Below are 99808 nucleotides of genomic sequence, written 5' to 3' on the forward strand. Positions count from 1 at the left end.
CGTCGGCAGCGTCAGATGTGTATAAGAGACAGGCTCAGGATGTTTTTAATATTTAGCCTTTTATTTTCACTATAAGTGAAAATCTGATATATTATTTAGTAAAATAAAACATATAAAAAAAACCTTGAGATTTGCTCTCAAGGCTTTATTTGCTGTACTTATTAAATTTTTTTAACTAAAATGTAAATCCAAAATATTTTTCAACCGCCTCGTGTTGGGTACCAAATTTTAGTTTTTCTACTTCATCAGCTCCCATAATTATCTCTACTAATCTTAGGGCAAGGTAATTTGTTACTGCTGCTCCTCTTCCTGTAGTGATGTTCCCATCGGTTACCACGATTTGGTCATCAATATATTCACCAGTATTATCCATCTCATCTTTCATAGATGGGAAAGAAGTTGCTTTTTTATCTGTAAGAACTCCTGCTCGGTTTAGAACTACAGGACCTGCACAGATTGCTGCAAGAATTTTCCCTTCTTGGTTGAATTTTTTAATTAATTCTATTACTTTATCATTATCCCTAAGGCTGTAGGCTCCATTGGTTCCTCCAGGAATATAGAGACCCATATAGTCATCAGGCTTGATTTCATCAAACATAAGATCAGCCTTATAGGAAACATTCTGACTAGTTAGAAGATTTAGGTCTTTTTCTGTTGAGGCTAGCTCTACTGTAATTCCAGCCCTCCTTAAATAATCTACTACTGTTAAGATTTCTATAGTTTCGTTGCCATTGGCAACTACAATTAAAAATTTGTCCATATTTTCTCCTTTATTTTCTACTTGTGGTAGGGATGGTTGTTGATTATCCTGTAGGCCCTATAAATTTGCTCTGCAAGAATTACCCTCATCAATTGGTGGGGATAGGTCATTTTCCCGAAGGATAATTTCTTATTTGCCCTTGCACTAACCCTAGGACTAAGACCGTTTGATCCACCTATCACAAATACCAAATCCCTACCAAAGCCTTCCAGCATTTCTTCTTTTATAAAGTCAGCAAAGCTCTCGCTAGTCATTTCCTTGCCAAGTATTTCAAGACTTACTAGGTAGGCCTCATCCTTGATTCTTGCAAGAATCCTATCAGCTTCCTTATCTTTGATTTCCTCTAGCTCTTTTATAGATAAATTTTCTGGTGCCATCTCATCTGCGACTTCTATAATTTCTATTGCATTGTAGGCCTTCATCCTCTTTAGGTATTCAGATATGGCATCCTTGTAGAATTTTTCCTTGATTTTTCCAACTGCTACAATCTTTATATTCATTAATCTTCCTTGATATAGGAGATAAAGGCCTTATACACTTGGCTAAAGCCTTCTTTAACTAGGGAATCTTTGATGAAATCTTTAATTTCTGAAGTCTTGTAGACTTTTCGTGATCCAGAATGAATTGCTTTTACAACATCATCTACGATTATTGCAAGGTCTGACGAATTTAGGTCATACTTGTGCTCTCCAGCTGCATTTTTGATAGACCTTTCAATTTTTTCTCTAGCAAATTTTTCTATAGCTCCAGATTTTTTGATAACATAGGTTGACTCTTTATCCTCTAGCATTTCTCCTACAAGATCTGTATCGAGAGTTTTCAAATCATTTTTGATATCATCTAGGCTAATATCATTTTCTTGCATATAGCTTTTTATCAATTGGCTTAATTTAGTCATCATTTCCTCCTAAAGCTCTTTTTATAATTATACCCAAGATTTTCCTTACTAAAAAAATTGGCAGATATCTCCGCCAATTTCTTAATTTGCCCTAAGGGCTTCTATAGCTGATAATCTAGTGGCTCGTCTTGCTGGAATGTATCCTGCGAGAACCCCAACCATTGAAGAAAACCCTACTCCTACTAAGGCAAGCCAAATAGGTATTAGGATAATCTTTGCTGGACTTCCGTCGCCTGATGCGAATATATCAGCATTTGCTGCTAAAGAATTGATTACAAGGCCTACAAGTATGGATATTAAAAGACCGACTATCCCTCCAAAAAATCCAATAAAGCCTGATTCTATCAAAAACAAAGACCTAACATCATCAACAGATGCTCCAATAACCTTCATTACCCCTATCTCTTTTTGCCTTTCGTAAATGCTCATGAGCATAGTGTTGATTATACCAATCGCCGAAACTATAAAGGCAACTGAACCTATACCACCTAGGATTAGGGTAACAATCATATTTGTTTTCTTAATTTCTTCTGCAGAATCGGAGGATGATTGAGTCTGAAAGCCAGCTTTTCTGATATCATCTTCAATTTGCTTTAATTTTTCAACATCTTCTACCACAACCTTGAGATTGTCATAGGCAATTTTATCTCCAGCTTTATGATCAACTGGTCTACCCTGATTGTCAAAATTCTGGTTTAATTGAGAGTTGGCAAGCTTCTTATCTTCCTTTTGGAGCTTCTTATAAAAATTCTCATTTACAACAGAGGACCATCCATCAAAGAAAGACTTAGAGTTCATCTTGCCAGCAAGCTCTATTGGAATATCAACAAATTGAGGTTTATTTTCATCTTTGTTCTCATCATCCTTGCTAATAAAGTTAACCCCATCGTCATTTTCATCTCGCCATCCCAACCTTAAAAGGTACTTGTGGGCTTGGTAGTCGAAATCATTGACGGGATCTTCCGAATATCCACCAGAAGTCTTTTTCATTTTGGAGGCCTGAACCTGAGAGCCTATCAGAATCTTATCCTCAGACTTAGTCATCTTCTTTCCCCAGACCAGCATATCGCTTGTGATTTTATCTATTACCCTATCGGGTACTACTTGAATTTCTCCACTAAGGGTATAAGACTCATCATCCTTGGCCAAAATTTGACTATAAAAAGTCTTGTAAGGAATAACCGCCCTTATCCCCTTTATTTGTTCGAGTTTTGAAATACTAGCTTGATCTACCTTGCTCGTACCTCCGTTTCTTTCCGTAAGGATTGTAATGGAAGTTAGACTACCGAAAGAATCTATCATGTCTTTTTGTTGCTGGTTGATTCCTAGAGCAAAGGCCATCATTAGGATGATGGAACTAGCTCCGATAACAACAGATAAGATGGTAAGAATTGTCCTAGATTTCCTTCTAACTAGGTTTCTTAGGGCCATCTCCAGCCTATCACTGATCTTCATCTTCTAATAATAGCTCCTCATCCTTTTTAGCCTTTCTCTTTTTCCTAAATAAGATTATAAGTAGAACTAAAAGAACTAGGAGTCCTCCCCAAAGAAACGGACTATGGAAAACTGAAGAGCCTGTATCTTGTGGGGCATCTCCAATCATTTCTCCAGTTTTTGGATCGACCATTCCAGGTTCTGTCATGCTTGCTCCAACTTCTTTTTCAAAGTCTTTGACCTCTGTGTGTTCCTTGCCTGTGGAATCCTTGTAAGTGATTTCAATCTTGCCCTTTACCTTGCCTTCTTTTTCTGGAGTTAGGTTAAAGGATAAGCTTTCTTGGCTTCCTGCATTGAAATTTCCAATAAATCTCTCGTCCTCATCTACAGTAAATCCTTCTCCCTTGACCCTAAACATCACAGTGTTGAGGTTGTCCTTGCCTGTATTGTAGAGGTTTACAGAAACTGCTGTGGGACTTCCTTGACTTAGCTCGTCCATCTTAACCTTACCAAAGTTAATTCCAGCCTCTTGGACAACAGGAATACCGATAGATTCTTGTGTCTTGTATTGGTTGCCCAAGTAATCCTCATACTCCATAGTCAAATTTACTACATAGCTTCCAGGATTTGCATTTGGTAGAACATTCATATCAATACTCTTACTAGTCCAATTCCAAGGGTATAGGGCTGCTACATAAAAGGTATTAGACCTTCCAATTGGCGTAAAAACTGACCCATCACTTGTCAGATTAGCGTTATTTTGACCTGAACTCTGAGGGGCAGAAGCCAAAGTCTGATCTATTGTAACCTTGAGATTGTAAATAGTATTTTCGTTGTTGGTGTTGTAGAGGGTGAAGGTCAAATTGAAATTCTTACCAGCTTCTACAATATTAGGACTTAGTTCATAATTTGAAATTATAAGCTTGGGTTGGTTGACTATGCCATTGTTGGTTGTTTCTTGTTGGCTAGAGCCTGTCCCAGCTTGACTGTTTGCTTGGTTTTGTGTGTTATCTTCACCCATCATTTTCCAATACCTCATCTATAGTATATTTTTCGTGGACTTTTTCTAGGCGTCCGTCCCTCATAAAGAGGACCTTATCTGCAAATTCTGTCATTTCATCATCATGGGTTACCATGATGAAAGTCTGCTTATTTTCTCTGATAATTCCCTTGATTAACCTCATAATCTCAAAACTCGTCTTGGTGTCGAGGTTTCCTGTCGGTTCATCCGCAAAAATTATCCTAGGTCTGCCTACAAAGGCCCTTGCTATTGAAACTCTTTGCTGTTGACCACCAGAAAGTTCATTTGGCTTATTATTCATCCTATCGGCAAGCCCAACTTCTTTTAAAATTTTGTAGGCTTCTTTTTTTCTCTCTTCCTTACCAAGACCCTTAAAGGTCAAAGGCAAAGATACATTCTCCCAAGCTGATAAGTAGGGAAGGAGGTTGTAAGACTGAAATACAAATCCAACATTCAAGTTCCTAAATTTTGTAATTTGATTTTCATTAAGGTCGGTTAGAGATATATCTCCATATTTTATTGTTCCCTTAGTCGGTCTCTCAAGACCTGCCAACATATTTAGAAGGGTAGACTTGCCCGAACCGCTCGTGCCGAGAAGGGCGACAAACTCCCCTTGATTTATATCTAGGTCGATCCCATCTAGGGCCTTTATAATATTATCACCTAGCTTATAATATTTTTTTAGCCCCCTAATTTCAATTAGGCTCACGCTTATTCCTTGTTCTCTTCTTCCTTTTTGAAGTGAGGGTTTTTCTCCTTTATATAGGTCTCATACAAGTCTTTATCTAATACTATATCAATCTCACCAATAAGGTTTTCGACATTATCTTCAGTAAACTTCCTCTTAAAGCTATAAAGTCCATCAGAATCATCTGCCGCAAAGATTCCGCCCATATCATAGTAGGTGTAGCCATTTTCTGCTGCATATTTAACTTCTTCATAATTTATTTGGTAGTTTTGCCCGAGGTCCTTATGGTCATTACTAGAACCTCCATAAAGAGCAAGAGCCCTATTACCATAACAAATAAGCATGGACGTACACACTGGCTCTCCCTCATAGAAACATCCAGATAGTCTTATTTCATCCTTGAAATTATCATAAAGACTTTCAAAATATGAATAAGGTCTATGGTTGATACCAGCTCTTTGGGCAGTTTCTACTGCTTGCTTATAGAGAATATCAACTCCTTTCTTATCAAGTTCTCGGGTTTCGATGCCATCCCTATAAGATTTTCTTGTATGCTTTCTAGTATTTTTGGAAAATTTAGCAAATATTTCTTCAGCATCCCTTCCGTTTATATCCAAAACCATATTCATAAGGGGTTGGGAAGAAGTTGTCTTATCATGTCTAATAATAATTCCTTTTTCCTTATATTTTTCAACTAAATCTTCATCCATTCTTACTAGAGGGTCAATCCTTAGTAGAAAACCGTCATTTTCCCTCGCAAAATCACTAGCTTCTTCAATAAGTTTCATGACAAGGTCAATATCATTAAGGTCTGCCACAGGTCCTCTAGTTGCATAAAAGAAATTCTTACCCACCTTGCTATCTCTTATATAAATAACAGATAAGGCTCCCTTAATTTCGCCTGCTTCTTCTACATAGAAATACACGCTATTCCAGTTCGCTTTAATATTTGCCCAACGCATATCTTGCATGAAATTCCCATAAGGTGAATGCTTGATAAAGTCGTTATATTTTTTCACCAAGTCAGGATTATTTTTATCTAAAATCATATATTGCTCACTTTCAATTTTCTAGTAACCAAACTGTTATGGTCTATACCATACATTTACTTAATTATAACAAGAAGATAGATTTTTTTCAATATTTTTCTTTCCCAAGTTCTATTGGTAAATAACTCTTCCTTCTTCATAAAACCAGGTAATCTCCCTATATTCTCCATCATAGATTTTAAAAATCTTATCCATAGATTCTGATAGTCCATCCATGCTTTTCATCTTGTCGTAGGAAGTCCAAAATAATTTCCCTTCCCTATTCTCCTCGATTAATTCTCCAGAAAAATCGCTCGTCTTATAAATAAAACCAAGATCCCTATTCTCTCCATAAATCCAACTAATCACACCAACAAGCTCTGGATTTTTGATATCGAGATTGGTCTCCTCCTTGGCCTCTCTTATAACGGCATCGGTAAGGCTCTCTCCTTCTTCAACCTTACCACCAGGAAAAGTAAGACCTTCCCAGCCATATTTTTTGACCTTGTCAAGAACAAGAACCCTCTCATTAACTTCATCACAAATCATTACCATATTCATAAGTTTAGTTTGCACTTTTCTTTCTCCTATATTTCTACCTTATAAAATCAAGACAAAATAAATACAAAAAAAGTGAGCCGAAACCCACTTTATTCTTTTATAATCTTTCAAGCTTGATTTTTATAAACTTATCGTTTAGCTCTATATCTTCGCTTGCTAGTTCTTTTCTTTCGAATTTGTCTGCTAGAGTTTCTTTTTTGATTTCATCAGCAAATTTTTCCAAAGATTTAGCTAGGTCATCATCAGCTTGGTAGGAAATATTTATCCTATCTGTAACTTCAAAGCCACTATCTTTTCTCATATTTTGAACTTTTGATGTAAATTCTCTCGCATATCCTTCATCACGAAGGTCTTCTGTAATTTCTGTATCAAGGATTACAAAGACGTTGCCGTCCATTTCTACATCAAAACCTTCCTTGGCTGTTATCCTGATGTCGAGATAGTCTTTAGTAACTTCAAATTTTGTATCTCCCAGAGTGATTTCTTGTGGACCTTTTTCTACTGCTTCGATAAAGTCTTTAGCATCAAGGCTTGCTAGGAATTTGGCAAAGGCGTTGACTTGTGATTGGAAGATTTTTCCTACAACCCTAAAGTCTGGTTTTAGGAAGTAGTCCATAAAGTCTGATAGGTCATCTTCAAAGTCCACTTCCTTGACGTTAAGTTCCTCTTTGATAAGGCCTGTAAGGTCTGAAATCTTTTCCTTGTAAGCACCATCTACGATGATTTTTGCAAGAGGTTGACGAACCTTGATGGTTTCTTTTTCTCTTGAGGCACGACCAAGGTTTACCATCTTTCTTACAAGGTCCATTGCCTCTTCGAGGTCTTTGTCTACCATGCTTAGATCAGCTTCTGGAAGTAGGCTTGTGTGAACTGTTTGTTCGTCAGTTAGGGACCTGTAAACTTCTTCTGCTATAAATGGTGTGATTGGTGCTATTAGTTGTGAAATTGTAAGGATTGAGTAATAGGTCGTCTTATAGACTGCCTTTTTGCTTGCAGTAAGGTCTTGGGACCAGAATCTCTTTCTATTTCTTCTGATGTACCAGTTTGACAAATCTTCTACTACAAAGTCTGAGATTATATGAACTACCTTGTTGTAGTCAAAGACTTCCATATATTGGGTGTAGTCCTTGATTAGGGTGTTTAGTTTTGAATATAACCACTTGTCAATTTTTTCTAGGTTGATATCATCAAAGTTTGCTATATCTTTGGCTGTAAGCTTGTCGGTATTGGCATAAAGGCCAAAGAAGTTGTAGACATTCTCAAAAGTCCTAAAGAAGTTATTCCTAACTTCGATCAAGCCCTTTTCGTCAAATTTAGTTTGCATCCAAGGTGGTGATACATAAAGAGAATAAAATCTTACGGCATCTGCCCCGTATTTATCAAAGAGGGCAAATGGATCGAGGGTATTTCCTCTTGATTTACTCATCTTTTGACCATTTTTGTCAACTACTAGGTCATTTACTAGGACGTTTTTGTAAGGGGCTTTTCCTGTTGTTATTGTGGAAATTGCCATTAGGGAATAGAACCAGCCTCTTGTTTGGTCGATTCCCTCACAGATAAAGTCTGCTGGGAAATATTCTTCAAAGTCATCCTTATGTTCAAATGGATAGTGAAGTTGGGCAAATGGCATAGCTCCAGAGTCGAACCAAACGTCGATTACGTCAGGTACCCTGTGCATGGTGCCTCCACACTTATCGCACTTGATTGTAACATTGTCCACATATGGTCTGTGAAGTTCTATATCTTCAGATATGGTTTCGTTAGCACGTTCTTTAAGTTCTCTCCTTGAACCTACTGTGTCAGTATGGCCACAATCATCACATTTCCAGATATTTAGTGGAGTTCCCCAATATCTTGACCTAGAGATTGCCCAGTCTTTTACATTCTCAATCCAGTTGCCAAATCTCTTATCTCCGATAGTTTGTGGGAACCAGTTGACTTCTTTGTTGTTTTCCATCATAGCCTTTGAGAACTTGCTCATTTCGATATACCAAGATGGTTTTGCGTAATAGACTAGTGGGGTGTGGCATCTCCAGCAATGTGGGTAGTTGTGCTCTATAGTTTGCTTAGCAAAAACCTTGCCCTCTTCTTGGAGGTGTCTCCAGATTTTTTCGTTAGTGTCGAAGATAAATTCGCCTTTCCAAGGAGTTTCTGTAAAGTTTCCTTCAAGGTCTACTGGTTGAACAAAGGCAAGATTATATTTTCTTCCGATTTGATAGTCGTCCTCACCAAAGGCTGGAGCAGAGTGAACTATTCCTGTACCATCTTCTGCAGAAACATAGTCGGCAAGGGTTACTATGAAGGCCCTTTCTTCTCCAACATTCACATATGGCATAAGTTGGTCATATTCCCAATATTCCATTTCTTTGCCAGCAAATTCGTCTACTATTTCATATTCCCTATCTCCCATGAGTTTTTCGACAAGGGACTTGGCACAATAATAGTAAGAGTCATCTTCCTTGACAAAAACCTTAGCGTAGGTTAATTCTGGATGAACTGAGAGGGCAACATTTGATGGAAGAGTCCAAGGAGTTGTTGTCCATGCTAGAAAATATTCATTAGCTGTCCCTTTTTTCTTAAATTTGACAGTAAGGGTGATTGTCTTATCCATTTGGTAGCCTTGGGCAACCTCGTGGCTAGCTAGACCTGTTCCACAACGAGGGCAGTAAGGCATAACTTTTGCTCCCTCATAGATGTAGCCATTCTTGAAGGCCTTATCTAGGAGGTACCATTCTGTTTCTATGTAGTCGTTATCCATTGTTACATAAGGCTCATCCATGTTGTAGAGAAAGGCCATCCTGTCGGACATCTCCCTCCAAAGGTCTGAATATTTCCAGACAGATTCCTTGCATAGGTGATTGAATTTCTCTATTCCATATTCTTCTATATCATTTTTGTCGTGGAAACCTAAAGTTTTCTCGACTTCGATTTCTACTGGCAGACCATGAGTATCCCAACCTGCTTTTTTGAGAACCTTGTAGCCCTTCATATTTTTGTACCTACTAGTCATATCCTTTAGGGTACGAGCTATAACGTGGTGGATACCTGGCTTACCATTGGCTGTTGGTGGTCCATCAAAGATTATGTATTCTTCTGCATCCTGTCTTGTTGTGAAAGTTTTTTCAAGAAGGCCAAGGTCTTTCCAATATTGTTCGACTTCGCCCTCCCTTTGTCTTACCTTCTTGCTGTCTAAAGATTTGAATTCTGACATACTTACTCCTTTAAAATTTCTAAAAAATAAAACCGCCCTTAAAAAGGACGGTCCACCGTTTTAATAAACAATTTAACGCAATTGCAACGTAATAAACTACTAATTCATTTACTAGACTAGAAGATGATCTTCACCTAGCACGCCTCTAGCAGCTTTCACCTACCCTGCCTCTCTTTTAGATTAATCCTAAGTTACTCTTCTTCATTTCGTCCTATTTAGTTAATAATATAATACTAATAAAGAGGTGTTTGTCAAATACCTCACTAGATATGCCTAATTATTTTAAACTTCTCCAAATTGTAAATATCAAAATCGTCGATATTTGCCTTGTCCTTGGCATCTGCAAACATTTGGTAGTCACTTTCATAGTCATTTCTATAAACTATTACAGGATTGTTGGAATAGTTTAGGTAAAGACCGTGGTATACTCCGAAGTCTTCCATCTTTTTGATTGGCATAACCTTATTAATTTCTAAAACTTGGATATATATATCATCCAAGTCCTCTTCCTTTATGGCAAGAGCATTGTTGAAAATTCCGAGATTCACTGTTTCATAAATCACATCTAAGGCGATATTGGCACGAGTAGGATAAATTGAACCAGATCTTTCTCTCTTATCTGCCTTACTTATTTCAATAATTACACCATTGTGATTGTCCTTAAATTCCTCATCATATCTGTCTAGGTATTTTCCTGTTTCAAGATAATATCTTAAGGAATCAAAGGCTAGTTTTACTAATTTGTCCATATTCATTATAATAACTTTTCTATATCCTTTTCCATATTCTCAGGCTTCTTATTTGAGCCAAACCTTGCTACGACCTTGCCTTCTCTATCAACTAAAAACTTAGTAAAATTCCACTTGATTGCCTTAACTCCAAGTCCATGTTGCTCATCCTTGAGGAAGGTATAGAGAGGGGATTCGTTTTCGCCATTTACATCAATTTTCTTAAATCTATCAAAGCTTGTCCCAAATTTTAAGGAACAGAAGGCATCAATTTCTTCATCAGATTCTGGGGCTTGATTTGCAAATTGATTACAAGGAAAATCTAAGATTTCAAAACCTTGGTCCTTGTATTTTTTGTAGAGGGCTTCAAGAGCATCATATTGCTTTGTGAAGCCACAGTGAGTTGCAGTATTTACAATTAGTAAAACCTTACCCCTATATTTTTCAAGAGAAATTTTATTATCATCTTTATCTAAAACTATAAAATTATATATACTGGTCATATCATTCTCCTTCTTTCTATATCCATTATACAACTTGCTTCTGATATTTCAGAATATTGTTTTTATAATTTCTCAAAGAAAAACCACCAACCCACCTTCTCTAAGAATTATTACATATCAAGGAGAGATAAATGTTCAAGAAAACAATGGGTCAGTGGTTATTTATTTTTTTATTAAGACTTATTTATCCCAAGCTGGTAGCCAAGCACCCTTGGTGATTTCTTCCATGTCTTTTACTGTTTCTTCTGTTTGATAGTATTTAACAAATTCCTTATAGGCTTCGTTGTTTTCATCTTCTTTTCTTGCTGCTATCAAGTTAATGTATTGTTTTACAGAATCTGCTTTAGGGTCTTCAACAAAGATTGCTTTTTGTTTATCTAGTCCAGAATCTAGGGCAAAGGTATCATTTACTGCTGCCACATCAACATCTTCAAGGCTTCTTGGAGTTTGAGATGCATCCATTTCAACTAAGTCTAGGTTTTTAGGATTTTCTTTTACCTTATCAAGACCAATCAAATCTCCAGGTTCTCCATCAACTTTGATTAGTCCAGCTTCTTGGAGTAGGAATAGGGCTCTTGATCCGTTTGATGGATCATTTGGTATAGCAATTTTTGCTCCTTCTTTTAATTCATCTAGGGATTTTAATTTATTTGAATATAGTCCCATTGGAGCAAGCATTGTATTTCCTATAGAAATAAGGTCAGAGCCTTTTGACTTATTAAATTCATCTAGGAATTTGTAATGTTGGTAGGCGTTTAGGTCTATATCTTTTGCAAGAAGAGCCTCATTTGGTTGGCTGTAGTCTGCAAATTTTACAAGTTCTACCTTGTTGCCTGTTGCTTTTTCGTATCTTTTGATAACTCTTTCCAAAACTTCGTTGTACTCACCAACTACCCCTATTTTGATAGTTGTTTTTCCGTCTTTGTCTGTCTTAGCTTGTTCAGTTTTAGCTTCCTTGCCAGCTTCTTTTGTCTCATTGTTCTTTGCTCCACAAGCACTGAAACCAACTAATACAGCAAGTGCTAGAGCGATTTTTGCGATTTTTTTCATTATTTCCTCCATTTTTTTATTTTTATATTATTAAAGATTTCTAATCTTAATAACCTATCTTGGTTTGAATATTGGGATTACTGCTCCCTTGTATTCTTTTTCAATTATTTTTTTTGTTGCGTCTGTTAGGTAGTAATTATTTACAAAGTTTTTGATGTCTTCATTATCCTTATTCTTTTCCTTGACTGCTATCACATTAATGAAGTTTTTGGCTCTTTCATTATTTGGATCTTCAAGAAATATTGCATCTTTAGTTGGAATGAGTCCTGCTTCCATTGCCATGTCTGAGTTAATTAGTGCTATGTCAACATCTTCAAGGGCTCTTGAAACTTGGTCAGCTGGAAGTTCAACAAAGTCAAGGTTCTTAGGATTTTCTTCTATATCATATAGGGTTATGAAGTCTCCAGCATCTTTTTTAATTTTTATCACTCCAGCAGATTCTAGGATATAGAGAGCTCTGGAATTGTTTGATGTCTCAACAGGAATAGCAACCTTTGCTCCATCCTTCAAATCTTTTATATCTTTAATTGTTTTTGAATAAACCCCCATAGGTGAGATTATTGAATCAGCAAGATAGGTAAATCCTGCCTTTTGGTTTTTATTGTAATCTTCTATAAATATATAAGTCGCAAAAGACGAAAGGTCAATGTCTCCATCCTTTAGAGCGTCGTTTGGTTGGTTGTAGTCATTAAATCTTACAAGCTCAATCTTCTTACCTGTATCTTTTTCATACCTTTTGATGGCATCTTCATATTCTACATTTCTCTCTCCAACGACTCCAAGCTTTAGTGGTTTGCTTGTTTCTTTTGCAGGTTCTTTTGCACTATTTTTCCCTGCCCCACATCCACCTAGTAAAATTACTAGGCCAAGTATGGACAAACTTTTAAATATCTTCTTCATCTTTCCTCCTAATGGCTAGTTTTTCTAATTAATAGATTGCTCACTGCCTGAATTATAAATACTATTATCAAAATAATTACAACTGATATTAGAACAACATCATCCTTATATCTTTGATATCCAACAGCTATGGCGAGATCTCCTATTCCACCTCCACCGATAAGTCCAGCCATAGCAGTTAGACCTAAAAGTGAAATTAGAGTTATAGATGAGGCTCTTATTAAGGAAGGAAGTCCTTCTCTTAAATAGACTGATATAATTATCTCAACAGGGTTTTTGCCCATAGCTTCTGCAGCTTCTATAACTCCAGCGTCTACTTCTGCCAAAGCTTGTTCAACTTGCTTAGCAAAAAATGGCACGGTTGAAAATATTAGTGGTACAATTGCAGCAGTTGGTCCAATCCTTGTGTTAACAATCGCCTTTGTAATTGGAGCAATCAAGGCTAGCAATATTACAAAAGGTATTGCCCTAAAGGTATTTGTCAACTTATCAAGAATGGAATAAAGGATCTTATTTTCGAGAATCCTGCCCCTATCTGTTACAACAAGAATGACCCCAAGTATTAGTCCAAATATTCCTGCAAATATTGCAGAAACAACCAGCATATACAAGGTTGCCCAAGTTTCTTCTACTATCCTATCTGAAATTGATAAGGCATAATCAAAGTATCCCATCTTTACCTCCTAAAATTCTTACTCTTACTTCTCTTTCATCCAAATACTTAAACACTTCTTCTAAATTTTCATCCTTACCCTTGAAGGTTACAATCAAGTTTCCTACAGGAGTTGCACTAATAAATTCGATATTAGCCGCAAGAATATTTGTCTTTATCTTAAACTTATCATAGATTTCATTGATAAGAGGCTCAGTCGTGCTTGCTCCAAGATAATTTAGCTGGACTAGGGTTTCATCTTCTCTCAAAATCCCAATATTTTCTTTAACGTCTGCAATAGTTTGGTCGACATTGGTTGAAGTTTCTACAAACTCTCTTGTGAGCTTTTCCTTAGGATTTGAAAAAATTTCTAAGGTTGTTCCCCTCTCAACGACCCTACCATTTTGCATAACTGCACACTTGTTGCAAAGCTCTTTTACAACTTCCATCTGGTGGGTAATGATAACTATGGTAAGCTTCAATTTCTCATTCAAGTCCTTTAGAAGAGCTAGGATTTGTTTGGTTGTCTTTGGATCTAAGGCACTTGTAGCCTCATCACAAAGAAGAATCTCAGGCTCAGACGCCAAGGCCCTAGCTATGGCACATCTTTGTTTTTGTCCTCCAGATAGTTCTCTAGGATAGGCATCTACCTTATCCCCAATGCCTACAAGGTCTAAAAGCTCTTTGGCTTTTTTTATCTTATCTTGCTTAGAAATTTTAGCCTTCTTTATAGGAAAAATTACATTATCCAAAACTGTAAGATTATTCAAGAGATTAAAGTGTTGGAAAATCATCCCTATCTTTTTTCTTTTTTCTCTTAGTTCTTTATTGCTAAGGTCTAAGAGCCTTTCCCCATTAACAAGCACTTCACCAGAAGTAGGTCTTTGGAGGAGATTTATTGTTCTGACCAAGGTTGACTTACCAGCTCCAGAAAATCCTACAATTCCATAAGCGTCTTGCTTTTCAATCTTCAACGAAACATCATCGACTGCCTTAAAGCCATCAAAGTCGACTGTAATATTGTTTAACTCAATCATAATACCTTCCTAAAATAATAATAAAAAAAGTCCCCAGTTTCCAATAGGAAACTAAGGACGAAAATTCGCGTTACCACCTTAATTCATAGACATTCACACACCTATGCTCTCATCAAGTACATACATACTCTACTTCTGTAACGGGAAGAACCGTACGACTCTAATATCGAATCGTCCCATCAAAGGCCATCTTCATCTAAATCCTAGTTCACCCCTTTCACCAAAACAGGGCTCTCTGTACAACCTCAACCTAGATTACTCTTCTTTTCAACTGGTTTATAATTTCTATCTCATTTATGGATTAATAATACCACGGAAATTTTTCTCTGTCAAATAATTCTTTAACTTTTTGTGTGAATGTTGGATTTCAGGTATCTTAATCAAATAACATATTTTTTCGTTATAGGTAATTAAAAATTTTTTAATGATAATTTACCCTTAAAAAATAAGTAAATTTTCTTTTTAAGACCATAAGTATTATAATATAACATGTAACAAATAAAGGGAGGTAATATGGTAGTATATAATCCAAAATCTAGCAAGGCTAGTGAATTTATTAACCATGAAGAAATTTTAGAAACTATCGATTATGGTAGAAAAAATGCCCATAATCGTGATTTAATCATAGATATATTAAATAAGGCAAAAAAGGCCAAGGGTCTTAGCCACAGAGAGGCTTTCGTTCTCTTATCTTGTAAGGAAGATGATTTGAACAAGGAGATTTTCGCCCTAGCAAGGGAACTTAAACACAAATTTTATGCCAATAGAATCGTGCTTTTTGCTCCCCTCTACCTATCAAATTATTGTGTAAATGGGTGTTCTTATTGCCCTTACCACGGTCAAAACAGGACAATTCCTAGAAGGAAACTAACTCAAGATGAAATTCGTCAACAAGTTATAGCTCTCCAAGACCTAGGCCATAAGAGACTTGCCCTAGAAGCAGGTGAAGATCCAATAAATAACCCACTAGAATACATACTAGAATCAATCCACACCATTTATAACATCAAACATAAGAATGGTGCTATTAGAAGGGTTAATGTAAACATTGCTGCAACTACAGTTGAAAATTATAGGAAACTTCACGAAGCAGAAATTGGCACCTATATCCTTTTCCAAGAAACTTATAACAAAGAAAATTACGAAGCTATCCACAAGTTTGGACCAAAGTCTAACTACGAATACCACACTGAAGCTATGGATAGAGCCTTTGAAGGTGGCATTGATGATTTGGGTCTTGGAGTTTTGTATGGTCTTGATTCCTATGAATATGAATTTATCGGACAATTGATGCACGCGGAACACCTTGAGGCGAGATTTAATGTAGGTCCTCACACCATTTCTGTACCAAGAATCCAACCAGCAGACGATATAGATCCTAACGATTTTGACAATTCTCTATCAGATGAAATGTTTGAGAAGATAGTCGCTTGCATCAGGGTCTCAGCTCCTTACACAGGAATGATTATTTCTACAAGAGAATCAGAAAAAATGAGGGGCAAACTTCTTGACCTTGGTATTTCTCAAATTTCTGGTGGTTCAAAGACTTCCGTCGGTGGCTATACCTCAGATGAAACTAAGGGTAGCGACCAATTCGAACTCTCAGATAACAGGACCTTGGATGAGGTTATTGACTGGCTAATTTCCAAAGACCATGTTCCAAGCTTCTGCACAGCCTGCTACAGGATGGGAAGAACTGGTGAAACCTTTATGGGTATGGTCAAAAAACATGGTATAGGAAATATCTGCCATCCAAACGCCCTCACTACTCTTGAAGAATATGTAATGGATTATGCAAGTGAAAAAACTTCAAGAGATGCCGAAGCCTTAATCCAAAGAGAATTAGCGTCTATTCCTAATCCAAGTGTTAGAAAGTCAACTGAGGAAAACCTCGAAAAAATAAAAAAAGGTCAAAGAGACCTCTACATTTAATATGAAAACGCAAAATAGTGAGAGGGTTCACATAGGAATTTTTGGACAAACCAATTCAGGCAAGTCTACCCTCTTTAATTATATGACAGGTACAGACACTGCGATTGTCTCAAGCATTAGAGGAACTACAACTGATCCTATAAGAAAGGCCATGGAGCTTACAGACTTTGGCCCAGTGCTTTTTATTGATACTGCTGGATTAAATGATGGGACTGCTCTTGGAGAGAAAAGAATTGCAAAGACCAAACAGGTCATTGATAAGTGTGATGTCTTCATCTATTGCCTAAACCTTGGCGATGATAGAAAGATACTAACTTTACTAGAGACAACCAGAAAGCCTATCATCTATATAGCTGGCAAACAGGACCTAGATGAAGGACTTGAAATTTTTGAAAATTACAAAGACCTTAACCCCCTAAAGATAAATATAAAACTCAAGGATGACAGACTAAAAATATTTGATAAGATAAAAAAACTCTACCAAAAAGAGGACCTAAGTCTTACCAAGTCTTTGGTTAAGGAGGGAGATGTGGTTGTCTTGGTTATGCCCCAAGATAAGGCTGCCCCAAAAGGAAGGCTTATCAAACCCCAAGTGATGACCATTAGAGAGTTAATCGACAAAAATGCCACAGCAATTTCTACAAATTTGGAAAATCTTCCATCTAGCTTGGCAAGGCTTAAAGATAAGCCAGACCTTGTAATATGCGATTCTCAAGTTTTTAAAGAAACCAGTCAAATTATAGACCAAGGAACAAGGCTTACAAGTTTTTCGGTTCTTTTTTCTGCCTTCAAGGGAGATATAAACTACTTTGTCGAGTCTGTAAAAAGACTGGATTATCCTCTAAAAAGAATCCTAATTTCTGAAGCCTGCACCCATCCTCCTATAGATGAGGATATTGGAACAGTAAAGATTCCAAAGATGCTAAAGAATAAGTATCCAGACCTAGAAATTGAATTTAATAGAGGTGATGATCCAATAGACTACGATAGATATGATTTAATTATAAATTGTGGATCATGTATGTTTAATAGAGCTACTATGCTAAGCAAAGTAGAAAAAGCTAAAGAAAAAAATATCCCAATGACCAATTATGGTATAACCATCGCCTACCTCAAAGGAATCCTTGATATGGTAGAATTTCCAAGCTAAAATTAGCCCAAGGTTTCTTAAAAACTTTGGGCTTTTTTATGAGTATCTTCTTGTTTCTTTGTCGTAGGTGATTACATCTCCCCTATCTGTTACTATTTGATATCCTGCGTTTTTTATCCTAAGTTCAAGGCAAGCCCTACATTCTGCTGCCTCGTCTCCCGTACAAATTTTATTATCATAGAGAGAATATTTTTCCCTTACCATTGTTGGTGAAAGGTTTGGCATAAGGACGTTTGCTCCTGCTTGAAGGCCTCTTTCTCTACCGAGAGGATTGATTGTTCCAAGGGCAGTTGTAGCTGGTATAAGTGCATAAGGAAAGAGTATTCTTAGAATTGAGACAAGCCTTAGGGTCATTTCAAAAGAGCCATTAGGAAAATCCCTGAAGGGAGTATCATGTTGGGTCATAAAGGGTCCGATTCCAATCATAGCTGGTTGCAATTCCTGCAAAAATCTTAGGTCTTTAATCAAACTTTCAGTCGTTTGGTAGGGAGATCCAACCATAAAGCCTCCACCTACTTGAAAGCCGATTTCCTTGAGGTCTTTTAGGGCTTGTCTTCTATTTTCAAAGCTCATTGATGATGGGTGAAGCTTTTGGTAGTGGTCTTTGTCGGATGTTTCTTGCCTCAACAGGTACCTATCAGCTCCAGCTTCAAATAATCTTTCATAGGATTGATAAGACCTTTCCCCCAAAGATAGGGTTATGGCTATATCCTCATGGAGGGATTTTATTGTCTTTACAATATCAACAAGCAAATCATCGGTGAAGTGTCCATCTTCTCCACCTTGGAGGACAAAAGTCCTGTAGCCTAGCTTATAGCCAAGTTTAGCACAGTCTATGATATCTTCCTTACTTAGCCTATACCTTTCTACATTAGCATTAGATTTTCTAATTCCACAATAATAGCAGTCATTTTTACAGATATTTGAAAACTCTATAAGACCTCTGACGTAAACCTTATCGCCATAGATTTCTCTTCTTATGGCATCAGCCTTTTTGTTAAGCACATCTGTTAGACTATCATCTTCAATCCATCTTTTAAGAGTTTTATCATCATAATATTTTTCGTTTTTTAGTTGCATAAAACCTCTTACTTTCTATAAAAAAATGAGGAGACTATGCAAAAGCAGTATTCACTTCTGCAACAGCCTCCTTGGGTTTGGTAAAATAAATTCATTTATAGTATACTGCTGTTTGTTTTATTTGCAAACAAAAGCCTTATCTAAAGTTTTCAAGTTCTTCTTTGGAAAAAAGTCTATAGGGAAATTTAGACCTTTTTATCTTGGCTTTATACTCGTAAAGATTATTGGCAAGTTTGCTTGTGAAATACTCATCTAATTGGTATATCCTTGTCTTAACTTCATCAGATAAGAGACTGTTCTTATCCAAATTTTCGAGATTACCCAACTCCTTTGATGAACCATCTATAAGAAAATACAAATACTGGCTAAGATAATCGTAGTCGTTATAATCATACTTATACAAGAAGCTCTCAATAAAGGCTATCTCCTTTTCACTAAGATTTACCTCACCCCAATAAGAGCTAATGCTCTTTATAGGGAATGTATGAGTTATGGCAATTCTTGCAAGGAAAAAATATGAATCAGCCCTGAGCAAGTCATAGGCAAAGAGGTTTGCCTTTAGACCCTTATCGTAAGCTTGTCCTAGGCTTGCAAGGCTAGCTGAAGCGAAGGCAAGGTCAGGGTCTAACCCCAAGTCTTTTGACATTTTTTCTGCTACTTGTCCCATCTGCCAAGCCTTTAATAGCCAAGGGCCTGGATTTTTTGCAAAGGCCACTTCTAAATAATTAATAACCTTGTCTTTGTTTGCAATGTTTCCATATCCATTTTTATACATAAGTTTTTATCTTTCCTAAGCAGTAAATACTGCCATCTTCAACTGATTTTAGAGAGAAATCTATCTCTTTTTCAAATTTTTGGGCAAAGCCTCTTACAAATTCCTTGTTTCTAATCTCATTTCTGTAAACTAAGTTGATATTTTTAATATCTCCATCATCTATTCCTGTGATTTCCTTAATCAAATCGAAATATACAGCATTATTTACATGGAAATTACTATCAAGGTCTGCCTTTCTAATCTCAAGGTCTTTTATATAGTCCAAATTTTTCTCATAAGTAGCTTTTTCTACTAGGTAGATTGCTTCTTCCTTTCCATAAGCTTTCTCCAAATCTTCGGGGATTTTTATAGGTCTCATCTTAGCTAGGTCAACCAACATAAGGGTTGCCTTGGCTCTTGCCAAGATTTTCCCATCTTTTTCAACAAAAAAATCCCTATAAGCGTAAAATTTGTTCATGTGGGTTGGAAGGGTCGTGATTTTTATATCATATCCATTTCTTATTGGACTTATAAGGTCTATATCCCATTGATAAACAATCCACCTATACTTAGTCATATCTATATTCTCTTCTAGGATGTTGGCTTGGTCTATGCTAACATCGAGCATAAGACTTGCAAGATTTCTCAAGCTGATATTCCCATAAGAATCACAAAACATAGACCCAAGCTTATAATTTTTGCTATATCTCATAATTTTCCTTTTAGAGAGGAGCAACTTCTATAAACATTTGGGCTATGTTAAAGTAAACTATAAGCCCTAAAGAATCTACAATTGTTGTAATTAGAGGACTAGCCATGATGGCTGGGTCTAGGCCTAACTTGCTTGCTCCCATTGGCAAAAGTGCTCCAACAACTTTAGCAGTAACAACTATAAAAAGAAGGGTTACTCCGACTATTAGGGCAATTTCTAAGCCCACCTTATCAAAGAACATACATTTTAGAAAACCTACAAGGGCAAGGCATGCCCCAGAAATTAGTCCGACCCTACACTCCTTCCAAACAACTTTTGCCCAATCAGATAATTTGATATCTTGGGTTGCCATGGCACGAATAACTAGGGTTGATGCTTGACTTCCTGCATTTCCTCCTGAGTCTGTTAGCATAGGAATGAACATATTTAGGGCAATTATGGATTGAATTACTGCCTCATAGCTTCTTAATATTGTGGATGTAAATGCTGATGATATCATTAGAAACATCAGCCAAGGAATCCTATTTTTTGCAAGTTCCCATGCGCTCATTTTGCTATACTCTTCTTCTTCTGGAGTTGTAGCTGCCATGATTTGAAAGTCTTCTGTGGCTTCTTGTTCGATTATCCACATGATATCGTCAACTGTGATGATACCAACAAGCCTATTCTCGTTATCAACAACTGGAAGAACAGTAAATCCATATTTCTTAAAAGTTCTTGCCACATCTTCTTGGTCATCAAAAGTCTTTACACTAATTACATCTTCATAAAGAAGGGTAGCAATCCTCGTATCTTCATCATTTGTAACTATATTTCTTAGAGAAACATAACCGAGTAGTTTTTTTGTAGCATCTGTTACATAACAGGTGTAGACAGTTACCTTATCATTCCCGACTCTTTTGATTGTTGCAAGAGCTTCTTTTACTGTCATATCTATTTTTAGCTCTACAAACTCTGGTGTCATAAGACTTGCCGCAGAATCTTCTGGGAATTTAAGGTACTGGTTAACCTTCTTCCTCTTCTCTGGATCAGTATTTCTTAAGATTTTTTGAACAATTGATGCCGGCATTTCCTCCAAGGTATCAATCATATCGTCAAAGTCTAGCTCATCAAGGAGGAGGTTGTATTCGCTATCATTAAGACCAGTCTTAATTTTTTCCTTATCTTCTGGCTCAAGCTCAGCAAATACCTCAATAGCATCATCTTTTTTTAGGAGTCTGAATACCAAAAGGGCATCTTCTGAATTAAGACTTGAGATAAATTCTTCTATATCTACAGGGTTAGTTCTTCTCAAAAGCTTGGCAAGGTTAGTCCCATCCCTTTTTTCAAGAAGGTTTTTTAGCTCGTCAAGCCTTTTGGAGTAATCAGTATATTTTTCCATCTATTTACCCATTTCTTTAAGCAATTCTTCCAAGGCCTTTTGGTATTGGCTATCTTTTTCAAAGTTTTCTTCCTTGATTTCAAGGTCCTTATCTTCACTTTCTACCTCGATATCAGGTTCAACCCCTACCTTATTTATTTTCGCTCCACTTGGAGTGTGGTATTCACTTATTGTGATTTTAGCTCCACTTCCATCATTTAGAGGGAAAAGTTTTTGGACAATTCCCTTACCAAAGGTCTTTTTGCCGATTATCTTGGCTCTCTTCCTATCCTTTAAAGCTCCAGATAAGATTTCACTTGCTGATGCAGAATTTTCATTTACAAGAACAGTCATAGGAATCTTATCTGCCTCTTGGTCAGATTCTTCGGTTATGACCTTGCCATTTTTGTCTTCTGTAGTTACAATAACTCCCTTATCTAGGAACTTATCTGCTATTTCAAGGCAAACATCAAGAGAACCTCCTGGGTTGTTTCTAAGATCCATTACCAAACCATCAATGCCAGCATCCTTTAATTTCTTGTAGGATTTTTCAAAGTCTTCACCAGTCACATCATCAAAGGACTTGATGTGGATATAGCCAATCTTTTTGCCCTCAACTTCTCTTATGCTTTCATCTATGGTATCAACTTTTACATCTCTTCTATCAACCTTTAAGTCTATATCCTCACCATCTGGTTTAGCCTCACTTACTCTTTTTATGGTTATATTTACAGTAGTATCCTTATCGCCCTTCATTAAAGCAACTGCTTCTTCCATTTGCTCGGCACTAAATTCCTTGCCTTCGACCTTTACTATATAATCTCCCGCCTTTAGACCTGCTTCTTTGGCTGGAGAATCATCAAAGACTTGGACAACTTTAATGTAGCCTTCCTTGCTTGCCTGAACCAAAACCCCTATTCCCTTGTATCTACCATCCAAGGTTTCCATGAGTTTTTTAAACTCATCCTTGGTGAAATATTGGGTATATGGGTCTTTAAGATTGGCAAACATCCCCTTAAAGGAACCTTCATAAAGATCATCCTCCTTATAATCAAAAAGGAAGTTTTTGTCTATCAGATTTTCAAGCATCTCCATCTTTTCTAAATGCTCTTCTCCCTTACTTGTTAGCTTATCAGTTTGAATATTTTGATTTAGGCCTATAATAAAGCCTGCAAAACCTAGTCCTGCTCCTAGGGCTAGGACTAAAATAAATTTTCCTAATTTTTTCATACTACCTCCGTTATGTATAGGTATATCATATCACAAAATCATTTAAAATAAATAAAGTAAGATAAAAAAGCTTTAAATATAACCTAATGAGGTCAATTTATATTTTGCCAAATTATGGTATAATAAAGCAAACAAATAATATATAAAGGAGTTTTGTATGATTAAGAAAAAAATAGCTAAACTAGCAATCGCCCTAACACTTGTAACATCCTTTGTGATGGGTCCTGTTACCAGCTCATACACAGTTGTAGAAGCAAAAAGCACCCAAGTATCCCAAGAAAAGATTAATGAATTACAATCAAAAGCAAATGAACTTAGAGCTGCTGTTCGTGAAAATAGAATAAAGGCAAAGGCTTGCGAAATGTTATTAAATGATTTCCCTCAATTAGTCAAATCTGTCAGAGGAGATTTGGAAAAGTTAGTTAAACGTTCAGAAAAAACTCGTCAAGATTCCCAAAAACTGCTTGATGATATTGAAAACTATTTGAAGGAGATTAAATAATGAGAAACAAAAAAATTTTAGCCTGCCTTTTAGCTGTTAATTTTATATTTGCTGGATCTTTAGTCCCAACTCATAGTGTAAGCTATGCAACCGAAGAAGCGGTAAAAGAAGAAAGTTTAGTAGAGTATGATGATGAAAGCTTAGACGATACCATTAATGAAGATTCAGAAGATATCGAGCTTAACGAAGTTTATGGCCAAAATAGATCTGTCTCATCCCCTAAAACTTCATCACCAGATAAAGACCTTGGTATTCAAAAAAGCGAGTTGGAATATGCTATAAATGATTATTATAATATTATTAGTACAGAGGTTTTCAAAAACTTATCAACTCCAAAAATCCAAAATTCTTACACTAAGGCTATAGAAAATGGTAGAATGGTTTTGAAAAATCAAAGCAATGATTATGAAGCACTAAGACTAGCTACTCTTAATATAAATGAAGCTAAGTCAAAACTTAAAAAATGTGCTCAACTTACCTTAAATCTAAAAGATCTAAATTACTCTATAGATGAGAATGAGATAACTGTAGAAGCTGCAAAAACTTTATTAAATGAATTTCCTAAGTTAGTTGCAAGTGTAAAAGGTGAGTTAGAAAATCAAATTAAAAAATCTGAAAAAACTCTAAGAGACAGTAAAAGTCTAGTTAATGACATTAAATCTTACCTAAACAACCTATAATTTTTAGGTCAGGCTAATTAAATAATCCAGCCCAACTAAGGGCTGGTTTTTGTTTGCTTAAAATTTTGCAATCTTTTCCGGTTGTGGTTAAGTGTTAAAGCATTTATCACAAAAACCTAGGAGGATATTTTGGATACAGGATCATTATTAGTGTTATCAGTTGGGCTTGCCATGGACGCCTTTGCCGCAAGTATTTGCAAGGGCCTGTCAGAAAAAACTCACTCTATCAAAAACAGCTTGTCCATAGGGATTTGCTTTGGATTTTTTCAAGCCTTGATGCCAGTTGTCGGATTTTTGTTGGGAAGAAACTATGCAGAAGCAATTAGGTCTATAGACCACTGGATAGCCTTTTTCCTCCTAGGTCTTCTAGGCTTACAAATGATTAAAGAGTCAAGAGAAGCCTACTGCGAGGTAAACCACGGTTTCGACTTAGGAAGTTTAACTAAGATGGGAATTGCCACATCCATTGATGCCCTAGCTGTTGGGGTTGGTCTAGCTTTTCTTAATATAGACATCATCAAATCTGCATCTACTATCGGTATAATAACCGCCCTTCTTTCAATAGTAGGATTTAAGATAGGCTCCAAACTCGGCATGAAAAGCAAGCAAGCTTCAGAATTAATTGGTGGATTAATCCTTATAGGCCTCGGAATAAAAATCCTCATAGAACACATATTTTTCCATTAAAAACCCAAGTTAGAAATTTTTACATATCTTTAATTCAATAAAATTATAAAAAGAAGCGACTACAATCTCCTACAATGAGATTACTAGTCGCTCCTTTTCTTTGCTCTTAATATTAAGATACTTCCTCTACCCTAAAAATTCTTAGCAAGGAATTTTTACTTACTATAAATTTATTGGTTGATTAACTTTAGTTTCCTCAAAAGTGTCATGAAAGCTGAAAGAACAACTGCCACTACTGAGGCAAGTACCATTCCTGATAATTGGATTGAACCGAGCTTTATAGAAAGACCTGAAAGTCCCGCTATGAAAATTACTGAAGTAAGGACTAGGTTCATAGATTTTGAATAATCTACCTTCTGGTCAACTAATAGTCTTATACCACTTGTACCAATCATTCCATAAAGTAAGAATGTAACTCCTCCTATAACATCTCCTGGTATGGTCTGGATAAGAGCTGCTAGTGGTCCAAAGAAGGCCATTAGGATAGAAATAATTGCTGCTCCTCCAATAACTTGGACTGAATAAACCCCTGTTATAGCCATAACTCCAATATTTTCACCATAAGTTGTTGTAGGAACTCCACCCACAAGACCTGAAAGGGCTGATGAAAAGTTATCCGCAAAGATTGACCTGTGAAGTCCAGGATCTTTTAACAAGTCTCTGCCAATAATATTTGATGTAACAACTTGATGGGAGATATGCTCGCTTGTAATTACCAAAATTACAGGAAGCATAGCAAGTATTGCTTCTGGTGAGAACTTTGGCATTGAAAAGGCTGGCATAGTGAAAAAGCTCGCCTCTCTAACTGGTGTAAAATCGACCATATTAAAGGCAATAGCAGAAATATAGCCGACAATAATTGATATCAAAATAGGAATTGTCGAAAAGAAGCCTTTAAAGGCAACAGAACCGATAATTGCAGTAAGAATTGTTATTGCAAATACCCAGAAATCCTTACTTGTTGCAGTATCTGTCATTAAGTTTGCTCCTATAGAACCACCTGTTACAGTATTGCCCGCAAGCTCAAAACCAATGAGGGCTACAACTGCTCCCATAGCAGCTGGTGGAAGAACTACATCTATCCACTTGATTCCAAACTTATAAATAATATAAGCGAGTAAACATCCAATAAGTCCGACCACAATAAAAGCACCTTGCGCATATTCAAATCCTTGACTTGCAATAATAGCTGTACCTGGTGCTAAAAATGCAAATGAGGAACCCAAATAAGCAGGTGCCTTTTTCTTAGTTATTAATATAAATAATAGAGTTCCGATACCATTCATCAACAAAACAATTCCTGGATTAATATTAAATAAAATAGGAACTAAAACACTCGCTCCAAACATTGCAAAAGTGTGTTGGATCGACAATGGTAAAAGTAATTTAAATGGAACTTTGTCTTCTACACGGTAGATTTTTTTAGAATTTTTCATAATACCTCCCTAAATTTTCCACCACTTATCATAGCAAAATATTTTGTTCTTGTCAAACAAAAAAGTCTAAATATTTTTGTAAATCTTTCCATCTCCATTAATAATTACTAAGATTTCCCAAGAAAAAAAGCCCTAGAGGGCTTTAATCTGTCAATATTTATTATCTTATAGGAGGTCTTCTCCCTTTACTGCATCTATTATCTCGTCCTTGATGTCGTCAACCTTATCTTTGACCTCATCTAGCTTATTATTGTTTTTTAGGTAGAGGTAACCACCCACAAGGGCAGCTGCTGCTGTGAAAATATACTTGCCTAGAGAATTTTCTTCTTTTTTATTATCGAATTTTTTATTGTAATCAAACATTTATGACCTCTTTCTTTATCCACTTAACTTTTTCTATATCAATATATCACAACTATACTTTCAATATTATTAACTTTCAAATTAATTATTCTTATTTTTATTTAATTTAGAATAAATATATTAATCCTCTCTTACTAGAGGCATTGACATACATCTAGGACCTCCCCTTCCGACAGTAAGAGTTTGTGAGTCAAGTCTTATCACTTCTATATCATTTAATTCTAGCATTTGATTGGTTACAGTGTTTCTCTTGTAGACAATTACCTTGCCTGGTGCGATTGCAAGAGTGTTAGACCCATCTGTCCATTGTTCCCTAAGGGCTGCTATAGGATCTCCTCCTCCACAAGGAAGAAGATTGATTTTATCAAGTTTTAAAGCCTCTTTTAGTAGGTCATCCAAAGACTTCTCCAAAATTTCTTCACAGAGTTTTCCGTCCTTTAGGGTGAATTTTACAGCGTGGAAAGTCGAAATAATTCCAGGATGGTAGGTGAAAGTATCATAATCAATTTGAGTAAATACTGTATCAAGGTGCATATAGGCTCTTTCATTGGGAATATTTACCCCAATAATTTCAGAAATCTTATTTTCCCTATCTTCTAAAATATTTTTTGCCAATTCTCTTATAGCAGCAAGCTCCGTTCTTTGGCTAATCCCAACCATAAGGAGGTTTTCGTTTATATTTAAGATATCTCCACCCTCTATATGGTAGTTTCTATCCCTTCCATAGAAATTCTTAGTCCCCTTGTAGTCCTTGTGGTGGGAAAATATATAATCGGCATAAATAGTTTCTCTCGACCTAGTTACTGAATACATGGTATTAATTGAGACTCCATTAGCAATTGATGAAAAAGGGTCTCTAGTAAAGTAGAGGTTTGGCATTGGGTTAATGGCTGTGTATTTTTGATTGTAAACGACCTTTTCATTTCTTATGCCAAGTTCTCTTAGGGTTAGACCGCTCATGGTTTTTAGGACAAATTCCTTGGTATCTTTGATAGATTCAAGAAAACTTTTTGCTTCTTTATAAATTAGTTCATCAGAAATATCTGCTTCATCGAGGTATTGGTTCAAGAATTTCTTCCTTAAATCCTTATCACAGGCGAGAGTTTCTGCCATCAAGTCTTCAAGATATACAACTTCTACCCCTTCATTTATAAAAATTTGTGCAAAGTTATCATGCTCTTCCACAGCCTTTTCAAGGTCTGGAATATCATCAAACAAAAGTTCATCCAAGGAATTTGGGGTGAGATTTAGTAACTCTTCACCAGGTCTATGCAAAAGCACCTTTTTAAGTGGCTTAATTTCATTATTTACATTGATTTTATTCATAATAACTCCTTAAAATTTTTAAAAAAAAGGTAGTTCATTAAAAACTACCTATAATCAATTAGCCCTGCCAATATCTTTAATTTTATATTTTTATTATAGCAAATTAATTGAGAAAATAAAATAGACTTTGTTAATTTATAAGTTTCCTACAAATACTGAAAATATGTTTGCTCAGTCAAGTATACTTTTAAAAATTATATTAATTTATTAGTAGGCTAGGTTTTAATAAATTCGGACACAGGAAAAGGCAAGTTTCCTTGCCTTTCTATAACTTATTTAGTTTTCTTCAAAGTCAGCCTTAAATTGTGGAGCAAAGGCTTCAAGTTCAGCCTTTACATCAGCACTTGGGTTTGAAAGAATACTTTCAAGTAGGCTTCCCATATCGTTGTAGGCTTTTTGGCTACCTGGAGCAAGTGGTCTTGAAAATAGTTTTTCACTTGCCTTATCAAGGATTGGTGCTATCTTAGAATCAGATTTCTTGTATGCATCATCTTCTACAGCTGATTTTCTTGCTGGCATATATCCTGTTGCAACTGCAAATTCTACTTGAGCATCCTTGCTTGCTAGGAATTGCATATACCTGAAGGCTGCTTGTTTTTCTTCATCACTTTCCTTGTCAAACATATAGATGTTTGTTCCTTGTTGGAAAGATTTGGCTGCTGGATATGGAGATGCAGCATATTCAAATTTACCATTTAGGGCTTCTTTTACATAAACTTCACCAGCGTTTGATCCAACAAAAGATCCGACTTGTTCATTAGCAAATGGACCAGATAAGTGTTGGTCAGTTCCTGCAATTCTGAAATATCCTTCTTTAACACCATCTAGGTAGTAATTTATAGCTTCGATTGATTCAGGACATGTTACATCAAGCTTAGCATCAAAATCAATTCCCTTATTCTTTAGGTAGGTTAGGTAGAAGTTTGATAGTGAATCAAATCCTGCCCCTGGGATACCCTTAGCCTCGTGAATTTTCTTAGCATTTTCTTTCAATTCTTCATAGCTTGTTGGCTCTTTTAGTCCAAGTTCGTCATAAAGATTTTTGTTATACCAGAATACTTCTGTTGATTTGTTAAATGGTAGAGCTTCAATCTTACCTTCTTTTTCAATTTCTTCTCTAATTCCTGGCAAGATATCATCATAATCGTTCATCGCACTTTTTACATAACCTGTCAAATCAGCTACCATATTTGCTTGCTTGAATTGAAGCATCCAATCAGGGTAAGCTTGAGTGATTGTAGGTAGGTCTTTAGGTGATTGCATAGAAGCAACAAGAGCTTGGTTCAAATCTCCATATTTACCCTTATTTTGTAGAGTTACCTTGATGTCAGGGTTTTCTTCTTCAAACTTTTTAGTAAGTTTTTCCAAAGCTTCTCCTTGACCACCACTCATAGCGTGCCAGAATACAATTTCTGCTTGACCATCAGTTTTTGCTTTTTCATCTTTTTTATCACCTTTAGCTTGGTCAGAAGCTTCTTCTACCTTAGCATCTTTTGATATATCAGCTGCTTTTTCATTAGAATTACAAGCTGTAAAAACACCCAATGACAAAACTAAAGCCATCAACAACGATAATTTCTTTTTCATAAAATCTCCTTTGTTTTTTACAAATATTATCCTTCACAAATATTATATACTATTTATCCACGCTTTAACAAGTTATCTTTTGATACCTCCATAAGAAACTCCTCTTAGGATTTGCTTCCTAAATATGAAATATAATATTAAAATTGGCATTATAGTAATTGTACTTGCTGCCATTTGAAGGTGAATTAACTGACCTGCCTCTGTGGCAAAGGCTGAAAGACCATTTGAGATTAGCCTCATATTTGTTGTATTCGTTACAAGAATTGGCCAAAGGAAAGAGTTCCATCCAGTAATGAAGTTAAGTAGACCTATGGTAAATAGGGTTGACTTACTCATTGGTATCATAACTCTTGTAATAAACTCAAAATCACTTGCTCCATCTACCTTGGCTGCCTTATAGAAATCCATAGGGATAGATCTAAGAAATTCCTTGAGGTAGAAAATATAAAATACTGAAGCCAAAAATGGGATTATTAGGGCTGCGTAAGTGTCTATAAGGCCAAGTCTTGCTATGGTTGAGAAGTTGGTGAAAATTATTATCTCAAAAGGAATCATAAGCAAGGATAGCATAAAGGCCTGAAGGACTTTTTTGTACTTAAAATTCATAAAGTTTAAGGCAAAGGCTGCTAGAGTTGTTGTAAGCAATGTAACACTTGTATTTGCAACAGAAACGACTATCGTATTAAAAAAATACCTTGCAAAAGGTGCAACCTTCATTGCCTGTCTGTAGTTTTCAACCATCAACTTTTGTGGAAAAAGTTTCGGAGGAATACTTGTTACCTCTTGAAAGCTCATCAGTGATGAAGAAATCATATACAAAAATGGAAAAATTGTGATAATTGCCATAATAACGACAAAAATATAGCCAATTACTTTTAAAAATTTATTCATTACCTACCCAACCTTTCTATAATCTTCTTTTGGAGGAAAGTTAAGACTAAGAGGAACAAAAATAAGATAACTCCAGCAGCCATAGCTTGTCCATACCTGTATTCTACATAGAACTTGTTGTAGATATAGAATACAGCTGTTATTAACCTATTACCAACTCCTGCCTTCCCATTAAATAGGGCAAAGATTGAGTTGTAAACTTTAAATGCTGAAATAAAACTCGTTAAAAACAAAAATGTAATAATTGATTTAAGCTGAGGAAGGGTAATCTTCCTAAATTGCTCCCAAGGACTTGCCCCAAACATCTCGGCAACCTTGTAATAACTCTTATCAATTGACCTAAGACCTGCAAGAATAACTATAATATTAAAGGCTAGAGCATTCCATACCCCAAATATTATTAAAGCGAGCATATTATAGTCTTGGTTGTTCAAAAAATCTATAGGTCCAACTCCCACAAAGCTCAAAAGATAATTAATAAAACCATATTGACCATGAAGAAGGTACCTAAAAACTATACCTATAGCTATTACGCTTGTTAGGTAAGGAATAAAAAATAAAGTCTCAAAAAACTTTCCACCCTTGATGTTCGTATTTAACACAAGGGCAATAAACATCGAAATTATTATTGAAAGAGGAACTACAGTTACTGAATAAACTAGGGTATTGACCATAGCCCTCCTAAAAAGTGGGTCATTAAAAACAGAAACAAAATTCTTAAAGCCTACAAAAGAAGGATTTAGAATGTTGTTATTTTGCATACTCATCACAAAGGTTCTGATGAGAGGATAGACAGAAAAAATAAGGATGGAAATTAGAGCTGGAGCCAGATATAACCAAGCCTTGTTGTTTTTTTCTGCAGAATACTTAAGCTTTCTCATTAGTAAACTCTCTTTCCATCTTCTTGGAATAAGTAAATTGATGAATAGTCAATTCCGATGGCAATTTCATCATTTTCCTTAATAGCTAGTTTGCTATCAACAATCATCTTTGTAGGTTGATCATTCAAATCAAAATGAACAACCATGTATCTACCAATCATTTCTATAGAGTCAACCTTCACACGAATAGGACTTTTATCATCCAAGACAAAATGCTCTGGTCTAATTCCTACCAAATACTTATCCATAGACAAGTCTTCCTTAAACCTATCTTTTAGCAAAGCATTAAGTCTTAAGTCAAAGTCCTTAGCCACAAGCTTATCGGAGGTTTTTTCTAGGGAAAATATGTTGATTATAGGATTGCCAATAAATTTTGCAACGAAAAGATTAGCTGGTTCTAGGTAGAGGTTTTGTGGCCTATCGAATTGTTGGATAACTCCCCCATCCATTAAGGCTATGTAGTCTGAAATAGAAAGAGCCTCTTCCTGGTCGTGGGTTACAAATATGGTTGTAACTCCAACTTCCTTAACAATATTTCTAATCTCTTCCCTGATGGAAAGCCTTAGCCTTGCATCGAGGTTACTCAAAGGTTCATCCAAAAGTAGGGTCTTTGGGTTTTGGATAAGGGCACGAGCTATGGCAACTCTTTGTTGCTGACCACCAGAAATCTGACCAGGTTTCTTATCCTTAATCTCACCAATATAGGCAAGGTCCATATATTTTTGAGCAATTTTGATTGCTTCTTGTTTTTTAATCTTGTTTTTACCAACAGTTAGAGGAAAAATAATATTTTCAAGAACTGTCATATGAGGATAGAGGGCGTAATTTTGAAATACCATCCCAATATCACGATCTTTTGGGTGCTTATCGACAATAGAAGCTCCATCAAACTTAATATCTCCCTTAGTTGGGTCAAGAATCCCTGCTATAATATTTAAAATAGTAGACTTACCACAACCCGATGGGCCTAAAAGGGTTACTAGGGCACCATCTTCAATATCTAAGTTGATGGACTTCAAGGCCTCGTATCCATTTTCATAAACTTTGTTCAGATTTTCAATCTTAATCATAATACCTCTTTAAAAATACTCATACTAAGGAAAACTTAAGCAAAATGACAAGCATGGCCACCATCAACCCTATTCCAATAACTGTGAAAGTATCTTCCTGCTTTCTAAGAGCCAAAATAACAAGGCCAATAGATAGAAAAAAGAGGAATAGGTATATCTGGATAAACATCTTCTCATAGAGCTTATCGTAAACTATCGATATTATCACAACAGCCAAAATCAAAACTACAGAAGATATAAGCATAACTAATTTTCTTTTCTCCATAATAGAATTGAACAAGCTCATAGCTGCAATTAATAAGATTATAGGCCGTAATAGATAATCAAAAAATAAATTTATCATAATACCTCTATCCTATTATATCATATAAAAAATATAGATAAATAGGATTAATGAATTTTTCCTAAGGCTCTCATTAGCCTTACTTGTTTATACTTTCTATTATCCCTAGGCAAATTTCGCCAATAAAAAACTGGTGGCTATGAATATTATAGGCTTCATAGGTTCACCAGCTTATTTTTTCTTATTTTACTTCTTTGAGTAGGTCGCTTTTGATATATCCTGATTGTCCATTTACAGATACTCTTGCCCAGCCGTCTTTTTCTAATAAAACTAGGATTTCATCTCCTGGATGGGCTTCTCCAACAATATCTGAATCTGTAGTTGGGTCAAACCTTATGTTTGTAACATCTTCAACCTTGTAGGTTACACCAGCCATCTTGTCTGAAGACTTGTCATCCTTAGCTTCTTCTTTTTTTTCGTCTTTAGCATCTTCGTCTTTTTCATAAGACTTATCTTCTTTGCTTTCTTCTTTGTCCTTGCCTTCATCTTCTGGTTTTTCCAAGGCTTCGCTTACTTGTTCCTCGCTTGCTGCATCTGGATGACGTTTTGAAACATAGGAATCATTGGAACAAGCTGCCAAAACAAAGGCAAGGCTTAGAATAAGTAATAGTTTATTTTTTTTCATTATTTTTCTCCAAACATTTCTTCTACTTCTTTTTCGCTATAAACATAGTTTGTGATAACAACTCCAAGGATATCTGCACTCACATCTCTTAATTCGTTGATTGAGTTGTTGTAGATATCATTATCCTTGTTGGCGTAGGCTGTAAATAAGATTGTCTTATCACTTAGGGCGGCAAACATATTTGCCTCAGGTATGCCAGTATTTGCAGTTGTATTTACAAAGATATAGTCATAGGAATTTCTAATACCAGCTAGAAAGTTTTTGATTTCATTTGGCTCAAGAAACTCATCTGCATAATCGGAAACCTTGCCTGCATACATTAAATATACATTGTCAAAGTTTTTGTCATAAGTGATGAGGTCTTCATTGGCAAAATTACCCAAGATCCCATCTATAAACCCTCTTTCCTCTTCATAAGACAAAAGATCCCCTAGGGCTTGCTCTCTGAGGTTGGCATCTATTATCAAGACCCTGTTTCCTTCTTCTGCCAAGTGTCTTGCCATAACATAGACATTGAGCATCTGGTCAGTGTGGTTGGTAGTAGATGTGAAGGCTATTATTTTATCGCTTGGACTAAGCTTTGTAATAATCTTATCTTCAAGGTCATAAAAAGCTTGAAGGGCAATTTCTCTTTTCTCTTCGTCTTTTTTCCTAAACATCTAATTCTCCTCTACTATATGGTGGAAGTTTTCCCAAAACTTCTATATCATCTGAGGCTTCTTCACAAAGCTCTTTATCATTTGAAGCAAGGATAATATCTTCCTTGTTGATTATAGTTGTTTCTCCTAGGTCGTCATCATCTTCATCTATGGCAGTAAACTTAGTTGTTTCATAAGCTGTTAGGTCTTCTTCATAATCTTCTGGCTCATCTGGCCTTTCTTCTGGCTCGTTTTCGTAAGAGTTGTCCAAGACTTCTTCGTCTTTTTTCTTAAAGCTCATCATTCTTTCCTTCTTAGGTATTTCACGAGCTTCTTCTAAAAAGTCTCCTCTTTCAACGGCCAACTTTAAAAGCTTATTGTTAAAGGAATTGACCCTAATCATTCCAATAAGACTAACTAATACAAAAACAGCTCCTCCAACAATAGCTGAATAAACATAGCCATTGTTCACTTTGCCTGCTGACCCGTAGGCATACTCCATAACTTGTGCATCCTTGCCATAAATATTTTTTATAACCCTAACTGAAAGGTCCGCATACTCATCTGCCAAATCTTCTGCCCTTAGCTTATTTGTATCTGTAACTACAAGATCAATTACAGGAGAGCCTTCGATTGGTTCAATCCTCAATTTTGTATCAAGCATACCGAGGGACATATCTAAGCCTAGATTTTCTAGGACAGTCTTTTTAATTTTATTTGAATTGATTGTTGCTGCATAGACCTTAGCTTCTTCTGTATCTTTTTCTGCTTTATCTAGGCTAGTTGTTATTATCTTGGACTTGGCCTGATATTCGTTATAATTTAACTTGCCCAAGGCAAAGTAAAATAAAACAGCTGCCACTATTCCACAGATAAGTCCTAGTGGGATAGCACTAAATAGCGATCTTTTTTCCTTCATTCTAACCTCCAAAATTCTTAGCGCCTTCTAACATTTTCTCTCTAGCTTTCTTCCTCCCAAGACCCTTGACCTTGTTAGGATAGACTCTAACAAACCTTTCTATATACAACCGATACAAGTGTGGGAAGAGAGCCTTAGAAAGCTTGCCCTTATCATAGAAAAACTTCTCATCAAAGCCCTCAAACCAAGTCGACCCATCGTTATAAATTTTGGCTATCAACTTCGTTGAAGTCCTCAACCTAAGCCCTTTTTGCAGGCAATCTTTCAGAAATATCGAGTCTTCACCAGACCCATTTCCAGTTCCTGCCCCAAAATATGTAGAAAGGAGGATATTTTTTTCCAAAACCCTCTCTCTTTTGAAAGCAAAATGAACCGAGCCATATTTAAGAGCATTGTATATCTTCACATCACTATCTTTTTTGACCTTTACTATCTCTTTACCATCTTGGTAAATGATAGTTTTGAAGATGAAAAAGTCCACTTCAGAATTTTCCTCAAAGCTAGATCTTATTTTTTCTTCATAATCATCTTCAAAGACCTCATCATCATCACAAAATACACAAATATCAGCAGTAGAGTTGAGAATTGCAAGATTTCTCGACCTGCCAAGACCTCTAGTATCTGTGCTAATCATCCTAACCCTAAAGTGCCCACAAGAAACTTCCTCATAGGAGTTGTGGTCAGTTTGGTTGATAATAAGGGCATCTGTCGTTAAGTTAAACTTCTTGTAAAAATTAATATCTTCCACATTCATAGCAGAAATTAAAACTTCTATCCTCATCCTCACCTCGTGCTTTCTGCCTTCTCCCAAGTAGCCTTACTCTTGCCAGTAAGTTGGTTTTTTGCCCCCAAGATTTGAGCTAGCATCATCATAGTATAATACATAGGAAAGTACAAGATTTTTGTTTTTTTACCTGTAAGCTTGCCCAAAAAAGCTAAAAGCAAAAAGATAAGTTGTCCTAGGAGGGTAATTTTATAAAACAGCCCCTCTCCTACTAGGAAGATATTGCTAATAAACACAAGCACATGGAAAAAGGCCTGCATAAACCTCAAGGTCTTGTGGCAAAAATGAAAGAAGGAAAACCAACCATACTTAAAAATATTTAGACGGTTGAGATTTGTAAAAATATTGGTTAGGATTCTTCTTTGCATCCTGACCTTTCTTTTGAACTCATCTGCCGTAGTTGCCCCAGCCTTCTCAACAGCAATGGCATCCTTATTGTAGAGGGCTCTTTTCTTATTAAGACCTGCATACAAGGGCATTTCATAATCGTGTGAACTTACAAGGTTATAATTTCTATAATCTTTCTTCCTACAAGCATAAATTGCACCATTTCCTGCGGCGATAGTCCTTATATTTGACTCTATCTCACGCATCCTAAGTTCCATATTCCAATAAGCGTTTTCTGCCACCACAGAGGCTAGGTCATCATCTTCCTTATAGATAAGCGACCCACATACATATTCTATATCATCGCTTGTAAAGTAGGCGATAAGCTCCTTTATGGCATCTTCCTTAAACATGGAATTAGCATCAGAAAAAACTAAAATCTCTCCCTTGCTTGCCTCGACTGCCTCATCTTGAGCGTTAGTCTTGCCCAGATGGTTTTTAACTGTATTAACTTTTATATCATAGGCGGGATGATTTTTTATGAAATCACAAGCTATGCTTACTGTCTTATCACTTGAGGCATCGTTAGCAATAATTACCTCAAAGTTTGGATAGTCAGTTTTGATTATATTTGCAAGCTTTTTTTCAATAACTTTCTCTTCATTGTAGGCAGATATTATAACTGAAACCATGGGCTTTTTTGTATAGTCCTTGGTATTTTTTCTTTTAATAATCTTTTCTAAAAGTAAAAGTGTAAGAGGGTAGCCTACCATAGCATAAAATATAGCAAAGGCCGATACCCAAAAAATTATCTTCATAAACATACTCCTCATGCTATTATATAACATTTCCTGCACTTGAAGCAAGTTAAGCTGACTATTTTAATGATATTTTTCTTGCAGATAGTAAAGTTAAGGATATATTATTCCAATAGATATAGAAAGGAAGTTTGATAATGAAAATAGAATTAGACCTTTTACAATCCCTAGGCCTTGCTATGCTAGCCTACATACTCGGGATTTTTATCAAAAATAAATTTGAATTTTTTAGGAAATTTTTCATCCCTTCTCCTGTAATTGGAGGACTTATCATAAGCGTTCTAGTTTTTTTAGCCAAAAAATACCTAGCCTACGATATCAAATTTGATACCATCCTTCAAGATTTCTTCATGAACATTTTCTTTGCCTCAATCGGGCTTACTTGCTCCTTTAAGACCCTCAAAAAAGCTGGCTTTCTCGGCCTTAAACTTGCCTTTGTTATAATTTTGCTCTTGCCCCTACAAAATATTATTGCTGTCGGCATTTCCTACCTGCTTGGCATAAATCCCCTCCACGGAGTGGCTATGGGATCGACTTCTATGACTGGGGGAATTGGATCAGCTATATCTTTTGGGAAAATCATGGAGGCTCATGGAGCAAATGGTAACACTTCAATAGGAGTCGCCGCTGCAACCTTCGGACTTTTGACAGGCTCTCTTGTGGGAGGCCCCGTTGCCAAAAGGCTTATTAGAAATAATAAACTTTTAACCAAGGGAAGCCTTGATGTCGGAGATAAAGGAAAAATAAAAAGAATAGTAAACCAAACTTCCCTTATGAGGGCAATAATTCTTATTGGAATGGCAGCGTTTTTGGGAACTTTCATAAATAAAATCCTAAAAATCACTTCACTAAGCTTTCCTTATTATGTAGGTTGCCAATTTGGTGGTCTTGTTGTGCGTAATATTTATGATTATTGCAAAAAAGATGTGGACCTAGAAAATGTAAATATTGTCGGCAATATTTCCCTTAATCTCTTCCTATCTCTTGCTCTCATCAACTTAAACATCTCCGCCATAGCAAGCCTGGCAGGTCCTATGCTTATAATCCTTCTTGCTCAAGCTGTCTTTATTGCTATCTACACAAGTCTTTTTACCTTCAACTTGTGTGGCAAAGACTATGATGGGGCTGTGATTTCGGCAGGTCATTGTGGGGTGGGGCTTGGTCAAACTCCAAATGCAATGGCAAATATGGAAGCAATAATCGAGGAAAAAGGGCCAGCCGACATGGCTATGTTTGTCTTTCCCATAGTCCTTGCCATAGCAGTAAACCTCTTTAACCCACTAGTTATCATCTTTTTCATCAATATTTTGACATAAAAATAAGGGGGCTAGTTAAACCTGCCCCTTGCCAGTAGGTGTAGAAAATAATAATAGCCTAACCTTAAGTTAAGAGCTTTCCTCTGAGATTTTAGGCTTAGGAAGCCCTTATTATTTTCTACGCCTTTTTATTTACTATTTTTTACTTCTTCATACCTAAAGCAAGTTACCAAGTGGCAATTTATAAGACCTACTGCCTCCATAAAGGAATGTATTATTGTTGGTCCTACAAAGGTGAACCCTCTTTTTTTCATATCCTTGGCAAGTTTTTCTGAAAGAGGCGATTGGCTAATTATTTCGCCTTCCTTTCTTCTGTAGTCGATTTGTTTGTCCACAAAAGTTTCCAAATACTTATCAAAAGATCCAAATTCTTCTCTAAGCTCCATAAAAGCTCTGGCATTTTTAACCAAGGCTCTTATTTTTAGCCTATTTTTTATTATCTTATCATTGGAAAGAAGTTCCTTTACCTCATCTTCCCCATAGAGGGAAATTTTTTCATAGTCAAAACCATCAAAGGCCCCTCTCATGGCCTCTCTTTTATTAAGAATCGTATCAAAACTAAGACCTGCCTGCATAAATTCAAGAACTAGCATCTCAAAAAGATAAGAATCTTCGTGATGCCTAAGCCCATATTCTTCATCATGGTAGGCTCTTAGCAGGTCAGACTTCACCCATTCACATCTATTTTTCATCTAGGCTAGGGCAAAATAAATAAACACGATTATGGAAAGAATTATCCTATAAATTCCAAAAGGAATGAAGTCGTTGTTTCTGATGTAGGCCATAAATTTTTTGATAACTACATAGGCTACTGCAAAACTTAGGACCATTCCGACAAGGATAAGCCCCCATTGGTAGATGGTAAAGCCAGAAAAGTTCTTGACTACCTTTAGAGCAGTTGCTCCAAGCATAGTTGGAATAGCGAGGAAGAAAGAAAATTCTGCCGCAGCTTGCCTTGATAGACCGAGAATCATAGCACCCATAATTGTGGCTGCTGACCTACTTGTCCCAGGGACCATAGCCAAAGTTTGGAAAAATCCTATAGCTATTATAGTCCTATAAGGAACTGTGGCTAGGTTGTCATAGGCGAAGCCTTTTTTATTCCTATTTTTCTTCTCAACAGAAATAATTACAAGACCCCAGATAAGAAGCATGGCTGCTACTACCATGGGCTTGAAAAGATACTCATCAATCAAATCATCGAACAAAAGACCCAAGGCCATGGCAGGAAGTACTCCAACAACCACTCTTTTCCAAAGTTCCATAGTTTTTGGGTCAGGATGACTTAGCCTAAAGTAGGCCTTGGATTGGATGTTGAGCTTTTGGTAATTCTTTGGAAAATATTTTGCTGTTTTTTCCCTATCCCAAGGATTAAGTTTTTGAAAGTAGATTACCACAACAGAAAGGATGGCTCCTAGCTGGATAATAATATTGAAGGCATTGGAAAAGCCTTCTGGATTTAGCTTTACAAATTGATTTACCAAAATCAAGTGACCAGTTGACGATACTGGTAGAAATTCTGTAACACCCTCTACTATAGAAAGGATGAGAACCTTAATTAAATTTATAATCATTCAAATTCCTCCATGAACGAATGTTTTTCTCCTCCGATTTGATAGCCCAAGACCATATCGCAATTGACATTTTCTGCAGACCTTAGGATAGATTTTTCCACTTCTGGATTATCTTTTTTCAAATCTCTGATAAGTTCCTTAATTTTCTTTCTTGTGTAAGATTCGCTAGACTTAGTTACTGTACAAGCACAATCGAGAGCCATAAGCCCCACATGGTCTCTCCACTTCTTTATATCATCTTCGTGGGCATAGTAGAGAGGTCTAATCAGTTCCATTTCCTCGAAATTTTGTGCCTTTAGCCTTGGCTTCATAGTCTTGAAATTACCAGCATAGAGGACATTCATCATAGTTGTTTCAATAACGTCATTCATATGATGGCCGAGGGCAATCTTGTTACAAGCAAGCTCTTTTGCCTTGGCATAAAGAAAGCCCCTACGCATTCTCGCACACATATAGCAAGGATAGGCTCCCTTGGTGATTGACTCTGCCACCTCAAAAACCTCTGAATCATAAATCTCAGCTGGAATCTTTAAATATTTTAAATTCTTTTCTAATAAAGCTCTATTGGGCCTATCATAGCCAGGGTCCATACAAATATAGCAAACATCAAAGTTAACCTTAGAATGTTTGTGCAATTCTTCGATAAGTTTTGCCAAAAGAAGAGAATCCTTACCACCAGATATGGCAACAGCTATCTTATCCCCTTCATTGATTAGGGAAAACTCCTTTACAGCCTTAATGAAAGGAGACCAAAGCTCCTTCCTGTACTTTTTAATAATCGATCTTTCTATTTCTACAATTTCCATCATAACTCCACTATTTTGGAAGGTCTGTATCTCTCACACACCTCCAACTGTATATCTTTTTTCGTATCAAGCCCCATCTGGGTCAAGTAATTGTCGACAGTAAGCCTTGAAAGCTCAGGTGTATTGTTGGTATCTGATAGGTGGGAGAGAAAGACTTTCTCCTCCTTGCCAACCAAGGCATCTGCCAAAGCCTCCGCAGCCTGGTCATTTGACAAATGACCCCTAGCCCCCATAACCCTAAGCTTGAGATTATGAGGATATGGCCCCATCTTCAAGGCTTCGAGGTCGTGGTTGGCCTCCATATAATAAATATCCGACCCCTTAATCTCATATGCCATCTTCTCATCTACTAGACCCGTATCTGAAAGAATAGTTATCTTCTTATTATCCAAATAAAAAACATAAGCGACTGGCTCATTGGAATCGTGGTGGATGCCTATGGGAAGGATGTCCATGGACCTAAAATTTAGAAACTCGTTAGTCTTAAATACCTTGATGTTTTCATCCTTTAACTTCTTAGCCTTCTTAAGAAATCCCTTCCATGTTCCCGCATTGGCAAAAATCGGGATATCGTACCTCTTTGACAAGACACCAGCCCCTTGGATGTGGTCGTTGTGCTCATGAGTTAGAAAAATCGCATCTAACTCATGAGCCTTTTCCCCAACCATCTCCATAAGTCCTTCGATTTTCTTGCCTGAAAAGCCAGCATCAACCAAGATTTTTACACCCCTATGGTCGATAAAGGTGCAATTGCCAGAAGAACCTGACGAAAGCGTAACAAACTTAGTCATTTAGACAAAAATACTCCTCCAAAAATTTGGCAATGGAAGGCTCGTTATTAGAGCCAATCACATAAGTTGCGACATCTTTTGCCTCATCTTTCCCAGAGCCCATAGCAACACCAACCCCTGCAAAATCAAGGCTTTTTATATCATTGATCCCATCACCAAAATACATAAGCTCATCTGCCCTAACTGCTAGCTTTTCACAAAGCTTCTTTAAAGTTTCGGACTTGCCAGCATTTTTATTCAAAACTTCCATAATATGAACTTCATTTCTCATAAGCTTATAATCTTTCTTAAGAACTTGTCCATATTTTTCATAAATGCTATCCAAGACATAAGGTTCTCCAGCTATGGCAATTCTTGAAATTCCATCCTCTATATCCTCGAACTTCTCAAACTTCATCCAAGCAAGACCAACTTGAGCCTGATCTTCCAAAAATCCTCTGTTAGGAACTTCCTCATTAAGATACAAATAATTCTTAGTATGGACAGAAACTTGGACATCCTCATCTCCAAGAAGAGCTAGGACTTTCTCATAGTCTGCCTTGCCCAAAGGATTGGAAATAAGAGCCTTGCCATCAGCATTTCTCCTTACAAAGGCCCCTGTCCCACAGATGCTATAATCATCAAAACCCATAAGGTCCAAAGCCTGCCTTACCTTCCACATGGCGTTAAAAGTCCTCCCAGAGTTAAGCACAACCCTAATTCCTAGAGCCTTTAGCTTCTTGATTGCCTCTATATTTTCACTAATTAATTTCCTATCATCATCTATCAAAGTCCCATCAATATCGAACACAACTAACTTAATATCTCTCATTGACAACTCCTTTAGCTTAAAAAAAGTGTAAGTTCCCCTACACTTATAGACTCTATTATAATACTAGAAATGGACTGATTTTCAATCAAGAAAGAGCTAAGCCTACCCCACAAGTTATTAAAGCTATTCACAACTTCTACTTGCAAGCTAACTTGCTATTTGAAAATTCTAATCCCTTCTTCCTATAATAATTAAAAAATAAACATTTTTTTACATTCTTATTTAAAATGGTATAATACAAGCTTGTGATACTTTATATACTAAGGAGAAAATAACTTTGACTAATAGAAAAAAAGACATACTCATAAGTGGTCTTGCCCTTTTTGCTATATTTTTTGGGGCAGGCAACTTAATATTTCCACCCTACTTGGGAGTAATAACTGGTTCAGGCTGGCTTATCACCATGATTGGTTTCCTTCTTGCAGATCCTGTTATCCCAATTTTGACAGTAATAGTTACAGCCTTTGCTGGAGGCCACGCTGTTGATATAGGCAAAAGAGTGGGCGATAGATTTTCAAAAATCCTAACCCTAGCTGCCATCATCTGCATAGGACCTGCCTTTGCTATTCCACGAACTGCAGCAACGACCTACGAAGTTGGCTTCAAGGCCTTTTTCCCTAACCTTCCTATCTGGGTCGTAACTCTGGTATTTTTCACCATCACCTTCGCCCTATCCTTCAAGGAAACGAGCGTTGTAACCATAATCGGCAAATACATAACTCCTGCCCTCCTCCTCTTCCTTCTAATAGTGATAGTAAAAGCTATCCTTAGCCCTATCGGCAGTCCAGTTGATGTGCCAGTCAAAGAAGGCTACTTTGTTAAAGGCTTCTATGAAGGCTACCAAACTCTCGATGCCTTTGCCTCCCCTCTTTTTACAGGAATAGTCGTAGCCGATCTCATAAGAAAGGGCTATGGTAAGGTTAATAGGAAAGAAAAACTATCTTTTATAATAGCAGTCGGCCTTGTAGCCTCAACTTTCCTAAGCCTAGTCTATGGAGGACTTACCTATCTTGGAGCAAGTGCCAGCGGCCTATACTCCTCAAGTGATTCTCGTGTCGAAATCTTGGTAAGCCTTGTCTACACCCTCCTCGGTAAATTCGGTAGATTTGCCCTAAGCGTATCGGTAACCCTCGCTTGCCTAACCACAGCAATTGGTCTTACCTCATCAGCAGGAAACTTCATCGAAGAAATCACCAAGGGTAAAATCAAATACCTTTACACAGTTGTTGGAGTTACAATAATAAGCTTCCTACTCTCATCCTTGGGAGTAGATGCCATAATAAATCTTGCCGTTCCAGTCCTAAACATTGGCTACCCAATAATAATCTCTCTCGTTTTCTACATGATTTTCGAGAAAAAAATCCCCTACAACATGGCCTACATCCTAATGGTAAGTGGAGTAATGCTTACAGCTTTCATAGAAACTTTTGGCGAAAAAATCGGTCTTTCCAATCTTACTAACCTTATCAAGACCCTTCCCCTAGCAAAATTTGGCTTCACCTGGTTTCTTCCTTCCCTGGTCTTCTTTATCCTAGGTATAATCCTCGGCAAACTCGGCCTTGGCAAGAAAATTTCAATAGAAAATAGGTAAAAAAATAAACGCAAAATCTTGCGTTTTTTTTATTGCATAAATACAAACTTGCTAATATCAAACATCTTAAATATAAGAATCTCCTTAGTAAAACCCATCTTCTTTAGCTTAGGTCTTTGTTGCCTATTCGCCAACAAAATTACTAACCTTCCTTTTATACCTATCCCTTATTTTATCCTTATATTTTGTCAGAAAAATAAGGATTATAAAATAAACATATATCGAAAATACAAGCCTAAAGCCACCCCTTAAAAAAAGAGTAGAATAGCCACCCTTATTTATTTTTAAATAAGCATCCACCTTGACCCATAGCCTTTCGCCAATAATGTTTGTAAAGGCCGTACTTATTATCGCAAGCATGGCTTTAAACTTATCCCCTATAAACTTATTATCATTAAAATAATTTATCCCGAGGTATTTTTTGACATCCTCCTTGTCCAAACTACTCGTTGTATAGGTAACAATAGCTAGAATAATGTTGTAACTTTCATTCCCATCCAACATTCCATACAGAATTGAACCTATAATAATAAGAAGAATAAGCCTATTAAAATACAAGGTTATCAAAGACCACGAAAAGATAAAACCTGCAAAAGAAAATGTTATAATATAGCCCAGCAGTCCATATGAGTATTTCATATACACGATAGGTCCTGAAGATACCAAAGAAAAAATCAAAAAATCCCACAACTTCCACTTATCTAAAATTTTTTTATCATCCCTCAGGATAACATAAATAAAAGAAAAAGGAAGTAGAATACTCATCACAACTAGCATACAGACTGAAGGACTTGCCTCAGCAAAATTTATTGCCCCCAACATTTTGTAAGCCACTAGCCCTGTACTTGCCAGCATAGCTAACTCACATAGCCTGAAAATACAAATAATCACATACTTAAAAAAGTTAAAAATTTTTTTCATTGAACCTCCCTACACCTACAAAATTTCTTCTAAAAAATATTAGTGGGCTATTAAGCTTATCCTAGTTCACTCCAAGTTTACTTCCACCCTTATTCTCTTGCCATATTCTTAGGATGGGAATCTTCCTTACTATTCTCTTCTATAGCTAGGTCCGTCCTAAGCCTATATAAATAGCCAATATAGAGGTCAAAACAATTTGCCTTGCTATACAAATACAAGTCTTTGGCTTTGTTTTTCTGGAAGTCTTCCAGCAAGCTATTAAAGAGAATGGAAATAAAAAATAAGACTATTATCATAAACCCATAAACTATTAAATCACCCTTGGTCTTTATGGTAATAATAGCACCCAAGATGAGGGTAGAGAGAGATTTGAAGGTGGGGAGGGACTGGATAAGGGTATCAATCCAGTCGTTCTTAACGGCGCCTGAAATATCTTTGTAGTAGAGAGCCTCGTCTATAAGACTTGATATAATATCTGCCTTGTACCAGTTTTTCTTATCGAGCAAGCCCTTTAAATGTTTGTAAAAGTCATTTTCTTGCTCCATCTTAAATTGGTCTTTGAAATTATTATATATTAATAATAAAACAAGAAAGAGGAAAAATAAAGACAAGATAGCAAATAATATGGAATTAAACATGTAGGATACAACTAGTATGACAAAGTCAATGACATAGATAGCAATTAACTTTTTAGAAGTGGATACATATTTCCCTTTCTTCTCATCCATATATTTATAAAATTCATTAAACAGTTCTATTGCCTTACTTACTTCAGCACTTTTATTATCTTTATTATTATCTTTATTGTTTTCTTTATTATTTTCATTCATAAGTCCTCCCGAATTATTTATCTAAGCACTTAGTTAAAGTTTCTTAGTCCAAAGAAAAGGGGCATATGCCCCTTTTTGGTTTTGTGTCTTAGTTGACACTTATTTGTTAGAAATTAAGCTTCTTGGTATTGGCTTTTTCTGTAAGCTGAGTAAGCGAATGCCATGATTGCAACACCAGCTACGATAAAGATTAGAGATCCGATACCACCTGTTTGTGGGATGGTTACAGTTCTGTTGACAACTTGTTTAGCGTTGTTAGCTTTATCATCTTTTTTGTACTTAATATTTGTATCTGTGTCTGTGCCTTTGGCTACTGTAAATTTTTCGTCATTTCTCTTAGCATAGCCCTTTGGAGCGTCAATTTCCTCTAGTTTGTAGTCACCATACTCAAGACCATTGATTTCGAATTGACCTTTTTCGTTTGATACTAAGATAACTACTCCAGCATCTTTTGAACTGTCTTTCCATTCATATCTTATGCCAGCTGTTTTGAATGCCTTGTTGTAAGTATCCTGAGCTTCATTAACTGCTTTTACTAATTTAGCCTTTTCTGTATCGTCTTTTCTTTCGTTATATTTTTTAACAGCATCATCTAGGGCAGTTTTAGCTGTGGCAAGTTTTTCTTGTTCTGCTTGAACAGTATCTACAGATTTTGCAGCAAGGTATTTCCCATCATTATTTTTAACAACGAACTTAGCTCCTGCTAGTCTGTCTGCATCTTGAACTTCGGCAGGTTTCTTTTCTGTTGTCTTAACGAATTTCTTTCCACCTACAACTACTTGAGGAACAGTTGGTGTTAGTGGTGGTGGGTTGGTATTGTCTTTCTTGTTTGTGATTGTTACTTGGCCTGCTTCTGTTGTTGTATATTCAGGGTTGTATCCTGCCACACGTTCTTCGATTGTCCAACCTGTTGCATCTTCTCCTAGACCAGAGAATTCACCGGCAAATAGTCCTGTTACGGTAAATTTAATGCCATCTCCTAAGTCAATTGGGTCGTTGCTTGCTTTATTGGCAACAGTAAGAGCAACTGAGTAAGCTTTATCACCTTTTCTTAGTGTATAAACTAATTTGAGGTCTTTTGCATTTGTTTCAGATGGATCTTCTGCATCTGCTAAGTCTTTAATTTTCTTTGTTACTTTAACTTTACCATCTTTTGGTGTTACATCTTTTGGAGTGTGTTTGCTACCTGGTTTGTGGCCATATTCTAATGTAACGTTGTTCTTTTCTGGTTGATCAACAACAGCTGTACCATTAACTGTTGCAGAGTATTGAATAGTGATTGTTACATCTTTTCTTTGTACGCTGTCTGTTTCAGTTACTAGAGTAACGTCGTTGATTTTCTTTAGACCAGCAGGTGTTAGTTGAAGTCTGAAACCATTGTCATCTTGTACTAATTCATAGTCAGTTGTGTTATCGAAAGTTATATTATTATCAGCTGTGATTTTAAGGTCTTTATTGAAGGTTAGACCATTGGTCATGATATCGTTCCAGGTTAGGTTTTCGTAAGATGTTCCTTTTTCTATCTTAGTTTTAACTTCGTAAGGAATCTTCTTACCAACTTCAGCCTTTGCTGTTGCTTTTTTCTTATCCCAGTTATCTACATTAGCTCCAACGCCGATGCCTGCATTTTGGTCAGCTTCGTCAAATCCTGCAGCCTTTTCTAATTCTTTTTCATTATTAGTTGTATCAGCTTTTTTAAAGTTCTTGTCGATTTTTGGTTTATCTTCTGTGTTCTTTGGATAAACATGTGCGTCTATTACAGTACCTAATTTGTTTGCCAATGGAAGGGTGATTTCTACTGGAACTGCTTTTTGGTCAACAATTGTTTTTCCGTCGTTTTTGTAAGTAGATTTTTCTTTAACTTCGTCGATTACAAAAGCTCCCTTTAGTTTTGATGTATCAAACTTAATACCTGCGCTATTCTTTGTAAGACCACCGAAGGCTTCATCAATATTTGTTGTGAAAACTAAGTCGTCTCCATTAAATTCAGGAGTCATTACATCATTAACGACTTTACCCTTAATATATTGGGCTACTTTCTTTTCTCCTACTGTGGTTGTTTCTTTACCCTTAACTTTCCATGCAAAGAATATATCATTTGCTTCGTGAGCAGTATGGCCAGTAGTTAGAAACTTCTTGAGTGCATCAAGATTTTGTGAACCATCGTATCCTTTTTCTTCGATAGCCTTTGAGTCCCAAGCTTTTAATTCATCCTTAGTCATCATAAGCTTATGAAGAGTAACTGTTTTTGTAACAGCTTTTGGATCTTTACTAATGTTAGTATTAACATCTTCAGCCGCTTTTGCACTTGTGAATGGTGCTACTAGGATGCCTAGTACCATTGCTAGTGCAGTGAAAATTGAAAATAATTTGTTTTTCATATCCTCTCTCCTTTTTTAAAATTTTCAATTTGTCGATATAACCTATGTATAGGCTCCCCTCTCGGCCAACTATCAACGGGATTGGTCGAGTGAATGAATGTTTCATTCCTTTTATATAATCCCCACTTGAAGTGGGGCTTACATACATCTTCCTTGACCCTTGGGTTAAGGTTTCTTGCAGGTGGGGCTTGGGTATTGCCTTTTTTACCTGCCTTCTAGTACAGTTTGCATACTATATAATTATTATATCAGATTTTTATAATTTGTGTATAGTTTTTTTGAATATTTTTATGTTTATTTATTTCCTACTAGATACTAATAAAAATCTTTTATATTTTTAAGTGGTTGTTAGCTCGTGTTGAAGCTTGTCATAAGTTATTCCTTGGACCTTTCTTCTTAGCTCTTACTTAGAGGTCAGCCTTCTTTTTTTTGCCTTTTCTTTAGGGCGAGGTAGCTTGCGGCGAGGGTCATGGTTATGGTTCCTAGTAGGCTATAGCCGAACCATGGGCCTTCTCCTCCTGTGTATGGGTAGACCGCCTTTTTGTTTTTGATTTTTATGCGGTTTGTGGCAGAGTTTTTGTCTTCTCCAACCAGGAGGTCTCTTTTTTCTAGCTTATCGCTTTCTTTGTCAACCTCATATATTTTACCCTTGTCGACCTTAAACTTGTAGACTGTCCTGTCTTTTAGGACGTAGCCCAAAGGTGCTTGGGTTTCGTAAATTCTATATTCGCCATCAGGTATTGAGCTAAATTCAAAGCTGCCGTCTTTCTTTGAGCTTGAAGTCCACCTTTTGCTGGTTGTATCTGTTGGTCCTATCGGAGTTCCGTCAGTTTTGATTGGTAGGTAGGCACTTCCTACTTTGATTTGTAGTTCAAATTCTGCCCCTGCCAGACCTATATTTTCGTTATCTTGGTCAACTTTCTTTAGGTAGAGGTCAGGGCGTTTGATATTAGCAAGGTCGATTGTTAGGAGGTTGATATCTCGTACTAGATAGTAGTTTTGGTAGTCTTTCATGGCTACTGGGTCTTTGGATATGGTTAGCTTTTCTATTTGCGTATATTTATCTAGGCTTGTTTTGATATCCTTTGTTCCGAATTCAATATGACCTGTACTTTGGTTTATTTCTCCAACATCATAGGTTAGCTTGGCTCCTATTTTTGTATCATCCTTGTAAGGCATATCAATAATGAATTGATATGTTCTTTCTTCGTCAGCTGATAGCTGGCTTGGTTGGGTGGTTTCGCTTCCGCTTGAGCCTAATGGTAGGGGCTCTTTCTTGTTACGGTAAGGAGGAGTGATGCGGAGGGTTAAGGTGGCTTCTTTTGTTTCGACAGTGTAGGTTGACTCATCTTTGGCTAGGAGGGTGGCGTTTGCTCCAAGCTGTACCAGCCTTACCTTGGTGGTGGCTTGGGTTAAGGTCGCTCCCCTTCCCTCTACGAGCAATCTCGCTTTTTCTAGTTGGCTTTCTTTGGCTTTGATTGTTATTTTTTGCCTAAAGGTCTTGGCTTTTGTGTCAATTCCAATGATTTCTGCCTTGAGGTTTTCTTTATCAGAGTCATTTGAATAAGCACTTACGCTTACTTTCTTCATTTCATCTTCCGAGTCGTCGAAGGAGTTTAGCCATTTGATTTTGCCATCTTTTTTCACTTCTAGCTGCCATATTTTGTCGGACTTAGTGTAGGTGGCTGGTGCCTTTTCCTCTTTTAGCTCGTATTTACCTTCTGGCAAGCTATCCGATTCAGCTATTCCCTCTGCGTTTGTCTTTAGGGTTTTGGTTGGGAAGTTCTTTTGTGGGTCGGTCGGATCTTTTTGTCCGCTTGTTGGGGTTAGGGTGAACTCTGCCCCTTCTAGGGTCAAGCCATCTTGGTCGGTTTTTTTAATCTTGATTTTTGCTTTTCTGTGGTTTTCGATGATTTGCTTGGCATCTTTGATGTTTATTATGTTTCCATCTTTGTCTACATCAAAGCTTGATACAGGATTTGTTGGCAAGTCGTACTTGGTCTCATCTGGTGATTTTATTTCATAAAGATCGTAGTGACCCTTTGTAAGTCCTTTCCAAGAGAAAATTCCGTCGCCGTCGGATGTTCTTGTGGATCCTTCAAGGTCAGCTCCATCTTTTTGAAGTTTGAAAACGGCTCCTTTTAGTGGAAGTCCAAGACCCAAATCTTTGAGTTTTTGAGGATTGTCTTGGGTTTGGTCGACTACATTTGATAGGACTCCACCATCAACTTTGGCAAATTCAATTTTGTTCTTGTAGTTTACTAGCTTAATTTCCTTTCTGGCATCTCCAAGCCCTTCTGGATTAAAGAATTGAGACCATGTTTCAAAACTACCAGTATGAGCGTAAGAGTAAGCACCATCTTCATAAACATAGTGGTTAGCGTAGTAGGAAGTTGTCTTTAGCGAGCTTAAATTTTCCCCTTTTAGCTTACCTTTGATTTCTATTACATAGGTTGAATCATTTGCATATCTGTCGTTTAGGTAGGCAGTTGGGATGGTGATTTGTCTGGTGATTTTCTCGCTACTGTTGTTTTTGGAAACATACCTGTAATACCTATATTTACCATAATTATAGTCATACTTATAGTAGTCATAAGGACTGTAGGCATTTACTTCTTCAATCTCTGTCCAAGTTTTGGTTGGATACCACTTGTATTTGTCTCCTCCCTTATCTACTAGTTTCAAATCACTACGAACTGTACCACTCTTTCCGTCTTCATATATATCATAGGAGTCTGGGAGGTCGCCTTCTTGCCAGCCATTAAATAATTTTGTTGGATGGCTTCCTGGGCCTTGTTTTTTGTAGGTTCTAACAGAGAGGCTATCGTCAACTACTATGTCTTGGTCGGTAGTGAAGGTTATATTTTTGTTCGATAGGGTTTTGTTCCAAGGGTTGTAGTAGATTATGGCTGTAAAGGTCTTGCCGTCAGGGTCAAGCCTTAGCATATAGGAAGATATGTCTACTTGTGGGTTTTGGTAACCAGTGTAGCCTACTTTCTCATTTTCTCCCCTGTAGTCAATTTTGATTTTGTCAGAATAATGATATTGCCTACTGTCTGGGTCCGTGTTGATTCCTATATCTGCTGTTACTTCTATGTCTTGGGTGTGGTCTACCTTTCTTCTGTCTGGGAAAAGTTGGACTAGCATTGACATAGTGTCTGGCTTGTAGTCTTTGACATAGTTAGTAAAGGTGTAGGTTATTGATTTTCTATCTGTGTTAATCTTTGCTTCGGCAAGCTTTCCAGCAGGGCCGATTATGTCAAAACGTGAGTCAGGGTTTTTGCCTTCATCTTCATTGGTTTTGAATATTCCATCAAGGTCAACATTGTCTGAGAAGTTGATTGTGAAATAGTCTCCAGCTTTGATTGTGATTTTCGGATCTATCTTGAAGTTGAATTTAGCAAGCATGCCTTCTGCCTTGTTTGGATAGACAACATTTGTTCTTTTTGAATCTTCTGTTGATGTAAGCTCTTCCTTTTTTCCATCAAAGGTGATTGCACTCGAAATATCATCTTTCTTGGCTGGTGTAGGTCCCCAATCTCCTCCGCCTAAGGCTATCAGTTTCTTTTTGGAATCTAGGATATAGCCATCCTTGGTTTTGCTCTCCTTCAACCAATAGTAGCCATAAGCTAGGTCTTTGAAAACTATTTTTCCTTCAGAATTTGTCGTGTATTGGTCATTTCCGACTTGGGTTTCTTCTGAGTCCGTATTGTGGAGGGTGTATTTGACATTGGCTAGAGGAGAGCCTTTTTCATCTAGCTTGGTCAAGGTAAATTCTCCCTTGCCTGGTTTTTTGTTTACGATTTTTCCTAGGGTGCTTATATTATTTTCATCTACTTCTTTTTCTACAATTTTGCCATCTTTGCCTTTGTCAAATATCCTTATCCTACCTTGGACAACTCTAAATCTCTTGATTGGTCCTTGAACTTGCATGTATCTTTTGCCTGGTTCATATTCTGGAGCCTTTGGTTCTATAATTCTATAGTAACCATCAGTTAGGTTCGTTATTTCGAATTGACCATCTTCATCAGAGGTGTAAGTTTTTCTACTATTTTCTGGACTTACTCCACTTGTTACTTTCTTTCCAGTTTCCTTGCTTATATAGTAGTAGGTAGTTTTTCCTTGAGGGCTTCGTTCAGGTTTAATCATTTCCATGTTTGAAGTCAATGGATAGTAACCTTGGTTGGTGGTTTGGATATCGTCTGGGTCTTGTTTTTCTAGGTAGAAGGCAATATTCTTTAGTGGGGTTTCATTTTTCCCATCTAGTCCCACTTTCTTAAATTTGATTTCAGTTTTGTTGTTTATGATTCTAAACTCAAATCCATCGCCGATATTGGCTCCCTTGCCTAGGTATTGATTAGACTCTGTTATGTTTCCCCTAGCGTCTGTAAGCGGCTTTCCTTTTTCATCTAGGACTGCCTTTAGGATAGCTACGAATTTTTGGTCAGGCGGTATGAAAGCAAAGCTTAGTCTGTACTTGTACTTAGTTTTTGCAAATCCATCTGGTGCTTCCACTTCTTCTAGGAGGTAGTCCTTGCCTAGTTGGATAGTGTTGTTTAGGTCAATCCTATAGGACTTGGCGTCAGATAGGTCGATTATTTGTTCATAGACCGTATCATCGGTATTTGATGTATCGGCAGGATCCTTTGAGATTTTTATCCTAAGTTTGCCCTTGTTTATATAGGTGAACTTATTCTTATCCATAAAGCCCTTTGATAGGTAGAAGAAATATGGTTTGGACTTGTTGATTACATAGATACTTCCATCTGTATCTGTATGAACTTCAGGTTTTGATGGGTTTCTATTTAGCAAGGTTTGGAAGTCTGCCGCACTTGTTAGAAGATTATTTTGGCTATCTATTTCATAGAATTGTTTTTTTATAGCTCCATCTTTGTCTTCGTATACTTTTATTGCAATCTTCCTATCGCTATCTTCATAACCTTCTGGGGCTTGGGTTTCTATGAGGACATAGACGCCCTTGGATAGGTCTTTGATTTCAAAGCTACCATCCGAACTTTCTACTTGATATGGTGGAAATTCAGATTGACCTGATTTAGCTGAATCTATATCTTCTGGCTTATTTGAAGTCTTTAGCAAGATGAATTTGGTATCTTTTTTTATTAGATCAGATGTACTCCTAGAGCCAATCTTCTTCCACTTTAGGTTTGTGGTGGTTTTGGTGTTAGTTATCTTATAAGAATACTTGTTATCTCCCTCAACCTTTTCGATATTTTGTTTTGTATCAAATTTATTGTTAGTGTAGGTTGGGTAGTAGTCCTTGCCATAGTTTTGGAAATATTCCTTTTCAATCTTAGGGTCGTGGTCTACCTTAAGTCCATCAGCTGTCTTTTTGACCTCAAATATCCATTTGAATTGCTTGTTATCACTTTGGTATCCTTCTGGGATTCCAACTTCTTCTAGCTGGTAGATTCCTTCGCCTAGGTTTTGGAAGTCCACACTACCATCAGATTGAGAACGACGCAAGGCACTGTACTTACCTGTAGCTGATGTTATTGAGTCTGGCCTAACCTTTTTATCTTCTTCGCTTGGTTTTTGGCCGTCAACTGTTTCTAGGTTGCCGTCAGAATCATATTTATAGACTTTGCCATTATTGGTAAATGTGCTTACCCTTCCTGTTTCAGTAAATTCTGTTATCCTATTGCCATTTGTATATTTTTTGAGAACGGCATTTTTGTCTTCTCCATAGTATTCGTAGGTTTTGGCACCTTCTGCCATTGAATATCTTACTTTTTTGAGTCTAAAGTAGGCGTCTTTTAGCGGAAGTTTGTTGCCATTTTTGTCTTTTTCATCTTTGAGTTTTATGAAGGAGAAGTTCGTCTTGCTGTAGTTTCTGATCTTAAGGTCTTGGAGGTTGCCATCTTCATCGTAGGCAGGCTCTCCATTAGCCTTTGTCTTAAAGCCTAGGGACTTATCAAAGTCTCCATTAGTTTTGTCAAATTCTATCCTTAGCTTATGAGTTTTCTCATCTTGAACTACCTTAAAGAACCATGGATCTGGCTTTTCAAACTTATCTATAGCCCTTATTTCTTGAAGCTTGTAGCGTCCAACTGCTAGGTACTTAAATTCAAAGTGGGAGTTGGCGTAAGAATAGATAGTCTTATCATAGCCACCCTCAAGCTTCTTGCCTTTTTCATCAACTTCAGTTAGTCTAAAGTCAGAAGAGCTAACAGGTACTTCTTTACCATTCTTTTTAGCTCCCTCAATCTTTTGGAATTTAAGGTCGATGTAGCTTTTCTCGTTATTGATGCTTACGAACTTGCCTAAAGCATTTCTAGTGAAGAAATCATTTGGCTCATCCATTTTTTGATACTTGCCTTCGCTATTTTTTTCGTAACCCGTAACGACCTTCCTCCATGAACCATCCTTATCTTCAGTGAAGGTTATTGTCAAGAATGAATCTGGAAGTTTGTAGCCTTTGGCTGGTTTGATTTCTTCTAAAATATAGGTTCCTGCTTCGATATTTGTAAATTCTACTCCTAGCTTTTCCTTTGACACAGCCTTGGCGAATTTACTTTTTTCATCGTATGGTTTTACTCTAATTGAGTCTAGTTCTTCTTTTGTTAAGGCCTTACCATCTGCCCCTATAGTTATTTCAGGAGCATATTCTGGTTTGCCATTATTTTTAAGGACTAGGCTTCCATTTTCATCAAGCTTAGCTTTTCTTAGGCTAAATTCTGCACCTTCGATATTTTGATAGGTGTTTTTATCCTTCTTGAAGAAGTTTAGGCTTGTTTTGTTCTTGTAGTTGGTAACTCTCGCATCGTGAATCCATTTGTATGGAGCATCTGGCCTTGCTGGGTCGGAACGACCATCATCTTTTACTTCTTCGATGTATCTAGCAAAGTCTGGGTCTCCCTTTTTGAAGCCCTTGATAGTTTTGCCTATAAGGTCTTTCTTTTCAGCTTCGCTTATGCCAATGTTGAAATCATCAGTTTCTTTGAAGGTGTGTTCAAAGTCAAAGGTGATATCCATGTAGTTGGCATCTCTTGGTACTTTTTCTTTGTTTATTACAACCTTGAAATACCACTTCATGTCCTTGCCATTTTTATCTTTTGGAGGCCTGTAAGTTTCATCTGGCATTTTGATTTCTGTAAGCTCATAAATACCTGGGGTTAATTCTCTGAAGTAGTTATCTCCTGGTTTACCAGTAGCTTCTGATACTCCGTCAAATTTCTCGTCATAGTATTTTGGGTAGCCCTTTTTGCCAGTATCTGTGTAGGTTCCATCATCATTTTTCTTGTAGATATTTACCTTTTCACCATTTATTAGCTTACGAGCCTTAAATTGTGAACCCGTTAGGGCTGCCTTGTTTTCATTGACCTTAGTAATTCTTAGAGGAATTCTAAAACCAGTTTCGTCGTGGTTGAAGATTTCTATTAGGTTACCGTTTGAGATTGTAACTTTCAATAGATGATTTCCGCCCTCTGTTTCTTTGGCTTGGGTCATATCAAGATCGATTATTGTTGTAGTATCTGTACCCCATAAACTAGCATTTGCTTCATATCTTGTATATTCAAGTCTGTAAGTTCTTGCTGGGTCAAGATTTGGGAAGGTTAGTTCTCCCTTATATGGAGCTTTTTGCGTTGGTCCAACTTGACTCCATCCTGCTATAGTTCTTAAAACTTGCTGGTCTTTAACTAAGAGTTTGATTTCTCCAGCAAAGCCTTCTGGAGGATTGCTGTCATCTTTGCCATCCTTTTGGTTAGAGTAGGTGAAGATAGTCTTTAGATCTACATTACCTGCTGGTTGAGGATTGGTATTTTCTTCTACAAAGTTTGCACTAACTATTATATTATGAGCTGGCATCTTGAAGGTATAGGAATTGCCACTTGGACTTACTTCATTACCATCAACAATTAGCTTGTCTAGTTTTTTACCTGTATCTGGATAGATAGTTAAGGTTACTTGATCATTTTCCTTTATATATTCTGCCTTACTAGCAACAAGCCTACCACCTACTGGTTGGTTTATTGTTATAGAATAGCTAGGTGTTTGAGGCTTTTGTACAAATTTTGCATAAACTTCAACATCTCCTGCTGGCATTTTGAACTTATACCTATTACTATAATTAGTATAGGCTACTAGCTCATTGGTGGCTAGGTTTCTTATCTCAAGTTTGTCTATACCATAACCATTTTCCTTGTGTGTTTTAAAGTATACGTCTTCACCTTCAGAAAATTCTTTATTCGTATCTTCAAAAGTTACACTTCCAAATCCTTCTACCCTCTTTTTAACCTTGTAAGTCTTTGGCTCTTGGTTAATTTTCTTGGTTACCATTGACCTAGTGTCAAGGTTTATTCCAGTGTCTGTAGGATTTTTCTTATAGGTCATCCACTTATGGATTTGATAAGCAGTGTTATTTGTTGCATTAGCATCCAAGATTACTTTGTAGGTAAGGTCGAGACTTTCTCCAACACCAAGATTAATGTCTTTGTCTATGGAATCTGTAATTTGCCTTGAACTGTCAAGCTCATTTCCATCCTTGCTTATAGAGTAGGACTTGATTTTGACCCCGTTACTAGTGGCTATGCTTAGCTTTCCGTCTTTAAGCAAAGATTCTTCTTTGCCTTGGGATGTGAAGTTTGAGTCAGTATTTAATATCCCATCCAACAAATCTTTTTGGACATAAGGAGCAAAGTCTCTTGCTTTTTTGTAGGATTTGTTGGCTAGCACTTGCTTTAGGGTTTGACCAAAGAAATTATAGGCTGAATTTTTAGCAATTTCACCCTTATACTCTTGGGCTTTTGGACTTAATTCTGTTGTATCTTGGTCAACATGAGTAAGTACAGGCGTATAACCTCTATCTTTTAATGCTTTAATTGCTTCAATTTGATAAAAAGGTCCTCTCAATTCCCCAGTTCTTTTGACCTCTTTTGACTTAAAACTTGCAAAGTTTATAAGGTATTTATTGTCATAGGTATCGCTTGTTAGCTTGGCTAAATTTTCATTTATTAGCTTTAGCAATCTATCGCCACCGTCTAGGATACCGACTCTTTTATCAACTCCAACTTTTTCCAAATAATCCTTTACTCCAACCTCTTGGTCAATTATATTAAATTGACCTTCAAATTGACCAGGTTCTAATATACCCATCTTGTATGAGTAATCCCTTGCATTATCTAGGTCTTTGATATTCGTCTTTTCGAGTAATACTTTATTGAATTTTGGATTATTTCCAGAATATTCAATTATGGATAGGTATACTTCTGCTCCATCTGTGTTAGCCTTAGCTCTTAGATCTGTGATAAACTTATTAATGTTGTTGTCAAGGTTATTTAATTTATTTGAATAATCTTGTGATCTATCAACTAGGAGGATCCAGTGAGATTTATTTTTGCCTACTTTTTTTGTTTTCGGAGTTATCCTAACCCTAATATCACGAGATCCATCTGTGGTATCAACGCCACTTGCCCTTACTGTGATGTTTGCATTTTCAGAATCGATATTGTATGGTTGGATTTCTTCTAGTCCAGGGTCAGTTGGTGCTTGCATTATCCTATCAACTTGTATAGGTGCTGATATATCAAGACCCACACTCCTATATCTTAGGCTTTGGGCTGAGTAGTCCACTTGCCTAGGTTTGTTAGAGGTCTTTGGGTTGTCTCTGTATTTTTTGACAGTTCCATTTCTTTCTACTACGATGTACCATCTACCAGGATCTTTTTCATAACCTGCAGGTCCTCTATATTCTTCGAGGACGTAGTTGCCTGGTTTTAGCTGATCGAAGGTTACTATACCTTGGTTAGGAGCTTCATCGGCAATCTCTTTAGGACTTTTGCCTGTTTGACCGCCCTTGCCATCTTCTTTGGTTATTGGAACTCCAGGTGTAACCTTTTGGACGTATTCTTTTGGATATTTTCCATTCATTAATATCTCAAAGTTATCATCAGCAGTGTAGAGTCTAAAGTAGGCACGTCTTAAGCCTACCCTTATAGGATTGCCATTTTCATCTGTAAAGCCTATTGCGTTACCTACTTTTTTGATAGAGAACTTTCCTAATTTTTCTTTTTCTGGGAAGTCTACTACTCCCTCAAATACTGAATGGAAGTCGGTTTTGGCGTTGGTGTTAGGGTCTCTTACGATTACCTTCATCTTGCCTTCGTTAGCTATTGCCTCAGCCTCGACCTTTAGGAGGATATCGTCAGCTTTTTGGTAGTCCTTTGGTGGATTGGTTTCTCTTAGGATATAGTAACCACCAAACTCCAAACCCTTGAGGTGGAAGATTCCATTTTCGTCTTGGATAATTGGGGTTTTGTTTAATGGGATGAAGTCTCCATTAGCATCCTTATCTCCAATAATTGCCCCATAGAAGTCTGACTTGTATATGTTGAAACTTACTGGTTGTTTGTTTTTTCCTTCTAGCTTATTGGTAACTTCATTAGCTTCTACTTTATGTTTGCCATCTTGCTCTATTATTTTTCCCTTGTACTTTTTGAAAGTAATGTCTATGGTTCTTGATTCATTGGCTATTTGATAGGCTTTTACCTTGCCCTTAGCACTTATAAGTTCAGATATATCTATTTTTTTTAGGTCAGTTGAATTGAAAATCTTATCTTGGTTTTCGCCTGCTCCTGCCTTTGGAACTTCATAGAGCTTGTAAGAAAGTTCTCCCTTATTTGTTCCTTCTTTATTTTCACTAACTACAAGTTTCCAGCCATATAGGTCGGTTTTCTTGTAGCCTTTTGGGGCTTCCAGCTCTTCTAGCAAGTATTCACCTGCTTTTAGGCCCTTGAAGGTTATATATCCTCCTCCCTCAGCTTGTTGACCATCAACCTTTTTTCTTGGAGGTTCGGTTTTTGTAGTATTGTCGGTGTAGGCTTCTTCTAGGTAGAAATCACCATCAACTGTCTTTAGAGACATCAACCTAAATTTTGCATCTCCAAGACCAAGATGTTCCTTGCTTGTCTCAAGGTTTTCTGTTCTAACTTTTCTAAATTTGATATCTATCTTTTTGGTATAGTTCCTAATTATAGGAAGGTCTACAACTTTTCCATCCCTTGTAGCCTTCAGCGTTTCAAGTTTTTTGCCAACAAAATTTACTTCAACCTTTTTCTTTCCTGAAATATTAGTTTGCTCAGCGGAAAGGAGGTAGCTAGGAGATTTTTCATAGCCATATGGGACTTTTGTTTCCTCTAGGACATAATAGCCTACAGGAATTTGTTCAAATTTGAATTCTCCAATAGTTCCCTTAGATGTCTGGTCGTATTTACTATCAAAGTCCGTATCATTTAGCTTATCTATGTTAATTTTAGCCTTATCTACACTTGAATCTTTTAGTTTTCTTAGCCTAAATTCTGCTCCATCAAGGTTTATGAACTTATTTTTCTTGATAAATTCTAACTTACCAAGGTTATCTTCGATATTTGTTACTGAAACTCTTATTTTATTTCCATCAAGCTTAACAAGCTCACTTCCATCAACTGATTTAGGAATCTTATCACCAAGGACAACTTCTGTCTTAAATCCGTCATTAACATGGATGCTAGGAAGTTTTTTTGCCTTGTAAGGGCCATCATCAGGATATATCTCAACCCTTTTGATAGTAAGGTCGAAGTCTTCTATTTTTTCATAGCCTGCTGGTTGTCCAATTTCTTGAACCTTATATCTACCTGGTCTTAGGTATAGTTTGTGGCTTTGCTTGCCATCATCTGAGGTCCATGTTTTATTTTCACCATTGTCTATATTGGTAAAACGGAATGTGGCACCCTTAAGCTTAGTTCCATCTTTTTTGAACTTATCAATTTCAATTGGTGCCATTACACGACCTGCTATTAGCTCTTGGTATTTTCCTTCTTCGGTGTGGCTGTAGAAGACCAACTTTACAGAATCTGCCTTATCAGCATTCCAGTCGTTGCCTTTTTTATAGGAAGCTATGACTTTATTGTAAAGGTTAACCGCCATATCGTGTTGGGTTGCTTGGACTGGTGGATAGTTTTTGATTCTTGTTTCTTTATCCCTTAGCTTCCTCAAGCCTTGGTCTGTTTTCCTATCAGGATGGGAACCATTAAAGGAGCCATCCCAGCCAGTTTTTGGATAGGTCTGTCTGATACCTGAAAGGGTATGCTCTACCTTCCACTCATCCATATTGTAGGATGATGGAGCGGTGAAATAATCATCTTCGAGTGATTTGCCATCTGTGAAGTGGTGGATTACTCTTTGAAACATTGATGATTCAATAAGCCTGTGCATCTGTTCTCCATTGTGGCTATTTGAGTAATCCTTCTTTACTTCTTCACCATAGAAATAGATTTTTTTCATCAATTCTTCCATAGCTTGACCTTGGCTCATCCCATCGTGGTTTAAGTAAACGCCATCATAGGAGTTTCCTGCTGTCAAGTAGGTTCTTAGATTATAACTTCCAGATGGATTGCCTAATGATTCGTTAAGTCTGCCTATTAGGTAGTCCCCTGCCACGTCCTCGTGGATATCTAAGAAGACTCCGTTTTTGCCAGTAAATACTGGTGCATTTACTCGGTCGTTGAAACAAGATACCATATCAAAGTTCTTGTTGATACGCATGATTGGGTATGGATCTTCTGTGTATGCTAGATAGCCATTTGCGAGAGCTTGATCAGATACCTTCTCCGTGAAAAGTTCTATACGTCCTCCCTCAGTGTCATACACCTCATCGACATTGAATTTCTTTTTATCTTTTAGGTTAACCTTGAAGTTGTAGGTATCATCCCTGGTGGCTTTTTGATTTTCATATTCATAAGAAACAAGGGTTCCTGGATAATATTGGCCATTGGATAGAACGACGTCTCCTGCTTGTTCAGTCCTCCTATAACCACCTTCTTTTTTAGGAACAAAGTAGACTTTTTTAGGTCTTATATTTTGCTCTCTCTCACCATTGTTTATATCAAAGGTAGGCCCATCCAAGGATGTGTCTTGGTTTTCACCTCGTCTGATCAAATCTAAGGCGTACCAATCAGCCCTTCTATCAGATACTCTTTTGGCTACTAGAGTTCTTGTATTATCATAGTAGAATCTCTCGTTGGTAAACCTATCCTTTAGGCCGAGGAAGGTTGCTGGGATGTTTGTTTCCACGAGGTTAAATGGTACTTCTGCAAATCTTCTAGCATTTTCTACTCCCTTTAGCCACTTTATTGGTGTAGGAAGTTTCTCGAACTTGTCTAAGTATTCCTGGAGAAGATTATCTATGTAGTTCTTATCAGGATTGATTCTAAAACCAATTGAATAAGTTTCGTGAACTTGGTCGGGATCAATCGGAGCTTTGACCTTGATGTATAACTTTTCTCCAAGCTCAGATTTTGCTATGCTGGAAGCTTGGCTTAGAAGTTCTCCTAATCTTGATGATTGTTTGTAGCCTGAATTAGAGTCTAAATCGCTCTTATTGCTAGAGGCCTTGTAGGAGAAGTTTTTTAGTCCTTGGTTGGATGAGGCAAAAACTGTTAAGTTTAAGTTATTAAAGGTTAGATTTTCCTTAGAATTAATCAGGTCTTTGGTATCAACTTCAATGTTCCATTCTACATAGGCTCCATCGAGGTTTGGTCCTATTAGAGAAGTTATTTCTTTTTCGTCTTTGTCCTTTAATTTTTGAGAGGTCGTCCTCCAATCTAGTTGGTAAGGGTAGGAGCCCGATTTACTCTCCCCCTTATCTTCTACAACAAATTCACTTGTAACTGGTGATTTGGAATTTTCGCTTACTATAATCGTAGGCATAGCTTGGACTGGGTTATTCTTAGGTGCAACTTTTATATTTATAGCAATTTTCTTTTGATTACCAATATACCTTGTATCAAAAGCTAGATTTTGATCTATATCTAAATCTATACTTTCTGTAACCTTTCTTACATAGGTATACCTGATGAAGTGGTCATTGCCATTTTCCAAGTATTCAGCAGTTGCAATCAACCTATTATTCTTGTAGAGGTCCTTTATTTGTTGACCTAAATCATCTCTTAGGTAAGGGCCTAAGTGGATGTCGAAATACCAACCTGAAGGGATTGGCCAGCTAGGAGTAGCCTTTACCTTCATGGTTGTTTTAAGCTTAAACTTCTTATCGGCAAAAGGACTAGATTCTCCTTGTCGAACTTGGAGGTTACTTGGTCTAAAGTTTTCCTTCCTATCTTTGTCTACAAGATTTTTAATCTGAGAATCATTGGCTGTCATCAATTTTTCCTGGTCAGCCTTATTTAGCTTATATTTTTCTCCTAACCTTGTTAATAGTTTTTGGATATCTTCTAAGCTATTATTTTTATCCCTTAGGGCATTCTTCAATTCTCTGTCAGCCTTTTCTAGGTTAGTGAGGGCTTTTTTACTATTGTTGTTGGACTTATCTTCTATAGTCTTATTATTAGATTTTTTTGTTAGCTTGTTTTTATCTGCTTGTTTCTTTTGGGGTCCATCTTCATCATCATCTGATGGTTTTTCCTCTTCTTTAACGAAGCGAGGATTTCTCACACCCTTGCCATTGACAGAATATTTTATAACCTTAGTGTTTTTCTTATCAAGCTTATTGGTATAGGTTACCTTTAAGATATATCCTTGAGGAAGGTCTAGGGTTGTTTCATCTGTATAAGGGATGGTTGTTGAGTATTCTTTTTTGAGGTCAAAGCCCTTATCACCAGCCTTAAAATAATCAAGGGTTATTTCTCCAGTGCTTGGATCTTGATTTTCATCGATCTCAAGCCTGTAGATAAGTTCATTTTTCTTTTCATCCTTGCTTGCCTCATCCCCCTTGTCCTTGGAGATTAGGTAGTCGGTGTAAGTTAGGGTATCATCTTGGGCTTCTTCATCGCCCTTATTGTAGGTGATTTTTCTTAGAGAATCATCCTTTTCCTTGATATTTCTTAGGACTAGATTTTTAATACTTGGGTTATTTTCGTCTTCTTCTTCAACAAACTTATAGGAAATTCTTCTTAAATCCAAATTTCTCCCTTCTTGATCTAAGGATAGGTCAAAAGAATACAACTTGTCAGTAGAAATTCCTTCCTTATGTATAGGAGCTTCTATGGTGTATTCAATAGACTTACTTGTAGGTGGAGTCTTTATTGATAGAGTATGTAAGTCTCCATCGTCCTTTCTTTCTTCTATGTAGTCAATATTTTCACTTGGCGTAGATAGATCTTTGACTTCCTTTACTATAAGCTTAGTTAAGTCCTGGTTCTTGTTTGTGGCAAGAGATAGAATTAGGTCATCGTCAGAAGAGGCTTCTTCTCTATCAAGCCTTATAGTATAAATAATACTATCCTGGCCTTCACTAAGGCTTGCCTTCTGGCTAAGAGCGTAGCTATCCTCTCCTTGGATTTTCTCATTACTTTTGTATGGGTCAGCATCGACTTTATCATTATCTTGCCTTTCGCTTTCACTTAGCCTAAGCATGGTAGGCATTTGTTCATCCTCGTCATTGATACCTAGAGCATAGACATTAGTCGGTATGCACATACTTATGGCAAGGATTAGCGAAAATAACTTAACCATAAATTCTCTCAATTTATTTTTCATAATACCCTCCGTTGTTTTTATCAAGTTGAAAGAATTGAAAGAAGTTAGTCTCCCCCAATAATTTAATTTCGAATTCTTGTAACGCTAATAAGTGTATAATAATAATATACTTAGCATCCTTTGTTAACTTAATTTTAACTTATTCTTAAATTTAATACAAGTACTTTTTCTGCGATTTTTACACTTTTTATAAAAAAGACAATAAAACTAAATTTAGTATATTTTACTAAAAATTTTCCTCGTGTTTCTCAGTATTTATACATATAATTCATTACCTTTAATATTTATTATAAGCTTGTGCTAGTTACTGTGGGGTATTATATTGTTTATTTATTAGCGTTTTGTATATATGATATAATTATTCATATTTTACTAAAGATCCTCATAAAATTTATTCAAGAGCATAGCTTAGGCATATCTCCTTTGGATCTGATACAGCTTAATTATCTCTTTCAAGCAGAAATATCATTTTATCTATCATAAAAAAATTTACGCAAGAAAAAACTGCCTTTTGGGGGCAGTTGCATTCTAATATTATACGTATGTTTAGATTTTTCAATTAATTTACTAGCTTACTAATGTGGCTATATCACAACCTTTCTCAAGAAGGCTCTTGTTTCTTGCCTTACTTTTTCTATATGAGTTAAATATTTCTTCTTTCTTTTCTTTTTCATAATAAACCTTCCAAAAACCATTTAGGAGAAAGTTTTGGCCGTGGTTTTTTATGAAAGCTTTGACATCGTCAATAGGATAGCCTAGGAAGAGGCCTATCTCGTGAGGGAAATCACTGATTCTCAATCTTTGTGATAGGCAAGTCATGCACTTGTTTAAATTATTGGAATCGTAGCCCAAGTCTTTTATAAAGTCTGCAACTTCACTGTCTCTTATAATATTTTCTAGTTGATTTTGCCTATAAACTAGGACCAAAAACCCCTTATTCTTTTTGGCTATTAGCCTAAATTTGAGGTCGCAATTGGGACAATTCTTGCACTTACTCTCCCACGAGCTTACTATCTGTCTGACATATTTGATGTCTGCCGACCTAATCTGGAAGAGATTGGCAGGCTTTATACCAGTAAGCACAGGAGAGGCGTGCTCTACTAGTAGGTCTTCTTTCATTAAAGTTTTTCTACTAATGTTTTAGCAAGTGCTTTTACATTTTCCAAAGCTTCGTCATCTGGATCATCGTAAGCTGCAAGTCCGTCTGCAACAAGGTTAAGACCATTGTCCTTGCATCTTTCTTGCCAATCATACATCCATTGACCATCATTCCATTCATATGAACCGAAGATTACTACTGGTTTTTCACCAAGTTTTGGTTCAACATCGTCAAACATTGGTTCAAATTCACCATCTTCTAGTTGTTCGTTACCCATAGCAGGACATCCAAAAGCAAAACCATCAAAGTCTGCTACATTGTCTGCTGAAAATTCATTTGCAAAGAAAAGTTCTGCTTCTGCTCCGTTTGCTTTTGCTGCTTCTAGGAAAGTTTCTGCCATCTTTTCTGTGTTACCTGTTCCTGACCAATATACTACTGCTACTTTTGCCATAATTATTTCTCCTTAAATTTTTTAATATTTTTATGTTAACATCACATATCGTGATAATGATAACCTATATCACTGTCTATGTAAAAAAAATTAACTAAGTTAATCTTTTTTAGCATCCGCATCCACAAGATTTGTGGTTGTGTTTGTCTTTGTCTTTGCTACTTGAACATGATATGCAGTCCTTGCATCCAGCATGACCATCTTCTGCTATAAATCTAGTATAGACTACATAGGCACATCCTGCTAGGATGATTAATAATAAAATTATTGATTGTAAGTTCATTTTCTTCTCCTTTGCTTGAAAGCCAAGAGTCTTTCCACCCTTTGGTGGCTTTTAGCCTTAGGGGAGAAATATCTCCCCATAAGCTTTTCTATCCGTTTACCTTTCCTGTCTCATAGTTGATTGACTTTTGAGCTTGAGGTTTTCTTACTAGTAGGTAAATCATTCCTACTAGGACTATGATTGCAACTACTGTCCACACATTGAATATTCTATACATGATGAGATTAGCAATGTTGTAGAAGATTAGTGATACTGCATAGGCATAGCACATTTGGTAGGCTATAGTTAGGGCTGTCCACTTATTGTCTGCCATTTCTGTCTTGATTGCACCAACTGCTGCAAAACAAGGCATGCATAGCATATTGAATAATAGGAAGGAATATCCAGCTACTGGTGTAGCTAGAGCGTGGTTGAAGGCCATTAGAAGTTCTTGACTTTCTTCTGTGACATCAGCCCCAAGGCCTAGTACTACTCCCATGGTTGCAACCACGTTTTCTTTGGCAACAAATCCTGTGATTGTTGCAACTGTTGCTTGCCATGAGTCGAAGCCGATTGGTCTAAAGATTATTGCAATCAATGAACCAAGACTTGCTAGTATTGAGCTTTCTGTATCTGCTTCAACTAGGTTTAGTCTAAAGTCGAAGCTAGATAGTAACCAGATTACTATTGTTGAAACGAAAATTATTGTTCCTGCTCTTTTTGCATAAGCCTTAGACTTGTTGTAGACATCTGTAAGGACTGATTTCGCACGAGGTGCGTGGTATGGAGGTAATTCCATTATAAAAGGTGCAGGATCTGCTTGTAATTCTTTAAATTTCTTTAGGATAATTCCAGAAACAACTATACTTGCTATACCAATCATGTAGAATGAGAAGGATACAAGAGCTGCATGTTCTTTGAAGAAAGCTCCTACGATTAGGGCTATTACAGGAAGTTTTGCAGAGCATGGCATAAAGGTTGATGTCATGATTGTAATCTTTCTATCTCTGTCAGACTCGATAGTTCTTGACGCTTGGACACCTGGTACCCCACATCCTGTTGCTATCATGGCTGGGATAAATGATTTTCCTGAAAGTCCAAATCTTCTGAAGAGTCTGTCCATGACGAAAGCAACCCTTGCCATGTATCCGACATCTTCTAGGATACTCAAGAGGGCAAATAGTACCATCATTTGTGGCAAGAAGCCAAGTACAGCTCCAACTCCTGCAAGGATACCGTCAGTTACAAGTGAGTGTAGTACTGGGTTAATGCCCATAGCCTCCATTGTGCTTGCTGCCCAAGGGGTTAGGGTATCTTCAAAGAAACCATTTACGGCATCTGTTCCCATTGTTCCTGGTGATTTTTCATATACTGACAGGAAGTAAACTAAGAACATTACTAGGGCAAAGATTGGAAGACCCAAAATCCTGCTTGTAACAATCTTATCTATCTTGTCAGTTGTTGAAAGTTTTGGCTTAGCCTTAACTAAGACTTGGCTTGAGATTTGCTCTAGTCTTTCGTATCTTGCACTTGTTATGATACTTTCAGCATCATCTTCTTCTTTTGCTTCGACTTCTTGTCTAAGTTTAGCAACTTCAGCCAAATCTTTTGAGTCGATTGTCAAGTGCTTTAGGCTTTCCTCATCGTTTTCAAAAAGTTTAATTGCATAATATCTTGATAAATCTTTGTCTAGTTTAGACGAATACTTTTCTTCAATTTCTTTGAGGACTTTTTCTGTTTCTTCGTCGTATTCTAGGAAGTTTGGTTTTTGATTAGTATCTTTTAGCTTAACAGCTGTTTTGATTAACTCATCAACACCATTTTCCTTGGAAGCGACAGTCTTTACTATTGGACAACCTAGTTTCTTGCTAAGGGCATCTATATCAATCTTATCTCCCTTGCTTTCTACAATGTCCATCATGTTCAAGGCTATAACTACTGGGATATCAAGCTCCAATAGTTGGCTGGTTAGGTATAAGTTTCTTACAAGGTTTGAAGCATCGACCAAGTTTATGATAAGGTCTGGTCTTTCTCCTACCAAGTATTGTCTACTTACTACTTCTTCTAGTGTGTATGGGGAAAGGGAATAGATACCTGGAAGGTCTTCTATGATAATGTCCTTGTGTCCCTTTAGTACACCTTGTTTTTTATCAACCGTAACTCCTGGCCAGTTACCAACTCTTTGGTTAGAACCTGTCAAGGCGTTGAAGAGGGTTGTCTTACCTGAGTTAGGGTTTCCTGCTAGTGCTATTCTAAATGTCATATCTTTTCCACCCTAATATTTTTTGCATCTTCTTTTCTGATTGTTAGTTCGTAACCTCTAAGGCTTACTTGGATTGGATCTCCAAGTGGTGCTACTTTTCTTATGAAAAGTTCGGTTTTTTTGGTAATTCCCATATCCATAATTCTCCTTTTTGTTGGAGAATCTCCGAGAATTTTCTCTACTACTACAGTAGAGCCAACTTCTACTTTATCTAGTGTGTTCATCATAACTCCTTAACTATAATTCTCTTGGCTAAATCCTTGCTTAGGGCAAATCGATTGTCGTCAATCACGAATATATAGTTTACTCCATCAAATTTCTGCAAGCTTACGATTCTTCCCTTAGCAAAACCTAAGTTACTCAAGTGTTTCTTGGTATCATCAGTTCCCTTAATGGATACAATCTCAGCTTTCTCGCCTTCGTTTAACAATGTTATTGGCATAGGCTCTCCAATCTATGTAAATTTACAAGTACCATTTTAGATATATTACAATATAAATAAAATATATCGTTCGTATCTAGCTATAATATATCACAATCCGAAACAATAATCAATATCAAAAGACAATAATTTTTATTTTCATTGATATTTTTTGAGAAAGTTGAGTAAATGATTCTTCTTGCATATGTTTTCCCTTGTGTATTTCAAGAGATTCTACTCGACAACGAAAAAAATTTTATTATTTATAAAATTTTTTATTAATTTTAGAAAAAATACCAAAAGCTCATCTTCTTTGTTATAATAGGGATAAGGAGTATTTATGTATTTTTTTGTTAATGATTATAATTCAATTTGCTATCCAGAGCTTTTGGATGCTCTAAAGGATTGTTTGGATGAGAAAAATATTGGCTATGGTTTTGATGACCATAGTGAAAATGCTAGAAATCTTATTAGAGGCGAGCTTGGAGATTTTTCTTGTGATATCCACTTTGTCCCAGGTGGTACATCTGCCAATATTTTGGGGGTGGCTTGTGGTATGCGTCAACAAGATTCTGTCCTTGCTTGCACAAGTGGTCATATTCAAGGTCATGAGGCAGGCTCAATAGAGGCTACTGGTCTTAAAATCGAGCTAATCCAATCGCCTACAGGTAAGCTTACTAGAGCCTTGCTTGAAAAAAATTTAGCAAAGTTTCAAGACGAATTTACTACAAGTCCAAAGAAGGTCTACATTTCTAACACGACAGAGCTTGGTGAAGTTTATACCAAGAGAGAAATCGAGGAAATCTATAGTTTTTGCAAGGATAATGGCCTCTATCTTTTCATTGATGGGGCAAGGATTGCATCAGCTCTTGTGGCTGATAAGTGTGATTACACCCTAAAGGATCTATCGTCCATGTGCGATATCTTCTACCTAGGAGGAACTAAGGTAGGCTTTATCTTTGGTGAGGCTATCGTGATTAAAAATGAGGACCTAAAGAAAGACTTTCTCAAACTAATTAAACAAAAGGGAGCTATGCTTGCCAAGGGCTTTGTCTCTGGCATCATGTGGGAGAGGGTCTTTTCCGAAGAAGGCTTCTACCTAAGAGGCTCCAAGCTTGCCTTTGCTAGGGCAAAAGAGCTCGCCATAGGGCTAGAAAACTTAGGCTATGACCTAGCCTATCCTTTTAGCTCCAACCAAGTTTTTGTCAAAGTAAGTGATGACACCGTAGCCAAGTGGCAAAAAATCGCCCACTTTGAAATAATGGGCGAAGATGATCAATACAAGCTAGCAAGACTTGTTACTAGCTTTAGGACAAAGGCTAGCGATGTGGAGGGTTTTCTCAATGAAATTTGATTTGAAATTTGATATGAAATACGACGACTTCATCAGTCTCTTTTCTAAGGCAAGTCTTATCTTTATGGTTGTGGCTGGCCTTTATATCCTTGTCAAACCAAATACTAGAAAGGTTAAAAACTACAAGCTCGACAAGGACCTTACCTATACAGGTAAGCTTGTAAATGGCAAGTTTGAAGGCGAAGGTGCTCTTAATTCCAAAGATGGCCTCTACAAGGGAGACTTTTCTAAGGGAAGATTTGCTGAAAATGGTACTTTTATAGGCAAGGACTACTACTATATTAGGGAAAATGGCAAGGTAACAATAAAGTTTAACGATGGTAGGGTCTATAAAAAGACCCAGGACAAGTGGGAGGAGCTAAAAAAAGATGCGAATTAAGGGACTTGATAATCTCAGGGTTTTTGGTATAAGCCTTGTAGTAATCTATCATATATTCAAAGAATTTCTACCAGCAGGCTTTTTGGGTGTAAACATCATGTTTGTCCTCTCTGGCTTTCTCGTAAGCTTCCACCTCCTAAACGAAGTCTATGACAAGGATAAAATCGACCTAGCATCCTACTACAAGAAAAGATACATAAGAATCTTTCCTGGAGTCTTGTTTATGGTCTTTGTGGTAAGCCTTATGGCCTTTTTCATAAATAGGGACTACACTGTCCACTACTTGGATCAGTTTCTGGCAGCTATATCCTTTACCAGCAATTATTACGAGATTTTAAGTGGTGGCTCCTATGAATCCCAATTTATCAGCCACCTCTTCCTCCATACTTGGTTTTTGGCAATAGAAGTCCACTTCTACCTCCTCTGGCCTATCTTTGTGAACTTTATCTACAAGAAAAGCGAGAGAAGCACTAATGTTAAAAAGACCTTCTCCAATAGGTTCTTCCTAATAAGCCTTATCCTCTACCTCGCCACTACTTTTTTGACAATAATCCTAACTGCCCTCGGCAAAAATTTATCCTTCATATATTTTTCCGACTTCACAAGGCTATCTTCCTTCTTTGTAGGAGCCTTCGCAGCTTGTTTTGTCAAAAGATTTGGCTTTAAGAGGATTCCTTACAAGGAAACTTTCATGATCTCAGGTGCAATAATAGTCCTTATGGCACTTTTTCTCGCCTATGAAATGAAAACAACCTACATCCTCGGATTTTTCCTAACCGACCTCCTAAGTCTTGCCATAATTCTTTCTGCCTTCTCAGATAAGAAAGCCAAAGACCCAAGTCCTGTAAGAAAAATCGCCCCCTACACCTATTCCATCTACCTCCTCCATTGGCCAGTATATGTAATAGCAAAGAGCCTTACAAGTAAACCCATTGCCCTTGTCCTAACCATAATCCTTACCCTAGCTCTTGTTATGGTTAACTACCATATCTTTGAACCAGCCTTTAAGGGGGAGGCCATAAAAATCGGTCCTTACACAAAAGATATCAAAGATAGGTTGAGGATTGTAAGCCTTGGGGGAGTCGTTCTAATCTCCTTTGTAAGTGCTATCGGCCTATCCCTTGCCTCTGATACTATGGTAAGCCTAGAAAAACAAATCTGGGTCTCATCAATCAAACAAGATATAGGACAAATCAAAAAAGATAAAGACAAGCTCGACCTATTCATCAAAGAAAGTGAAAATCCAGACCTTGCCATCAAGCAAACAAAGCTTACCACAACCATAATCGGCGATTCAGTTCTTTTGGGCAATAGGGAGTATATAGAAGAAAAAATCCCAGGTACTTCCGTAAACGCTGAAGGAAGTAGACTCCTTGAAAGTGGGGCAGAACTTATAAAAAGCATGGACAAAGAAGGCAATCTCGGAGAAATTGTAGTGATAGAACTTGGGACAAACGCAATAAAAAATCCAGAAGAAAGCCTAGAAGATATTGTAAGTGCTCTCCCAAAAGGCAAAAAGCTCATCTTTATCTCCTGCTACGATAATAGATACGACCAACCCCATAGGGTAAGCCTAGCCATGCAAAAAGTCGCAAAAAAATACAAATTTATAACCTATATGCCTTGGGAAGAGCTAGCCATGAACCACCCAGAATACTACCAAGGCACAGACGGCGTCCACTACTACGGCATAACCGAAGCCTACGACGCCTACAACACCTTGCTCCAAAAAGCTATTCTTGAGGCAAGCAAAAAAGAAGGAAAATAAGGCTAAGTCTCAAAATTACTAAGCCAACTAAATTCAAAATTTCTAGCCCATCTTGGAATTACAATTCCTTGCTGGGCTTATTTTTATAAGATTTTTACTTCATCCTATAAATTTCCTAAATTTCAAAGGCCAAAGGCTCTTTTTTTCTTACAACTTCACAATTCTAATAAGGCAAACAAAAAGAAGAAGGAGATTTTACTCCCTCTTCTTTTTAGATATTCAACAAATCCTAAGCCTAATTCAAAATCGTCAAGTCTTGATGGACTCCACTATTTGTAAGGCTAAGCTTTCTTAGCATCTTCTTTTTGTTTTTTGGCAAGGTAGATAGATGCTAAGGACATAATCAAGGCTCCTAGGATGGCAAAACCGATCCACACTCCTGGCCCTGCAGTTAGTGGCAATTTTGCCAGTTTGTTTGTTACCTCGTGAGGCTTGTCCTTAGAATTTTCATACTCATTCTTCTCTGCTAAAGTCTTATCCGATGAGTCTGGGCTATAAGATTTATTAATCCTATAGTCTTTTATCCTATACACTTTGCCCTCTTTGATTTCAAATTCTAGTACCCTTGGTTCATCACCAATTTCGTAACCAATTGGTGGTTTAATCTCCTTGACTAGGTACTTGCCATTTGCAAGTTTTTCAAATCTTATTAGACCGTCCTTATCAGAAGTCTCAATCCATGCTTGGCTGTTAGGTGAATCTGGACTAGATGTAATTTCCCCCTCTTTATTTATAGGTTGGTATTTATTATCAACCAATTTTTCTATTGTAAAGGATGCTCCGCTTAGAGGCTTTGTCTTATCTTTTTCAGCAACTTTCTTAAAGTAGATACCAGTCTTTTCATTTACAATGCGTATTGGCTTTTTCTTAACTTGGCTATTGCCATCTTCTGGCTTTGTCGAATCCTCATTTTCTAGGTCAACATAATTTGGTTTACCAATTGTATCTAGCTTGTAGGTAATCTCATCTAGGGTCGTAAAATCAAAGTGGATTTGTGTTTGAAGGTCGGCTGAAGTTTGTCCTTCCTTTAGCTGTCCTTCTATCTCCACAACTAAAGTCTTTTTGGTTGTAACCTTGCTCTTACCCCTCTCAGGTCCTGTATAGTTTCCAGCTCCATAGAGGTCTTGTAGCTTATATTTAACCAATGTATATTCTTTAGATTCAATATAGGTTTTAACTTCTTTACCAGTTACTTCCCTATAAGATTTTTCTTTTAAATTATCAAGATTTTCGCCTTCATCCAGTACAGCTACTCTTACCTTCCTGTCGTTAATTACCTTCCAGTTATCTTCGAGAAATCTCAGTTGAGTATCTGGGCCATCAAAGCTAAATTCTCCATGGTCTGGATTTATAATTAATCTTTCCTTGAAGGTACGAGCTTTATTATTAATCTCATAAACTTCCGCCTTGATTAGACCCTTATCTCCTGTTACTTCGCCAGTCGTAATCTTGTTACCATCTTTGACTTGTACCTTGCCATCAACTATCCTAAACTCTTTTACAAAGTCTAGCTTAGGAAGGTCGTAGCCTTCTGGAGCTTTAATTTCCTTTAGAGCATAGTAGCCTGGTTTGTCAAGGCTTAGGCTCATCGCACCATCATCGCTAGATTTGATAGTCAATGTGTCCTTAGTTTCTTTGCCGTCTTTGATTACCCTGTAAGCCTTATAGGTATCTTTTATAGAATTCTTGTAGTAAACTTCAAAAACTGCTCCACTAAGACCCTTATCTTCCTTGTTAACCTTCTTGAATTTCACCTCTCGAGGGTCAACAATCTCAATCGGTGCTTTTCCTAAAGGCTCAGCTATCTTTGTCTTGGAATCAACAAGTCTTTCTGAATTATCCATACCGTCTGCTAGAGACCTTAGCATGGTTCTTGTTTGAGATGATTGCTTGTTGCTTGGCTTATCTACCAGTCTTACAATCTTGCCGTCCTTTGAGACTTCAAAGATTTCTATAGGTCCCTCTAGCTTAGTAAAGCCTTCTGGAGCCTTGGTTTCTACTAGGCCATAGGTTCCTTGCTCTAGGGTATCGTAGCTTACAAGACCTTTCTCATCTGAAGTCTTTTCTGAGTTTTTAACATCCTTCCAAGTGCTTCCATCAAATTTAACAAGCTTAAACTCTGCTTTAGCTAATGGATAGCCTGTTGGATCTACCTTCTTGAAGCTAATCCTATTTTTAGGGTTAATAGCTGTAACCTCAACATCTGCTGTACCTGTATTAGTATTTACAAAACTATATACATGATTTTCCCTCTCAGCCCACATGTAGATATTGCCATTATAGAATCTTTGCATCCTTACTCGTGGATTGTAGGTTGACTTATCTTCACTAACTCTACCCGTTACTCTAGCTAGGTAGACAGTATTTTTGTTAGGATATCCATCAGGAAATACTATATAGGATGAGCCATCATTATTTGTTGCATTTTGGCCTGTAACATAGGTCAATCCTTGTGGATTGATTCCGTAGGATGGAGGCAATATGTTATCCAAATTATCTAATTGGTTTTCCTTTACCCTATAGAGGTCGATTCTTAGATTGTCAACCTTAGTGTCTGGATAATAGGTTAACCTCGCACCATTAGCTCCTTGTCTTAGCCTATTGATGTAGATATACTGCTCAAACTCTCCTGTCCTAGGGTCATAGCTTACTAGCCTTGAGGATAGGTTTAGGTTATTCTTGGCCTTATCTTCTACTTTTTCAGTGCCTAGGTCATAGCTTACATTCACATTTGTAGATGTTTTATTTTGATTTTCTAGGCTCATGGCCACAGACAAGTTTTGGTTATTTGTAACCTTGTATGGATCAATATAGGCTGTGATATTGGTTGTCAAATCCCTCAAGGTGTAAGTTTTAGCGTAGTCTGTGAAAGTGTAGGTGATTTCACCGTTTTCACTATCGTAAGAGCCTTTGGCTATAGTACCCACTCCGTCAGCGAATATGTCTAAGTTCTTAATCATATCAGCTTTGTAGATACCATGGAGGTTTAGTCCATCTGTTAGCTTAACCTTGAAGAAATCTCCAGGTTTAATCTCTGCATTATCCTTTACCTTGAAGGTATTTTGGAAGCTTAGACTATCTCCCCTGTTAGGATATATGTTTAGTGATGGGTCTTCCTCATCAGCACCTGGTCTGTTGATTGATAGTTTTGATGATAGGCTCATCAAAGAAGAAACATCATTTCCCTTTACTCCTTCTGGAACAGTATAAGGATCTAGTCCCTTACCACCAACAACAAAGTCCCATGTTTGGCCAGTCTTGGTATGGCCTGGCGCTGGCTCAATTTCCTCAAGTTTGTATTGGCCAATTGGAAGTTGGTCAAAGACAAGCTTACCATTTTTATCAACTTCACCAACGTATTGAGCATCTACCTTGTCCTTACCTGGTTGGTTTTGTGAAGGCTTGATTTCGCCTTCTTTTGGATCTTCGATTCTACTTAATCTAGTTAGCTTAAACTTTGCCCCCGACAAGAGCTTGTTCTCATCATCCTTTTTGGTTATGGTAATCTTACCCTTGCCTGGTTTTTCGTTTATAATCTTACCCATGTTCTTGGCTGTAGCCGATGTAACATAGTCGATTAGCTTACCTTCATTTACAGTTGCTGATTTTTCTGGATTGTACTCGATAATACCATTACCTTTATCATACTCAAGGGTGATAACTCCCCTTCCCTTGGTTATTTCACCAGTTTGAACATTGGTATTAGGTTTCTCATAGTCTACTGTCATGTAGAGGATGGCATCCTTAATTGGTCTGTATCCTTTTGGTGCTTGAACCTCCATCAACCTATAACGGCCTGGTTTTAGTCCTCTAAAGCCGAAGAAGCCGTTGAAGGCTGATGATACATAGGAACCTGGTAGGTCTACATAAGAGTTTTGAACGAGTTGTTGGAGCTTAAAGATTGCTCCCTCGAGCCTATTTTCTGTAACCAACTTACCATTGCTTGCCCAAGCAGGATCCTTCTCTTTATCCCCATCACGACCGTGTTTAGAGAAGGTAATGTTGTAGGATTCCTCATCATTGACTATTTCTAGCCCGTCTTTAGGTATCTCTAACTTATCTTCTTCCTTGTCGGTTGTATACAAGGATGAAATATTAGCTGATGTTGAAAGAGTCTTTGCAGGTGTAGCCTTTTCTATATCTGGCCTAATCCTACCACCATCTCGACCAACCCAGTTTTGGTATTTCTTATTATATTGTTGACCTGACCATGCATCTCCATACTTTTTGGCAAGCTCGCTTGCACCAGCTTGATAGGAGGCCTTAGGGAAGCTTTCCCATCTAATCTTATCCGGTTTACTTTCATCGTAAATTGCTTGTTGGAACTCTCTTGCTCCTTGGTAGAACTTAACATCCATTTCAAGCTTGGCCAAGTCATCTTTAGTAAGGTCTGGATGTTTGTGAGGGGCAACCTTCTTACCATCCACATCTTTTTCATTTACCGCGATGCCAGTAATTAGGGACTCGTCGTAATAGCCTTCTATATCGATAAAGTATACCCCACCCTTGTCTAGATTGAGTTGGTCTTCATCAAAGCCCCAGTCATATGGTCTCCACCTAGCAGTGTTAACCATAGATACTCCATCCTTAGATAGGTCATAATAGCCTAAGATATAGTCAACGTCAAGATTTTTAGCTGGGTCAGAAATCTTGTAGGTTGTCCTGTAGGCAGTCTTTAGACCTTCCTTGATGGTATCCGGTGCAACTTTTGGTCTATCTTTTTCATCCCTTTTGTGTTTAGGCATTATTTGAACATTAACCTTATCGCTACCTGTGTAGCCTCTGAGGTCTACGATAATTTTTTGGACAAAAGTCTTAGAATCAGGATCTATGTGGGTTATCTTTGATGCCGTTCTTATGGCTAGGTTAGAATCTAAAGTATCATCGTGTAATTTGGATTCCTTAGACTCTAGGTATTGGGATGGAGTTTTGGTTGGACCAAAATAGGTCGCATGCATCCTGCCCTCATCATCTCTAACCTCAATCTTCCACTTAGAAGATGCCTTCTTGTAACCTAGTGGTGGTCTAAGCTCCTCTAGGACATAGTAACCTGTTTGGAGTTTGACAAGTTGGTCTTTGTCATTCCTGAAGGTTATCTTACCTAGATTGTCAGAAACTGCCGTAACTGGAGTAAAGCTCTTATCTTCAGTTTTGTATGTTTCATCAGTCTTTATTAACTTAAACTCTCCACCTTCTAGTGGCCTATCAACTGTGTCCTTCTTGAAAAGACTTAGTTCAAGACCAGCCTTCTTGTTGGTAATCTTGGCATCTTTTCTAGTCTTTGTTGCTGGATCGTAAATTAGGTAGCCAAGTTCTTGACTGTCTGGTTGGACATCTGAGCCACCACCTGGACTATCTCCTCCACCCGGATTTGGACCAGGACCTTGGCCTTTTACGAACTTAGCATTAACTGTTACATTTTCATTTGGCATGATGAAGTATGGCCCTTGGTCATCATATTGGACATCTACACTTCCACCCCATTGTTTAGTAACGCTTAGGCTTTGGCTTTCGAGCGTGTTGCCTTGGTTTGGTGTTGCAATGATTCTAACCTTATCATTAGGATATGGTCTTCTAGGCTCAGTTTTTACACTACCACCAGTTATTTTCGGATTAATTCCAACAAGGTAGGTTCCTTGTGGTGGTTGGACGTATTGTACATTAGCGTAAATAGTTACAGCTTGATTAGGCATAGTAAATGAGTATCTATCCCCATTTTTATTTAATGGTTCTACATTCTGCCCACTACCATCAGACTTCCTAACATAAACACTTGTTATTTCATAATCATCATCTGGTGTTACTGTAAATTCTACAAGTTTTCCAGCCTCTGACTTACCAGATTCTGTCCTTGTATAAACTACAACCTTCTTACCATTATTATTATTATCGACACCAACGTAGTAGGACTCTTTTGGCACAACTTCTTTTTTGTTAAAGGTTGCAATTACATTAACAGGCTTAGCTTCCATATTGAAGGTATATTGTCCATTACTATCTAATAAAGGAACTATATTTTTCCCATTTGCAGTAACTTGTCCGATTTCATAGTCAGGATCTGGTTTTACAGTAATTGTTACAGGCTTACCCTCTTCTTGGGAAGTTGGGTCTACTGTAAGAGTACCCTTACCCTCTGAAACACTTGTTTTAATGGTGAATTTTTTTGCTTGAGGTTTTTCTTTAAAGTAGGCTTTTAGTGCTACGTCCTGTGCTGGCATTGTGAAAGATTTAGTCAGCAAGTCTACATACCTTATGAAGGCTCCATTTTTGTTATTTAGAACTTCAATCTTATCAATAACATATCCATCATCTGGCTTTATATTGACTTTCACCTCTTCATCTACCCTTGCCTCAAGTTGAGCTGTAACACTTCCATGGTCTACTGGTATTGTGTTAACCTTGAAGGTTTGTTGTTGAGTTTTTTTTGTACCTACAGTTGTTATTTCTGGAATAGGTTCAGTTCTTTGAGTGTCGATTAACTCTTCACTAACAAACTGAGCATTCACAAATTTTTGCTTATAGGTTTTTACTTCCTTACCATCTACACCTTTTTGAGTAACTTGACTTGTACCTTCTGGATATTGGTCAGAGTAAACTGTTTGTTTAGTAAATGGTATTTTTGTTTCCTCTGTCCTATTTTGATAAGTTATGGTAGGCTCTTGAACCTTATCATTAACTTTAGCTTCTTCTGAATAAGAGTCAGCTGCCCATTCTCTATAGTCTTTTTGTTGATACAAGCCTGGCTTAGTGTCATATTGGTGGTCAGCACCAAGTCCTATGGTTCTATCATTTGCATAAGGTGCTTCTATTTCAACTAAGACAGTTGTATTAGCAGGAAGTGTTGCCTTAACTCTCATAGGTTTGCCTGACGGTATAAATTGTTCCGCTTTTACATTGATTTCCCTCATACCACTTATATTGTCTAAGGTTGATCCCTGATCTACTGCATAGAATTTTATAGTTGAAATTGTTACCCTTGGTCCGTTTTGTAATCTGAATTCATTGCCTTTCTCAGGTTGTCTATGAATTTCAATATAGTTACTAAAGCCTATATTTTTGGTCTTGAACAAGAACTGTTGTCTAAATCTACCTTTATCCTTACCCTTGTTAATTTCAGTAACTCTAGTTTCCATGAAGTTAGCACTGTGGGCAACTCCTGCTCTGCCAGTAGATTTATCTGGATAAACTTTCTCCCAAACATCTGCTGACCTTGCAGCTCTTGTGCTAACATTCATACTTCTTGGGGCTATTGCTCTTTTGGCTCCAAGGCTTCTGAAGCTTCTTAGGTCATTTGACCTTAGGTCTAGCTTAGCTAGTGGTTGAGATAGGTCTAGGTCTTGGTTTAGCAAGGACCTAAAGGAGAAGTTTCTTGCTAGAATGCCATTTTCTTTGGCTAGCAGGCTTGGGTTTTCTTCGCTTGCCATTCTTAGCATACTCTGAGCATCAGCGCTCCTGTCTTTGCCATCTATGATTAGCTTACTTGTCTTGTCAACCTTAGAATCTGGTATAGGGTCTAGGGCGAACTTATCTCTATTTGCGTAGGATTCGGCTGCCCAGTATCCATTGGTAAGGTTGGTATAGTCCATACCAGTACCGATTATTCCTTCTTTCGGAATATCTGTTTCTATGGTTACTGCTATTGGCTTTTCTCCCTCAGCCTTGGTGCTGATTTTTAGCCTGTCGTGGTTGTTCTTGTGAATCACTTCTGTCTTGTAAGGAACAGTCTGGCTAACGTCCACTAACTTATCAGGTTCTGAGCTAGAATTAACGTAGTGGATTGATATAACCTTAGTGTTTTTGCTTGTTATATCTCTTCCTTCTGGTTGAGAGTGAATTTCAAGGGTTGGATTTTCAAGTCTTTCTGACTTCCTATTTAGGAGGTAGACTTGTCTCATCCTATTTGTAGCAAAGTTAACTTCGACGATGTTTGTCTTTATTTTTTGGTCAGCTATTTGTTTGTACTCATCTCTCGATGCGACAGATTGGTTTGTTGCCTCGCCTTGGCCAACTTTTACCTTTTGCCACTTGCTTTCTGGATCCTTATTTGGAACTGTTGGCGTTGGTAGGTCGTCTTTGATGTAGACTTTTCCATCTTCTTTGATGGTTACAGTCCAAGTTGTGTTGGCAGCCTCATAACCTTGTGGGGCTCCTTCTTCCTCTAGGTGGTAGGTACCTGGTAGGAGGTCTTTGAATTTGACCTTGCCATCAGCATCTGATTTGCCCCATTTAGGGTCTGTGCTTGGCTTAGTGCCTGTAAGCTTAAAGGTTGCTCCAGATAAACCATCTAGTTCTTTTTCACGAATTTTCTTAAATTCAAACTCGTGTTTGTTTCTCTTGTTGGTTAGGTCGAGTGATCCTTCTGAAACATAGGCACCTATAATGTTACCTGCTTGGGTGTTGGAGCTTACCTCATCTCCTTCTACTATATCAGAAACTTCTTCGTAGTAGTCTGGCTTCCAGTAGACTTTTTCATTTGCCGTTCCGACATTTTCCCAATAGTCCATTCCTAGACCAACGCCACCACTTTCGTTCTCATATGGAACTTTTACATCTATTATGATAGGCTTATCAGTTTTTGGTATGTTAAATTCCATTCTTTTAGGAATTTCGCCAGGCTTACTTACTAGCTGAGGTTTGATATCTCTTAGCTCTTTGGCTACATAATGCTCAAGTCTTATATCTTCTACATTGCTAGTAACAGCCTTGTCGAGCTCAAAAATCTTGTAGGCTTCATCACCCTTATACCACTCTATGTTTGTTTCACTTAGGGGTTGTCTATGGATTTGAACCTTGGATGGCCCCATGGACCTAGCCTCTGGGTTGATAACGAATCTTTGGATTACATATTTTTTGTCTCTGTTAATGCCGATGATTCTTGTACCCATCTTGTATGGTATGCTACTGTCATCAACATATCCCTTCCATCTGACGTCTTGAAGACCATTGAATTTTCCTAGAGGTCTTTTGAGTACATTAACCCACTTAGTTCCTTTTTCTACGAGGAGGGATTTGTTTACGGTTTCGCTGGTTTGCTCGTTTGGTCCTTGTATATAATCGTGAACCTCAACTCCCTTATCACCTACTACGAGAACCCATTTTTTGTCAAGTTTCTTATAGCCTGTAGGAGCTTCTTGTTCTTCTAGGATGTAGACTCCATTTTCTAATTTCTTGAAGTTGTCATCTTTAAGATTTTCCTTGAATTTAACAACACCATTTCCGTCTGATTTTCCTATAGCATAGATATCTTCGCTATCTTTTTTCTTGATTATAAAGGTTGCTCCAGCTAGAGGCTTGCCATCCTCGCCTTTTTTGTAAACTACAAAGTCTTGACCCTTTGGTTTGTTGGCTACATCTAAGATAAGATCTTTTCCTACTATTGATGTTCCATCAGAGTTGAAACCAATTTCGGATATGGTTACATAGCCATCTTTTGACACGTTTACCTGCCAGATCTTATCGGATAAGTTGTAATTATCTGGTGCCTTGGTTTCTTTTAGGGTGTAAGTTCCAGGCAAGAGGTTATCAAAAGTCAACTCACCCTTGGAGTCGGTAGTTCTTGCAACTGTGTGGCCATCTTTTCTCTCTAATGAGAAGACTGCTCCTTGGAGGGTTTTGTTTTTGTCTGCCTGGCTATATTTCCTAATCTTGAAGCTGGTTGGTATATATGGTTCGTTAACCATCATTATCTTTTGCTTGTAGAATTTAGGAATTTCTTTCTTAATTTGGGATGCAGCAGAGTCGTTGGCATTTACCTTTGACGCGAAGGCTGACTGGAGGGCAACATTCTTGTCTTTTGAGTTTGCCATGTAGAAGGCTCTAAACATATTCCTAAACTTGTGTAAGTCTGTTACCTTGAAAGTTTGCTCAATCACATAACCTTCATTGGCATCAGAAATTTTTGGCATATCAATTACAAGTGGATAGTAGCTATCAAGTCTTCCAGTCCTTGTTATTTGGTTTGGGTTATAGGTTAAGCCGATGTTTCCCTGCCTATTTGATATATAGGCTTTCGGATCGATCTTTTGGCTATATACCCTCTGGTAGGTGATTGGGTCGTTTTCAGGAATTATACCCATAGACAAAGGCATGTTTTTCCTGTTATTTATCTGAAACTTGTTTGGACCTGTAGGTTGGACATAGTAAATCTTGACATCTTCAAGGGCAAAGGCTGGTTCGTTACCATTACCTGACCAGTCATTGATTCTTGAAGGGGTCCAGTTGGTTGACATCCAGTTAAAGAAGAGACTTCTTGGCTTTTGACGTTCTCCTTTTGCTGTTGAGGTTGGGTTGTAGTAGGCAAGTGCTTTTACATACCAATTACCATCATCACCTTGGTAGACATCTCTAAAGTAGTAGGCTTGGGTAGGTGCATTACCGTCTTTAGGTGAATCATAATCCTCATAGAAGGCATTAACTGTAATTTCATCAGTTTGGTTACCACTAGCTATCTGCTCGCCTGGTGCAACCACATTTGTGAAGTGGTAAATTCCAGAGTTTTGAGCATAGAACTTAGATGGGATTACACCAACTATGCTAAGACTAAAGTCGACCCTACCCGAAGCTTCATCATTAAAGACATAGGTCAAGAGGTTAGTTTCGTAGTTGAAATATTGCTTAGCTACAACTTTACCGTCAACTACTATATCTGGAATTTTGTTTACATATTGAGTAAAGTCGAGATTTTTGTCAAACTGAATCTCAAATCTCTTGTTAGGTGTAACATTTTCTAAGGTTATATCCGCCTTGTAGGTGTAGGATTCGTAGCGGTAGGCCTCCCACACACCCTTTTTCTCTCCTAGGCCACCCGACTTGTTTTCATCTAGGGTCATGGATTGTTTTGCTTTTATAACTGTAGCTAAAGCTTCTTCATCCTTAACTATCTCATCTTCAATCCAGTAGTCCTTACCGTGGATAGCTTTACCTTGGTTGTTTTTAAACCTTGGTGCATAGAAAACTTGAGATTTTTCATCAACTGTTACATCAAAAACAAGTTGAGAATCGACATAGCCAGTAGGACTTGAGAGCTCTTCTATAACATAGTTGCCTGGTGGCATCTCGCCAAAGTCTGCCTTACCCTTGTCCTCTCCTTCTTTGTCATTAGATGTGACAGTCTTTAGAGGGTTTCCTTCAGCATCTTTTAGGACGAAGCTTGCTCCTCCTAGAGGTCTTTTTTGTGAATCAACTTTGATTACTTGAACAGGTTTGGTCTTGAATTTCTCATTTGTTACAATTACTTGAGTCTCTTTTATCACAGATGGATCTAGTGGGGCGATAGTTTTTTGTATTCTTGCGTTGTTGCCCGGATCGTTATTATCTACTAACCAGTCATAAGATACTTTCTTATCATCTCTTGTAGGTGTTCCGTTAACCTTTACTAGAAAGCCCCAGTTATCCCCAAATCTCTCATGAGGAATTTTGATTTGATAGCCAGTCTCTCCTGTGTAGGATTCATAAACATTGGCATATCCAGTGATTGACGCCCAGCTATTTTTTTTATTTAAAACTGATCCCTCTTTATTCTTCTCTACATCTTCTTCTGATTGGATTTCCATGGCCTTTCTAAGACCCTGTCTTTTTGATGGACTAACGTCAAAGACATCGACTGTAAGATCATTTTGAAATCCTCTTATATTAAGTCTGGTGTTTTGGTTGGTTCCACCACCATCATCAGGTTTGAGGTAGAGGTAGGCAGTTACCTTGCCATCATTTTCCTTTTTAGAGTAGGCCATTATGTTCATAAATAACGGATATCTAGGGTAGTTGAAGTATTGGGTTGCAGTTTCATCGCCCTTTTGACTTGAATTTGGACCAGATGATCTTACCCTACCCTCCTTATCTACTGTTATAGTTGTATCCTCAGCTAGCCTATAGCCTAGGGGTGCCTTTGTTTCAATAAGAGTGTAAGAGCCTGGTTCTATGTTTGAAAACTCAGCCTTACCTTCAACATTAGTGTAGACTTCAGGACCTCTTGTAAGTCTAAATCTTGCTCCTTCTATTGGTTCTTTAGTTTCCTTGTTAATCTTAACAAGGGTAAAGTTACCATATTTTTTTACGACTTTTTCTACACCTATATTGTGAATATAGTATTGGTTGAGGTCTTTTTGGTAGTAGTTGTAGTTTTCTAAGTATTGGTAGGTCTTGCCGTTTTCTTCCTGCTTTTCTTTTGGGAGTCCTTGGTCAATCTTTGGAAGAATTCTTGTCGCCTTTCCTTTAGAATCAATATTCCATACCTTTACATTTGCTATGGTGATTTGTCTGCCACTAGATTCTTTAGCTCCTTCTTTAAGGTCAGTTTTTCCGAGCTCTTCTCCTGTTACAGGATCTATGGCCTTAATTGTTTGAGCTGGCATTTTTGCACCATCATCCAAGCCCCAATTTTGGTCAATTCTGAGGTCTTGGTTTTTAGATATACGAACTCCTCCCAAGGAAGATGCTGTATCCCCCTTTAGGTCTGTTATATATTCATAAGCAACTATTGATCCAACTGGTTGGGCTTGTGGTGGGTTTTCTCCAGCTTTTGGAATAGGGTTTGCATCTTCCACCTCTCCAACCTTAATCATCTTGCCGTAGGTGGTATTTTTATGTTCTATGTTGGTATCTACAGCATAGATAGCTCTTCTACCTTGAGAAAGCTCTTGCTTTCCTGATAGTTTTCTTGATTCTAGGGGAAGCTTGCCATCATCTCCAGTTGATACTTGATCTGTTATAGTCCATTTGGCTTGGGTATTGTTTGGAAATTCTCCCAAAATAGATGTTCTGTTGTTCATACCAACTCTGTTAGGAGTTGCATTTACTACCTTATCTTTTGGGTAACCTTGTCTTGCAACAACCCTCTTTGCTCCAACTTTGCCATTTGCGATAGCGTTTAAGTCTAGCATATAGGATTCTTGGACATCTGTTACTGGTGTATAGAAGGAGTAGGTAAACTTCTTGCCATCTTTTATGGTAGGCTTGTAGTTTACAGAATCAACAATACCAAGCTTACCCTTTATATCGTTTTGATGTTTATCTTTGTCGATGTCAACTCCATCAAGAGTGAGGTTTTGGATTTCTCCAAGACCCGAACCAGTTACTGTTGTAAAGTTGATGCTTAGGTCGATATCTTTGAGGTTGACTGTTGATAGAACAGTAGCCTTCCAGTTGAATCCTTTAAGGACTCCATTATTGACAACTGGTGTCCCGTAGGCATCCATATCTACCTTGTAGGACTTATCGTCTGCTTCTATGATTTCAGCAACATCTCCCCTACCTGGTTCAATTATAGATCCTGCTAGGTTACCGTCCTTGTCTACCTTTTGCGGAACAAGGTCCTTTGGAGGGTTGACAATTCCCATACCACTTACCTTATTTATTACGGTAAAGGTCCCATCATCATCTAACTTTTTTATGTTTTTTGTGTTGTAATCTACAGGAATGTTGATTGGCACATTGATGTTTTCAGGGATTGTTCCTTGGATTTGATATCTTATTTTATTTTCTTTTTCGATATATGTTGGTTTAGCGATAACCCTACCATGGTAGATAATATCTTCAAGGCTAGCTGGGTTTTTTACTGTTAGCTTTTCATCTAGGTGGATATCAAAGTATTGGTAAGGTTGGATAGGGCCGCCTACATTTGATGTTTGAAAACGAGTGATGATATTAAACTTCTTGTCATCAAGGTTTAGCTCATCAGTTACCGCAAACATATGAGGTCTGAAGTTTTCGTCAGCATCTCTGGCTATAAGATTTTTGATGGCTTCTTCATTATCTTCCATCAACTTCGCTTGGTCAGCTCTTGATAGGTCGTATTTGTCGCCAAGCTCTGTTAAGATTTTTTGAATGTCTTCTAGGCCATTTTTCTTATCGGCGAGAGCCTTCTTGAGGTCTTTGTCTGCCTTTTGGAGGGAAGACTTACCAAAAATTCCCTTTATGGTATCAAGGAATTTCTTGGATGGTTTTTCCTCGATGGTGTTTTGCTTTTGTTTTTCTAGCTCATGGTTGAAGTTATCAACTAGAGCTTGGGTTTGATTTTGGTTTAGACCTTTTTGGTTGACTGGTAGTTGGTTTTTGGGGGTTTGTTCTTTATTAGATAAGTCTTTTTCTTCCTTACTTTGCTCCAAAGGTTTAGTAGCAACTTCTTTATCATCAGCTGAATTTTGGTCTATGACGAGCTCTTCGGAGTTTTTATCTTCTTTATCCTTTTCTTCCTTGCTAGGGGTTTGCTCCTCGTCTTTTGCGTCTGTTTTTGGTAAAGGAGCTTTTTTCTTATTTTCCTCTGCCTTATTTCGGGCAGGGTCCTCCTTGTCTTCGGCTTGTTTTTTCTCTTCCTTGACAAAGCGTGGATTTTTTACTTCTCTAGCATTTACAGAGTATTTTTCTATTTTGGTATTTTTCTTATCTAGCCTGTTGGTGTAGGTTAGTTTTAGAAGGTAACCTTGAGGTAGGTCAAGTTTGGTTTCTTCTTGGTAAGGGATTTGAGTTGAAAATTCTTTTTGAAGGGCGAAGCCTTTTTCTCCTGCCTTATAATATTCAAGAGTGATTTCTCCATTATTAGGGTCTTGGTTCTTGTCAATGGCAAGCTTGTAGGTTACTTCATTTTTATTTTCTTCCTTACTTTTCTCATCGCCCTTGTCTTTGGAGATTAGGTAGTCGGTGTAGGTTAGTGTATCATCCTTGTCCTCATCGTCGTTTTTGGTGTAGGCAATATTACTTTGCGAATCTTCACCTTCCTTGCTTTGACTTAGGATAAGATTTTTGACTTCTGGGTCATTCTCATCTTCTTCTTCGATAAACTTGTAGGATATTCTCCTAAGGTCGAGGTTGGTAGAGCCTTGGTCGAGTGATAGGTCGAATGAGTAAACTTTCTTGGTATCTATCTTCTCCTTATCAATAATTGCCTCGATAGTGTATTCTAGGTCGCCTTTTTGCTTAGCTTTGATTGCTAGGCTCTTAAGGTCTGAGTTTTCCCCTGCATCTTCCACTTCATAAGCTATATCCTCTCCTGTTTGGAGATTTTTCACTTCTTTTAGGTGTAGGTCTTTTATGGCCTGGTTGTGATTTATAGCTATACTTAAAATGTCAGCAGGATTTTTGCCAGAAACTTTTATCTTTGCAAGTATCCTATCTCCCTTTTCGTTAAGGTCTGCCTCGCAATCGAGCTTGTGAATGGACTCGTCCCCTTCACCCTTATCTTTTTCCTTAACTTCTTTTTGTCTAATCATTGTAGGCATTTGTTCATCTCTATCATTTAGTCCTAGAGCATAAACATTGGTTGGTACAGCCATTGTTATTGCTAAGCTTAGTGAGATGAATTTTACTACAAAGTCTTTCAACTTCCTCTTCATCATAACCCCTTTCAAGTATGTATCTTAATTGTCTAATTTATTTCATTTATTAACTTATTAGTCAGCTAATCTAAATTTATGCGGACTTATAACTATAATTCTTTACATACTAATTTTATAATAATCGGCATAAAAAATCAACCGTTTTATTTAATATTTTGCTTATCAAATTTTAATAAAAAAAGAAGGATTACTCCTTCTCAATTTATTATTTAATTTCCTTCCTTATATATAGGTCTAATTTCTTGCCCTAAAATATCCAAGAGGATTATACATGGCCCAAGTTGTATTTCTTAGGAGGTCTGCTCCAAAGACTATTTGGATTTCTTTATCGTTTAGGTCCTTTTCTACTTGGGTTGTTGGGATGTTTACGATATTATCATCAATTGTGAAGGCAAACTTGCTTTCATAGATGACTTCGTCATGGTCAATTCCTAGCATGGATATGGTTTTGTCGACCTCATCATCTGCTGGTTTTAGGTCTTTTGCAAGGTTTTCTGAAATTATGGTTAGGGGACGGGATGTGTCTATGGCTGCCTTGTAAGTCTTTTTATTAAAGATTAGCTTAAAGACAGGGGTATTTTCCTTGCCCTTTCTCTTATTTTCTTTGAAGTCAGATATTTGGACTTCAAATTGGTTCTTTCTCAAATCTCCCCTAAAGACAAATTGGCTAATTATATTCCAACCGAGGATTACTTGAGCAGGGAAGGGGTTGCCGAAGGTATCATTGGCAAGTTTTACAACTTGGTCCTTACAAACTACCACTGGAACACCTTCAAGCTTCAAATCTCCAAGGGCCATACTTGAAAGTTTCGCCCTCCTAAAACCCTTTTCGCTATCAATTGGCTCTTGGTCGATATAGGTTAGGTCCAATTCATCGGCTAGACTTTGGGGGATCAGAGTGTTACCCCTTGTGTCAAACATGGCTGTTACTGGCTTATTGCCAACTAAGATTCCTATAAATATATAATTCAAATATTTTTGGTCTGAAATTGGTATTGGTGAAAAATCCATATGCTCTCCTTTACTTTCTTAATATTATATCACAAAAGGAATTTTTAGAATAAATTATCTAGGATAATCCTTTTTTAGGAGGCTCTTGTAGGTCTTGTCTGTAAGGATTGCTCCCAAGGGAGCCGTGTAGATTATGGATATCACAGAGATGGCTAGGATAAGCCCACCTGAATCTATTCCCATAGCAAGAGCGACAGGGCCAATGGCTGCTTGGACTGTTGCCTTGGGTAGGTAGGCGATTCCTGCAAAGATTTTTTCTTTGACCTTGAGCTTTGATGGGATTAAAGCAGTTGCAACGCCAAACATCCTCACAAGTAAACCTCCAGTAATTAGGATAAGGGCTGGGAAAAATTCCTTGCCTATGATTGACAGATCGACAGTGATTCCGACAAGAACAAAGAGGAAAATCTCAAAGACTTGCCAAAGACCTGCATAAATTTCTAGGAGATTTGAGGTGGCTTGTGGGTTCAGTTTTTTGATAGTCATTGCCATGGCAATAATGCTCACAAGGCCTGAAAAGGCTAGGTGGCCCTTGAGGTAGCTTTCAAGACCTAGGGTCAATAGGGAGAGACCCATAAGGACAATGGCTTGGTAGACCTTGGCCAATTTTATTTTCGAGTAGAAAATATCGAGAAGATAGCCCATGATTAATCCAAACCCAAGACCTGTCGTTATGGATATGGGGATATTTACAAAACTTCCGAGGGAAACTTCTCCCGAAAGCTTGAGATTTACAAAGACTGTAAACATTACGATTGTATACACATCGTCAATGGATGAGCCTGCAAGTATTATTTCTGGGATGTTTTTGTCCTTACCATAGCCTTCTTCAATTAGCCTTAGCATCCTAGGCACAACTATGGCTGGAGACACTGCCCCAAGAACTGCTCCAAGAATGGCTGCATCTTTCCAGTCAAGGCCAAAAATTCTCGTTCCCAGAAAAATCACGCCTAGAATTTCAAAACTTGCTGGAAGAAAGGTCATAAGGATGGCAGAAGGCCCCACCTTTCTTAGGTTTTCAAAAGATAGGGAAAGGCCCGCCCTAGTTAGGATTACAACTAAGGCAATTTGCCTTAAATCTTTGGATAGACTTGTGAGATTTCCTCTTACAAGACCTGTGAGATTGGGACTTATTAAGATTCCTACTAGGAGCATGCCTATAATTGGTGCAAGTTTGATTTTATCGAAAATTTTCGCTCCGATAAGACCTCCTAGTAGGATTATTCCGACATTAGTTAACATAAACCCTCCTTAACAAAAAAAGCCAACGACCCCTGCATTTTGCAGAAGTCATCAGCTTATAGCGGTTTAAATAATTTAGGAAGAACTTCATTTCCTTGTTATAATTATACAGGCTTTTTTCTACGATTCAACCTTGGCAGCTTTTTTGGCGAGCCTATCTGCCCAATCATTGTACTTATCGTTAGAATGGCCCTTGACCTTAACAAAGCCTATTTCCAAGATTTTCCTAGCTTCTTTGATAAAGGCCTTGTAGGCTTTAGTAAGTTCATTATTAGCCTTCCATTCATCATTTGCCCAAGAAGAAATCCCTTGGTAGTCATGATAAATTATGATTTTTTGAGCCTTATCCCTTAGGGCTTTTTTTATGGCAAGCTCGCTCGCCTTGACCTCACCTGCCACATTCCTGTGCTGGTAGAAGTCATCCGTGTAGGTTTTGTAAAGCTCTTCTTCGCCATTTTTGCTAATATAGACAACCCCAGAACCATAGATTTTCTCATCTAGGTTGTAAGAACCATCAACATAGGCGATTATTGTAGCATCATCAACTTCAACTTCCCTTAGGCTATCTTCCATAAATGCTATGGCCTCAGCCTTGGTCTTGAAGGACTTGTAACTGGCATTGGAAAATCCCTTAACTTCTTTGAGGCAGGCATCCCAAGATGTGTATATTCCAGGATTTCTTCCTCTTTTTACTGCGTAATATTTCATAACTTACTTGGCTGTCCAATAGGTTACAGAACCAGGTCCTACAGTAAAGACTCCGTTTCCCTTCTCATCAATGACTACATCTTCATTCTTGCCTGAAAGGTCGACATAAGTCTTTCCTGCCTCAGCTTCGCCCACAAACATTTGCTTTTCCGCCATATCTTTGATGGAGACAAGGACGGCTAGGGGATTGTGCTTGTCATCTCCCCTTCTGACCCAACCTATCACTGCTGGATCGTCAAAGTAATTATCCTCTTGGCCATAGGCATAATTTTTCCTAACCTTCATCATCTTATTGAGTAAGTCATACATTGGTTCAGTCTTAACTTCACCCTTTAGCCCATAATAATCTCCTGCAAAGATACAAGGATAGCCGTCTTTTCTAAATAAAATCAAGGCATAGGCGATTTCCTTAAACCATTCTTCAACCCACGAATCTAGGGATTGACCTGGTTGGCTATCATGGTTATCGACAAAGGTAACTGCTTGGGCAGGAAAGTCTGCCACAATTGTATTATCAAAAATCTTTCTCATATCGTAGTTACCCATGGACTTACTGGCCTCTTGCATATGAAAATGGAGGGGAACATCAAATAGGTCGATGTTGTAGGAGGTCGTATTTAGGTAATTTGCAATCTCATCCTTGTTATATTGCCAAAACTCTCCAAAAAGATAGAAGTTTTCTGCACCTTTTTCATTTATGATATGATCGGATAGGTCTCGGATAAAGGTTGACGAGATATGTTTTAGGGCATCATACCTAAAACCGTCTACTCCAGTTTCTTCTATGAACCAATCAGCCCATTTGAATATTTCTTCTCTTACTTCTGGGTGGTCGTGGTCGATATCGCAGTTCATGAGGTAGTCGAAGTTGCCCTTTTCTCCCGAAACATCCTCATCCCAATATTTTCCATCACCAAGGATTCTAAAGATTGCCGAAGTATCTGTTTTTACATCATAGTCTACGCCTGTGAAGTGGTAGTAGTGCCAATCCATGGAGGAATATTTTTTATTTCTTCCTTCAAAGTTAAAGCCTGTCCAAGCTTCTATGTCCATAGGCTCGGAAACATCTTTTTCTCTATTGTTTTGGTCTACCATTATCGCCTTAAATTCTTCTGTAAAGTCAGCATTGCCCTTATGGTTTAGGACAACATCTGCATAGGACTTGATGCCTGCTTCCTTTAAGGCTTTGATTGCAGAGATTAATTCTTCCTTGGTTCCGTACTTGGTTCTCACACTTCCCTTTTGGTCAAATTCTCCCAAGTCCCAAAGGTCGTAGACTCCATAGCCTACGTCCATATCAGATCCTCCCTTGGTCATAGGTGGTAGCCAAAGACCGTCTATACCATTTTCCTTTAGGGTTTTTGCGTCTTTTTCTAGGTTCTTGTAGAAATTGCCTGATCCATCTGTGTCCCACTCAAAGGACTGCATCATCACTTCATTTGCCATACTTACTCCTTGCAAATATCTATAGACTTGCTTGCACCAATTCTATCTGCTCCAGCTTCAATTAGGGCGATAGCCTCATCTCTTGTGTGGATGCCACCGCTTGCCTTTACCTTTAGCCTATTTCCAACAGTTTCTTTCATTAGGGCAACATCAGCTACACTCGCTCCTCCTGTCGAAAATCCTGTAGAAGTCTTCACAAAGTCTGCCCCAGCCTTTTCAGAAAGCTCGCAGGCCTTCACTTTTTCTTCATCTGTTAACAGACAAGTTTCTATGATGACCTTTAGGATATTATCTCCAATAGCTTCTTTGACTGCCTTGATATCTTCAAGAACGTAGGCATAGTCTTCGTCTTTTAGTCTGCCGATTTCTATAACCATATCAATTTCACTTGCCCCATCTTCTATTGCACATTTGGCTTCAAAGGCCTTGGCTCTTGTTGCCATAGCTCCTAGAGGAAAACCTACAACAGCAGCTATCCTTACATCCTTATTGTAAGCTTTGATATCCTTGACATAGGTTGAGTTAACACAAACACTATAGAAATTGTGCTCGCTTGCTTCATCCACCAATTTTTTGATATCGCAAAGTCTTGCGTCTGCTTTTAGGTTGGTGTGATCAATGTAAGAATTTAATTTGTTCATAATATCTCCTTATACTCTACTTGGACAAGACTTATATCATCCTCTTGCTTGCCCCATGTGAACTTTTTGACATCCTTATAGGTTAGGTCTAGGTCATGGCAGGCTTCAAACTTATCTCTCAGCCTTTCAAGACCATATTCCTTCCTCGCTTCGTTTTTAGCCTCTATTGCCCCATCAGAAAAGAGTAAAATCTTATCTCCATAGGATAAGTCGACCATCTTTTCCTCATAGTTGTCAGGCTCAATGATGTTTGATATCATCCTCCCACTTACCAAAAGATAATCCACCCTATCCTTGTCTTTGGAGTAGAAAAGAGGTGGGCAGTTGTGGCCAGCATTGGAAAAGGTTAGGATATTTTTGTCAAAATCAAAAATCCCAAGCCAAGCAGTGAAATATTGGGATGTTTCCATACCCAAGGCTTGGAACCTATCCCTAAGCTTGAAAAAAATCTGAGAAGGTGAGTAGGTTGGATGCTTGTCAAGGATTGCCTCCATGGTTACCTTGATAAACATTGTCATTATAGAGGCCTTGACCCCATGACCCATGATATCTGCTATGTAGATGGCATAACGGCTAGGGTCGATTTTAATAATATCGAAAAAATCTCCAGATAGGTCATCACTTGCTATATACTTGCTTTTAAGGCTTATTTTGCCATAGGTCTTGCTTTTGGGAAGGATGTTGGTCTGAATTTTTTTTACAAAACGCACATCATCAAGCATGGACCTATTAGTGTTAAAAAGCTCAATCTTCATTAGACTTTCTCTGGTGATGTCCCTGTAGACTTCGACAAGTCCCAAAAATTCTCCTCCATTATACATAGGAGAGGTTTTTATGGAAAAATACCTATCGTCAATAAGCTTTTCTTCAATCATCGTGGTATGCCTTATAGCTTCATTTCTGGCAGATATTAGGAAGGAGGAATTTTCTTTTATATAGCTTGTAAGCTCTTCTGATTTTTGGCTTGCCTCTTTGAAGGCATCGTTAATAAAGATGGTCTTGCCATCAATGTCAACTATCCTAACCCAATCATCCATAGCATTTAGTATGAAAAAGTTTTTATCTTGTGTGAAATCGCTCTTTTCTTTCATTTCTTCCTACCTTAATCTTGTTACAATAACTATATCTTTTAATATCGATTAATCAATAAGGATGTCAACCAGCAAGGACGGATCAAAAAAAGTCTGAGATTTCTCTCAGACTTTTCATTAGCTAAGTAACTGTATTTTTAAATTTCATCTTAGTTTTGACTTCTAAGCTCTTCCTACTTAAATTCAAATTTGCTAGAGTTATCTAGGCTTGCTCCTTCAAGGTACTTATCATCTATACCAAAGAAGTAGGTTGCTAGGAAGCCCCCAAGGTAGGCTGCGATTAATCCCATTAGATAGCCCATCCACCTATTTTGATAAATTAGTGGTATGAGGGCAATTCCTGAAGGACCAATAGCTGTTGCTCCTATTGAGCCTATAAGTCCTATTACTGCACCACCTACTCCTCCACCGATACAAGCTGTGATGAAGGCCTTGCCCATTGGTAGGGTTAGGGCGTAAATTAATGGCTCACCAATTCCCAAGATACCAACTGGAAGACCACCCTTGGCTATGGTTGTAATTTGCTTGTTATTTTTGCATTTAATAAGGATAGCGATGGCTGCTCCAACTTGACCTGCTCCTGCCATGGCAAGAATTGGAAGTAGGAAGGTTGCTCCTTGAGATTCAATCATAGCAACATGAATTGGGGTTAGTATTTGATGAAGTCCCAACATAACCATAGGGAGGAACAAGGCTCCGAGAATGAAACCAGAGATTGGTCCACCAATGTTGATTACTCCATTTATAAAGCCGATTAGACCATTTGAAATAAGACCTGCTACTGGCATTATTATGAACATATGAAGAAGGCCTACGATAATTAGGGATATAGTTGGTACTCCTATTATGTCTAGTGAATCAGGAACCACCTTGTGGAAGAAGGCTTCAACTTTGGATAGAATCCATACTGACAATAAAACTCCGATTACTCCACCTTGACCTGCAGCAAGAGGAGTGCCTAAAAAGATATTATTGATTGGCATATCTGGGTTCATTCCTGTTAGATAGACCATACCACCCACAACACCACCAAGGCCTTGGTTTGCTCCAAAAACTTTGGCCGCATTTATTCCTATAAATATATTTAGGTAGGCATATAGACCATTTTTCATAATATTGAGCACTTGGATTAAGGCTCCAACAGATTCTTGGTTCAAGCTTCCAGCAGTTACCATGTTTTGTAGAACTGATGCTATACCACCGATAAGACCTGCTCCAACAAAGGCTGGAATCAAAGGAACAAAGATTGATGCGATGTTTGATGTAAAGCTCTTAAAGGCACTTTGTTTTTGTTTAGCCTTAACAGCTTCCTTATTTTCTTGTGTCCTTCTTTGTAGACTTTCCTCTTGGCTTTCTTCCCTGAAAGTTGAATTGGAAAGTTTTGCCATGGCGTGGGCTATCTTCTCACTTTTTCCCGGCCCCATAATAACTTGAACTTGCTCACCTTCCACAAGTCCCAAAACACCTTCTCTTGATTTAATACTTTCATACTTGATAAGGTCGTGGTTTTTAACCCTGACCCTAACTCTGGTCATACAGTTTATAACTTCGGTAAGGTTTTCACTTCCTCCGAAATCCTCTATTAATAATCTAGCTAAATCATCGTTAGTCATTTATAGTCCCTCTCTTATAAATCCTTTATTTTCTTCTAAAATTTCTTTAGCTTTAGTATAAGAAACATTTTTCTCCGCCATTATTATGGCTGGCTTTACTTCATTGTTAGCTTCGTTTAATACTTCTGTTGCTCTTTCATAGCTAACTCCAGTAACTTCCCCAATGATTTTTCTTGCCCTATCAACGAGCTTTTTGTTGGTCGGTCTAAGGTCGACCATGAGATTATCATAGACCTTGCCTATTTTTATCATAGCTGTTGTGGAAATCATATTAAGTACCATCTTGGTAGCTGTTCCTGCCTTCATCCTAGTAGAGCCACTCAAAACTTCAGGTCCTGTTTCGATTTCTATTGGATAATCAACATATTGGGAAAGGACAGAATTTTTATTACAAGATATAGAGCCTGTTTTTGCCCCAAGCTCTCTAGCATACTCAACCGCCCCTAGGCAATAAGGGGTTCTACCACTTGCTGCTATTGCAAGTACAAAGTCCTCAGCTCTTAGATTTTCATTAACCAAGTCCTTTTTTGCAGCATCAAGACTATCTTCAGCATTTTCAATAGGATGGCGAAGGGCATAATCTCCCCCTGCTATAAGGCCTGTTACCATCTTAGGATCTACAGAAAAGGTCGGCACAGTCTCTGAAGCATCGAGGACTCCGAGCCTGCCACTTGTTCCTGCTCCTAGGTAAAAAAGCCTACCACCTCTTTTGAACGTTTCAATTACTTCATCAACCAAAGCTTCAATTTGGTCAAGAGCCTCACTTACAGCATAAGCGATTTTCCTATCTTCTTGGTTAATGATTTTCAAAGTTTGCCTTACACTTTTTAGGTCAAGTCCCAAAGACTTTGGGTTTCTATCTTCTGTCGAATACAAGTTCATCACCTCCTTCTATATAATCGAGAACATCCACATAGGCCTTAGCAACTTTTCCTATGATATTTCTATCATAAACAAGACCCAAGTCCTTTTTGGCAAGTTCTAGCTCTCCGCTATATCTCCCAGATTTTTCATTGCAAATAAGGATATCTCCTTTTTTTACGAAAGCTGGGAGAGCACTCGGAATATTTTTGTAACATCTCTCATTCCTAATAATATAATCGCTTAAATCGCTCCTAACCTTCATCCCACTTATGGACTTGTAGGGCTCATCCATAGAGACTCTTAGGCTAATTTTCCCATCTTCCTTGAAGGTCTTGATATAAGAAAGCTCCCTGTCTTCTATTCCCTCAGCAATTATTACAGAGGTAAGCCCGCAAGTCCTTACTAGGTCTAAATAGCAGGTATAGGGATTTTTCATCCTATGACCTTCAAGGCTTGGCAAAGACTTGTAGACAGGCCCCCTGAGGTCGGTATTTCCTGGCACAAAGGCAGCTACTTCTATTCCAAAAGATTTAAACAAGTCGTTTCTCTTTTTAAAAAAATCGACAGCTAAACCTGTAAAGTCAAGGGGATAGAAGTTGTGGATAGCTAGGATATTTTCTTTATTTGCCCCGCATCCCATAATTTCCTCTAGCAAATCGCAAGCAATAGTAGAGGCATTTATACTAATCTTTGCCCTTTTCGATAGATTTGCCATATCAGCTGGTGAAAATCCATAGTCAAGCCTTATGATTAGGTCCTTGGATAGAAGATCAGGATTTTCATCCAAAACTTCCTTATTAAGGTCAACGCACACCCTAAGCCCACGTTCTTTAGCCTTGTCATAGAGCCTAGAAAACTTCGCCAAAACTTCTTTTCCGCCTTGGTAGTGGATAGAGGTAAACAAAAGGTCAAATCCACCAAACCTATCAAGGGCTTTGTCTAAATCATAGTCTTTGTCAAAATATAAGGAAAATCCAAGCATTAATTTTTCCTAAGACCTTTAAATGCAAATAAGGATGTGGCTGCTAGTGAAAGTATCCCATAAATTCCATATACTCCAGTTTTAGGATTTGATTTATTCTCAGATGTTCCTATACTATTTAAACTAGAATCTGATTTAGCAAGACCTTTTTCAAACCTATTATCCTTACTCATTTTTCCATCTGACTTCTTAGCTTTAGTAGTTACAGGTACTTCAACAGGAGTTTTATAGTTAGCTTTTTCTCCTATATTAATGTCTTCTTCACTAACTTTGTTCTTATACTTCTCTTGTATAATTTTATTTGTATTTTTGATGGCAATATAGTCGCTAAATTCAGCTACATCTAGGTATCCTTCTCTTTCCTTTAGCATCCTTTCTTGACCACTTTCGAGCTCATTCGCCAAGGCTTTTATAAGCTCTTCTGAATTATTTTGTAAAGATTTGTAGATAAGAGTGCTTATTGCTCCATATCCAGCGCTTCTGGATGCATCTGGATAAAAATAATTAGGATTTTTTTCTTTATCCAACACTGGTCCATTTTTCTTATTAGTTAGTAAGACAAAGGTCAATCTCTCAATTGGATCTATTACAGTTAGGGTTCCTGTCCATCCAGTGTGTCCTATTGTATTTGAGCTTGCAAGGTTAGAAAATGCCCAAGCATACCTTCCATCTGCCATTCTTCTCCATCCTAGTCCATAGGAAGGATTAACATCACTTGGTTTGGTAAATTCATCTTGGGTTTTTTTATCCCAAAATCTAAGATTTCCATATCTGCCCTCATTGATCATTATGTTTGCAAGTTTAGCTAATTCCCTTGCATTAGAGAACAAACCAGCATGACCACTAACCCCTTGCATAGAATAGTAGGCTTTTTCATCATGTACTTCGCCTTGAATTGTATCTTTTCTAATATTATCGAAATTTACAACTCCATCCCTAGAGTTTCCATTTAATTCAGTTGCTGCTGCTTGATCCTTTTTAAATCCATGTTTTAGAGGGTTGAATAAAGTATGCCTTAAATTTAATGGTTTAGCAAAATTTTCATTAAAATATTCATCCAATCTTTGACCAGTAACTTTTTCAACTATAAAGCCCAAGAGCATATAGTCGACATCTGAGTACAATGATTTGCTTCCTGGTGTATAAGCCAAAGGAGTTCTTAGAACCATCTCCAAAGTCTTTTCTCTATTTTGTGAGAATAAATCATTTTTTCCATTTGGAATTCCATCATCTTTATCATAATTATTATTATGGTATTGAGGGTCAGCTGGAAAACCTGCTTGATGCCTCAAAATATCCCTTATGGTCATTGTATCTTTCCCTTTTATGGAATCATTTTCACCATCCATAAATTCCGGGAAATATTTTGAAACTTTTTCATCAATATTTATTTTTCCTTCATATACCAATTTTTGTAAACTATAGTTAGTTGCATACATTTTGGTATTGCTTGCCAAATCAAAAATGGTATTTTCATCAACCTTTACCCTATTTTCCTTTGGAATAGGACTTCCGTCTTTGTTGTAATTATTTACATATCCAAAACTATAATCATATACATCTTCATTATCTCTTATGACAGATATTTGACCACCTGCGAAGTTTTCCTTAACTTCTTCATTCACCAAGGTTTCTATCAAATCTGTCGTTTTCTTATCTAGCTTATTAGAAGTTTTATTAAAAGCTTCTTCTTTTGTTCCAGATTTAATTTTTACATCAACTTTATCCCTAACATTCAATATATCTATTGAATTTTTGCCGTTTTCAACTAAAGCATTGGCTTCGTCATTCGATTTGACTAATTTTCCATTTACAAATACATCTGCCTTACTATAATCACTTACATCAATCTGATTTTTGTTATTTTCATCATAGTAAAACTTGTGAGAAGTATTTGTTAAAACTGAATCATCATAATTATCCATATCTACAGGATATTTTTGTTCAATGGTCGTTGCTTGTTGAACTTCTTCTTGTGCATGCGAATTAAATGGTAGCATAAACATAGCAAGTGCTAACAGAACTATTTTTTTATTCATTTATATCTCCTACTGTCTCAATTTGTCAGTTAGTTCTTTAGAAACTTTTAGGTTTCCTATCACATGTTCCATATTTTCTGCTATGTAGCCATAGAATAAGATATCAGTAATAATTTGACTTGAAAATCTTGATGATATGGCTGCATATCTCATCTTTTTTTCTATTTCGGGGATGGGAATGACGTAGTCTGAGAGGTTTGAGAGTTTACCTTTAGCTTTTTTGGTAATAGTTACAACTTTTGCTCCAGTCTTACTTGCATAGTCTGCTGCCACTAGGATTTCCTTAGTCAAACCCGAGTAGGAAATACAGATTAGAAGGTCGCCTTTTTCGATATTTGTAAGCAAGGTTAGGTTGGTATGGGGATCTCTTTCATAAAAGGCCCTCTTTCCTGCCCTCAATAGTTTGTAGATTAAATCTTCACACACAAGTCCAGATGAACCCACTCCTGCTAGGTAAACTGTTTTAGCCTCTAGCAAGGATTTTATTGCACTAGCTAGGGTGTTTTCATCTATTAGGGCGTAAGTTTTTTCTATAGAAGCAAGGACGTTTACCTTACTTTTATTTACTATATCACTTACACTATCATTATCGGCTATTACTTCCGATTTGATTACTTCCTCATTTTCTAGGCTTTTAGCTATATCAACCTTTAGGTCTGTGTAGCCCTTGTAGCCAAGTTTTTGGACAAACCTTATTATGGCTGATTGGCTAGTTGATGTTAGAGAAGCTAGTTGTTGAGACTTCGTTTTTATAATCTTATTTGGATTATTCAAAACATAGTCTGCTATTTTCTTGTCAGCTTGGGTAAATTCGCTATATCTTTCTTTGATTCTTATTAGATAGGTCATAGTATCCTCATTTGAAAAGCTTTTCTTATGTTCAATTATATCATTTTAAATATTAATTTCAAACTTTTTCTATATTTTTTAAATAATTATTTCAGGTGATCGATAACTTCTCTTAGATTATCCCTTTTTTTATCAGGCTCAAAGCTTAGAGGGAAGCTCTTATCTCTTATTATAAGATAGTCCATGCCAGACTCTTTTGCAGCAAGATATCCATTATAGGAATCTTCTAGGATAAGGCTTTCTTCTTTTTTGCAAGAGAATTTTTCCCTAGCCTTTAGAAATATTTCTGGATTTGGTTTACTTTTTTCGACCTCATCACCACTTATTATAAAATCAAAGTAAGGTCTTATTTTTTCCTTTGCCAATAAAAGGTCAATTTTTTCTCTATCATTGGATGAGGCGAGGGCTATTTTTACCTTATTGGCTTTTAGAAAGTCCAAAAGTTCTCCTAGCCCTTCCTTTTTGATAGATTTAGGGTTGTTTCTTAGGATATTTAACCTGTGAGCATTCAATTCATTTCTCAGCTTATCAGCTTTAGCTAAAGAGCCCAAAATTTTTGCTAATTTTTCTCTGATTGTTTGTTCATTTTGTCCAGTCAACTCTTTTCTGAGCTTATCATTAAATTCAAAATTATATTTATGAGCTAGGTCAAACCAAGACCTATAGTAAATAATCTCAGTATCAAACATGAGACCATCCATATCGAATATCACTAATTTATATTTCATAGTCTCTCCTTTTTACTTTCTTACCCTTTTTAAAAATTTGCATAACAAAAGCCAAGCTTTAGGCTCGGCTTTTAGGAGTGATAGGTTTTTTATAAATCAGAGTCTATTTCTAAGAATTCTTCTATTTGTTTTATTAGGACTCCGCTTTCTTTTCTTGTTTCTTCTGATCTTTTGACAAGAGCTTCGAGCTCG

General features: G+C 37.3%; 71 protein-coding genes, 1 riboswitch and 1 other annotated feature. Of the genes, 10 read left to right on the forward strand and 61 right to left on the reverse strand.

What is annotated here, in order from left to right:
• Positions 1-175: 175 nt before the first annotated feature.
• From Q0W95_RS00005 to Q0W95_RS00075, 15 genes are all read right to left on the reverse strand, one after another.
• Positions 176-760, reverse strand: a complete 585-nt coding sequence (locus tag Q0W95_RS00005; protein ID WP_297788181.1) for a DJ-1 family glyoxalase III — start codon at positions 758-760, stop codon at positions 176-178.
• 17 nt (positions 761-777) lie between these two features.
• On the reverse strand, positions 778-1260 hold the full coding sequence (gene rlmH / locus Q0W95_RS00010) for a 23S rRNA (pseudouridine(1915)-N(3))-methyltransferase RlmH (protein ID WP_297788183.1): 483 nt from the start codon (positions 1258-1260) through the stop codon (positions 778-780).
• Positions 1260-1658 (reverse strand): ATP cone domain-containing protein, encoded by a 399-nt coding sequence (locus Q0W95_RS00015; protein WP_297788186.1) that lies wholly within the window; start codon positions 1656-1658, stop codon positions 1260-1262. Before Q0W95_RS00015 ends, rlmH begins: the two co-directional genes overlap by 1 nt.
• An 81-nt stretch (positions 1659-1739) precedes the next feature.
• A complete protein-coding gene (locus Q0W95_RS00020) occupies positions 1740-3113 on the reverse strand; it encodes an ABC transporter permease (RefSeq protein WP_297788188.1) in 1374 nt (457 codons plus the stop codon).
• Complete coding sequence (locus tag Q0W95_RS00025) at positions 3100-4116, reverse strand: LPXTG cell wall anchor domain-containing protein (RefSeq protein WP_297788190.1); 1017 nt, start codon at positions 4114-4116, stop codon at positions 3100-3102. Before Q0W95_RS00025 ends, Q0W95_RS00020 begins: the two co-directional genes overlap by 14 nt.
• Positions 4106-4822: an ABC transporter ATP-binding protein gene (locus tag Q0W95_RS00030; RefSeq protein ID WP_297788192.1), complete on the reverse strand. Its 717-nt coding sequence runs from the start codon at positions 4820-4822 to the stop codon at positions 4106-4108. Before Q0W95_RS00030 ends, Q0W95_RS00025 begins: the two co-directional genes overlap by 11 nt.
• Positions 4823-4824: 2 nt before the next feature.
• Positions 4825-5850, reverse strand: a complete 1026-nt coding sequence (locus Q0W95_RS00035) for a peptidoglycan bridge formation glycyltransferase FemA/FemB family protein (RefSeq protein WP_297788195.1) — start codon at positions 5848-5850, stop codon at positions 4825-4827.
• A 111-nt stretch (positions 5851-5961) separates the two neighbouring features.
• Positions 5962-6405: an NUDIX domain-containing protein gene (locus Q0W95_RS00040; protein WP_297788197.1), complete on the reverse strand. Its 444-nt coding sequence runs from the start codon at positions 6403-6405 to the stop codon at positions 5962-5964.
• 82 nt (positions 6406-6487) lie between these two features.
• The gene (ileS, locus tag Q0W95_RS00045) at positions 6488-9601 is read right to left on the reverse strand and encodes an isoleucine--tRNA ligase (protein ID WP_297788199.1); all 3114 of its coding nucleotides are present in this window, start codon (positions 9599-9601) and stop codon (positions 6488-6490) included.
• Positions 9602-9864: 263 nt separating this feature from the next.
• Positions 9865-10350 (reverse strand): hypothetical protein, encoded by a 486-nt coding sequence (locus tag Q0W95_RS00050; protein WP_297788201.1) that lies wholly within the window; start codon positions 10348-10350, stop codon positions 9865-9867.
• 5 nt (positions 10351-10355) lie between these two features.
• Positions 10356-10832, reverse strand: coding sequence for a glutathione peroxidase (locus tag Q0W95_RS00055; protein WP_297788203.1), 477 nt, complete (start codon positions 10830-10832; stop codon positions 10356-10358).
• Between the two features lie 180 nt (positions 10833-11012).
• Positions 11013-11882: a MetQ/NlpA family ABC transporter substrate-binding protein gene (locus Q0W95_RS00060; RefSeq protein ID WP_297788206.1), complete on the reverse strand. Its 870-nt coding sequence runs from the start codon at positions 11880-11882 to the stop codon at positions 11013-11015.
• 54 nt (positions 11883-11936) lie between these two features.
• Complete coding sequence (locus Q0W95_RS00065) at positions 11937-12782, reverse strand: MetQ/NlpA family ABC transporter substrate-binding protein (RefSeq protein ID WP_297788209.1); 846 nt, start codon at positions 12780-12782, stop codon at positions 11937-11939.
• Positions 12783-12790: 8 nt separating this feature from the next.
• A complete protein-coding gene (locus tag Q0W95_RS00070) occupies positions 12791-13456 on the reverse strand; it encodes a methionine ABC transporter permease (RefSeq protein WP_297788211.1) in 666 nt (221 codons plus the stop codon).
• Positions 13443-14471 carry a methionine ABC transporter ATP-binding protein gene (locus tag Q0W95_RS00075; protein WP_297788214.1) on the reverse strand — a complete coding sequence of 343 codons (1029 nt, stop codon included), beginning with the start codon at positions 14469-14471 and terminating at the stop codon, positions 13443-13445. Before Q0W95_RS00075 ends, Q0W95_RS00070 begins: the two co-directional genes overlap by 14 nt.
• 50 nt (positions 14472-14521) lie before the next feature.
• Positions 14522-14751 (reverse strand) — a binding site (T-box leader).
• A gap of 233 nt (positions 14752-14984) precedes the next feature.
• Here Q0W95_RS00075 and hydG point away from each other — a divergent pair.
• Both hydG and hydF read left to right on the forward strand, forming a co-directional pair.
• On the forward strand, positions 14985-16403 hold the full coding sequence (gene hydG / locus Q0W95_RS00080; protein WP_297788218.1) for a [FeFe] hydrogenase H-cluster radical SAM maturase HydG: 1419 nt from the start codon (positions 14985-14987) through the stop codon (positions 16401-16403).
• Between the two features lies 1 nt (position 16404).
• Positions 16405-17553 carry a [FeFe] hydrogenase H-cluster maturation GTPase HydF gene (gene hydF, locus Q0W95_RS00085; RefSeq protein ID WP_297788220.1) on the forward strand — a complete coding sequence of 383 codons (1149 nt, stop codon included), beginning with the start codon at positions 16405-16407 and terminating at the stop codon, positions 17551-17553.
• A 36-nt stretch (positions 17554-17589) separates the two neighbouring features.
• On the opposite strand, the gene hydE is transcribed toward hydF, so the two are convergent.
• From hydE to Q0W95_RS00110, 5 genes are all read right to left on the reverse strand, one after another.
• Positions 17590-18633 carry a [FeFe] hydrogenase H-cluster radical SAM maturase HydE gene (hydE, locus tag Q0W95_RS00090; protein ID WP_297788224.1) on the reverse strand — a complete coding sequence of 348 codons (1044 nt, stop codon included), beginning with the start codon at positions 18631-18633 and terminating at the stop codon, positions 17590-17592.
• A 136-nt stretch (positions 18634-18769) separates the two neighbouring features.
• Positions 18770-19408 carry a hypothetical protein gene (locus Q0W95_RS00095; RefSeq protein WP_297788226.1) on the reverse strand — a complete coding sequence of 213 codons (639 nt, stop codon included), beginning with the start codon at positions 19406-19408 and terminating at the stop codon, positions 18770-18772.
• Positions 19401-20099, reverse strand: a complete 699-nt coding sequence (locus Q0W95_RS00100; RefSeq protein ID WP_297788228.1) for an acyl-ACP thioesterase domain-containing protein — start codon at positions 20097-20099, stop codon at positions 19401-19403. The genes Q0W95_RS00095 and Q0W95_RS00100 overlap by 8 nt, the downstream gene beginning before the upstream one ends.
• Before the next feature lie 10 nt (positions 20100-20109).
• The gene (mgtE, locus tag Q0W95_RS00105) at positions 20110-21480 is read right to left on the reverse strand and encodes a magnesium transporter (protein ID WP_297788230.1); all 1371 of its coding nucleotides are present in this window, start codon (positions 21478-21480) and stop codon (positions 20110-20112) included.
• Positions 21481-22689, reverse strand: coding sequence for a S41 family peptidase (locus Q0W95_RS00110; RefSeq protein WP_297788232.1), 1209 nt, complete (start codon positions 22687-22689; stop codon positions 21481-21483). It lies immediately after the preceding gene.
• Between the two features lie 157 nt (positions 22690-22846).
• Here Q0W95_RS00110 and Q0W95_RS00115 point away from each other — a divergent pair, with 157 nt between their 5' ends.
• The 3 genes from Q0W95_RS00115 to Q0W95_RS00125 all read left to right on the forward strand — a co-directional run bounded on the left by Q0W95_RS00115 (position 22847) and on the right by Q0W95_RS00125 (position 24558).
• Positions 22847-23191 carry a hypothetical protein gene (locus Q0W95_RS00115; protein ID WP_297788233.1) on the forward strand — a complete coding sequence of 115 codons (345 nt, stop codon included), beginning with the start codon at positions 22847-22849 and terminating at the stop codon, positions 23189-23191.
• On the forward strand, positions 23191-23871 hold the full coding sequence (locus Q0W95_RS00120; RefSeq protein WP_297788235.1) for a hypothetical protein: 681 nt from the start codon (positions 23191-23193) through the stop codon (positions 23869-23871). The genes Q0W95_RS00115 and Q0W95_RS00120 overlap by 1 nt, the downstream gene beginning before the upstream one ends.
• 129 nt (positions 23872-24000) lie before the next feature.
• Positions 24001-24558 (forward strand): manganese efflux pump MntP family protein, encoded by a 558-nt coding sequence (locus Q0W95_RS00125; RefSeq protein ID WP_297788238.1) that lies wholly within the window; start codon positions 24001-24003, stop codon positions 24556-24558.
• Positions 24559-24728: 170 nt separating this feature from the next.
• On the opposite strand, the gene uraA is transcribed toward Q0W95_RS00125, so the two are convergent.
• The 13 genes from uraA to Q0W95_RS00190 all read right to left on the reverse strand — a co-directional run bounded on the left by uraA (position 24729) and on the right by Q0W95_RS00190 (position 36566).
• Positions 24729-25994 (reverse strand): uracil permease, encoded by a 1266-nt coding sequence (gene uraA / locus Q0W95_RS00130; protein WP_297788240.1) that lies wholly within the window; start codon positions 25992-25994, stop codon positions 24729-24731.
• Positions 25995-26159: 165 nt separating this feature from the next.
• Positions 26160-26357, reverse strand: a complete 198-nt coding sequence (locus Q0W95_RS00135; RefSeq protein ID WP_297788243.1) for a hypothetical protein — start codon at positions 26355-26357, stop codon at positions 26160-26162.
• Between the two features lie 120 nt (positions 26358-26477).
• On the reverse strand, positions 26478-27683 hold the full coding sequence (locus Q0W95_RS00140; RefSeq protein ID WP_297788246.1) for an arginine deiminase: 1206 nt from the start codon (positions 27681-27683) through the stop codon (positions 26478-26480).
• Positions 27684-27959: 276 nt separating this feature from the next.
• The gene (locus Q0W95_RS00145) at positions 27960-29270 is read right to left on the reverse strand and encodes an extracellular solute-binding protein (protein ID WP_297788249.1); all 1311 of its coding nucleotides are present in this window, start codon (positions 29268-29270) and stop codon (positions 27960-27962) included.
• Positions 29271-29342: 72 nt separating this feature from the next.
• Entirely contained in the window at positions 29343-30161 is an 819-nt protein-coding gene (locus Q0W95_RS00150; protein ID WP_297788252.1) for a carbohydrate ABC transporter permease, read from the reverse strand.
• On the reverse strand, positions 30161-31042 hold the full coding sequence (locus tag Q0W95_RS00155) for a sugar ABC transporter permease (protein WP_297788255.1): 882 nt from the start codon (positions 31040-31042) through the stop codon (positions 30161-30163). The genes Q0W95_RS00150 and Q0W95_RS00155 overlap by 1 nt, the downstream gene beginning before the upstream one ends.
• Entirely contained in the window at positions 31042-32112 is a 1071-nt protein-coding gene (locus Q0W95_RS00160) for an ABC transporter ATP-binding protein (protein ID WP_297788257.1), read from the reverse strand. The genes Q0W95_RS00155 and Q0W95_RS00160 overlap by 1 nt, the downstream gene beginning before the upstream one ends.
• A 19-nt stretch (positions 32113-32131) precedes the next feature.
• A complete protein-coding gene (locus tag Q0W95_RS00165) occupies positions 32132-32455 on the reverse strand; it encodes a hypothetical protein (RefSeq protein WP_297788259.1) in 324 nt (107 codons plus the stop codon).
• Between the two features lie 181 nt (positions 32456-32636).
• On the reverse strand, positions 32637-33080 hold the full coding sequence (locus Q0W95_RS00170; protein ID WP_297788261.1) for an SH3 domain-containing protein: 444 nt from the start codon (positions 33078-33080) through the stop codon (positions 32637-32639).
• Positions 33080-33739 carry a CpsD/CapB family tyrosine-protein kinase gene (locus Q0W95_RS00175; RefSeq protein ID WP_297788263.1) on the reverse strand — a complete coding sequence of 220 codons (660 nt, stop codon included), beginning with the start codon at positions 33737-33739 and terminating at the stop codon, positions 33080-33082. Before Q0W95_RS00175 ends, Q0W95_RS00170 begins: the two co-directional genes overlap by 1 nt.
• A complete protein-coding gene (locus tag Q0W95_RS00180; protein WP_297788266.1) occupies positions 33732-34637 on the reverse strand; it encodes a chain-length determining protein in 906 nt (301 codons plus the stop codon). Before Q0W95_RS00180 ends, Q0W95_RS00175 begins: the two co-directional genes overlap by 8 nt.
• 1 nt (position 34638) lies before the next feature.
• Positions 34639-35418 carry a glycosyltransferase family A protein gene (locus tag Q0W95_RS00185; protein ID WP_297788269.1) on the reverse strand — a complete coding sequence of 260 codons (780 nt, stop codon included), beginning with the start codon at positions 35416-35418 and terminating at the stop codon, positions 34639-34641.
• Positions 35419-35420: 2 nt separating this feature from the next.
• Positions 35421-36566, reverse strand: coding sequence for a glycosyltransferase (locus Q0W95_RS00190; protein ID WP_297788271.1), 1146 nt, complete (start codon positions 36564-36566; stop codon positions 35421-35423).
• 137 nt (positions 36567-36703) lie between these two features.
• Here Q0W95_RS00190 and gltS point away from each other — a divergent pair, with 137 nt between their 5' ends.
• On the forward strand, positions 36704-37882 hold the full coding sequence (gene gltS, locus Q0W95_RS00195; protein ID WP_297788273.1) for a sodium/glutamate symporter: 1179 nt from the start codon (positions 36704-36706) through the stop codon (positions 37880-37882).
• Positions 37883-38010: 128 nt separating this feature from the next.
• Here the strand turns inward: gltS and Q0W95_RS00200 are convergent, their stop codons facing one another.
• From Q0W95_RS00200 to Q0W95_RS00220, 5 genes are read right to left on the reverse strand one after another with little or no spacing between them, the layout of a single operon-like run.
• Complete coding sequence (locus Q0W95_RS00200) at positions 38011-38574, reverse strand: DNA-3-methyladenine glycosylase I (RefSeq protein WP_297788276.1); 564 nt, start codon at positions 38572-38574, stop codon at positions 38011-38013.
• Positions 38575-39456, reverse strand: a complete 882-nt coding sequence (locus Q0W95_RS00205; protein WP_297788278.1) for an undecaprenyl-diphosphate phosphatase — start codon at positions 39454-39456, stop codon at positions 38575-38577.
• The gene (locus Q0W95_RS00210) at positions 39453-40262 is read right to left on the reverse strand and encodes an ATP-binding protein (RefSeq protein ID WP_297788281.1); all 810 of its coding nucleotides are present in this window, start codon (positions 40260-40262) and stop codon (positions 39453-39455) included. The genes Q0W95_RS00205 and Q0W95_RS00210 overlap by 4 nt, the downstream gene beginning before the upstream one ends.
• Positions 40262-41053 carry an MBL fold metallo-hydrolase gene (locus tag Q0W95_RS00215; protein ID WP_297788284.1) on the reverse strand — a complete coding sequence of 264 codons (792 nt, stop codon included), beginning with the start codon at positions 41051-41053 and terminating at the stop codon, positions 40262-40264. The genes Q0W95_RS00210 and Q0W95_RS00215 overlap by 1 nt, the downstream gene beginning before the upstream one ends.
• Complete coding sequence (locus tag Q0W95_RS00220; RefSeq protein ID WP_297788286.1) at positions 41046-41864, reverse strand: Cof-type HAD-IIB family hydrolase; 819 nt, start codon at positions 41862-41864, stop codon at positions 41046-41048. Before Q0W95_RS00220 ends, Q0W95_RS00215 begins: the two co-directional genes overlap by 8 nt.
• Positions 41865-42141: 277 nt before the next feature.
• Here Q0W95_RS00220 and brnQ point away from each other — a divergent pair, with 277 nt between their 5' ends.
• Positions 42142-43455, forward strand: a complete 1314-nt coding sequence (gene brnQ, locus Q0W95_RS00225; protein WP_297788289.1) for a branched-chain amino acid transport system II carrier protein — start codon at positions 42142-42144, stop codon at positions 43453-43455.
• Between the two features lie 123 nt (positions 43456-43578).
• Here the strand turns inward: brnQ and Q0W95_RS00230 are convergent, their stop codons facing one another.
• From Q0W95_RS00230 to Q0W95_RS00275, 10 genes are all read right to left on the reverse strand, one after another.
• On the reverse strand, positions 43579-44376 hold the full coding sequence (locus tag Q0W95_RS00230) for a hypothetical protein (protein WP_297788291.1): 798 nt from the start codon (positions 44374-44376) through the stop codon (positions 43579-43581).
• Between the two features lie 89 nt (positions 44377-44465).
• On the reverse strand, positions 44466-45206 hold the full coding sequence (locus tag Q0W95_RS00235) for a hypothetical protein (protein ID WP_297788294.1): 741 nt from the start codon (positions 45204-45206) through the stop codon (positions 44466-44468).
• A 113-nt stretch (positions 45207-45319) separates the two neighbouring features.
• Complete coding sequence (locus Q0W95_RS00240) at positions 45320-47587, reverse strand: isopeptide-forming domain-containing fimbrial protein (RefSeq protein WP_297788297.1); 2268 nt, start codon at positions 47585-47587, stop codon at positions 45320-45322.
• 414 nt (positions 47588-48001) lie between these two features.
• A complete protein-coding gene (locus Q0W95_RS00245) occupies positions 48002-63076 on the reverse strand; it encodes a SpaA isopeptide-forming pilin-related protein (protein ID WP_297788300.1) in 15075 nt (5024 codons plus the stop codon).
• A gap of 567 nt (positions 63077-63643) precedes the next feature.
• Positions 63644-64195, reverse strand: coding sequence for a DUF3793 family protein (locus tag Q0W95_RS00250; protein ID WP_297788303.1), 552 nt, complete (start codon positions 64193-64195; stop codon positions 63644-63646).
• Positions 64195-64626: a flavodoxin gene (locus Q0W95_RS00255; RefSeq protein WP_297788306.1), complete on the reverse strand. Its 432-nt coding sequence runs from the start codon at positions 64624-64626 to the stop codon at positions 64195-64197. The genes Q0W95_RS00250 and Q0W95_RS00255 overlap by 1 nt, the downstream gene beginning before the upstream one ends.
• A 109-nt stretch (positions 64627-64735) precedes the next feature.
• On the reverse strand, positions 64736-64909 hold the full coding sequence (locus tag Q0W95_RS00260) for a FeoB-associated Cys-rich membrane protein (protein WP_297788310.1): 174 nt from the start codon (positions 64907-64909) through the stop codon (positions 64736-64738).
• Between the two features lie 88 nt (positions 64910-64997).
• The gene (gene feoB / locus Q0W95_RS00265; RefSeq protein ID WP_297788313.1) at positions 64998-67151 is read right to left on the reverse strand and encodes a ferrous iron transport protein B; all 2154 of its coding nucleotides are present in this window, start codon (positions 67149-67151) and stop codon (positions 64998-65000) included.
• Positions 67148-67375: a ferrous iron transport protein A gene (locus Q0W95_RS00270; protein WP_297788316.1), complete on the reverse strand. Its 228-nt coding sequence runs from the start codon at positions 67373-67375 to the stop codon at positions 67148-67150. Before Q0W95_RS00270 ends, feoB begins: the two co-directional genes overlap by 4 nt.
• The gene (locus Q0W95_RS00275; protein ID WP_297788318.1) at positions 67375-67593 is read right to left on the reverse strand and encodes a FeoA family protein; all 219 of its coding nucleotides are present in this window, start codon (positions 67591-67593) and stop codon (positions 67375-67377) included. Before Q0W95_RS00275 ends, Q0W95_RS00270 begins: the two co-directional genes overlap by 1 nt.
• Positions 67594-67912: 319 nt before the next feature.
• Between Q0W95_RS00275 and Q0W95_RS00280 the strand changes: the two genes are divergently transcribed.
• Genes Q0W95_RS00280 through Q0W95_RS00290 form a run of 3 tightly spaced genes read left to right on the forward strand, consistent with a single transcriptional unit; the run spans position 67913 to position 71073 of the window.
• Positions 67913-68926 carry a beta-eliminating lyase-related protein gene (locus Q0W95_RS00280; RefSeq protein ID WP_297788320.1) on the forward strand — a complete coding sequence of 338 codons (1014 nt, stop codon included), beginning with the start codon at positions 67913-67915 and terminating at the stop codon, positions 68924-68926.
• The gene (locus tag Q0W95_RS00285) at positions 68916-69305 is read left to right on the forward strand and encodes a hypothetical protein (RefSeq protein WP_297788323.1); all 390 of its coding nucleotides are present in this window, start codon (positions 68916-68918) and stop codon (positions 69303-69305) included. Before Q0W95_RS00280 ends, Q0W95_RS00285 begins: the two co-directional genes overlap by 11 nt.
• Positions 69295-71073, forward strand: a complete 1779-nt coding sequence (locus Q0W95_RS00290) for an acyltransferase family protein (protein WP_297788325.1) — start codon at positions 69295-69297, stop codon at positions 71071-71073. Before Q0W95_RS00285 ends, Q0W95_RS00290 begins: the two co-directional genes overlap by 11 nt.
• Positions 71074-71354: 281 nt before the next feature.
• Here the strand turns inward: Q0W95_RS00290 and Q0W95_RS00295 are convergent, their stop codons facing one another.
• The 13 genes from Q0W95_RS00295 to Q0W95_RS00355 form a co-directional block, all read right to left on the reverse strand.
• Positions 71355-86399 (reverse strand): SpaA isopeptide-forming pilin-related protein, encoded by a 15045-nt coding sequence (locus tag Q0W95_RS00295; RefSeq protein WP_297788329.1) that lies wholly within the window; start codon positions 86397-86399, stop codon positions 71355-71357.
• A 237-nt stretch (positions 86400-86636) separates the two neighbouring features.
• Positions 86637-87413, reverse strand: a complete 777-nt coding sequence (locus tag Q0W95_RS00300; RefSeq protein ID WP_297788332.1) for a retropepsin-like aspartic protease — start codon at positions 87411-87413, stop codon at positions 86637-86639.
• A gap of 54 nt (positions 87414-87467) precedes the next feature.
• The gene (locus Q0W95_RS00305; RefSeq protein WP_297788335.1) at positions 87468-88655 is read right to left on the reverse strand and encodes a cation:proton antiporter; all 1188 of its coding nucleotides are present in this window, start codon (positions 88653-88655) and stop codon (positions 87468-87470) included.
• 35 nt (positions 88656-88690) lie between these two features.
• Positions 88691-88759: riboswitch (Fluoride riboswitch) on the reverse strand.
• A gap of 16 nt (positions 88760-88775) precedes the next feature.
• On the reverse strand, positions 88776-89363 hold the full coding sequence (locus tag Q0W95_RS00310; protein WP_297788337.1) for a ribonuclease H family protein: 588 nt from the start codon (positions 89361-89363) through the stop codon (positions 88776-88778).
• Positions 89364-89366: 3 nt separating this feature from the next.
• Positions 89367-90809 carry an alpha-amylase gene (locus tag Q0W95_RS00315; RefSeq protein WP_297788339.1) on the reverse strand — a complete coding sequence of 481 codons (1443 nt, stop codon included), beginning with the start codon at positions 90807-90809 and terminating at the stop codon, positions 89367-89369.
• 2 nt (positions 90810-90811) lie between these two features.
• Positions 90812-91450, reverse strand: a complete 639-nt coding sequence (gene deoC / locus Q0W95_RS00320; protein WP_297788344.1) for a deoxyribose-phosphate aldolase — start codon at positions 91448-91450, stop codon at positions 90812-90814.
• The gene (locus Q0W95_RS00325; RefSeq protein WP_297788347.1) at positions 91447-92541 is read right to left on the reverse strand and encodes a SpoIIE family protein phosphatase; all 1095 of its coding nucleotides are present in this window, start codon (positions 92539-92541) and stop codon (positions 91447-91449) included. Before Q0W95_RS00325 ends, deoC begins: the two co-directional genes overlap by 4 nt.
• A 173-nt stretch (positions 92542-92714) precedes the next feature.
• Positions 92715-94154, reverse strand: coding sequence for a PTS transporter subunit EIIC (locus Q0W95_RS00330; protein ID WP_297788350.1), 1440 nt, complete (start codon positions 94152-94154; stop codon positions 92715-92717).
• Positions 94155-95036 (reverse strand): N-acetylmuramic acid 6-phosphate etherase, encoded by an 882-nt coding sequence (murQ, locus tag Q0W95_RS00335; protein WP_297788353.1) that lies wholly within the window; start codon positions 95034-95036, stop codon positions 94155-94157.
• Complete coding sequence (locus Q0W95_RS00340) at positions 95011-96000, reverse strand: MupG family TIM beta-alpha barrel fold protein (RefSeq protein WP_297788356.1); 990 nt, start codon at positions 95998-96000, stop codon at positions 95011-95013. Before Q0W95_RS00340 ends, murQ begins: the two co-directional genes overlap by 26 nt.
• Complete coding sequence (gene pbp4b / locus Q0W95_RS00345) at positions 96000-98039, reverse strand: penicillin binding protein PBP4B (RefSeq protein WP_297788359.1); 2040 nt, start codon at positions 98037-98039, stop codon at positions 96000-96002. Before pbp4b ends, Q0W95_RS00340 begins: the two co-directional genes overlap by 1 nt.
• Before the next feature lie 9 nt (positions 98040-98048).
• A complete protein-coding gene (locus Q0W95_RS00350) occupies positions 98049-98888 on the reverse strand; it encodes a MurR/RpiR family transcriptional regulator (RefSeq protein WP_297788361.1) in 840 nt (279 codons plus the stop codon).
• Between the two features lie 86 nt (positions 98889-98974).
• Positions 98975-99616 (reverse strand): HAD family phosphatase, encoded by a 642-nt coding sequence (locus Q0W95_RS00355; protein WP_297788363.1) that lies wholly within the window; start codon positions 99614-99616, stop codon positions 98975-98977.
• Between the last annotated feature and the right edge of the window lie 192 nt (positions 99617-99808).

The sequence above is a fragment of the uncultured Anaerococcus sp. genome (assembly GCF_947253225.1).
Lineage (GTDB): Bacteria > Bacillota > Clostridia > Tissierellales > Peptoniphilaceae > Anaerococcus.

Coding starts and splice junctions, on each gene's coding strand:
- Q0W95_RS00005 (WP_297788181.1), bottom strand. CDS start 760: ATGGACAAATTTTTAATTGTAGTTGCCAATGGCAACGAAACTATAGAA.
- rlmH (WP_297788183.1), bottom strand. CDS start 1,260: ATGAATATAAAGATTGTAGCAGTTGGAAAAATCAAGGAAAAATTCTAC.
- Q0W95_RS00015 (WP_297788186.1), bottom strand. CDS start 1,658: ATGACTAAATTAAGCCAATTGATAAAAAGCTATATGCAAGAAAATGAT.
- Q0W95_RS00020 (WP_297788188.1), bottom strand. CDS start 3,113: ATGAAGATCAGTGATAGGCTGGAGATGGCCCTAAGAAACCTAGTTAGA.
- Q0W95_RS00025 (WP_297788190.1), bottom strand. CDS start 4,116: ATGATGGGTGAAGATAACACACAAAACCAAGCAAACAGTCAAGCTGGG.
- Q0W95_RS00035 (WP_297788195.1), bottom strand. CDS start 5,850: ATGATTTTAGATAAAAATAATCCTGACTTGGTGAAAAAATATAACGAC.
- ileS (WP_297788199.1), bottom strand. CDS start 9,601: ATGTCAGAATTCAAATCTTTAGACAGCAAGAAGGTAAGACAAAGGGAG.
- Q0W95_RS00050 (WP_297788201.1), bottom strand. CDS start 10,350: ATGGACAAATTAGTAAAACTAGCCTTTGATTCCTTAAGATATTATCTT.
- Q0W95_RS00055 (WP_297788203.1), bottom strand. CDS start 10,832: ATGACCAGTATATATAATTTTATAGTTTTAGATAAAGATGATAATAAA.
- Q0W95_RS00060 (WP_297788206.1), bottom strand. CDS start 11,882: ATGAAAAAAATCGCAAAAATCGCTCTAGCACTTGCTGTATTAGTTGGT.
- Q0W95_RS00065 (WP_297788209.1), bottom strand. CDS start 12,782: ATGAAGAAGATATTTAAAAGTTTGTCCATACTTGGCCTAGTAATTTTA.
- Q0W95_RS00070 (WP_297788211.1), bottom strand. CDS start 13,456: ATGGGATACTTTGATTATGCCTTATCAATTTCAGATAGGATAGTAGAA.
- Q0W95_RS00075 (WP_297788214.1), bottom strand. CDS start 14,471: ATGATTGAGTTAAACAATATTACAGTCGACTTTGATGGCTTTAAGGCA.
- hydG (WP_297788218.1), top strand. CDS start 14,985: ATGGTAGTATATAATCCAAAATCTAGCAAGGCTAGTGAATTTATTAAC.
- hydF (WP_297788220.1), top strand. CDS start 16,405: ATGAAAACGCAAAATAGTGAGAGGGTTCACATAGGAATTTTTGGACAA.
- hydE (WP_297788224.1), bottom strand. CDS start 18,633: ATGCAACTAAAAAACGAAAAATATTATGATGATAAAACTCTTAAAAGA.
- Q0W95_RS00095 (WP_297788226.1), bottom strand. CDS start 19,408: ATGTATAAAAATGGATATGGAAACATTGCAAACAAAGACAAGGTTATT.
- Q0W95_RS00100 (WP_297788228.1), bottom strand. CDS start 20,099: ATGAGATATAGCAAAAATTATAAGCTTGGGTCTATGTTTTGTGATTCT.
- mgtE (WP_297788230.1), bottom strand. CDS start 21,480: ATGGAAAAATATACTGATTACTCCAAAAGGCTTGACGAGCTAAAAAAC.
- Q0W95_RS00110 (WP_297788232.1), bottom strand. CDS start 22,689: ATGAAAAAATTAGGAAAATTTATTTTAGTCCTAGCCCTAGGAGCAGGA.
- Q0W95_RS00115 (WP_297788233.1), top strand. CDS start 22,847: ATGATTAAGAAAAAAATAGCTAAACTAGCAATCGCCCTAACACTTGTA.
- Q0W95_RS00120 (WP_297788235.1), top strand. CDS start 23,191: ATGAGAAACAAAAAAATTTTAGCCTGCCTTTTAGCTGTTAATTTTATA.
- uraA (WP_297788240.1), bottom strand. CDS start 25,994: ATGAAAAATTCTAAAAAAATCTACCGTGTAGAAGACAAAGTTCCATTT.
- Q0W95_RS00135 (WP_297788243.1), bottom strand. CDS start 26,357: ATGTTTGATTACAATAAAAAATTCGATAATAAAAAAGAAGAAAATTCT.
- Q0W95_RS00140 (WP_297788246.1), bottom strand. CDS start 27,683: ATGAATAAAATCAATGTAAATAATGAAATTAAGCCACTTAAAAAGGTG.
- Q0W95_RS00145 (WP_297788249.1), bottom strand. CDS start 29,270: ATGAAAAAGAAATTATCGTTGTTGATGGCTTTAGTTTTGTCATTGGGT.
- Q0W95_RS00150 (WP_297788252.1), bottom strand. CDS start 30,161: ATGAATAAATTTTTAAAAGTAATTGGCTATATTTTTGTCGTTATTATG.
- Q0W95_RS00155 (WP_297788255.1), bottom strand. CDS start 31,042: ATGAGAAAGCTTAAGTATTCTGCAGAAAAAAACAACAAGGCTTGGTTA.
- Q0W95_RS00160 (WP_297788257.1), bottom strand. CDS start 32,112: ATGATTAAGATTGAAAATCTGAACAAAGTTTATGAAAATGGATACGAG.
- Q0W95_RS00165 (WP_297788259.1), bottom strand. CDS start 32,455: ATGATAAATTTATTTTTTGATTATCTATTACGGCCTATAATCTTATTA.
- Q0W95_RS00170 (WP_297788261.1), bottom strand. CDS start 33,080: ATGAAAAAAAATAAACTATTACTTATTCTAAGCCTTGCCTTTGTTTTG.
- Q0W95_RS00175 (WP_297788263.1), bottom strand. CDS start 33,739: ATGTTTAGGAAAAAAGACGAAGAGAAAAGAGAAATTGCCCTTCAAGCT.
- Q0W95_RS00180 (WP_297788266.1), bottom strand. CDS start 34,637: ATGAAGGAAAAAAGATCGCTATTTAGTGCTATCCCACTAGGACTTATC.
- Q0W95_RS00185 (WP_297788269.1), bottom strand. CDS start 35,418: ATGAGGATAGAAGTTTTAATTTCTGCTATGAATGTGGAAGATATTAAT.
- Q0W95_RS00190 (WP_297788271.1), bottom strand. CDS start 36,566: ATGAAGATAATTTTTTGGGTATCGGCCTTTGCTATATTTTATGCTATG.
- gltS (WP_297788273.1), top strand. CDS start 36,704: ATGAAAATAGAATTAGACCTTTTACAATCCCTAGGCCTTGCTATGCTA.
- Q0W95_RS00200 (WP_297788276.1), bottom strand. CDS start 38,574: ATGAAAAATAGATGTGAATGGGTGAAGTCTGACCTGCTAAGAGCCTAC.
- Q0W95_RS00205 (WP_297788278.1), bottom strand. CDS start 39,456: ATGATTATAAATTTAATTAAGGTTCTCATCCTTTCTATAGTAGAGGGT.
- Q0W95_RS00210 (WP_297788281.1), bottom strand. CDS start 40,262: ATGGAAATTGTAGAAATAGAAAGATCGATTATTAAAAAGTACAGGAAG.
- Q0W95_RS00215 (WP_297788284.1), bottom strand. CDS start 41,053: ATGACTAAGTTTGTTACGCTTTCGTCAGGTTCTTCTGGCAATTGCACC.
- Q0W95_RS00220 (WP_297788286.1), bottom strand. CDS start 41,864: ATGAGAGATATTAAGTTAGTTGTGTTCGATATTGATGGGACTTTGATA.
- Q0W95_RS00230 (WP_297788291.1), bottom strand. CDS start 44,376: ATGAAAAAAATTTTTAACTTTTTTAAGTATGTGATTATTTGTATTTTC.
- Q0W95_RS00235 (WP_297788294.1), bottom strand. CDS start 45,206: ATGAATGAAAATAATAAAGAAAACAATAAAGATAATAATAAAGATAAT.
- Q0W95_RS00240 (WP_297788297.1), bottom strand. CDS start 47,587: ATGAAAAACAAATTATTTTCAATTTTCACTGCACTAGCAATGGTACTA.
- Q0W95_RS00245 (WP_297788300.1), bottom strand. CDS start 63,076: ATGAAAAATAAATTGAGAGAATTTATGGTTAAGTTATTTTCGCTAATC.
- Q0W95_RS00250 (WP_297788303.1), bottom strand. CDS start 64,195: ATGAAAGAAGACCTACTAGTAGAGCACGCCTCTCCTGTGCTTACTGGT.
- Q0W95_RS00255 (WP_297788306.1), bottom strand. CDS start 64,626: ATGGCAAAAGTAGCAGTAGTATATTGGTCAGGAACAGGTAACACAGAA.
- Q0W95_RS00260 (WP_297788310.1), bottom strand. CDS start 64,909: ATGAACTTACAATCAATAATTTTATTATTAATCATCCTAGCAGGATGT.
- feoB (WP_297788313.1), bottom strand. CDS start 67,151: ATGACATTTAGAATAGCACTAGCAGGAAACCCTAACTCAGGTAAGACA.
- Q0W95_RS00270 (WP_297788316.1), bottom strand. CDS start 67,375: ATGAACACACTAGATAAAGTAGAAGTTGGCTCTACTGTAGTAGTAGAG.
- Q0W95_RS00275 (WP_297788318.1), bottom strand. CDS start 67,593: ATGCCAATAACATTGTTAAACGAAGGCGAGAAAGCTGAGATTGTATCC.
- Q0W95_RS00280 (WP_297788320.1), top strand. CDS start 67,913: ATGTATTTTTTTGTTAATGATTATAATTCAATTTGCTATCCAGAGCTT.
- Q0W95_RS00285 (WP_297788323.1), top strand. CDS start 68,916: ATGAAATTTGATTTGAAATTTGATATGAAATACGACGACTTCATCAGT.
- Q0W95_RS00290 (WP_297788325.1), top strand. CDS start 69,295: ATGCGAATTAAGGGACTTGATAATCTCAGGGTTTTTGGTATAAGCCTT.
- Q0W95_RS00295 (WP_297788329.1), bottom strand. CDS start 86,399: ATGAAGAGGAAGTTGAAAGACTTTGTAGTAAAATTCATCTCACTAAGC.
- Q0W95_RS00300 (WP_297788332.1), bottom strand. CDS start 87,413: ATGGATTTTTCACCAATACCAATTTCAGACCAAAAATATTTGAATTAT.
- Q0W95_RS00305 (WP_297788335.1), bottom strand. CDS start 88,655: ATGTTAACTAATGTCGGAATAATCCTACTAGGAGGTCTTATCGGAGCG.
- Q0W95_RS00310 (WP_297788337.1), bottom strand. CDS start 89,363: ATGAAATATTACGCAGTAAAAAGAGGAAGAAATCCTGGAATATACACA.
- Q0W95_RS00315 (WP_297788339.1), bottom strand. CDS start 90,809: ATGGCAAATGAAGTGATGATGCAGTCCTTTGAGTGGGACACAGATGGA.
- deoC (WP_297788344.1), bottom strand. CDS start 91,450: ATGAACAAATTAAATTCTTACATTGATCACACCAACCTAAAAGCAGAC.
- Q0W95_RS00325 (WP_297788347.1), bottom strand. CDS start 92,541: ATGAAAGAAAAGAGCGATTTCACACAAGATAAAAACTTTTTCATACTA.
- Q0W95_RS00330 (WP_297788350.1), bottom strand. CDS start 94,154: ATGACTAACGATGATTTAGCTAGATTATTAATAGAGGATTTCGGAGGA.
- murQ (WP_297788353.1), bottom strand. CDS start 95,036: ATGAACTTGTATTCGACAGAAGATAGAAACCCAAAGTCTTTGGGACTT.
- Q0W95_RS00340 (WP_297788356.1), bottom strand. CDS start 96,000: ATGCTTGGATTTTCCTTATATTTTGACAAAGACTATGATTTAGACAAA.
- pbp4b (WP_297788359.1), bottom strand. CDS start 98,039: ATGAATAAAAAAATAGTTCTGTTAGCACTTGCTATGTTTATGCTACCA.
- Q0W95_RS00350 (WP_297788361.1), bottom strand. CDS start 98,888: ATGACCTATCTAATAAGAATCAAAGAAAGATATAGCGAATTTACCCAA.
- Q0W95_RS00355 (WP_297788363.1), bottom strand. CDS start 99,616: ATGAAATATAAATTAGTGATATTCGATATGGATGGTCTCATGTTTGAT.